Source organism: Ciceribacter sp. L1K22, assembly GCF_017599385.1.
Lineage (GTDB): Bacteria > Pseudomonadota > Alphaproteobacteria > Rhizobiales > Rhizobiaceae > Allorhizobium.
The window spans coordinates 2280106-2392962 of the sequence record NZ_JAGFPK010000001.1; the positions used below are offsets into that span (position 1 = coordinate 2280106).

Annotated in this window: 115 protein-coding genes and 1 tRNA gene (2 of these 116 cut by a window edge); 59 read left to right on the forward strand and 57 right to left on the reverse strand. The window is 62.2% G+C overall.

The annotated features are described in order from the left end of the window. On the reverse strand, nt 1-14295 hold the 5' portion of the coding sequence (locus J5J09_RS11390; RefSeq protein ID WP_208550468.1) for a PLxRFG domain-containing protein. The gene continues 234 nt to the left of window position 1, outside the view; 14295 of the gene's 14529 nt are visible here — the first part of the coding sequence; it begins with the start codon at nt 14293-14295; the stop codon falls past the left edge of the window. A 149-nt stretch (nt 14296-14444) separates the two neighbouring features. Here J5J09_RS11390 and J5J09_RS11395 point away from each other — a divergent pair, with 149 nt between their 5' ends. The 3 genes from J5J09_RS11395 to J5J09_RS11405 all read left to right on the forward strand — a co-directional run bounded on the left by J5J09_RS11395 (nt 14445) and on the right by J5J09_RS11405 (nt 16134). Beyond that, entirely contained in the window at nt 14445-15167 is a 723-nt protein-coding gene (locus J5J09_RS11395; RefSeq protein ID WP_208550481.1) for an SOS response-associated peptidase family protein, read from the forward strand. 224 nt (nt 15168-15391) lie between these two features. Continuing rightward, nucleotides 15392-15901: a hypothetical protein gene (locus tag J5J09_RS11400; protein ID WP_208550485.1), complete on the forward strand. Its 510-nt coding sequence runs from the start codon at nt 15392-15394 to the stop codon at nt 15899-15901. Nucleotides 15902-15960: 59 nt separating this feature from the next. Beyond that, nucleotides 15961-16134 carry a hypothetical protein gene (locus J5J09_RS11405; protein WP_208550488.1) on the forward strand — a complete coding sequence of 58 codons (174 nt, stop codon included), beginning with the start codon at nt 15961-15963 and terminating at the stop codon, nt 16132-16134. Between the two features lie 28 nt (nt 16135-16162). Here the strand turns inward: J5J09_RS11405 and J5J09_RS11410 are convergent, their stop codons facing one another. The 3 genes from J5J09_RS11410 to J5J09_RS11420 form a co-directional block, all read right to left on the reverse strand. Continuing rightward, nucleotides 16163-16720, reverse strand: a complete 558-nt coding sequence (locus J5J09_RS11410) for a recombinase family protein (protein WP_208550490.1) — start codon at nt 16718-16720, stop codon at nt 16163-16165. A gap of 117 nt (nt 16721-16837) precedes the next feature. After that, nucleotides 16838-16984: a hypothetical protein gene (locus tag J5J09_RS11415; RefSeq protein WP_208550493.1), complete on the reverse strand. Its 147-nt coding sequence runs from the start codon at nt 16982-16984 to the stop codon at nt 16838-16840. Between the two features lie 109 nt (nt 16985-17093). After that, on the reverse strand, nt 17094-17330 hold the full coding sequence (locus J5J09_RS11420) for a hypothetical protein (protein ID WP_208550496.1): 237 nt from the start codon (nt 17328-17330) through the stop codon (nt 17094-17096). Here J5J09_RS11420 and J5J09_RS11425 point away from each other — a divergent pair. The 3 genes from J5J09_RS11425 to J5J09_RS11435 all read left to right on the forward strand — a co-directional run bounded on the left by J5J09_RS11425 (nt 17329) and on the right by J5J09_RS11435 (nt 20638). After that, the gene (locus J5J09_RS11425) at nt 17329-17691 is read left to right on the forward strand and encodes a hypothetical protein (RefSeq protein ID WP_208550499.1); all 363 of its coding nucleotides are present in this window, start codon (nt 17329-17331) and stop codon (nt 17689-17691) included. The two genes, J5J09_RS11420 and J5J09_RS11425, sit on opposite strands and share 2 nt — an antisense overlap. Before the next feature lie 305 nt (nt 17692-17996). Further along, nucleotides 17997-18899 carry a hypothetical protein gene (locus J5J09_RS11430; RefSeq protein WP_208550501.1) on the forward strand — a complete coding sequence of 301 codons (903 nt, stop codon included), beginning with the start codon at nt 17997-17999 and terminating at the stop codon, nt 18897-18899. After that, the gene (locus J5J09_RS11435) at nt 18896-20638 is read left to right on the forward strand and encodes a hypothetical protein (RefSeq protein WP_208550506.1); all 1743 of its coding nucleotides are present in this window, start codon (nt 18896-18898) and stop codon (nt 20636-20638) included. The genes J5J09_RS11430 and J5J09_RS11435 overlap by 4 nt, the downstream gene beginning before the upstream one ends. A 144-nt stretch (nt 20639-20782) precedes the next feature. Here J5J09_RS11435 and J5J09_RS11440 read toward each other — a convergent pair. From J5J09_RS11440 to J5J09_RS11520, 17 genes are all read right to left on the reverse strand, one after another. Continuing rightward, nucleotides 20783-20850 (reverse strand) — tRNA-Thr (locus J5J09_RS11440). After that, nucleotides 20824-21051, reverse strand: a complete 228-nt coding sequence (locus J5J09_RS11445; protein WP_208550511.1) for a hypothetical protein — start codon at nt 21049-21051, stop codon at nt 20824-20826. The genes J5J09_RS11440 and J5J09_RS11445 overlap by 27 nt, the downstream gene beginning before the upstream one ends. A gap of 1 nt (nt 21052) precedes the next feature. Continuing rightward, entirely contained in the window at nt 21053-22033 is a 981-nt protein-coding gene (locus J5J09_RS11450; protein WP_208550518.1) for a hypothetical protein, read from the reverse strand. A gap of 15 nt (nt 22034-22048) precedes the next feature. Next, nucleotides 22049-24268 carry a hypothetical protein gene (locus J5J09_RS11455; RefSeq protein ID WP_208550524.1) on the reverse strand — a complete coding sequence of 740 codons (2220 nt, stop codon included), beginning with the start codon at nt 24266-24268 and terminating at the stop codon, nt 22049-22051. Beyond that, nucleotides 24249-24689: a hypothetical protein gene (locus J5J09_RS11460; RefSeq protein WP_208550529.1), complete on the reverse strand. Its 441-nt coding sequence runs from the start codon at nt 24687-24689 to the stop codon at nt 24249-24251. Before J5J09_RS11460 ends, J5J09_RS11455 begins: the two co-directional genes overlap by 20 nt. Before the next feature lie 2 nt (nt 24690-24691). Continuing rightward, nucleotides 24692-25159 carry a hypothetical protein gene (locus J5J09_RS11465; protein ID WP_208550533.1) on the reverse strand — a complete coding sequence of 156 codons (468 nt, stop codon included), beginning with the start codon at nt 25157-25159 and terminating at the stop codon, nt 24692-24694. Next, entirely contained in the window at nt 25156-26694 is a 1539-nt protein-coding gene (locus J5J09_RS11470) for a hypothetical protein (RefSeq protein WP_208550536.1), read from the reverse strand. Before J5J09_RS11470 ends, J5J09_RS11465 begins: the two co-directional genes overlap by 4 nt. Continuing rightward, nucleotides 26684-27727: a hypothetical protein gene (locus J5J09_RS11475; RefSeq protein ID WP_208550538.1), complete on the reverse strand. Its 1044-nt coding sequence runs from the start codon at nt 27725-27727 to the stop codon at nt 26684-26686. The genes J5J09_RS11470 and J5J09_RS11475 overlap by 11 nt, the downstream gene beginning before the upstream one ends. Next, nucleotides 27727-28416, reverse strand: a complete 690-nt coding sequence (locus tag J5J09_RS11480; protein ID WP_208550542.1) for a YdaU family protein — start codon at nt 28414-28416, stop codon at nt 27727-27729. The genes J5J09_RS11475 and J5J09_RS11480 overlap by 1 nt, the downstream gene beginning before the upstream one ends. Beyond that, nucleotides 28413-29285: a DNA adenine methylase gene (locus tag J5J09_RS11485; RefSeq protein WP_208550545.1), complete on the reverse strand. Its 873-nt coding sequence runs from the start codon at nt 29283-29285 to the stop codon at nt 28413-28415. Before J5J09_RS11485 ends, J5J09_RS11480 begins: the two co-directional genes overlap by 4 nt. Continuing rightward, entirely contained in the window at nt 29282-30010 is a 729-nt protein-coding gene (locus J5J09_RS11490) for a hypothetical protein (RefSeq protein ID WP_208550550.1), read from the reverse strand. Before J5J09_RS11490 ends, J5J09_RS11485 begins: the two co-directional genes overlap by 4 nt. A gap of 3 nt (nt 30011-30013) precedes the next feature. Beyond that, entirely contained in the window at nt 30014-31831 is a 1818-nt protein-coding gene (locus J5J09_RS11495) for a DNA cytosine methyltransferase (RefSeq protein WP_208550554.1), read from the reverse strand. Between the two features lie 2 nt (nt 31832-31833). Beyond that, complete coding sequence (locus J5J09_RS11500; RefSeq protein ID WP_210388034.1) at nt 31834-32151, reverse strand: DUF2312 domain-containing protein; 318 nt, start codon at nt 32149-32151, stop codon at nt 31834-31836. A gap of 79 nt (nt 32152-32230) precedes the next feature. Then, nucleotides 32231-32677, reverse strand: coding sequence for a hypothetical protein (locus J5J09_RS11505; RefSeq protein WP_208550558.1), 447 nt, complete (start codon nt 32675-32677; stop codon nt 32231-32233). Further along, nucleotides 32661-32957: a hypothetical protein gene (locus J5J09_RS11510; protein WP_208550564.1), complete on the reverse strand. Its 297-nt coding sequence runs from the start codon at nt 32955-32957 to the stop codon at nt 32661-32663. Before J5J09_RS11510 ends, J5J09_RS11505 begins: the two co-directional genes overlap by 17 nt. After that, nucleotides 32954-33592: a hypothetical protein gene (locus J5J09_RS11515; RefSeq protein ID WP_208550570.1), complete on the reverse strand. Its 639-nt coding sequence runs from the start codon at nt 33590-33592 to the stop codon at nt 32954-32956. Before J5J09_RS11515 ends, J5J09_RS11510 begins: the two co-directional genes overlap by 4 nt. Beyond that, on the reverse strand, nt 33589-33828 hold the full coding sequence (locus J5J09_RS11520; RefSeq protein ID WP_208550576.1) for a hypothetical protein: 240 nt from the start codon (nt 33826-33828) through the stop codon (nt 33589-33591). Before J5J09_RS11520 ends, J5J09_RS11515 begins: the two co-directional genes overlap by 4 nt. An 89-nt stretch (nt 33829-33917) precedes the next feature. Here J5J09_RS11520 and J5J09_RS11525 point away from each other — a divergent pair, with 89 nt between their 5' ends. The 22 genes from J5J09_RS11525 to J5J09_RS11630 all read left to right on the forward strand — a co-directional run bounded on the left by J5J09_RS11525 (nt 33918) and on the right by J5J09_RS11630 (nt 44231). Continuing rightward, entirely contained in the window at nt 33918-34223 is a 306-nt protein-coding gene (locus J5J09_RS11525; protein ID WP_208550579.1) for a helix-turn-helix transcriptional regulator, read from the forward strand. A 183-nt stretch (nt 34224-34406) separates the two neighbouring features. Then, nucleotides 34407-34757, forward strand: coding sequence for a hypothetical protein (locus J5J09_RS11530; RefSeq protein WP_208550583.1), 351 nt, complete (start codon nt 34407-34409; stop codon nt 34755-34757). Nucleotides 34758-34995: 238 nt separating this feature from the next. Then, nucleotides 34996-35295 (forward strand): hypothetical protein, encoded by a 300-nt coding sequence (locus J5J09_RS11535; protein ID WP_208550587.1) that lies wholly within the window; start codon nt 34996-34998, stop codon nt 35293-35295. Next, nucleotides 35292-35594, forward strand: a complete 303-nt coding sequence (locus tag J5J09_RS11540) for a hypothetical protein (RefSeq protein WP_208550592.1) — start codon at nt 35292-35294, stop codon at nt 35592-35594. Before J5J09_RS11535 ends, J5J09_RS11540 begins: the two co-directional genes overlap by 4 nt. Then, the gene (locus J5J09_RS11545; protein WP_208550595.1) at nt 35594-36145 is read left to right on the forward strand and encodes a hypothetical protein; all 552 of its coding nucleotides are present in this window, start codon (nt 35594-35596) and stop codon (nt 36143-36145) included. The genes J5J09_RS11540 and J5J09_RS11545 overlap by 1 nt, the downstream gene beginning before the upstream one ends. 18 nt (nt 36146-36163) lie before the next feature. Further along, entirely contained in the window at nt 36164-36493 is a 330-nt protein-coding gene (locus tag J5J09_RS11550; RefSeq protein ID WP_208550597.1) for a hypothetical protein, read from the forward strand. Between the two features lie 46 nt (nt 36494-36539). After that, nucleotides 36540-36965 carry a helix-turn-helix transcriptional regulator gene (locus J5J09_RS11555; protein WP_208550600.1) on the forward strand — a complete coding sequence of 142 codons (426 nt, stop codon included), beginning with the start codon at nt 36540-36542 and terminating at the stop codon, nt 36963-36965. Nucleotides 36966-37029: 64 nt separating this feature from the next. Continuing rightward, nucleotides 37030-37536 carry a hypothetical protein gene (locus tag J5J09_RS11560; protein WP_208550606.1) on the forward strand — a complete coding sequence of 169 codons (507 nt, stop codon included), beginning with the start codon at nt 37030-37032 and terminating at the stop codon, nt 37534-37536. Next, nucleotides 37533-37919 carry a hypothetical protein gene (locus tag J5J09_RS11565; RefSeq protein ID WP_208550609.1) on the forward strand — a complete coding sequence of 129 codons (387 nt, stop codon included), beginning with the start codon at nt 37533-37535 and terminating at the stop codon, nt 37917-37919. The genes J5J09_RS11560 and J5J09_RS11565 overlap by 4 nt, the downstream gene beginning before the upstream one ends. Continuing rightward, on the forward strand, nt 37916-38506 hold the full coding sequence (locus J5J09_RS11570) for a J domain-containing protein (protein WP_208550613.1): 591 nt from the start codon (nt 37916-37918) through the stop codon (nt 38504-38506). Before J5J09_RS11565 ends, J5J09_RS11570 begins: the two co-directional genes overlap by 4 nt. 29 nt (nt 38507-38535) lie before the next feature. After that, nucleotides 38536-38733, forward strand: coding sequence for a hypothetical protein (locus tag J5J09_RS11575; protein WP_208550617.1), 198 nt, complete (start codon nt 38536-38538; stop codon nt 38731-38733). Then, nucleotides 38730-38930: a hypothetical protein gene (locus J5J09_RS11580; protein ID WP_208550622.1), complete on the forward strand. Its 201-nt coding sequence runs from the start codon at nt 38730-38732 to the stop codon at nt 38928-38930. Before J5J09_RS11575 ends, J5J09_RS11580 begins: the two co-directional genes overlap by 4 nt. Then, on the forward strand, nt 38930-39646 hold the full coding sequence (locus tag J5J09_RS11585) for a hypothetical protein (RefSeq protein ID WP_208550625.1): 717 nt from the start codon (nt 38930-38932) through the stop codon (nt 39644-39646). The genes J5J09_RS11580 and J5J09_RS11585 overlap by 1 nt, the downstream gene beginning before the upstream one ends. Further along, nucleotides 39639-39824, forward strand: a complete 186-nt coding sequence (locus J5J09_RS11590) for a hypothetical protein (RefSeq protein WP_208550628.1) — start codon at nt 39639-39641, stop codon at nt 39822-39824. Before J5J09_RS11585 ends, J5J09_RS11590 begins: the two co-directional genes overlap by 8 nt. Continuing rightward, nucleotides 39817-40719 (forward strand): DUF5131 family protein, encoded by a 903-nt coding sequence (locus J5J09_RS11595; protein ID WP_208550632.1) that lies wholly within the window; start codon nt 39817-39819, stop codon nt 40717-40719. The genes J5J09_RS11590 and J5J09_RS11595 overlap by 8 nt, the downstream gene beginning before the upstream one ends. After that, nucleotides 40716-41168, forward strand: coding sequence for a hypothetical protein (locus tag J5J09_RS11600; RefSeq protein ID WP_208550635.1), 453 nt, complete (start codon nt 40716-40718; stop codon nt 41166-41168). Before J5J09_RS11595 ends, J5J09_RS11600 begins: the two co-directional genes overlap by 4 nt. Next, entirely contained in the window at nt 41165-41917 is a 753-nt protein-coding gene (locus J5J09_RS11605) for a DNA N-6-adenine-methyltransferase (protein WP_208550663.1), read from the forward strand. The genes J5J09_RS11600 and J5J09_RS11605 overlap by 4 nt, the downstream gene beginning before the upstream one ends. After that, entirely contained in the window at nt 41907-42227 is a 321-nt protein-coding gene (locus tag J5J09_RS11610; protein ID WP_208550668.1) for a hypothetical protein, read from the forward strand. The genes J5J09_RS11605 and J5J09_RS11610 overlap by 11 nt, the downstream gene beginning before the upstream one ends. Next, entirely contained in the window at nt 42224-42565 is a 342-nt protein-coding gene (locus J5J09_RS11615) for a hypothetical protein (RefSeq protein ID WP_208550672.1), read from the forward strand. The genes J5J09_RS11610 and J5J09_RS11615 overlap by 4 nt, the downstream gene beginning before the upstream one ends. Further along, nucleotides 42558-43130 carry a DUF1643 domain-containing protein gene (locus J5J09_RS11620; protein WP_208550684.1) on the forward strand — a complete coding sequence of 191 codons (573 nt, stop codon included), beginning with the start codon at nt 42558-42560 and terminating at the stop codon, nt 43128-43130. Before J5J09_RS11615 ends, J5J09_RS11620 begins: the two co-directional genes overlap by 8 nt. Beyond that, nucleotides 43127-43540, forward strand: coding sequence for a hypothetical protein (locus J5J09_RS11625; protein WP_208550687.1), 414 nt, complete (start codon nt 43127-43129; stop codon nt 43538-43540). The genes J5J09_RS11620 and J5J09_RS11625 overlap by 4 nt, the downstream gene beginning before the upstream one ends. A 166-nt stretch (nt 43541-43706) precedes the next feature. After that, on the forward strand, nt 43707-44231 hold the full coding sequence (locus J5J09_RS11630) for a hypothetical protein (RefSeq protein WP_208550689.1): 525 nt from the start codon (nt 43707-43709) through the stop codon (nt 44229-44231). 41 nt (nt 44232-44272) lie between these two features. Here J5J09_RS11630 and J5J09_RS11635 read toward each other — a convergent pair whose 3' ends face one another. From J5J09_RS11635 to J5J09_RS11645, 3 genes are read right to left on the reverse strand one after another with little or no spacing between them, the layout of a single operon-like run. Next, complete coding sequence (locus tag J5J09_RS11635; protein ID WP_208550694.1) at nt 44273-44776, reverse strand: hypothetical protein; 504 nt, start codon at nt 44774-44776, stop codon at nt 44273-44275. 14 nt (nt 44777-44790) lie between these two features. Next, entirely contained in the window at nt 44791-45114 is a 324-nt protein-coding gene (locus J5J09_RS11640; RefSeq protein WP_208550698.1) for a hypothetical protein, read from the reverse strand. After that, a complete protein-coding gene (locus J5J09_RS11645; protein ID WP_208550702.1) occupies nt 45092-46576 on the reverse strand; it encodes a hypothetical protein in 1485 nt (494 codons plus the stop codon). The genes J5J09_RS11640 and J5J09_RS11645 overlap by 23 nt, the downstream gene beginning before the upstream one ends. Nucleotides 46577-47067: 491 nt before the next feature. Between J5J09_RS11645 and J5J09_RS11650 the strand changes: the two genes are divergently transcribed. Further along, a complete protein-coding gene (locus tag J5J09_RS11650) occupies nt 47068-47271 on the forward strand; it encodes an AlpA family phage regulatory protein (protein WP_208550705.1) in 204 nt (67 codons plus the stop codon). Between the two features lie 387 nt (nt 47272-47658). Here J5J09_RS11650 and J5J09_RS11655 read toward each other — a convergent pair whose 3' ends face one another. Then, a complete protein-coding gene (locus J5J09_RS11655; RefSeq protein WP_208550717.1) occupies nt 47659-48399 on the reverse strand; it encodes an SDR family NAD(P)-dependent oxidoreductase in 741 nt (246 codons plus the stop codon). Further along, nucleotides 48392-48736: a darcynin family protein gene (locus J5J09_RS11660; protein ID WP_208550728.1), complete on the reverse strand. Its 345-nt coding sequence runs from the start codon at nt 48734-48736 to the stop codon at nt 48392-48394. Before J5J09_RS11660 ends, J5J09_RS11655 begins: the two co-directional genes overlap by 8 nt. Nucleotides 48737-48823: 87 nt before the next feature. Between J5J09_RS11660 and J5J09_RS11665 the strand changes: the two genes are divergently transcribed. After that, nucleotides 48824-49411, forward strand: coding sequence for a TetR/AcrR family transcriptional regulator (locus J5J09_RS11665; protein WP_208550731.1), 588 nt, complete (start codon nt 48824-48826; stop codon nt 49409-49411). 39 nt (nt 49412-49450) lie between these two features. On the opposite strand, the gene J5J09_RS11670 is transcribed toward J5J09_RS11665, so the two are convergent. Together J5J09_RS11670 and J5J09_RS11675 are read right to left on the reverse strand one after the other, a co-directional pair. Then, nucleotides 49451-50047 (reverse strand): DedA family protein, encoded by a 597-nt coding sequence (locus tag J5J09_RS11670; protein ID WP_208550736.1) that lies wholly within the window; start codon nt 50045-50047, stop codon nt 49451-49453. Then, nucleotides 50044-50406, reverse strand: a complete 363-nt coding sequence (locus J5J09_RS11675) for a hypothetical protein (RefSeq protein WP_208550742.1) — start codon at nt 50404-50406, stop codon at nt 50044-50046. Before J5J09_RS11675 ends, J5J09_RS11670 begins: the two co-directional genes overlap by 4 nt. Nucleotides 50407-50587: 181 nt before the next feature. Between J5J09_RS11675 and J5J09_RS11680 the strand changes: the two genes are divergently transcribed. Next, complete coding sequence (locus J5J09_RS11680) at nt 50588-51769, forward strand: TMEM43 family protein (protein WP_208550745.1); 1182 nt, start codon at nt 50588-50590, stop codon at nt 51767-51769. Nucleotides 51770-51782: 13 nt separating this feature from the next. Here J5J09_RS11680 and J5J09_RS11685 read toward each other — a convergent pair whose 3' ends face one another. Continuing rightward, nucleotides 51783-53237 carry a cobyric acid synthase gene (locus J5J09_RS11685; protein WP_208550748.1) on the reverse strand — a complete coding sequence of 485 codons (1455 nt, stop codon included), beginning with the start codon at nt 53235-53237 and terminating at the stop codon, nt 51783-51785. Between the two features lie 237 nt (nt 53238-53474). Here J5J09_RS11685 and J5J09_RS22970 point away from each other — a divergent pair, with 237 nt between their 5' ends. The 6 genes from J5J09_RS22970 (at nt 53475) to J5J09_RS11710 (ending at nt 58907) form a co-directional block, all read left to right on the forward strand. Further along, nucleotides 53475-53603 (forward strand): hypothetical protein, encoded by a 129-nt coding sequence (locus tag J5J09_RS22970; protein ID WP_281436230.1) that lies wholly within the window; start codon nt 53475-53477, stop codon nt 53601-53603. A gap of 509 nt (nt 53604-54112) precedes the next feature. Beyond that, nucleotides 54113-55111, forward strand: coding sequence for an ABC transporter substrate-binding protein (locus J5J09_RS11690; RefSeq protein ID WP_208550753.1), 999 nt, complete (start codon nt 54113-54115; stop codon nt 55109-55111). A gap of 219 nt (nt 55112-55330) precedes the next feature. Further along, on the forward strand, nt 55331-56245 hold the full coding sequence (locus J5J09_RS11695) for a proline/glycine betaine ABC transporter permease (protein ID WP_208550757.1): 915 nt from the start codon (nt 55331-55333) through the stop codon (nt 56243-56245). Then, nucleotides 56238-57287, forward strand: coding sequence for a glycine betaine/L-proline ABC transporter ATP-binding protein (locus tag J5J09_RS11700; RefSeq protein WP_208550762.1), 1050 nt, complete (start codon nt 56238-56240; stop codon nt 57285-57287). The genes J5J09_RS11695 and J5J09_RS11700 overlap by 8 nt, the downstream gene beginning before the upstream one ends. A 121-nt stretch (nt 57288-57408) precedes the next feature. After that, nucleotides 57409-58431, forward strand: coding sequence for a betaine--homocysteine S-methyltransferase (bmt, locus tag J5J09_RS11705; protein WP_208550777.1), 1023 nt, complete (start codon nt 57409-57411; stop codon nt 58429-58431). A 122-nt stretch (nt 58432-58553) separates the two neighbouring features. Then, the gene (locus J5J09_RS11710) at nt 58554-58907 is read left to right on the forward strand and encodes a hypothetical protein (RefSeq protein ID WP_208550781.1); all 354 of its coding nucleotides are present in this window, start codon (nt 58554-58556) and stop codon (nt 58905-58907) included. A 6-nt stretch (nt 58908-58913) separates the two neighbouring features. Here the strand turns inward: J5J09_RS11710 and J5J09_RS11715 are convergent, their stop codons facing one another. Next, nucleotides 58914-59642 carry a phosphodiester glycosidase family protein gene (locus tag J5J09_RS11715; protein ID WP_348646445.1) on the reverse strand — a complete coding sequence of 243 codons (729 nt, stop codon included), beginning with the start codon at nt 59640-59642 and terminating at the stop codon, nt 58914-58916. A 183-nt stretch (nt 59643-59825) separates the two neighbouring features. Here J5J09_RS11715 and J5J09_RS11720 point away from each other — a divergent pair, with 183 nt between their 5' ends. Further along, the gene (locus tag J5J09_RS11720; protein WP_208550786.1) at nt 59826-60554 is read left to right on the forward strand and encodes a ParA family protein; all 729 of its coding nucleotides are present in this window, start codon (nt 59826-59828) and stop codon (nt 60552-60554) included. An 8-nt stretch (nt 60555-60562) separates the two neighbouring features. Here the strand turns inward: J5J09_RS11720 and J5J09_RS11725 are convergent, their stop codons facing one another. Then, on the reverse strand, nt 60563-61255 hold the full coding sequence (locus J5J09_RS11725; protein WP_208550790.1) for a ferredoxin: 693 nt from the start codon (nt 61253-61255) through the stop codon (nt 60563-60565). Between the two features lie 98 nt (nt 61256-61353). After that, entirely contained in the window at nt 61354-62922 is a 1569-nt protein-coding gene (locus J5J09_RS11730) for a trimethylamine methyltransferase family protein (RefSeq protein ID WP_208550792.1), read from the reverse strand. Nucleotides 62923-63175: 253 nt separating this feature from the next. Here J5J09_RS11730 and J5J09_RS11735 point away from each other — a divergent pair, with 253 nt between their 5' ends. After that, entirely contained in the window at nt 63176-63880 is a 705-nt protein-coding gene (locus J5J09_RS11735) for a B12-binding domain-containing protein (RefSeq protein WP_208550798.1), read from the forward strand. Between the two features lie 12 nt (nt 63881-63892). Here J5J09_RS11735 and J5J09_RS11740 read toward each other — a convergent pair whose 3' ends face one another. Beyond that, a complete protein-coding gene (locus J5J09_RS11740) occupies nt 63893-64036 on the reverse strand; it encodes a hypothetical protein (RefSeq protein ID WP_208550805.1) in 144 nt (47 codons plus the stop codon). Nucleotides 64037-64061: 25 nt separating this feature from the next. Then, entirely contained in the window at nt 64062-64229 is a 168-nt protein-coding gene (locus J5J09_RS11745) for an entericidin (RefSeq protein WP_208550810.1), read from the reverse strand. Nucleotides 64230-64255: 26 nt separating this feature from the next. Between J5J09_RS11745 and J5J09_RS11750 the strand changes: the two genes are divergently transcribed. Then, nucleotides 64256-64894 (forward strand): DUF1638 domain-containing protein, encoded by a 639-nt coding sequence (locus J5J09_RS11750; protein ID WP_208550815.1) that lies wholly within the window; start codon nt 64256-64258, stop codon nt 64892-64894. Nucleotides 64895-64906: 12 nt separating this feature from the next. On the opposite strand, the gene J5J09_RS11755 is transcribed toward J5J09_RS11750, so the two are convergent. Further along, nucleotides 64907-65065 (reverse strand): hypothetical protein, encoded by a 159-nt coding sequence (locus J5J09_RS11755; protein ID WP_208550828.1) that lies wholly within the window; start codon nt 65063-65065, stop codon nt 64907-64909. 201 nt (nt 65066-65266) lie between these two features. Here J5J09_RS11755 and J5J09_RS11760 point away from each other — a divergent pair, with 201 nt between their 5' ends. The 5 genes from J5J09_RS11760 to J5J09_RS11780 all read left to right on the forward strand — a co-directional run bounded on the left by J5J09_RS11760 (nt 65267) and on the right by J5J09_RS11780 (nt 70348). After that, nucleotides 65267-65914, forward strand: coding sequence for an exopolysaccharide biosynthesis protein (locus tag J5J09_RS11760; protein WP_208550832.1), 648 nt, complete (start codon nt 65267-65269; stop codon nt 65912-65914). A gap of 8 nt (nt 65915-65922) precedes the next feature. Further along, nucleotides 65923-66720 (forward strand): formyl transferase, encoded by a 798-nt coding sequence (locus J5J09_RS11765; protein WP_246745827.1) that lies wholly within the window; start codon nt 65923-65925, stop codon nt 66718-66720. Between the two features lie 96 nt (nt 66721-66816). Next, nucleotides 66817-67119 carry a virulence factor gene (locus J5J09_RS11770; RefSeq protein ID WP_208550836.1) on the forward strand — a complete coding sequence of 101 codons (303 nt, stop codon included), beginning with the start codon at nt 66817-66819 and terminating at the stop codon, nt 67117-67119. Between the two features lie 84 nt (nt 67120-67203). Then, nucleotides 67204-68172 (forward strand): methyltetrahydrofolate cobalamin methyltransferase, encoded by a 969-nt coding sequence (locus J5J09_RS11775; RefSeq protein WP_208550841.1) that lies wholly within the window; start codon nt 67204-67206, stop codon nt 68170-68172. Between the two features lie 136 nt (nt 68173-68308). Then, complete coding sequence (locus tag J5J09_RS11780; RefSeq protein WP_208550854.1) at nt 68309-70348, forward strand: ASKHA domain-containing protein; 2040 nt, start codon at nt 68309-68311, stop codon at nt 70346-70348. A gap of 470 nt (nt 70349-70818) precedes the next feature. Here J5J09_RS11780 and J5J09_RS11785 read toward each other — a convergent pair whose 3' ends face one another. The 4 genes from J5J09_RS11785 to J5J09_RS11805 form a co-directional block, all read right to left on the reverse strand. Next, complete coding sequence (locus tag J5J09_RS11785) at nt 70819-72807, reverse strand: restriction endonuclease (protein ID WP_348646446.1); 1989 nt, start codon at nt 72805-72807, stop codon at nt 70819-70821. Between the two features lie 171 nt (nt 72808-72978). Then, the gene (locus J5J09_RS11795) at nt 72979-73458 is read right to left on the reverse strand and encodes an SRPBCC family protein (protein WP_208550860.1); all 480 of its coding nucleotides are present in this window, start codon (nt 73456-73458) and stop codon (nt 72979-72981) included. Continuing rightward, on the reverse strand, nt 73455-73766 hold the full coding sequence (locus tag J5J09_RS11800) for a metalloregulator ArsR/SmtB family transcription factor (RefSeq protein ID WP_208550864.1): 312 nt from the start codon (nt 73764-73766) through the stop codon (nt 73455-73457). Before J5J09_RS11800 ends, J5J09_RS11795 begins: the two co-directional genes overlap by 4 nt. A gap of 68 nt (nt 73767-73834) precedes the next feature. Further along, the gene (locus J5J09_RS11805; protein WP_208550868.1) at nt 73835-75244 is read right to left on the reverse strand and encodes a PLP-dependent aminotransferase family protein; all 1410 of its coding nucleotides are present in this window, start codon (nt 75242-75244) and stop codon (nt 73835-73837) included. A gap of 76 nt (nt 75245-75320) precedes the next feature. Here J5J09_RS11805 and J5J09_RS11810 point away from each other — a divergent pair, with 76 nt between their 5' ends. Continuing rightward, the gene (locus J5J09_RS11810) at nt 75321-76058 is read left to right on the forward strand and encodes a pyridoxamine 5'-phosphate oxidase family protein (protein ID WP_208550874.1); all 738 of its coding nucleotides are present in this window, start codon (nt 75321-75323) and stop codon (nt 76056-76058) included. A 4-nt stretch (nt 76059-76062) separates the two neighbouring features. Here J5J09_RS11810 and J5J09_RS11815 read toward each other — a convergent pair whose 3' ends face one another. Both J5J09_RS11815 and J5J09_RS11820 read right to left on the reverse strand, forming a co-directional pair. Continuing rightward, nucleotides 76063-76494, reverse strand: coding sequence for a thioesterase family protein (locus tag J5J09_RS11815; protein ID WP_348646447.1), 432 nt, complete (start codon nt 76492-76494; stop codon nt 76063-76065). Between the two features lie 47 nt (nt 76495-76541). After that, the gene (locus tag J5J09_RS11820; protein ID WP_208550882.1) at nt 76542-77441 is read right to left on the reverse strand and encodes a LysR substrate-binding domain-containing protein; all 900 of its coding nucleotides are present in this window, start codon (nt 77439-77441) and stop codon (nt 76542-76544) included. Nucleotides 77442-77550: 109 nt separating this feature from the next. Between J5J09_RS11820 and J5J09_RS11825 the strand changes: the two genes are divergently transcribed. From J5J09_RS11825 to J5J09_RS11835, 3 genes are all read left to right on the forward strand, one after another. Further along, nucleotides 77551-77769, forward strand: coding sequence for a hypothetical protein (locus J5J09_RS11825; protein WP_208550885.1), 219 nt, complete (start codon nt 77551-77553; stop codon nt 77767-77769). A gap of 88 nt (nt 77770-77857) precedes the next feature. Further along, nucleotides 77858-78091, forward strand: a complete 234-nt coding sequence (locus J5J09_RS11830) for a hypothetical protein (protein WP_208553633.1) — start codon at nt 77858-77860, stop codon at nt 78089-78091. Between the two features lie 179 nt (nt 78092-78270). Beyond that, nucleotides 78271-79290, forward strand: a complete 1020-nt coding sequence (locus tag J5J09_RS11835; RefSeq protein WP_348646448.1) for a GlxA family transcriptional regulator — start codon at nt 78271-78273, stop codon at nt 79288-79290. 61 nt (nt 79291-79351) lie between these two features. Here J5J09_RS11835 and J5J09_RS11840 read toward each other — a convergent pair whose 3' ends face one another. Both J5J09_RS11840 and J5J09_RS11845 read right to left on the reverse strand, forming a co-directional pair. After that, nucleotides 79352-81757: a DUF2309 domain-containing protein gene (locus J5J09_RS11840; RefSeq protein ID WP_208550890.1), complete on the reverse strand. Its 2406-nt coding sequence runs from the start codon at nt 81755-81757 to the stop codon at nt 79352-79354. A 4-nt stretch (nt 81758-81761) separates the two neighbouring features. Continuing rightward, nucleotides 81762-83336 carry a proton-conducting transporter membrane subunit gene (locus J5J09_RS11845; RefSeq protein WP_208553550.1) on the reverse strand — a complete coding sequence of 525 codons (1575 nt, stop codon included), beginning with the start codon at nt 83334-83336 and terminating at the stop codon, nt 81762-81764. 132 nt (nt 83337-83468) lie between these two features. Here J5J09_RS11845 and J5J09_RS11850 point away from each other — a divergent pair, with 132 nt between their 5' ends. Next, complete coding sequence (locus J5J09_RS11850; RefSeq protein WP_208550894.1) at nt 83469-84374, forward strand: LysR family transcriptional regulator; 906 nt, start codon at nt 83469-83471, stop codon at nt 84372-84374. A 39-nt stretch (nt 84375-84413) separates the two neighbouring features. On the opposite strand, the gene J5J09_RS11855 is transcribed toward J5J09_RS11850, so the two are convergent. The 3 genes from J5J09_RS11855 to J5J09_RS11865 all read right to left on the reverse strand — a co-directional run bounded on the left by J5J09_RS11855 (nt 84414) and on the right by J5J09_RS11865 (nt 86411). Continuing rightward, nucleotides 84414-84971: a histidine phosphatase family protein gene (locus J5J09_RS11855; RefSeq protein ID WP_208550897.1), complete on the reverse strand. Its 558-nt coding sequence runs from the start codon at nt 84969-84971 to the stop codon at nt 84414-84416. A gap of 103 nt (nt 84972-85074) precedes the next feature. After that, nucleotides 85075-85767, reverse strand: coding sequence for an SDR family NAD(P)-dependent oxidoreductase (locus J5J09_RS11860; RefSeq protein WP_208550907.1), 693 nt, complete (start codon nt 85765-85767; stop codon nt 85075-85077). After that, nucleotides 85764-86411: an NAD(P)-binding domain-containing protein gene (locus J5J09_RS11865; protein WP_208550912.1), complete on the reverse strand. Its 648-nt coding sequence runs from the start codon at nt 86409-86411 to the stop codon at nt 85764-85766. The genes J5J09_RS11860 and J5J09_RS11865 overlap by 4 nt, the downstream gene beginning before the upstream one ends. A 126-nt stretch (nt 86412-86537) precedes the next feature. Between J5J09_RS11865 and J5J09_RS11870 the strand changes: the two genes are divergently transcribed. The 3 genes from J5J09_RS11870 to J5J09_RS11880 all read left to right on the forward strand — a co-directional run bounded on the left by J5J09_RS11870 (nt 86538) and on the right by J5J09_RS11880 (nt 89695). Next, nucleotides 86538-87434, forward strand: coding sequence for a LysR family transcriptional regulator (locus J5J09_RS11870; RefSeq protein WP_208550917.1), 897 nt, complete (start codon nt 86538-86540; stop codon nt 87432-87434). Between the two features lie 129 nt (nt 87435-87563). Next, entirely contained in the window at nt 87564-88871 is a 1308-nt protein-coding gene (locus J5J09_RS11875; RefSeq protein WP_208550921.1) for a hypothetical protein, read from the forward strand. Between the two features lie 92 nt (nt 88872-88963). After that, nucleotides 88964-89695: a hypothetical protein gene (locus J5J09_RS11880; RefSeq protein WP_208553551.1), complete on the forward strand. Its 732-nt coding sequence runs from the start codon at nt 88964-88966 to the stop codon at nt 89693-89695. 61 nt (nt 89696-89756) lie between these two features. On the opposite strand, the gene J5J09_RS22865 is transcribed toward J5J09_RS11880, so the two are convergent. The 4 genes from J5J09_RS22865 to J5J09_RS11900 all read right to left on the reverse strand — a co-directional run bounded on the left by J5J09_RS22865 (nt 89757) and on the right by J5J09_RS11900 (nt 93740). Then, entirely contained in the window at nt 89757-90683 is a 927-nt protein-coding gene (locus J5J09_RS22865) for an alpha/beta hydrolase (protein WP_208550923.1), read from the reverse strand. A 72-nt stretch (nt 90684-90755) separates the two neighbouring features. After that, on the reverse strand, nt 90756-91730 hold the full coding sequence (locus J5J09_RS11890; protein ID WP_208550926.1) for a catalase family peroxidase: 975 nt from the start codon (nt 91728-91730) through the stop codon (nt 90756-90758). Nucleotides 91731-91762: 32 nt separating this feature from the next. Then, nucleotides 91763-92236 carry a hypothetical protein gene (locus J5J09_RS11895; protein WP_208550930.1) on the reverse strand — a complete coding sequence of 158 codons (474 nt, stop codon included), beginning with the start codon at nt 92234-92236 and terminating at the stop codon, nt 91763-91765. Between the two features lie 175 nt (nt 92237-92411). Further along, the gene (locus tag J5J09_RS11900; protein ID WP_208550933.1) at nt 92412-93740 is read right to left on the reverse strand and encodes a peroxidase; all 1329 of its coding nucleotides are present in this window, start codon (nt 93738-93740) and stop codon (nt 92412-92414) included. Nucleotides 93741-93959: 219 nt separating this feature from the next. Here J5J09_RS11900 and J5J09_RS11905 point away from each other — a divergent pair, with 219 nt between their 5' ends. Next, the gene (locus J5J09_RS11905) at nt 93960-94880 is read left to right on the forward strand and encodes a helix-turn-helix domain-containing protein (RefSeq protein ID WP_208550936.1); all 921 of its coding nucleotides are present in this window, start codon (nt 93960-93962) and stop codon (nt 94878-94880) included. 36 nt (nt 94881-94916) lie between these two features. Here J5J09_RS11905 and J5J09_RS11910 read toward each other — a convergent pair whose 3' ends face one another. From J5J09_RS11910 to J5J09_RS11930, 5 genes are all read right to left on the reverse strand, one after another. Then, the gene (locus J5J09_RS11910; RefSeq protein ID WP_208550941.1) at nt 94917-96998 is read right to left on the reverse strand and encodes a TRAP transporter permease; all 2082 of its coding nucleotides are present in this window, start codon (nt 96996-96998) and stop codon (nt 94917-94919) included. Nucleotides 96999-97095: 97 nt separating this feature from the next. Then, nucleotides 97096-98097 (reverse strand): TAXI family TRAP transporter solute-binding subunit, encoded by a 1002-nt coding sequence (locus J5J09_RS11915; RefSeq protein ID WP_208550945.1) that lies wholly within the window; start codon nt 98095-98097, stop codon nt 97096-97098. A gap of 238 nt (nt 98098-98335) precedes the next feature. Next, nucleotides 98336-101854 (reverse strand): SIR2 family protein, encoded by a 3519-nt coding sequence (locus J5J09_RS11920; protein ID WP_208550956.1) that lies wholly within the window; start codon nt 101852-101854, stop codon nt 98336-98338. Between the two features lie 130 nt (nt 101855-101984). Then, the gene (locus J5J09_RS11925; RefSeq protein ID WP_208550961.1) at nt 101985-102806 is read right to left on the reverse strand and encodes a sulfite exporter TauE/SafE family protein; all 822 of its coding nucleotides are present in this window, start codon (nt 102804-102806) and stop codon (nt 101985-101987) included. Nucleotides 102807-103201: 395 nt separating this feature from the next. Next, on the reverse strand, nt 103202-103924 hold the full coding sequence (locus tag J5J09_RS11930; protein ID WP_208550965.1) for a hypothetical protein: 723 nt from the start codon (nt 103922-103924) through the stop codon (nt 103202-103204). A 209-nt stretch (nt 103925-104133) separates the two neighbouring features. Between J5J09_RS11930 and J5J09_RS11935 the strand changes: the two genes are divergently transcribed. Then, nucleotides 104134-104676 carry a hypothetical protein gene (locus J5J09_RS11935; protein WP_208550968.1) on the forward strand — a complete coding sequence of 181 codons (543 nt, stop codon included), beginning with the start codon at nt 104134-104136 and terminating at the stop codon, nt 104674-104676. Nucleotides 104677-104754: 78 nt separating this feature from the next. Here J5J09_RS11935 and J5J09_RS11940 read toward each other — a convergent pair whose 3' ends face one another. After that, complete coding sequence (locus J5J09_RS11940; RefSeq protein WP_208550972.1) at nt 104755-106566, reverse strand: methyl-accepting chemotaxis protein; 1812 nt, start codon at nt 106564-106566, stop codon at nt 104755-104757. A 201-nt stretch (nt 106567-106767) separates the two neighbouring features. On the opposite strand from J5J09_RS11940, the gene J5J09_RS11945 reads away from it, so the two are divergent. The 3 genes from J5J09_RS11945 (at nt 106768) to J5J09_RS11955 (ending at nt 110348) form a co-directional block, all read left to right on the forward strand. Then, entirely contained in the window at nt 106768-107154 is a 387-nt protein-coding gene (locus tag J5J09_RS11945; RefSeq protein WP_208550974.1) for an acyl-CoA thioesterase, read from the forward strand. A 360-nt stretch (nt 107155-107514) separates the two neighbouring features. Next, the gene (locus tag J5J09_RS11950) at nt 107515-109512 is read left to right on the forward strand and encodes an EAL domain-containing protein (RefSeq protein ID WP_246745829.1); all 1998 of its coding nucleotides are present in this window, start codon (nt 107515-107517) and stop codon (nt 109510-109512) included. A gap of 101 nt (nt 109513-109613) precedes the next feature. Next, nucleotides 109614-110348 (forward strand): hypothetical protein, encoded by a 735-nt coding sequence (locus tag J5J09_RS11955; RefSeq protein ID WP_208550978.1) that lies wholly within the window; start codon nt 109614-109616, stop codon nt 110346-110348. A 589-nt stretch (nt 110349-110937) separates the two neighbouring features. Here J5J09_RS11955 and J5J09_RS11960 read toward each other — a convergent pair. Beyond that, nucleotides 110938-111873: a hypothetical protein gene (locus J5J09_RS11960; RefSeq protein ID WP_208550979.1), complete on the reverse strand. Its 936-nt coding sequence runs from the start codon at nt 111871-111873 to the stop codon at nt 110938-110940. 190 nt (nt 111874-112063) lie between these two features. Between J5J09_RS11960 and uvrB the strand changes: the two genes are divergently transcribed. Continuing rightward, a protein-coding gene (gene uvrB, locus J5J09_RS11965) for an excinuclease ABC subunit UvrB (protein WP_208550986.1) crosses the window boundary here: on the forward strand, nt 112064-112857 show its 5' end (the start). The gene runs 2275 nt beyond the window's last position; the window shows 794 of its 3069 coding nt (coding positions 1-794); it begins with the start codon at nt 112064-112066; the stop codon falls past the right edge of the window.

Sequence of the window (112857 nt, forward strand, 5' to 3'; positions counted from 1 at the left end):
ATTGATCACGCGCTGGCGCTCGTCGAGGATTCTGGTCTCGGCGTTCTTGAGAGCGGTGTTGCGGTCCCACGTTTCGGCAACGACGGCCGGCATGAAGCCGATCGACTGCGCCACCACGCCGTGCCAACCAATCTCATCTGGCGAAACCATCTCCTCGCCCTTGAGCGTGGTCAGGCCCTCGTCGCTGTAGCGATACGCCTTCATGATGTCGCGCACCGCCTTTGGCGCCATCATTTCAATGCCCCGCGCGGTGTCCCCTTCCATCACAGTCTTTGCGCCGACGAAGAGCGATTCACCCAAACTGACCGTGGCTCCGAGACCTTGGCTCAGCCAATATTGATACTCGTCCTTGCCCTGCAACTCACGGGTCGGCGACCGGAACCACAGATCCGGCATCCCTATGCGGGACGACAGGTCTATTCCGAGGTAGTGGCCCGGAACCCCATTGAGTACCACCCCGCCGAGCTCCGGTCCCAGAATGTCGAGCACGTCGGCCCGGAACCGCTCGTTGAACTCCAGTGGATCGTCGTCGTCGCCGAACACCATGCCCAGGACAGACATCAGGAGGTTGAACCCGATCGTACCGGTCACGCCGGCCATAAGCGACATCATGCCAACGACACCGGCGAGTTGGTACCGCGCTTCGCGGCGCGCCTGCGGCGACATGCCGGCGACGGACTGGTGCACGTCTCGAGCGACGCGGTAAAGCATGTTGATGTTGTGCTGGCGGAACACCAACGCGACCTTGGCGAAATCGTTCTGCATCACGGCGGGCCGCGACGAGTTCGAATAGTCGAAGTGGGTTTTCCACGTCAGATCATGCGCCGTGTCGATCGCTTCGGACATGGTCTGGCCCTTCTCACGCGCCATCCGATAAGCCGCGAGTGCGGTCACCTCTCTGTTCCAGACCTCGGCACGGTGGAACGCCCAAGAGATCACCGCCATGACCCTCGCTTTCAGCGGAGAATAGTTGACCCCTGTATCACCGACACCGGCAAGATCGTGGCTCTGTGTGCGGTCAATCAGTCCGCTATCGTAGAACGCATTCATCGCGGCCCGTTCGTCTTTGGACAGGGATGCTCGCGTTACTGTGCCTCGACCGCTGATCGAGTCGATCGACGCCTTGGCGATGGCGGCAGCGGCTTTAGCCGTGCTGCCAAATCGGGCGCCGAGGATCGGTAGGCCAAGCATAACGGTTTGGGTCATGTTGACCGCTGCTGCTGCGGGCGACGAGGCGAGATACCAGACGAACGCAGCACTGGTCATGGTCTGCGCCACGCTGCTTCCTGTCGGGTTCATGACCCAGTCGTGCCGCTTCGATAGTTCGTTCGCCAGCGTCATCGCCTTGGTTTGATCCTTGGCCTCCTTCGCCTGGTCGATGCTTTGATCGACGAGCTCCTGGAGCTCAAGGCCGTATTTCAGGCGGGCCATCTGGTGAGAGGCATGGAACATGTGGGACGAGAAAACGCGCAACGCGTCGCCGCTGTATCCCGCCGTGCCTTTGCGGTGGATGAACCGCTTGCGGGCGGATAGGTCTGGCATCGCCTCGAGGTATCGCTGCCAGATCATGTCCATCACGGCATGATCAACTCCGGCACCACCGAGAATTTCCTCAATCTCGGCGACAATGCGGGGGTCCATCGCTTTGCGTAGATCGCTGCCCTGCTCCATCACTCCGGCCTCAACTTTGGCTGCGGGATAGGAGCCGCGCATCTCTTCGGCGAAACGGTCGCGTTCGGCCGCCCGTTCGAACTTCGAGAAGCTCAAGACGCTGCCGTCGACGTCACGGACCGTCACGAAATAGCGCCCGAACCGACCGAGCGGGAAGTAGGGCTTTTCTACCCGGCTCGACTCGAACGCTATCCGCATCTTCGTCATCCGGGCCTTGGCTGCCCATTTCGCCTTCGTGGTCTCGGCTTTGTGGGCGCTCAACGCGTCTTCTTCGGCTCGCCTGAGTTCAGGACCGGTAAGGCGCGCGTCGCGGATCCTCTGCATGGTCCGCTTATAGCGCTCATCGGCGCGGGCCAGCGCGATTTCCTGCGCCTTACGCACGTTGTCGAGCAGGATTTCATCGAGTTGGAGCTGCTGCTCGAAATATGCGTCGCGGACCTTCTGGTAGAGCTCCCTGCCCTTTGGCGGCATCGCCATGTACCGTTTGCGCAACGCCTGGTATCCCGGCTTTGCCGTGGTTTCCTCATCGGTGGCGGCCGGGTCCACGCCGGCAAGAGTGGCGTCGTGCATCAGGTCGGCAAGCTGCTGCGCCTTGGCTTTGTCCTTGCCGGCGAAACCGAGGCGCATGTATTTCAGCCACTCGCCCGCCACTTCATCGGACCGGGCGTGCATCTGGCCGCGGAAAGCATCCATCAGACGCTTGACGCGGAGATAGTCGGCCACCGCCGTCATGTTCGGCTGGGCGAGCTCGGTGAAATAGTTGAGCGGTACGGCCTTGAGCAGGGCTGGCTGCAAATCGGTCAGCTTGCCGTTCAGTTCAGAAGCAATGCGCCGCTGGGTTACGCGGCGTCCGCCTTCGCGCGGATAGCCTCGCGCGCCTCCTTCAGATAGACCTGTCGATCCGGGTCCGACGGGGGCCATTTGCTGACCGCCCGTTCCCATTCCTTCCAGTTCGCCAATGTGTCGAAGGGGCTCGGCGGATCGATCAGCCCCTTGTTGACGGATCTTAGCGTTACGGTCATCGAAGAACTTCCTCGCTAAAGTAGATGCGGCAGCGTTGAGCACGTCATCCAGACCGGGAACGGACGCTGGATCGTAACGCTGATTGTCAGAAAAGTCGATAATGCCGGCCCGTTCCGCGATCGTCGCGGCGATGCTGGCGTCGGCGGCGTTCGCTGCTTCCAGGGTTAGAGCCCTTGCATTGAACAACTGGCGAAGGTGGTTCTGGGGTCCGGTCCTCGCCTCGAGGAGTTGCTGCTTGAACAGCGCAACGGCCTGCTCAGGTGTCCGCCCGGAGGCTGACAGCTTTGCCTTGGCCGCCGCGGTTAACTCGATGCGCGTGTTTCGTCCGCCGTGCCCAATGGCCCAAGCCGCGTAGAGACCGGGGTAACCGAGAAAGGAGATGTCCTGCAGACTGACGGGGCTGTTGCTCGGATGATTGTGTAGCACGACCAGGCGTCGGTCCGGATTTTCCAGCGCTCCGGCGAGCTTTGCATTCATGCCGGTAGAGCGCGGTTCGCCACCCGTGCCATACTCGACGACGGTGCCGTCGTCGTCGATCGCGAACAGGAACTCGTGCCCTGTGTTACGGCCACGGTCGAGAAGGTGCCGCTTCGCCCAAGCGAACATCGTCTCCCCCTCGGCACGTTCCGGTAGCGGCAGGGACTTCATTTTGCCGTCGACATTGGTGACGACGGGGTCGGGTCGCTTGGTCGCCGCTGCTGTAGCGCTCTGACCTGCCCGTTTCGGTTTCAAGAGGTCCAGCAGGCGCTTGTGACGCGCCGCGGTATCGGACAGCTCCTGTTCGTTGGACCATGGGCCGATCTGCTTCTCCAGCTCCGGAATTTGAGCTCTGGCTTCGACGACGCGTTCCTGATCGATCTCCGGATACGTGGTCAGCTTCCGAACCGTGTTCAGCACCCGCATCGCGAGGCCGGTCGGATCCACATCGGCCGCATCCGGGACATAAACGACATACTCGCGCTCGCCAGTGATGAAGAGCGAGAAGGATCGCGCATCCTCGATCTCCGTCGTGATCGCGAAATCCGCAAACCTGCCCTCGGGCGTCCGGCCGGTGTTGCTAATGATCTCCTTTCGGATCGCGGCAATGACGGCGGCGCCGAACTCCTTCGGTTTGTCGAATGACGCACCGTCGAACGTGATGGATAGCGGCGCATCGGTTGCCTTTGCCGCTGCGGCAGCATCGGCCGCAACAGCCTTGCTACGGGCCTCGATTGCCTCAACCTCATCGGTGAGCGACCGGATACGTGCCTTGATCCGGTGCTGCTCGCGGTCGTGCTCAACCGACTGCTGCTCCAACTGGCGTAGCTTACGCCTGGTTTCCATCTCCTCCAGAATGAGCGGATTGCCAGACGCGGCGGCTTTCATCTCGGCGGCATTGGCTGCCTCGCCGGCAATGTCCTCGATCTCGCGCGTCTTCACATTGCCCTTGCGGACCTGCTGGATGAACCGCGCCTTGGCTTCGATGGTTTGCCACTGCCGCGCGTCCAGCGTGTTCTTCGTCGCATAGCGGAGGATTTCGATCTCGAAACCGACGGGGTCATCGAGGTAGAGCTCGTTACCCTGGCGGATACCGCGCCCGTCGCGCTGTTCGAGGTCGGACGGTCGCCACGGCGCGTCGAGGTGGTGCAGCGCGACAAGCCTGTTTTGCACGTTGGTACCGGCACCCATCTTTGCCGTCGAACCAAACAGGAATCGGACCCGTCCCGAACGCACCTTGCCAAACAATTCTTCCTTTTGCGCTTCGGTGTTCGCGTCGTGGATGAAAGCGATCTCCTCGGGCGGAATACCACGCTGGACCAGCTTCTCGCGCAGATCGTCATAGACCGAAAACGGGCTCTGCAGCGCGAGGAACTCGTCTGGCGACATTGCATCCAGCTTCTCTTGTGCCGCTTCGTTACCCTCATCGGCCTGCTTGATAAGGGCACGGAGTGCCGCCTCCTCCCGTGCCTTGGCCTTTTTGGGCGTCGACAGGTCGATGAACACGAGTTGCGTGCCCTTTTTCTCGTCCCACGCCCTGTAGAGCCGCACCATCTCGTCGGCGGCGCGATGCACCTTCGATGCCGGGTCATCCGCGTAACTCGCATCAATGAGGCGCATGTCGAGCGCGGCTTTGCGCGCGTCGGACATGACTTTGAGCATGTTGTCGGCGCCCTTTTCGACCTTCTTGGGAAGATTTTCCGCGCGCCACACCAACGAGCCCTTGGGGAAGGTCAGATTGCCGTCCGCATCCGCCCTGCCCTCACCGATGAACGATGCCTGGTCTCGGCTTCGCTCTACCGTGATGTTTGTCGGCTTGCCGCCTTTGACCTTTGGCAGCGGCAGCGTCTTCCCGATCGCCGCCAGTTGGGCCTTGATGTCGTCGTTGGTGATGACGTCGGCGAACGACAGGTAGCTCTGCATCAGTTCGGGCAGGTTCACGAACTTTGCGAAGCGGCTATTGAGTTTGTACTGCCCGCTTGGCGACAGTTCCCAGTCGGTCACGACCTCGCCGAAGACTTTGGCCCATGCATCGAAATGGGCAATACCAAGCTTCTTTAGCGTGTCGCCCGCAAGGTACCGCTGAACCGTGTACATCTCCGCCATGGTGTTGCTGAGCGGCGTGCCGGTGAGGCCCACCACATTGTTACCCCCGGTCCGCTGCAACACAAACTGGATCTTCATGTAGGCGTCGGCCGCCTTCTGGCTGCCCGCCGGGTTGCCGAGACCGGCCACACGCGTCATGCCCGTGGCAAAGGCAAGGTTCTTGAACTCGTGCATCTCGTCGAAATAGAGCGCGTCTACGCCGAGCTCGTCGAACGTCAGTCCGTCGTCCTTCTTCCCGGAATCGAGCAGCCGCTCCATCTTGGATTTCAGGTTGTCGCGCCACTTGCTGAGCTGAGCGATGTTGCGCGAGTGCTCCCCGGTTTTCTGACGGAGTTGCGTGATCGATGCTTCCAGATCGTCCATTTGCTCCTGGATGAACTTCACCTCGAACTCGGGGTTCATCCCGATGCGGCCGAACGAGGAATGCGCCACAATGACCGCGTCCCAATCGCCCGTGGCGATCCGGGCGAAGAAGCGCTTGCGGTTCTCCTTCTCGAAATCCTTCTTGGTCGCGGCGAGCACCTTTGCGCCGGGATAGAGCTTGATGAAATCGGCGGCCCACTGCCCGACAAGGTGGTTCGGCACGACCATCATCGGTTTGCGCGCCTGGCCGATCCTGCGTTTCTCCATGACAGAGGCGATCGCCGCGAAGGTCTTGCCGGCGCCGACGGTGTGATCGGCAAGCGCCGTGCCGGACTGCAACGTCCGCCAGACAAAGTTCTTCTGGTGGGGCCTGAACGCAATGATGTCGTCGCCCACCTTGCCGGGCAGGCTAAGGTGCGACCCGTCATAGACCCGCTGCACCGTCGTATTGAACGTGTCGTTGTAGAGCCGGGCGAGCTCGACCCGGCGAGCGTCATCGTCCCACAGCCACCGACGCCATTCGGTCTTGACCCTTTCAGCCTTTTCGTTGGCCGCATCCGTCGCCGGCTGATTGAGGACGCTATTGCCGTCCCACCTCCTGTCGTAGACCGTGATGGTCTGTCCGTTTAGGACCGAGGTTAGAACGCTCGACAGTGACGCGCGGTCCGTGGCCCAAAGCGTCCCAGCGGCGGCGCTGCCTTGCGGTACGACGAGCTCCCATCGCGCGTTGCCGTTGGAATAGGTTGCGCGAGCGCCCGTCTTGGCCTGCGCGATGTGCAGGATGAAGTCCTCGACGTGGTTTGGCGGCACCCACGGGGCGCCGGGCTTCACATCGATGTCCACCGCGTCGATGTCGGCCGGAATGACGTCACGCAGCGCACTCACGTTGCGCCGGAATTGCGTATCCTGTTCGGCGGCTCGTTCCGCTTCGGCGAGCTTTTGCTTGACGTTGCCGGAGAGATACCCGTCTGCGGTTTCGTAGCTACCTGCCGGCGTCCTGAACAGTAGCGGCCCGAGCTCGGCAACGATCTCGTCCTGCGACTTGCCATAGAGCGCTGCCATCGCGTCGAGATCGACCCGGCCCTTGTCGTTGAGCACTGTAGCCAGTGCGTCTTTGGCACTGGTCGCGCGATCTGGCCGCCGGTAGGGCTGCTGCGTCCGCTTGGAGAAGATCGGAGCTTTGTCGGCCGTAGCGGGCCGCGCCTTTTCGCCCGTGGTCTTTGCCACGGCGGCGCTGATACCCTTGTCGAAATTGTTCTCCAGCGCTGCGATCTGCGGCCACGTCGGATCATCGCGAAACAGCCGCTTGTTTGCGTCGCTGTTAATCGGTCCGTGTTTCTTGACGAAGGCGTCATAGACCGCGTTCAACCGGCCTCGGAGGTTCTCGACCTTGGCATCGGTAGCGGCGTCGTCGATCTGGGCACGCCGAAGACGCGCGAAGGCATCCCTCACGCGGACCATGCCCGTGACGCGGTCCCGCGACGTTTCATTCTGGAACTCGATCGGCTTGGACTGGGGCTGACCGATGCTGTCGGCGGTTCGCTGGTGGATCGTGCCATCGGGCGCGAGGAACATCGAGCCGATCTGCACATCAGTCACGGTTTCCGGTACCGCTATCTGCTCGACAACGTCCAGCGTTGTTTGAGCCGCAATTCCGCTCGGCATCGACTCTGTGGCTCGACGCAGCTCGGCCGGCGTGTCCTGCCCGCCCCGCGCGATCAGCGCCGGTTCGTCGGGACCGTACATGGTGCCGAACGCGCCGAACTCTCCCAGCATCATGTCAGGATTTGCCACGAAATAGCGGTTGAGCGGGACTGGCGTCCCATCCCGGCCGCCATAGTCTTGCACCTCGAGCCAATCCGACGACGCCGGCGTGTCGCCGGGCATGCGCTTCCGAAGCACGATGATGTCTGTCGTCACCTCGGTCCCGGCATTTTTCAGGAAGGCGTCGTTCGGCAAGCGGATGGCGCCGACCAGATCGGCTTGCTTATGGATCAGGTTACGAGCCGCGGCGGACTGGCCGTCGAGGAATCGGTTGGTGACGATCATGACGGCGACGCCGCCCGGGCGAAGTGTCTCGATTGACTTGGCGAAGAAGAAGTTATGGATAGAAAGCTTGTTGAGGTGGCGACGGTCCTTGTCATAGACGCGCTCGCTGCCGAAAGGCGGGTTTCCCACCACCAGGTCGAAATAGTCGTTGGGAAGCGTGATCTTCTCAAAACCGATCGGGGCCTGAATATTGGCCTTGGGGTAGAGGTTCTTGGCGATCGAGCCAGTGATATGGTCGAGCTCCACACCGGTGACCTTGCTGCCGTCCCGGATCGGACCGGGCATCATACCTAGGAAGTTGCCTGCACCGACCGAGGGTTCGAGGATCTGGCCTCCCTTGAACCCGAGACGATCGACGATGTCCCACACGGCCGCGACTATCTCAGGCGAGGTGTAGTGCGCGTTCCTGGTCGAGGATTCGGCCGCACGATACTCCTCTGCGGTCAGCAGCGCCTTCAACTCTGCCGCCTGCTTCTCCCACCCCTTCGCGACCGAGCCGTCCTCGCGGTAGAACGCGGATCGCAGTCCGCCCCAGCCGACCCACTTGGCAAGGACGCTCTGTTCGTCGCGCGTCGCGGGACGCTTTTCAGCGTCGAGGGTCCGAAGAACGCGGATCGCGGCAACGTTGGCGTTGAACTTCTTCTTTTCGCCAGCCTGCCCGAGCTCATCTTGTTCGGTGATGACATAGTCCGTCGGGAGCTGCTGCGCCGGTACAGCTTGAGATTGGACATTCTTGAGCTGATCGCTTATCTTAACGGTGGTGGCGGTCCCGAGGCTAGCGTTGGCATCCGAGGGTTCCAAAGCGGTGGTGTCTGACGTGGCACCGCTTCCGCCACTTTCCCAAACCTCAGACAAACTCTTGGTGTTGGCCTCCTTTCGCCGTGGCGCGGTGCTCTCGAACGCTGTCAGCAGCCACGTCTTGCTCGCCCCGTCGAAGTCCAGCCGCACGCCTGCGCGCCCCGTCGCATCGACGAGTTGCACACGGCGCGCGGTGCGCCGTGCCTCGTCCACGTGGAGACGGTCAAGAAACCATTGGAGATCCTGGAGGACTTCGGGGTGCCACGCGATGAGCTTTGCCAGACCCGCGCCGTTGTGCTGATTGGTGCCTGCATGGCCCCATACCAGGTCTATTGCGCCAATATCGCGATGAGACAACGCAGCGATCGCATCGCCTGTCTGTCGACGCTCCAGTTCGAGCGCCGCGTCGCGCCAACGCCCTTCGAATCCGCGTAGGATCGGGCCGAACGCACCTATTTCGCCGGCATCGTCCTTTGTCCCGCTGCCACGGCTTTCATCGCCTCGTGGCTGACCGAAGAGCTCGCCCGTGCCGTCGTCCCGCTCTCTTCTGGCGGCAGGAGGTACGTCTCGCGCGTCATCTGCCACGCGTCTTCCGGGCTGACGCCGTTCCGTTCCAGCGCGTCCACCTCGCGATACGTCTGCTCCGCCGCGTCGTTCAGGGCCTGCTCCAGCATCCCGGCCTGTTTCAGTTCTTTGTACCGCTGCGGCAGGTGCTCGCGCCAGTGGCTCCGCGCCAGCTCTACCCAGTTCTGCAGGTTCATCGGGGCCTCCCTGAATGGCTTCGACGTCGAACGCTTCGACCTCGGCAGCGGTCGACATGCCGTCGAACTGTGCTGCGCGGGGGTCATACTTCACCCCCATATACCACGATTTCAGGTAGGGACGCGCGCTTTCGCCAAGGTCGGTAATCATGGCCGCCGCATAGGCCGCGAACGTCCTGGCGCCCTTCTCGATGTGATAGCCGGCCAGCGTTATGCCGGCTTGCAGCAGTTCGGGGTCGATACCCGAGTTGAGCGTGTTGCCAGACAGCTTGCGGCGCAACAATGCACGTGCCTTCTCCGCTGCGTCGTCGGTGAAAATCGTATTGGCGGATACAGTTGGTTTTGCCGGTTTTTGTTCGGCCTGTGCCGCCTCCCTGGCAGCGGCAGCGGCCCTCATCTCGTCCAACGACTCGACGTATTCACGCCGCAACGCGTCGGCCAAGTTCTTGCCCTTGAGCTCGATCCGCTTCGGTCCCTCGTCCTTCATCAGTGTGATGATGACACGTGGCCCCGGTCTGGCTTCCACATCGTACCGTCGGCCGCTCGCGCTGGTCTGGCCCGGAGCCGCCCCCACACCCATGACATCGGCCGCGATCTTCAAGAGTTCCGCATCTGTGGCTTTGGCGCGGACCGCATCAGTGATGACCTGGTCGTTCCTGCCCGTCATGGACACGATGCGCGACAAAGCGTCTGAGACAGCGTCGGCGTCACTGCCCCACACGTCGTCCCACGGTGCGGTGGCAAACGGATCGGCCGGGGGCGTGGTCGCCTGCTGAGCAAAAGGCTCCGTCGTCTTGCCCGAGCGCAGCCACGCCTTGAAATCGGCAAGAGTGGTCTGCGTGATGGCGCCGAGGCCCTTCCAGCCTTTGGTATAGTTCTCCATGTAGGCGGCGCGGGCGGACTCGATCGCGTCATAGCCCAGCATGATCTTGTGCTCGTCAAACCGGCCATTGCCGGCGCGCTGGTCAACCACGAACACGGGTGCAGTGTCCGGCAGGGTCTCGGTGCCGGGCTTGATGAAGGCGTCGATGTGATCCTTGTCGCGCCCGACCGTGCCCCGGATGTAGCCGTAGTGGCTCTTCATCCGGATCGACCATGCTTTGCCCTTGGCATCGGTTCCCTTCCGTTCCGATCCCTCCGGGTTCTCGATCGAGAGGTCGAGCCCGCCCAAGCGGACGCGGCCAACCTTGTAATTGCCGGCTTCCTTCTGCGCCTGCGTCGGCTCCGGGAGGTCGTTCGTCGGCGAGGTGGCCGCGATGTTCGCGGCTTCGTCAACCGTCGTTGGTGCCGGTGCTGGCACGTTTCCGGCGGCACCGTTTCTCACCGCCTCGAGCTTGTTTCTGATCGCTGGGGTGAAGCCGCCCCACATCGCCCGCTCGCTACGCTTGACCCCGGCCTCACCGAGGATGCGCTTGCGTTCTGGTGCCGTGAGTTGAACGTCCCACCAGTTCGCGAGATCGTCCGCCTCCGGCGTCTCGCGCCCCTCGGCCTTTCTGCGTTCGGCTTGCCACTGGCCGAGCCGGCGCTCGTTGACCGGTGGCAGCTTCACCGGAAGTTTCGACTTCGCCTCCTTCGCCGCCCGTTCAGCGCGGTATCGGTAGTCATCCGCCATTGCGCCCAACGCCGTTGTCGAGACACCGTACTCATCGGCGAGCTTTCGCAACGAGGGGTTATCAACGGCATCGATGTCGAGCGTGGAAGCGCCGAGTGTCCGTTTGGACAGGAAACGCTCGCGGCCGAGGTCGAACAGACGGGCGTGGCGGTCGTCCGGCATTTCAACGACGCGCTCGCCGATCTTGCGACGCGTCGGTGTCATCTCAGGATCTTCGCGCTCGACCGGCGGATTGCGTTTCAGCTCCTGCTGTTCGACCTGCTTGTCGGTCAGTTTGGACACTTTCAGCGCGTTCACCGGAACCTGAAACGTCTTGCCCTCAGCATCGACGACAACGGCTTCGGTGCCGTCGTTTTCGTATCGCTGCACCTTCGCCGCGAACCGGTTGCCGTTGTCGTCATCGACGATAACGCTTTCGCCGGGTCTTGGAGCACCGGGGAAGCGTTCTGTGGCCGGTTTCTGCTCTTTTGCCGGCAGCAGACCTTCGCTTGTCACTTCTCCAGCGACAGGCGGCGCCGGTTCTAGTGCCGGGTCGGTGGAGAAGTCCGGAATTTCGTCGTCGATCGGTACCGGGCCGGTCGGACGCGGGTTTTCGCGTGCCAATGTTTCGGGCGACTTGGCGATCTGCTTAATGTTGGCGATCGGTACCTGGTACACCTCACCGCTACCCCCATCGATGAGGATTGCCTCATCGCCGTCATAGCCATCGACCCGCGCCATGAACGGGTCCATTCCCTCCGCGTCGACCTGGACCGTTGCGCCAATTTCGGGCCTCCCATCGGCCACAACGGGAGCTGGCACGACGCCGGCGTTACGCGTTGCGATCTGGTCCTCGGCGTGCCGAACGGCTCTGCCGATCGGGCCAGCTGGTTCGGGCCGCGTCGGCGGGCCGGCTATGGGCTCATCGTCAGGCTCCGGCGCGGTTGACATGCCGTCATCCGGCAAGGCTTGTGTCGTGGCGGGCCGAGCCGCACCGGCCGCTCCACCCATCGCGCCGCCCATAGCACCGCCCCCGGCGATGCCGGCCGCGACGTTTTCGCCAAGGCCTTCGGTGAGGGACTGGTTCGGATCGGCGCGCCGGACCGCCGCATTCTCGGAGATGGTCTGTGCCGCGCCCTGCCCGCCTTCTTCGATCACGCCTTCGGCTATGACGCCGCGGGCGACGCCGGAGGCGACGCGCCGGGCAATGCCGCCGCCGATTCCCTCGCCAATGATGTTGGCAAGGGTCCGGTCACCAATGCCGCCCAACATGCCGGTCGCGACACCGGAGACGACGAAGGCCTGTGTCGCCGCGTCCTCCCGGATCGCCGCGATGGCCTCGTCCTCCGTCATGCCGCCTTCGACCAGCGCAATGACGGCTTCCGATTGCGCGAGCTGCTCGTGTGGGATCGCGTCAATCCGGTCCCGCACGTTCTTGGCGGAATCTCCGGCGCCGAGGCCACCCTCGAGCAACGCACCTGAAAGCGTTGCGGTGCGTGCCGCCGTTGCCGCCGCTGCTTTTTGCGTCGCCCCACCGGCCAGAGCGCGCAGATACGCGCCACGGGCAAGGATGCCGCCCGGTGCCATCGTGACGATGGTGCCCGGTGCGCTTTCGCCCACGACGCGGACATAGGATCGCGGGTCGCGCCACGCCGGGCCGAACCATCCGTTTTCCTCGTCCCACCAGTTCTTGACGTCCGCTTCTTGCTGGCGCTCTGTGACAGACGCGTTGGCGCGGGTCCTGGCGGTATCCATGGCCTGATACGCCGTCTCGCCCATGGCCCAGCGGTCGATCTCGTCCGATGCCTGGAGAAACCTTTCGCCGCCGGGGATTTTCCGAAACAAGGTGTCGGCGATGGACGACAGCGACTGCCCCACAGCGACCGTGCCGGATTTCAGGATGCGCCAGACGTCGCCCCCGAGCCCGCCGGACCGATTGTCCTTCTCCCATTGCTCTTGCCAGTCGCCGAGTTGGCTCTCGTCGATGACCTCGAAGCGTTCCGGGTTTTCCGCCACCAGGTCGAGCGACGGGTCGGGTGGCATCTGCGCCGGATCCTGCGGGACGCTGTTCTGGCTGAACCCGCGCATCCGGTTCGCTTCGGACTGTGCATTGATCGCAGCGTTTTGCGTTTCGACGTTCTTCTGAGCCGCGATCTGGAACGGGTTTTCGCCCTGGAACAGTCCGAGGCCGTTCGCCGGCGTGAAATTGCGGTCAAGGATGATGGCGCCAGCCGTGGGCCGCGCCGGGTTCTCCTCGATAGCGGGTGACTTGATCGGACCGGGCGCCTTTTGACCAGGCGCGAAGGCGGTCGCGGTCGAAACCGAACCGGGGTTCGCAGCAATGGCGCGGAACCAGGACGGCGCCTTTTCGATGTTGCGGTTGCTGCGGTCGTGCATGAACCATGGCGTTCCGGCACCGGTCTGGTCCTTCATATCGACGTGCAGCATGTTCGGGCTGCCGGAATAAGTGCCGAACCGACGGACCCCACGCGCCATGAGCGACGCGACCAATCCGGCCCGCTGCTCTTCGGACATCCCGCGCATGTCTATATCGATTGCCGTGCCGCGCGCGTGCTCGCCCGGCGTCTTCTTCCGGGCCTCGACTGGATGGCTCGGGGAACGATATCCCGAGGTGACAATAAGGCCTTGTCCGAGATCGGTGGACACTGTCTCCAGAATGCCCCGAAAACTCGGGTCGATCTTTTCCTGACCCTTGTGAACAAACGTCAGCGATCCGACGCTGCCGGGCGCGACGTCCGGTTCTTTCACCAGCGCCTGCAGCCCGCCGGATGGCTTCTTGTCGCCGGCTAGGACCGCGTCGAACGGTTCGGCGCTGGATGTGCTGGCAGTGCTGGACGCGACGGCCTCGTCGAATGTCGGCATGTCCTTCGTCTTTGGCCGGCGACCGCTGTCGTAGAACTCATGAGCCCCGATCGACGTCGTCTTCGTCATCTGGTCGGCCCAGCCGGGAGAGACAGCGCTTGTCTTGAAATGATCGGCGCCCCCGGTCGGGTCGGGGATTTGCCCGGCAAGCACCGCGTCGAGGATCTGGCCAGCCGTGTCCCGCATTGCGGGGTCCTGCATTGCCTTGAGCGCACCCGGGCCCGGCTTGGCGTATCCGGAGAACTGATTGGGTTCCCGCACGATCTCGCCCGGCGATTTGCCGCGCCGCTGCGAGCGGTTGAGGATGACGGCTGCGACGCCTGCCATACCCGCCTCGCCTTCTCCAGCGGCCTCGGCGATGATCGTGTTGATCAGGTCGTTGCGATCGGTCTCGTCGAGTTTGAACGACGGACGGCTCTGTGGTTGCGACGGCTTCGCGGTATCGACAGCCGGGGTCTGCGTCCTGGTGGTGGCAGTCGTATCCGGTTTAGGCGGAGCAATGCCCGGCTGCGTGCCGAACAGGTTCAGCGGGTCTTTCCATTCGGACTGACCGAGACCGAGGACGATGGGCATGGTGCGGGCTCCTAAAAAGAGCCGCACGTGATGCGCGACGGTGTTGAACCGTTATAAATCGCGGCAAGGCGGAAAGGAAGGCAGCGCCGTGCTTCTTCCTTGCTTGCGAATGCCGTCATGGCCATGATGCTGGCGGACAGGAGGATATGATGTGCAATCTCTATAACATCTCAACGACCCACGAGATGATGCGGCAACTGGCAAAGGCGGTTATCGATATCACGAACAGGGCGGACCCTTCTGACGACATTTATCCGGACCGAATGGCGCCGATCGTGAGGAACACACCGGACGGTCGTGAACTCGCGTTGACCAGATGGGGTATGCCGAGCTCGAAGAAGGCTTTGTACGACGCCGCCTCCAAAAGGGCGGACAAGCTGAGGGCCAAAGGCAAAGACGTTGATTTCGACGAACTCCTGAAAATGGAACCCGACGGCGGAACTACCAACATCCGCAATACGGCGAGCCAGCACTGGAAAAGATGGCTGGGGGTGGAGAACCGCTGCGTCGTGCCCTTTACCCGGTTCGCCGAGCCCGATCCGGCCAGCAAGAAAGAGGGTGGGCGCACACCCAATGCATGGTTCGCGATCGACGACAGCAAGCCACTGGCATTTTTCGCCGGCGTGTGGGTATCGCAGTGGGAAAGTGTCCGAAAGGTCAAGGAAGGGTTGGTGAAATCTGATCTGTATGGATTTCTGACCTGCGAGCCAAACTCGGTGGTCGGCCCGATACATCCTAAGGCAATGCCGGTGATACTGACGCGCGAAGACGAGATTGAAACTTGGCTCACGGCACCATGGCAGGAAGCGCAGCGCTTGCAACGCCCCTTACCGGATGAAAGCCTCGTCCTGTTGGAAGCGTCGGAAACATGAGCCGTAGGAGCGTGTTCGTCCTGACACTTATAGCTCTGGTGCTTTCTGGGATTGCAGCCTTTTCGGGCATGGTCGTCAGCATAGCGACGCTTTGGCACCAGGTGTCGGGTTGATTGGATAACCTACCCATATTGACTGCGTCTGCTGCGTGCGACATGTATTTCAGCGGCGGAACATAAATAGAACAGACGGGAGACATGCGGCCCTCCCCAAAACGAGGCCGCATGCGACTGTCCAGTCCCTTTGTTTCGGTGCCGGCGTCCCTCTGGCTTTCCAACGTGCGCGGAAAGCTGCTCTGCATGTCCTGCTATCGCTGCGGCTTTGTCAGGATCTACGACGCGGACGCCACGCTCGCCTCCCATGGCGATTGCCATCTGCCGGGGCTGGTGGTCCATGTCGCCCGGTCGTCAGGCTGCGAGCGGGTCTATGATCTGAGGAACCCCTGCGGCATGACCTACGACATCCGCGCGCCCCGGTCGGATCGGATGAGCCCCGTCATCATGAAGAAGGAATACAAGATGGGCGAGGCGCCGAACATGCGCTTCGAGCAGGTCCGCAACTGGCATATCCTCTTCGCCGAATGCCCCTGCGGCCGGTTCACCCATCTCGACGTCGAAGCCTTCTGCAAGGCAAACCCGGCCGTGACGCTGGGCGCCTATGCCACCCGCCTGCGCTGCAAGGGGTGCGGGCGGAAGGGAGAGAGCAAACTGCTGATCGGGCGGACGGGGCGGTGAGATGGCCGCAGCCTGTGCTAAGCCTGACGCCACCCGATTCCCGCCGAAGAGATGCCCCGATGAGTGACCCGACCAACCGAGTTCCCCCGACAGACATCGTCCATGTCGAGCACTATTGCGAACATCCCGGCTGCAAACGCTGGGGCGGCTTTGGCTTCGATCTCGGCCGAAGCCGCACCGCCTGGTTCTGCGGCGAACACCGCGACGACGGGGAGCGTGGCCGGCGCGGATGAGCCCTCTGCCTCAGACGCGGACATGGTCCTATTGCAGCTGCCCGCGGATTGCCCGGTAAAGCGTGGTCCGGCTGACGCCCAGGTTACGCGCCGCGGATTTCAGGCTGCCGCCGCCCTGGATCGCTTCGCGCGCAAGGTCGATATCAAGGGGCCTCAGCTTTGGCGGCCTGCCGATCGGGCTTCCCCGAAGCTTGGCAGCTGACATGCCGGCTCGGGTCCGCTCCGAAATCAGGGCCCGTTCGAATTCCGCCAGCGCGCCCATGATATGGAAGATCAGGATCCCGCCGGCCGATCCCGTGTCGATCGCCTCGGTCACCGAGTAGAGCCCGATCTCGCGCCGCCCGAGATCGCTCACGACGTCGATCAGATGCGAAAGCGAGCGTCCCAGCCGGTCGAGCCGCCAGATCACCAGCGTATCGCCGGGGTTGAGCACTTCGAGGGAGCCGTTGAGGCCGGAGCGTGTCCGGGAGGCGCCTGACGCGCCGTGATCTGTGAATATCCGCTGGCAGCCCGCAGCCTTAAGCGCCTGCAATTGCAGCTCTATGTTCTGTTCGCTGGTCGAAACTCTCGCATAACCGACGGGCATCTATTCCCCTGCCGCAGCCACCCGCTGAACATTCTTAAGGTTGCATAAATTCTCCAGACATGCAACTTAACATAATCGTAAACCGGCGACAGGTTGCAAGCCCGTCGCCGGCATCTGTCACGCCTTCCGCTTGTGGCATGCCTCCACGGTTATGTTCTCCTCGATCGCCAAGACGATGAGTTCGGCAACAATTCCCCTCTTCCTCCGCCGGGCCACCTCAAGCGCCTGCCTCAGAAGTTCGTCGATTTTCGCTTGTTCGCTCATGTCCCTGTTCTCCCTGTGCGCCCCATTGCGCGACGGAACAGGATGTCAGAGGAGGTTAGAGGCGGACCCCTGCCAAGTGAGGGCATTAATAAGCGCCGCCTAAAGTTTATCACTCTGCCATACGGGTTAGTCGCCACCCCTTGATCAGTAACCGCCATAACCAGCGCCGCTTCGGCTCCGGCGTCTCGACATGGAGCCCCACGAGCCGACGGCCACCGTTGGTGATGGCAACGCATATCGAAGGCTCTTCGGACAATTGGAAATCGCGGAGCACGCCGTTGCTCGCCGTGGTGTCACCGTCGCCACCGGCAAAGGCGCAGGTGATGGAAACGCCGGGAAGTGCCATGACGATCCTCGTGGGTTGGTCGCCGGCACTTGATGCGCTCAATTGGGATGTGCCATCCTTACTTTGTACAGTCATTCTTTCCAGCCGCGAATTAGGGGCGAACCGAGGGGGCGCGATGAAAGAGGGGGAGCACATGATCTTCGATCTGGAAGAACGTAAAGAATTCTACGAGTCGAAGATCGCCGAGTTGGAAAAGGAGATTCAATGGCTCTCGGCTTATGACGCAACAGGTCACCATCTGTCTCCAGACGCCGGAAAGTGGGTCGAGGACTCTCGCTACACCCTCGACCAGACCCAATATATCCTTGATAAATACCGGGATATGCTAGCGCGCACGAACCAGCGTTTATTAGAAGGTTAAATAAGTCGTAAGGCCACCAGCCAAACGCTTGCTTGCAACGTGAGGCCGGACCAACGTAGTGATGAGAACTGCCATCTTTTGAGGGACAGTTATACTTAATCGATCTATTGATAGGTTACGCATGCTAGTGCGGCGTACAGAGCCGCATGGTGGTAGCGTCCTTCATACATGGCAATCACAGCAAGGCATGCATATGCAATTGCAGCGGCTTCAGTGTGTTTGAAGTTCATGGCGATCTCCTTTTCTGATCGCTCCCGATACTTCATGCCAAACTCAGCAGAGATACTGCCGACTCGGCCAAGGAAATGGACGATATGAACGGACAATCTGGACAGAAAAAATTTTCGGAATTGCTTCGATTGGCCCTTTCCGCCTTGGCGCAAGCCGGTGCATTGGGCACGTCCGGCCGCCCTCAGGCGTCTTTCTCCGCCAAATGCAGTATCTCAACGAAGACACTTAGACGCTGGTTAGACGGGGAGCGGCCTCAGGCCGATAAATGGGAGAACGCTAAAGCCGTGCTATTGCAGCTCGGTCATCCGCCGGCAAAGGTAGAAGAGATGGACCAGAGCTGGGCACTGTCCACAAGCTGCAATCCTTCTGAGATCAGCGCGTTCCACTACGACGACATTGCTGAACATTCTGTCGAGGTTCGCCCCGTTACACCATTCCCGAAGCTTTGCTCGATTTTGGCCGAGGTTCCAGAGCAGGGAAGCTCTCCCAAAGACTTCATACTTGTAGGCGAAATACGTTTCTCTCGTGCTCCTGATATTGTCGACGATAGACGTATCACCTTGGGAGTTCGAAGAGCGGTTGTCCTCCCTGTCCCTACAAACTGCTACGTCAAACCTGGCTCTCTGCATCGGCAATCTTCTAACGCACCTTCCCTCGGCGCGGCCCAAACCATCTACTACGCAGGGGACGAACCGGGGTCGATCCTGCAGGGAGACCAATTACAGGGAGAGACGCTGGTGCGGCTTGCCGCCCTAGATGATGACACGGTGAGCGAACTTCCGTCGGTAGACCTGCATATCCAACTTGAGCATGTCGGCGACCTGTGCGTCGAATTAGTCGACCTGCCAAAAGGTCGGTCGTTAGCACAGCGAAAGCTTGCTGAACATTGGCTGAAGCACCAACTCGCCAACATAATTCTGGAACAAGATGGCAGTTGGAGACTGGCTTCCTGCCACATTCGTTGGAAACTCAAATGATCGAACTCGATGCGGAACAGCGCCGTTTGTTTAGAGCTATGCTTTCAAGCAGCAATAGCAATCTCGATATCGTGACCTTAGCCCGGACTATCTCGCTAGACCCCACACGGTTCTTCGCTGGAGGTGATTGGCGCGGAGTTGACTTTGGCAAACATAACCTAGCCGGATTTGATTTTAGAGGCGCGGATCTCAGGCGGGCTAAAATGCTTAACAATGCAGGACTTGAGGAAATCCTAATAGACAGCAAAACGAAGTTGCCAGGAAACCTCGTCCGTCAATTCGCCACAAGAAAACTGAGAGGTTTCGCTGAATCGAGAACACAGGGAAGGGACGAGGTGATTGACGCTGCCACCTCAGAAGACGCTATCTCACCCCGGTTAAGCGGACTTCTCGAGTATTTGAAGACGTTCAGTGAACAGCTTGACTACGATTCAAATGCAGCGGTGGCACTATTGGATGTTCTCAATGAAATTTCTGACGAGTATTGTAAAATTGGCCGTTTCTCTGAAGCGTTGGCGATGTCCTCCAGGGCGATAAACGTGTTTAGAATGCGGCGTAATGAGTATAGATATGGAGGCGTAGTAGCGATCGCGCTTTTAGCTTACCGAAACCAAAGCCGAATACTTTCCGAGCTTCGGGATGATGCTGGATCTTTGCGCGCAATCGAAGCCGCGGTAGAACTTGTCGGGGACTATAAAAAACTACTGTGGGATTCGAGAGAGTTATTTTTTCAGAATGCTATGGTCCAAGTTGACCTTGCGAAGAGGCGGGCTAGCGTTGGAAGACATAGGGCAGCTTACTATGCTGCGCGTGATGGTGTGAAAGCTTTAGAAGATTTAGTACAGGACGGCTACCGAGAGTACCTACCGGACCTTGCTAGGGCAACCGAAGTGCAAAGTCGAGCGTTAGCGTCAATGGGTCAATTTAGAGATGCAATTTCGTCTATCCAAGACGCGATCACCCTCTATGAAGCGAATTTGGGCAAAGCTGACATGCCTAATCTGATGCACATCGCGCTGTGTCGTTATGACGCCGCTAATTGGCATGCGACCCTAGGTAATCTCAACAGTGCATTAAGCTTAATTGAGATGCCGGTCCAGACCTTTCGAGATTCTGCTGTCCATGATGGAGAGGCGCATCGACCTTATCTGGGAGAGGCACTTGTGTTGCTCGCACGCCTCCACGAACGTAAAGATAACCTCCAGGCGGCTCTGCAGACCTCGGCTGAAGCCTTGGAAATCTTTGCAGGCCTTGCGAGGACAAGCTTCGAGCATCGGGGTACTTATGCGTCAATTCTTGTCCAACGTGGGAGATTGCTGGCGCTATCTGGACATATTCAGGATGCAATCGCCACTTCGGAAAACGCAGTGAAATTGTTGTGTTCCACCCCTGAAAACATCAAATTGCTCATCGAGGCACTTCTGAACCTTGGTCAACTTCTGAGGCAGAACGACAATCACATTGAGTCACTTCATAAGCTTGAACAGTCCATAGAGCTCTCCTCTCATCCAAGCTTAGAATCCGTGGAAGCGGATAAATTCTCCGTCCTTACTAGAACAGAGCAGGCGATCACACTCCATGCACTTCGTCGATATGGAGAGGCTGAGGAATCGTTCAGCGAAGCGCTCACGAAGGCTAGACGCTCTCGGCATTCCAGAGAGTTGCAATATCTGCAAACGCTGCCCTATAGGTATCTGAAACGATACCGAAAAGAAAAAGAACGGACTAAAAAAGCTTAGACAAAATCGACGCGTCGATTGACGCGTGTGTCTTGTAATGGCGAATTCAGCTTTTTCACCAATAAGAATGTAGATAACGGAGATTACGAGCTGTCAGGCAGCCCCAACCTGCTCCAAGTGGTTGCTATATTGTCGAAGTGAACGTGCGGGCGGGATTCGAACCCGCGACCTCCCAGCTACGAGCCTCACGAGCTACCGGGCTGCTCTACCGCGCTGAGATGAGGAGACTCCCCTCCCTCACGAATGTCAACGGGTTGAGCAGCGCCTCCGGGCTTGATGATGCTCACGACCTGCGTCTGGCCTGTGAAGTCGATCCCGAGCTTCACCACGCGGCCGCTTTTCTCGATGGGGCGGATTTGGCCCACCCCCTCGATGTTCAGAATTTCGCCCATTTTCACCGTGAGTAGCAACATGTCAGGTGCTCGCGAGCCAGCGGTCTTGCTGTTCCGGCGACAGTTTCGCCAGCGCCTTCTCGTATTCCAGCGAGTCGGTGTTCATCAGCCGTTCGAGGTAGGCGAACTCGCCGCCGTCGTCGGATTCGGTGATGTCGGCCGATGGCACGTTGCCAAGGTTGGGCGGCATTTCCGGCCGCTTCTTGGGCGGCGTCTTCGGGTCGGCCTTACCCTTCCCGTCCGGCGCGGCGTCCTTCTTGCCCGGCTTACCCGGATCGACATCGATGCCGAACGCTGCCTTGATCTCGCCGGCGATATTGGCCTTGGCCTTGGCGAGGATGGCGGGGTTAAGCGGGTTGGTCGCCTCGCTCTGCAGTCGCTTCACCTCGGTATCCAGCATGCCCTGCAGGATTGGCGACTTGAACGCAGCGTTTTCTGGTTTGCCGAGGAACGCGCCCACCTCGTCGTACCATGTCTCGATGGCGGTTTCCTTCTGGATCTCCGCTTTGATCTTGACCTGTTTCAGTTCGTCGCGCTGGTCGCCGAGCGTCCTGGTCTGCTCCCGGAACTCTTTCCCAGTCAGCTCACCCTCGTCGAACTTGGCGGCCAAGTCGTCCATCTGTTCGTCGATCGCCTTGATCTTGTCGTCTATATCAGGCGGCAGCACCCATTTCGGAGCACGTTCCTCCGGCTCTTCCTGCTGGCCTTCCCCCTCTTCTTCGGGCGCGGGCTCGGCAGCAGCAGCATCAGCAGCGGCGGCCGGGTCCGGCTTGGCATCGTCTGCTGTACCCTCGCCTTCGCCCTCGTCGTCGCCTTCCCCGTCTGCATCATCATCGGAAGCGGCAGCGGCCGGCTTGTCCTCGGGCTGGGCGCCGTCTCCGCCTTCGTTGCCCTCGCCGTCGCCCTCTCCAGCGTCGGCATCGTCCTCGTCTTCTTCCAGCAAACCGAGACGCTCGTCCTCGGTCAGGCCTTCAAGTTCGTCATCGGTGAATTTAGGTCCCATGATGCGGTCCTCGCGTTACATCGGTTGTGGTTGCGCCGGGGGCTGGCCCGCCGCCATTTGCTGTTGCTGCGCCGCCTGGGCGGCCTGAGCCGCTTGGGCGACAACCTGCTCCTGCTCGGTGCGGGAAACGTAGCCCGCTTCGTGCAGCATTGCGTCGGCGACGTTGGACACGGCCGGTACCGCCGCGATGGCGCCGGCCGCCTCGATCGCGGTCTTTTGGGTCGCCATGTTGGCCCCTGCCGTCTTGGCGCGGATTTCCTCGGCCTGCGCTTCGGTCTTGGCAGCCTCGGCGAGAAGCTTCTTGAGCCCGGCCATGACCTGCTGCATCTGGAGCTGCTGCTCCGCGGCCTGGCTCTGCTTGAGGGCGACAGTTTCCGGATCGTCTTCCTCTGCATCCGGGTCGGTCATGCCGGTGATCTGGCGGATGCGCTTCACGAGCTCTTCGCCGTTCGGGATGTCCATGCTCTCGACGATGAGGTCGAGCGAGACGAGCACGATCTGTGGCGACACAGGCGCAAGCTTCGCCAGCAACTCCATCAGGCTTTCCATCTGGGCCTGCCGCACCGAGGCGCGCCAATCCTCTTCCGAAATCACGAAATCGGCCTTGGTGCGAACAATGTCGTTGTCTGGCAGTCCGTCGTTGATCTTGATGTATTCCGGCGCGCCGCGGGCGTTGGTGATGCGGAACTGCTTCTCCTGGTCCATGAACTGTTCCATGACGGACAGCTTCTTTTCGCCACGGACCTGCTGGGCGAGCCTGAGATTGTCGAACAGGTGCGACGTGGCGAGCGAGCCCTGGTTCTGTCTCGCCTCGATCGCCCTGCCGGAAACGGCATTGGTCGTTCGGCCAAGGTTTTCGTCCGTCACCCCGCCGACCTGCTGAACCATCCCGATATTGCGGCTCATGAGCTCGAGGTGCCACTGCGACAAATCCCGATCGGCACTGATCGTCAGCTCGGTGTTCTTCTTCTTGACGATGACGGCGTCTGGACGCGCTGCCTCCTCGGCCAATTTGTCGACGTCTTCAACCGCGCCTTCTTCCATGATGATCTTGGCAGTCGACAGGATGTGCAGCGCCTTGGAAGCGCGCTTGTTGATGTCGAACTGGATGTCGCGGATGTTCCGCACCATGCCGTATGGCATACCATCACGACCGCGCCGTTTGTTCCAGATCGGTGTGAACGGGAAACGGTTGTGCCTGTAGGGTGATGGGGACAGCCACAGCAACCCTGCCGTGGTCATCAGCGCGACGTACATCCTCATTGCGGGCTTAGAGACTATCTCGGCTTCGCCCGACGCAATCTGATCCCTGTGGCCCGGCGAAAACTCGTCGTAGATCTCGCCCTGGAACATGCCGCCTTTCATCTTCTGGACCGTGACCGGCATCTTGAACCAGATCTCGATCACGCGGACCCGTCGGCGCTGATAGCCCGTGATGCTCTCGCTGGTCCTGCCAGTCTCCCCCATGCCTTGAGCTTCGCGCTCAAGTTCGTCCATCGCTTCGTCGCCGTAGCTATCGATCGTGGCGAAGCTCTCCGCGTCGTCCACGGATCTGTTCAGCAGCGCCTTGCGCTTGGGAAAGATGGCGCATGCCACGTCGAGGTCGACCCACTTGGAGCGGCAGATGTAGCGCGCATCTTCCAGATCGAGGCGGGTCGCCGTGCTGTCCCACAGCATGTTGCGCCAGTTTTCATAGCGAGTGAAGATCGGTTCGCCCTCGTCGTCGCCTTGATAACCGTCCTCCATCCAGCCAACGCCGACCTTGGCCGCATCGGCGAAGCTGCGTGAGACGTCGAACGGATCGCGGTTCACATCCGACAGGTATTTCATGAGCTCGGTCTTGCGCTGGGCCGGCTTTCCGTCCTCCTTGCGCCGGGGCAGGATTTTGAAATCCGATCTGGCTCGCTTTTCCGAGCCGAGAACCCAATCGATCGTCGTCGCGACGACGTTAAACACCAGCGGCACTTGGCCCCGATCCTTCAGGGTCTGGGCGTCTTCCTCGGTCCACTGGATATTGTCGTAAAAATCCTCGTCGATCGCCTGTTCACGCCGGTTGTCGGCTTGGCGATCGAGCTCACGGGAATAGATATCCAGCAGGCGGAGATGAAGGCTCTGGTTTGCGGATGAGTCGAGCGAGTTGCCGCGCGCTAGTCTGGCCGGTACCGGGGTGTCCGGTATCGGCGACTGGTACGGCTTGCGCCGCACGCTCCCGTCATCAGCCTGCAAATCGAACATCGGTCATCTCCTGCTCGACGACCTGCCCCGTCGTGTTGTTGGTCAGGACGACCTCGGCCACGACGGCTCTGTCGTCCCGTGGGAACGGCTTGATTGTCAGGAGATCGCCGAGATGGTCGTGAATGAACATTGCGAGCCGGATGATGGTTCGCGGTTCATGACAGGAAAGGCCGAGCAGCTGGGCAAACTGAAACGCGGTACGTGCGGCCTCTGCCGGATCGCCCACGTCTTCAGACCAGATCCATGCGCGGTCCTGTGTGACCACGCACGGTATCAGCCTTTCATCCAGTTCCCTGCCCGCTGGAACCAGAACCATGCACGGCCGGATAGTGTCCCCCTGCCGCAACCATGTCCCGATAGCGGTAATTCCGTCCCTCGTTTTTGTCCATTGCCTTTTGCTGAGGTCGAGATTGAAGTCCATCGTCATTGTCCTTCCGTGTGAGAGATGCTGCGAACCTCGCCGTGCGTGCCGTCGGAGTGCATCAGCGCTGCCTCGATCGCGCCGCGGGCCGTAGCGCCGGCATGAAGCGCGCCGAGCGCCGTTGCAGCGCCGGCGCCGATCGCGAAATACGGAACGTCTGGGTAAATCTCGTCGCCATACGCCGTGGCCAGCCTGAGCGGGCCGTCTGGTGGCACGATGAGGATCACAACCGACGAGCTCTCACCGTCGTTGCCAGTGGGCGTGCCGCGTGGCAGGGACGAGAGACCAAAGCCGTCGCTTTCCCTCACCCACTGCAACACCGCTGCCACATGGGCCCCATTCCCGGCGCAGCCGTAAAGCGTGCCGCTGCCGCCCCTGATCAGCTTCTCGGCCCACGGCATCGCCGCACCGGATATCCACACGCCCGTGTCGGACGCCATCACGCCATCGCGATAAGCGATCGTTGTCATACTGCCGCTCCTGATCTGTTTCTGCGGTTGGGAATTGTCGTGCGGCCCTGACTGACCGTGAGGCGCCGCACCAGGTCTCTCGCTTGGGCCTTCTGACGCAGCGCGTCGGCGGCGTGGTCGTGCCCGTTCTTGGCCGGGAAGTCGGACCAAAGGCCCATCTTCTCGTTCCAGGCCTTGCGATAGTTATCCAGATGGATGATGCCGGGCGCGCAATTGACCTCGTCGAAGTAGTAGGTCGAGAAATCCTCTTGCAGCGCCGGGATGCCGTATTTGACGAGGTCGGGGGTTCGCTCGACGATCTCAATGTTGCGGAGACCGAGCTCCTCCAGCATGTCCTTCGCGGTCTGGATCATGTGTGCGCCCTGCCGGCGTGTGTCGCCGTCGTGGGGCAGGAAGTGGTGGCCCCAGACGTAGCCCATCTTGTCCATCTCGCGGACGATGTAGCTGTAGGGCTCGTTGGCGCATTCGAAATAGTTGATCCAGTGATCCGCCCCTCCGACGGCTTGGTGAAACCAGATCGCGACCTGTCCCAAGTCCCAGAACGTGTTGACGGGGATGCCGCTGACATACGGCACCCTGCAGATCCTGCCGTCGAGCCGGGCGCGCTCCATCTGCTTTGCGAGGTAGACGCCTTCGGTGGAGACCTGAAACGCTTCCTCCAGCGTCGTGGGATACTCCTGCCACATCTTCTGATCGTCGTCGGCGAAGTCGTTGCGCCGCGTCGCGATGTACCAGGCACGCTTTCTCAGCGAGATGGGCCGGCCGATCTCCCGCTCCTTGCGGTCGAAATAGTCGTGCTCCCTGGCCGTGATGACGATGCCTTCCGGATCGACCTCGTATTCCTCCGCGTCCCACCATGAGGCGAAGTGCAGCCGATATTCGAGCTTGGACAGTTTTTTGCCGGCGTCGGCATTGGCCTTCGCCTCCTGCACCATCTTGTAGTACGCGCCGTCTCGACCTTTCGCGGTGGATTCGATGAACGTGATCCCGGCCTTTGCCGCCGGCAGCGAGCCGGTCACGATCTCCTCTGCCTTCTTCGGATTGGCGTAGCAGATCACGCCGAACTCGGAGATGTGGAGCCAGTTGAGCGTATCGCCGCGTGCTGAGACCGAGACCTGCACCGATGAGCCGTTGGCGAAGATCTTGAGCTCGACGTTGTCCCGCGTCATGGGGTTGCCGTCGCGGATGAAACTCGGCAGCCGGTCATAGGCGAACTCGATCTTGTTCCGCATGATCTTTTCAGCGGTGGACGAGTCCTGGGCGATGATCGCGCCGGCTTGGTTCGGCACGAACAGGCATGCGTCGAGGATGAGAAGCTGGATGAGGGTGGAGAACCCGCGCTGGCGCGCCTTCGGCACGATGTTGCGGTACCACATGTCCTGCAGGAACTTTTCCTGCACCTCGTTAGGCACGAACAGGACGGTGTTCCCGTCCTTGTCGAGGATGTAGTACAGGTTCCGGATGCGCCAGTTCGGGTCCTTGAGCTTCTCTCGAAGCTCGGCCTCCGTCAGACCGGCTAGGTGTTCATACGCCATCCTCTGGATCCTGCTCACCATCGTCCCTTGGGCCGAATGCCCGCGGTTCCGTGGATGCAGGACCGTGATGGTCCTTGGGTGCTATCGCCTGCCCGCTTATCTCCTTGAGGAAGTCGGCGAGCGGGTTGTCTTCCTGTACACCATGCTTCAAATGTTTTGTATCCCGCCAGATGCCTGGACGACGGTTCTGGAGCCAGAACGTGGCCGCCTTCACGTCGGGCGGGACATGCTCCATCGTCTCGACGCGCTGCACCTCGCCCTCGACGACAAGGATCTTCTCGCTGTCGAACGTGTAACCAACAGCGCGGCGGTAAAGCGATTCCTCGACTTTGGCATCGGCCTCGTCCTTGCCGATCTCCAGCGCCTCGCGAAACTCCTCGTGCTCGATCTTCCAGCGATGGATTGTCCGCAGCGAGACGTTGAAAAACTGGCTGATTTCCAGATCGGTCGCCCCGAGTGTCGCCAGCATCTTCGCCTGATCTGCGAACTTTTCCTCATAAAGCGTTGGCCGTCCACCATAATCCTTTGGATCAGGCCGGAACGCAGCGCCAAATTCCGGGTGTTCTTCCTTCCACCATTCCAGTTCCTCTACGTCGATGCCGATGACGTCAGCGATGTCCTCGTCCGTGATCTTGGCGAGAAACATCCGCCGGGCTATCCCGATGAACTTCTTGTCGTATTTGACCGGCTTGGGCCGCTCGATTCCGGGTTGGTCGATCGCTGCCTTTCGCGCTTTTCCCGCTGGCTTCCGCGTCCCGGCTTTTGTCCTGGCCGATGTCTGCGATTTTCCCTTTGCCGTCGCGGTTTTAGCCCCCTTTGCGCCCTTCGTGGCGTCCGCTTTCGTGTCCACTTTCGGGGCGGTTTCTCCCGTCGTCGTCGAATTAACCGGATTCCCCGGTTTGTTCCCCGCTTTCCCCTTCCGCTTCAACTGCTTAGCCTCTGCCGTGTCCTTCCCCGCCACAGCGCCACCGCCCTTTAGGGGTGACAAAACCCGCTTGCCCTTGCTGGTCGTGCTCTTCGGTGTCCTCGCCATCAGCTACGCCTCCGTCGCTGGGCCTGCAGCATGTCCTGCAGCGCGCCCTTGCCCGAGCCGCGCCCGTTCAGCGCGTCGATGAGCCGAACATTCCCGGTCAGCTTGTCAGGCGGGATGGGCGGGACACGCGTGACGCGGTTCTCGCGCTGCTTCGTCGCAACGTCTGCGTCGTCGCGTTCCAGTGGTTCGGGTTCGTCGATCGCATAGGCCGCTTCTCCCGGCTCCGTATCCTCATCCACCGTAACTAGATTATTATATATTGGCTCTGGCTCTGGTATTACAGCACTAATGCTTTGCATTTGCTCGCGTCTGCCGTTGACTTTGTTAGATGTTTTGGCGTTCTCGCCGGTTTTTCCTCTCGGTTTCGATGCGCTTTCAGCCCGTTTTCGCGAGATTTTCAGCGCATTTTCCAACTCGGTTTCGCAACGGTGATTGCTGATTTTTCCGGCCGGCGTGATGTAGATTTTCCGGGCCGTGAGCAGCGCGGACAGAAGCGCGTCGACCTTCCGGAGCGAGCAGTTCAGTTCCCCGGCGAGCCACCGCCGGTTGTCGTCGATCGGCCCGCCCTCGTCGTAGATCAGGTCGAGGATCGTGGTATAGGCGCCGCGTTCCTCCAGGGTGAGTTTGCGATAGCCCTGCAGCGCGTCGCCGTGGTACCGGCGGTGATACGGCATGGTGCGGCGGCTCATCGTGCCATCTCCTTTGAGAACAACGGCATCTCTCGCGAGTGCCTGAGCGCTTCGCTGGCGGCAGGGTTTAGCCAAAGGATCTCGGTGCGCTCGCGAGCGCCATCGGCATGCGTTGCTTTCTCAAGCCTGTGCCAGTCGATCAGATGATCGCCGTAGAGCGGAGCCTCATAGCCGCTCAGAACAACCATGCCGGTTAGGCTAGAGAGAAACCTAAGCAGCTCGGCGTGATCTGCATCGGAGAGCTCGTGGCGATAGGCGTGCTTATCCGGGTCTGATCTGGTCTGGTGCATGTATGGTGGATCGACATAGTGGAGCGTGCCGGGGCGGTCGTGCTGCGCCATCACAGCAAGCGCGGGCCTGTTCTCAACCACCACGCCTTGCAACCGGTCAACCAGCGCCGTGAGCGCTGCTGGATAATTTGCCCAGTCGATCGCCGGTGTCGTACCGCTTCTGTTGGATGTCGCTCTGAACCCCGTGGATCTGTGGCCTCTGTCCGCCGATGAATGAGCATTGCTGCCAAAGCCCATGAACGAACGGATGATCAGACGCCTCGATCGCTCGATCGGATCGTCCGTTGCCTCGTATGCCGCCTTGAACTCTGTGCGCGCAAACGGCGTCAGTCGCAGCAGCTCGCGCAACAGTGCAGCCTGCTCCGGGTCACGCAGCACGCGAAACAGCGCCACGACCTCATCGTCCAGATCGTTGTAGACCTCGGCATAGGCGCGCGGCTTGCGGATCAGGACACTGGCCGCGCCGCCATAGGGCTCCACATAGACCCTATGCGGGGGCAGATGAGCGATGATCCAGGGCGCCAGCTTCCATTTGCCTCCGTGCCAGCGTAGCGCGGGCCTGGTGGGCGTATCGTTCATCCCGCCACCCCCATACACATCTCCATCTGCCCGCTCGGCGCCACAGACACGGCGTCCGCCATCTCCAGCACCGGCGGATCAGCCTCGGCGAAGCGTCGCGCCCTAAGCTGCCGGCAGACCGCGTGCGCGATCTCCTTGCCCGTCATGAGCCACACCATGTCCTGGATCATGTCGTGCCTGGGTCTGCGCTGCCGCGCATCGATACGGTGACGCTCGCATTCCCGGCGCAACTCGTCGGCCCACAGCATGTCGAGCATGTTGTAGGCTCTCGGCTGCAGCAGAGTGTTTTGAAGCGGATCAAACACGTTCCACGGTCGGAGCCGTCCCGTAGGCTCCGGCTCCGGATAGGGCCAGATATGCCTCTGCTTCACCTTCCCCGATGCACCGAAGAACAGCGGATGGTCCAGCAGGCTCAGCGGCGGTTCGTGGGTCCCGTACCAGCGGTCGCTATAGGGCTTGAAATGCTTCTCGTGAGCCGCGACGATGACGAAGTGGCAGCATTTGCTGAACGCGGCCCACTGCTCCTCAAGCCGCTTCAACGTGTCCTTCTTCGACTTGATCTCGACGCCGACGATCGCTGTCGGAGTGATAGCCGCGACGTCGATGCGGTTCGTCCCCTGCCCCGCCACGTTGAGCTCGTGCACGATCCTGGCATTCGGCATGATCCGCCTCAGCCGATCGACGACATAGTCCCGGATTTCGCGCTCGTCGGATGATCTGGTCATGGTTCAGGCAACCGCCTCCACCGGCACGTTCCCGCGCTGATCGACGGCGAGCGCGAGCGCGATCGGCTGCACCCATATCGGTTGATTGGACAGCATGAAGGTCTGGCCCGTCATGGCGAGGAGCAGCGTGGTGCCCATGACGTTGGCGATCGCCTCGGCGGCGTCTGGCGGCACTGCGTTGCCGATCCGCTCCCGCCACGCCGACTCCGATTGGCCGTCGAGAGTGAAGCTTTCCCAATGGCGAGGACTATGCTCCCCATCTGCCTTCAACCGAGGAAACATTTCCTCTGGGTCAAACAGTGACTGCAGCGCAGCAAGTTCCAACGTGGTGAACGGCCTGTGACAGGTTCCGTCTAGCGCGCGGATCACAGCAACGAGCCGGTCAGTCGGCTTAGGCAAGCAAGCATTTTGTTCAGTTTGCATTTCTGCGCAGGTTGGCTGATTGCGCGGGTCAGCAACTGACCATGGTCCTCGGTCGTATTTCCCATAAGCCGGCACCGCACCCGTGGTATCGTCCCAAGGTACGACACCGTAGTGACCTCCGGTCTTGTAGTGCTCGCGGTTGGCGTTGAGGCCCACCGGGCGTGGGTCAGCGACAGCGAAGGCGCCATTCCCTGTTGTCGACGCCGCTATGACAGTGCCAGCGGCCTCGCCGTACTTCGTTACGCGGTATTTCGTTTGCTTATAATCATCCCGCTCGGTCGGACGAGGATCGGCTACAGCGAAGGTTCCTTGGCCTGGCGACTTGACGTTGATGACCGCACCGCTAGGTTCTCCCCACCGACGCACGCCGTACTGCTGATATTCCGGGCTACCGATCGGAGGACGCGGGTCCGCGACGCTGAAAGCCCCATTTGTCGGCGACGAGCGCCCCGCTACAACCCCGCAACTCTCGCCCCAGCCTCTGACGCCCAAGACACCGGGCTGCCAATTGCACAGCGGCTCTATGGCATAGTCACGCAGGTAACCGTCTTCCACCGCCAGTTTGTTAAGCGAACGCCAGTCTGACCCTGCCTCGACGAAGGCGAGCCTGACCCACGTCTTCCATTGCAGCGAGGGCACGCGATGCATCGGCCCGCCGCGCGGGTCACCCGGCAGCGGCAGCTTTTCGAGGACTTCGCCCACGCCGAGCAGACGGCGCTTGTCGGGCTCGTACAAGAACGGCGGAACCTGCTCCTCGTGACGAGCCACCAGCAGAAATCGCTTGCGGCTCTGCCCCAGCCCGCCAAGCTCGCCGCAGTCGTGCTTGGTCTCGGCCACGGCATAGCCGTAGGAGCGCAGCAGGGCGACGATCTGGTCGAGCAGCTTCCTGCCCCGCGTCATGATGCGCGGCACGTTCTCGAAAATGATGAGCTTGGGCGGCTTCTCCTTGAACGCCTCCAGCATCAACCAGATGCCGCGCAGCGTGAGCCGGTTCAACGCCTGGTATTTCGCGGTGAGGCTCGACTGTTCCGGCAGCAGCCCCGAGAAGCCCTTGCACGGCGCGGAGAGGAAGACGATGTCGGGAAACTCCCCCCCGGCCGAGCGGCGAATGTCTTCCGCCTCTGCGGCGCGCCAGCCCGGCGCCGGGTCAAGACCGTGAAACGCGCGGTACTGCTCCAGATCGAACATGTCGAGCAGGGTACCGGGCGCTCCGGTCAGCCGCTCGAAATCGCGCAAGCCGGCCGGATCGACATCGACCCCGCCGACGCAGCGGAACCGGGCGCGCAGGTTTCCGACCCGCGCCGTGCCCTTGTTGAAGCCTTTCGCTCCGCCGCCGAGGCCGCAGAACAGGTGCCAGTGGGTGAACTCCACCGTGGTCAGCATCGACGAGGCATCCATCGTCATGCCTCCGGCGGGCTGTCGATCATCCCGAGGGCATGCAGGTAGGTATCGAGGATGAGATCCTCCTCCAATCGCTCCTGCTCGTCCTTCTTGCGCAGCGCGATCACCTTTTTCAGGATCTTGGTGTCGAAGCCCATCGCTTTTGCCTCGCCGTAGACATCCTTGATATCGTCGGCGACGCTCTTCCGCTCTTCCTCCAGACGTTCGATCCGCTCGACGAAGGCGCGCAGCTGGTCCCGTGCCACGCCATGGGCATCGGCCGAACCGGTTTCGCGGTCCGAGAATGCTTCTGTCTGACCCGATTGCCGGCCCGGCAGTGGCTTGCCCGCCGCTTCCGCTCCGACGGTTCGCGCCGCCGCTATCACCCCTTCGCGTCGGCCTGGGCCGAGACCAGTATCAAGCATCGTCAAGTTCCTCGCGGTTGGTCGCGGCTAGATGGGCCGCTGTTGGTTTTCGTTTTGCGCGGCGGTGCCACTTCTGGCTCTCGCGCCTATTTTCCTTGTCGGTCCGCACCTTCATTCGGCGCGGCACGTCCACCGCAAATCGTGGCGGCATGACGGTCATCACGGCACCGGTCTGCGGAGCGAAAGCCACGGTGAACTCGCCGTTCGACACACGCTCCACCCCCATCCGCGACGCGGCGGCTATACCGGGTGTCCAGATGCGGAAACGGACGTCATCCGCCGTCACGCCGGCGGCCCGGCAATGGGCCTCGGCGCGTTCGCGCTCGGTGTCGAACTCGACGGCCAGCGTCACATCGAGGATGCGTTGGACGAAGCGGGTAACGGCGTGGTCTGTGACGCGCGGTTTTGTTGGATGATGATGGTCACGGCCCGGCTGCATCTCCCTGTCCCCCGCCTTCTGGTCTGCCGGCGATCAAGTCACTGGCCTGCACCAGGACCGCGAGCTCACGGCGCCGGGCCGAGACCTCGTGATCGGGACGCCGCCTCGTCCCGACTGAAAAATTCTCGATCCACCAGACCTTGGCGCGGATAAGAACTTGCAGCCCGTCCAGCAGCTCGTGACGCGGCAGCACTTCGGCTCGGGCTTCCGCAACTCTGGTCCGGACCTTGCGATCTTCGGCTTCCTTGACCAGCCCATCGACGGATGAGGCCCGGTTCATGGCACGGCACCGATGGCGATCTGTGCGCGCCGCTGGGTCAGCCGCGCGATCTCCTCGTCGATCGCCTTGGCCTGCTCAGCCGCGGCGGCTTGCTCGACCCAGTCAGGCGTTGCGACGAGACAGGCCTGCAGCACTTCGGGACCGAACGCGGCAACGAGGCGAATGAAGTGCTCCACCGAAGGCTGGGACCGCCGGTGGAGCCAGTTTTCGACGGAGGCCGCCGGAATACCGGTCTCGGCCTCGACGTTGACCGTGGTCGATCGCGGGTACCGCTGGCGGAGCCAGTCGATCAGTCCCCCGACGTCGAACAGGGTTGCGGACCGATTCCCGCAATGTTGCGGAGCGGTCCGGGTAGAACCGCGCCAGCCCGTCGCGCCATGGTGAGGCGCAACGGAACCCTCCTCGAAAAGACCGGCACCGGCCGGAACGTCCTGAAACGGACTGGAGGAGGCGCGGGCGACCAGGGCAATCAGGTGCTGTATGCGGACAGGCGACACGATCATGGCCTGGCGCCCCGTCCGGCAAAGACCGGACGTTTCGGTACGAGCCGGCGACAGCGGTAAGGACGCTGCGCCGGTCCGTGGCGCGAACCGGGAGAGAAAGGGAAACGATGAGTGAAGCGAGATCGACGTCATGCCGCCCCCTTCTGGGGTTCGGTCTCCGCCTCGCCGCTGTTGGCGGCCATGTACTCCCGGAGTTTCCGGGCCGTCGCCATGGTGATGCTGCGACCGTCGCGAAGCCTCTGGACGACCTCGGTATTGCCGACCGCGACGCGGCCGAAATAACTCGCGCCCATTCCTGTCTTGGACAGGAAGGCCTCGATCTGCTTGAGGATGACGTCTTCGTCTCTGGCGGTGATGTCGTCGGTCATGGTGCGGGATTTTATCCGCTAAAGAGGATACGTCAACCATCCTCAACGAAGGACGTGCAAAAATATCCGCTTTTGAAGATATTGCCCCGATGAAGAACGATGCGTGGCGGGGCCGCCTGCAACAAGCCTTGGACCGTAGCGGACGCTCGGCCCGCGAGGTTTCCCTCGCGGCGGGCAAGGGCGCCGGCTATGTCCATTCACTGCTAAAAGAAGACAAGGACCCGACGCTGGAGAACCTGCTGGCGGTGTGTCGGGAACTGAATGTCAGCCTTTCCGAGCTGATCTACGGGTTTGAGATATCTCCCGCGACAGAGGAGATACTTGCGCTGCTGGAGGGCTCGCCGGATGCCCGAGACGGGATATTGAAGATCCTGCGGGATACCCGGCGGACTTGACCGCATCGAGGGCGGCCTTTTTTTGTTGCTCCGTCATATCGCTGAGCACGCTTATCAGTTCAGAAACGCGCATCTCCGCCCTCCTTTTCGGGCGATATTGGAACAGACGGTGAACCTACGCAAGAGTGATTCGGAAACTCAACGTTGCGTGGTAAACATGACGCCAGCGGAGGTATCCACGTCATGGATGAGAGTGGCAACAAGGCGCCGTGGTGGGCAAGCGGGTGGTTCCTTGGCGGGCTCCTGCCCCTTGCTCCGGCGATTGTTTTCACCGCCGCTACATTAGCGGGGACACACCCCGCCACAGCGATCGCACTCACCTCGCCTTTTGCCCTTGCGCTGGTCGCCCTCGTTGGGTGCACGTTGCTCTTCCTCCTTGTGGGGCTGCTCCGAGACGTTATGCGCTCGGGCATCGGATTGGCGATCATGGCTATCGTTGCCGCCCTCCTGGTTGGCGGTGCGATAGCGGTCACCGACACGCCCTGCGAGACGGAAATCGACCTCTACGGACGCACAGGTTGTGCCGCTAGATGAAAAAGTATCCGCGATAGCGAACACTCAACTTGACATATCCTCTTTAGCGGATAACATCTTCCCCATGTTCGGTTGATTTGCGACCGCTTCATTGGGGATTGCCATGAAACTCTGCCTCGCTTTTGCGAGCGCTGTCGCGCTCGCATGTCTCGCCATGTCCTCCGACGGGATGGCCACGTGTCAGGAACGGCATACGTTCGACACGTGCCACGCCGCTCTCCATCGCTAGGAGGCGCCCGTGACGCTTTGGACCTGCACCTCCTGTGGCGCGGTGGAGCGCCTCACCGTCATCCCTGACTTCTGCTCCTTCTGTGGCGGCACGATGGAGACCCAAGACGGCCGCTTGACCTATCCCCAGCGCGACGACGGAGTGGCGGCTGTGCTGAGCGAGGCTCATTCCGGCGACGTCGCCGCGATCATCGCGCTATGGCACGACGGCCACCCGCTCACCTCGTCGATGCAGGAAATGCTCGACCGCGAGTTTACCGGGCTGGTGTGCCGCAATCTGGAACAGACCTATCGCGCGGAGGCGGCATGACCAACGTCGTCGCCCTGCCCCAGCACCCGGACATGCGGTTCAGCCTGTCGGTGTTCGATCAGGCCGTAGCACTTGAACCTAACCGCGACCGCGCCCGGCTCGTCGCACTGGATGTGCTGACGAACATCTTTCCCGGCATGCCGATGATCCGGATCGCTCTTCATCTCGGTTTCGACCATCCCGCAAAGGCCTCGACCAGGCTGCAACAGGCCAAGGCCCGGGACTGGTGGGACGACACCCGGGTCGATCACCTCATCGGCTGCCTCGTCGAGCACCAGTACGGCGAGAGGGCACTGTGATGGGGAAGCACTCGAATTTCCCGCGCCGGAAGCACGACGAGTATCCAACACCGGCCAAAGCGGTCCGTCCGCTCTGGCGCTTCCTCGACGATGTCAGGACGTTTGCCGAACCGTGCTGCGGTGATGGCAGGCTGATCCGCCACATCGAGGGCTACGGACCGCTCTGCATCCATTCCGGTGATATCCAGACCGGGACCGACGCACTGACCTGCCCCGTGCTTGAGCAGCTCGTCGTCGACGCGATCATCACCAACCCGCCCTACACTTGGGAACTGCTCGAGCCGATGATCTGGCGGTTTTCCAAGATCGCGCCGACCTGGCTGCTGCTCGAAGCGGATTTCAAGCACAACGAACGCTGCGCCAAGTTGATGCGGATTTGCAGCGACGTGGTCAGCATCGGTCGGGTGCGCTGGTTCGACGACACCGAACACGAGGGCAAGGTGAATTACGCCTGGTACCGGTTCGACGCGCGCCACCGTGGCGACATCAAATTCCACCCCCGCGAAAAACTGCCGCCAATGCCTCGGGCTCGTCCCGCGGCAGCGGCCTGACCAAGAGAGGACAGGATCATGACGACGCGTGAAGCAACCCAGACCGTATCGCTGAGCGAAGAGATGCAGGGCCTGCTCGACCAGCTCAAGCAGGCCGAGAACGACATGCAGGCGCTGGAGGCGTTCATCGACGACGGTGGCAGCAGCCGCGTCTTTGTCACGATTGAGCACCGCGATCCCGCCATCCGCGCCAGGGTCGAACGCATCGCGTCCCGTCTGCCGGTCGAGCGTTTCCTCGTCACGCTGCGCAACGATCTCGGCCGCGACATCGCAAAGGCACGGTCCGAGTTGCTCAACGCGGCCATGGCTCACACCGTCACGGATCACATCCAGGCCGCTGCGGAATAGCCGCACCGGTGCACCATCGCAAACCCGGCAACAAGAGGAGGGCATCATGCTCGACAGACCGGCCAAGGCAAAGAAACCCCATCACACCGATTTTCTGGTGGGCCAGCGCATACGGCTCCGGCGCGCCGTGCTCGGCGTATCTCAGGAGAAGCTGGCGAGCCATCTCGGCATAACGTTCCAGCAGGTCCAGAAATACGAGAAGGGCGTGAACCGCGTCGGCGCGAGCCGGCTACAGGACATCGCGCGGATCCTGAACGTTCCGGTGTCGTATTTCTTCGAGACGGAGAACGGCGAGCCCGACAGCACCGCCCCGGCACCGGCCGACGACATCTCCGCCTTCCTGACCACGCGGGAAGCGCTCGACCTGGCACGCACCTTCGCCGCGATCAAGGATCCGAAGCTTCGGACCCAGATGCTCGCCCTCATCCGCACCGTTGCGCATCTCGCAGACCCGGCACCGGCCGAGGCCTGACCGATCGATTCCGGTTTCCGGCCCCGCGCGGGCCGGTTTCCCGAAACGATCCTTGGAGGGTGTCATGACCGATCTGTCCGCCATACCGCCGCGTCCGCAACGGGACGACACTGAGACCAAACGGCTTGCGATAAAGCGCGTCCTCTCCGATGTCATGGAATGGCTCAAACAGCCCGGCCGCTGGAGTGACGCGGTCGAAGGTGATCTGATGAAGTGCTTCCACGAAGACGCATTCCATCTGTGCAAGCAGCTGGAGTGTGTCGGCTGGAAGCCAGACACGAAGCTCGTCGCCATACTCGCAAAGATCAGTCTTGATCGCACCCATTCCGAGCTAATGCGCGATTGGGTCGCTGCAAACGAAATCGAGGTGCCGTTCTATATCGGCGACCGCGTAGCGACCGCTTCCATAAAGGCTGGCGTCGTCACGGACATCCTGTTCGAAGTCGCCCAGGTCGCAGTTTTGCCCGAGATTGAGGGCGAGACCAGGTTGGCCGGCACCGGCGGATACCACATCGACTTCGAAAAGTGCGTCCCGATCAAGGGCACGATCGGCGAGGCGGTGACGGCATGACGTTCCCCACTCCCATGTCGCTGGAGCGCGCCCTCGTCATCAACAAGGCCCTCTGCCAACGCTATTTTCTCAGCAACGGCCTGACGAACTCGCCTGTGTTGCCTGATCTGACCGGCGTCTCGCTCAGAGACATGCTGACCGCGACCGAACTGGTTCGCCATCACAACGCGACCGCCGAGCCGATCGACGGGAAGATCAGGGGCTACACCGTACCGGATGATCGCCTGGTAGCCGCGATCTATGTCGGCCTTCACTACGAAGCTGACGACGAACCCGTCACGCTTGAGCCGGTCGAGGAAGACGGGCAGTGGCAGATCAAGGCGGTGGCCGTCGTTGATGTAACGACCCGCGTCGTGCTCCGGGACAAGGCGGTGCCGGCATGAACATCACCGCCTTTCCCCTCTCGTGGCCCCCGACCATGCCACGTTTCGCCGGCAAACGCGAAAAGGGCCTGTTCAAGACGTCGCTGAACGGCGCGCTCGTGAACGTCAAGGCGTCGCTCCGTGCCTTCGGTCGCGACAGCGGGTCGCCGATCGAGGACATCGTGATTTCGTCCAACGTCACGCTGGGGGTCACCAATCCCGACGATCCCGGCGTGGCGATCTGGTTCATATGGGACGGCGAGTGGCGCTGTATCCCGATCGACCGCTACGCCAGCGTCGCCGCCAATCTGCAAGCCCTGCATCACGTGCTCGAGGCGAGACGCGTCGAACTGCGCCACGGCACGCTGGCACTGGTCCGCGCGACGTTTCAAGGCTTCCTCGCGCTGCCGGCACCGGCCGGGAAACGTCCCTGGACCGAGGTTCTCGGCGTCGAGCGATCCCCGACGCCATCCGTCACCATCGCCAATATCGAGGAGCGGTACCGCGCTCTCGCCAGGACAAACCATCCCGACCGTGGCGGCGATCCCGACGCCATGGCCGAGATCAACCAAGCCCGTGACGAAGCATTGAAGGAGGTGGGACTGTGACGTCAGAATCGCGACTGCAAGGACTGTTGGTGCGTACTTCGTTGGAGGCGACCTCTAACGGCGGCTGGATACTGGGAAGCCTTCCGGATGAACCCGATATGCTCGGGCAGCGATACGCGTTCTCCAACTCGACCGATCTGCTCCAGTGGCTAGTGAACGAACTCCGCGTCGATCCAGCGACGCTGCGCGCCGGGTTTGTCAGCCCCAGCGAACAGGAGCAGCCATGACCGAGCAGCTCCGCAGGGTTCAGAGCGTCGTCGCCGATCACATGGACGACATCGCAGCCTATTTCAAATCCGGCGCGAAAATCACCGTCCTGGTGCGCACCCCTGATAATCCCGAGGCCGATTTCTGCATGACGAGCGACGACCTCACCGAGGTTGTCGCGATGGTCGAACGCAGGCGCAGCGCGGGGGCGAACTGATGGCCCGCGACCTCCCTATCTCCTTCATGCCCAGCATGTCCCGCTCCTGCCTCGACGATCGCAAGACGCAGACCAGGCGGACCATGAACCGGCTTCGGCGCTTCGGAAAAATCCGCCAGTTCGGCCGCTCCGACACGCCGGGATACGACTGGCACTTCCGCGACAAGGACGGACGGTGGCACGACCTGCGGCACGCGGAACTGCTGCCCTACCTCCGCTATGCCATAGGAGACCGCCTGTGGGTGAAAGAGACGTGGCAGGGACTCACCTTTAGTGATTTCCGCCCGACAAACCGCGAACCCTGCGAGCTTCGCTACGCCGCGACAGATCCTTGCGCAGATTTGGACGGAGCGGCGCGCGGATATCCGTGGCGACCGGCGATGCATATGCCTCGCTGGGCCAGCCGAACAACCATCATCGTCACCGACGTTCGTGTCGAGCAGGTGCAGAGCATTAGCGAGACGGATGCAATCGCGGAAGGTATCGAGCCGTTTACCGACTTCATGCCCTACGGCCGCCATTGGCGGCGCTATCGTGACGGCAGCGGCCTTGGCTATGTCGACAACCCGATCGCCTCCTACGCGTCCCTTTGGACGGAGATCAACCGCCCCGGATCATGGGAGGCCAACCCGTGGGTCGAGGTCTACACGTTCCGCGTCATCAAACAGAACATCGACACGATTGAGCAGGTGGTACTGGAGGCGTCCCATGCCTGAAAACGGTCTCTACGCCCGCTGCGGCGCATGCGAACACGTCTTCCTAGTGGCCCGCCTCCCCATGCCGGTGGCGCAAGCCGCCGCACTGGCAGAACGAGCCGCGTGCTCCCAATGCGGCGAAACCAAACGCATTTTCGTATCCGGTCCGCCGGCGACCAAGGAGCCCTCCGATGGCTGAAACCTCCGACATCGAATGGACCGATGCCACGGTCAATCTGTGGTGGGGCTGCACCAAGGTCTCGCCGGGCTGCGACAATTGCTACGCCGAGACGCTGAACGCGTTTCGCGGCACCGGGCAGTGGGGACCAGGCGCGCCGCGCCGGCCAATCAAGGGCGCTGTTGCCCTGATGCGCAAGCTGCACAACTCGGCAGCGGCGTTCCACGAGCTCCACGGCAGGCCGCGCCGCATCTTCTTCCAGTCCATGTCGGACCTGTTCGACAATGAAGTCGATCCGTCTTGGCACAACGCCGGCTTTGCCGGGATAGAGGTGCTGTCGACCCAGCGGGTGCAGATGCTGACCAAGCGGCTCGGCAATGTGGAGCGCATGGTGCCGGAGCACTGGCTCCGCGCCTGGCCGTCCCATGTCGGGCTGATGATTTCGGTTTGCACTCAGAAGGAGTGGAACCGCGACGTTCCCAAACTCAAGCTGCTCAAGAAGCGTCTCGGGCTACCGTGGATCGGGGTGAGCATGGAACCCATGCTGGAGCCGATTCGCACCGGGGACGAGATTGAAGGCGTTGACTGGATCATCGTCGGCGGTGAAAGCGGCCGGAACGCAAGACCCCTGCATCCTCGATGGGTTCAGGCTGTCAGAGCCGAATGCATCCGCGCCGGTACCGCGTTCTTCTTCAAGCAGTGGGGCACGTGGCTCCCCGATGGCGAGGGCACGTTGGAGCTGCTCGCCGTGCTCAAGGCGAACAAGGTGAAACGCATCGAGCTCCACGCCGATCCGAACCCCTTCGTACCGGTGAGGTTCGACACCAGGACCATGTTCCGGACCGGCAAAACCGGCTCCGGCGCACTGCTCCACGGCGTCCACCATCGCGAGTTTCCGAAGGAGCTTTGCGCATGACCAAGTTCACTCGCGAAACGGCCTTGAAGGCACATCGCATCGCTAAGCGCAAGCACCTGCGCGGCAAAGAGTTGGGGCTGGAGCTCGGCGTCTCGACCGACGACGCCAACCGGCTCTTCGCCCTTGGCTACAAGTGGCAGTTGATCGCCGAGGCTCGCCTCACCGAACCTGAAAAACTGCTTATCCGCTGCCTCGCTGCCGAGCATCTTGAGTTGCTGTCGGCCGGCGCCAGCAGAAGTCCGGAATCGAAACTCGTGTCCTGGCGGGCCCGGAAATCCGAAGGCTGGGCCGCCGCAACGGCAAACAAGCGTCTCTTTGATGAGCGATGGGACGAGAAATCCGGCCTTTACGTCAAGGGGCTGCATTTCGTCCACGTCGCCGGCAACGGCTACATCTGGCTTCTCGATGCCGGGTGGGCCTGTGCCGATGCAATGGGACTAATCGAATGACCGGCGAATCCCCCCTCTTCGCCGGCATAGGGGGCCACCAGAGCGCCCGATCGCGGACCGATGAATGGCTCACCCCCCCATTCATCATCGCTGCGCTCGGTGGCCCCGCATCTTTCGACCTGGACCCGTGCGCCCCGGCCAAGCGGCCTTGGGCCACGGCGACCCGGCATTACACCGCGTTCGACAACGGCCTGATCCTGCCGTGGTTCGGCCGCGTCTGGCTCAATCCGCCGTATTCGACCTCGCTGCTCGGCCGGTTCATGGGCCGCATGGCGGCGCACGGCACCGGTACCGCGCTCATCTTCGCCCGAACCGAGACGGAAGCGTTCTTTCGCCACGTCTGGGACAGGGCGACCGCGCTGCTGTTCATGGAGGGTCGGATCAACTTCCATCTCCCCTCGGGCAAGCAGGCTAAAGGTAATGCCGGCGCCCCGACCGTCCTGATCGCCTATGGTGACACCGACGCCGAGATCCTGAGCGGTAGTGGCATCGCGGGCAAGTTCGTGCCGCTCTTGCTGCCCCGGTTTTGGTCCATCGGCGCGACCCGGGGAACCTGGCGCGATGCCATCGTTTCATTCCTGAAACACTGTGACGGGCCTGTCCGGCTCGACGAGCTCTACCGCGCCTTCGCCCACCATCCGAAGGCGAGCACCAATCCGAACTATGACGCCAAAATCCGGCAGGAGCTGCAGCGCGGTCCGTTCCGCCGCATCGATCGAGGCCTTTGGGAGTATGCCGATGAGCACTGACCAAGTGAAACTCAACCCGATGGATATTGACGAGCTCCGCCCGTGCGCGGTCTGCGGCAAGGGCGTGATGCACACCGGCAGTCCGGTGTTCTACGAACTCAACATCGCGAGCTGCGTCGTCGATCTCAAAAACGTCCAGCGCATGCATGGCCTGGAACAGATGATGGGCGGCGCGACCGCGCTGGCGCGCGTGTTCTCGCCAAGCAATGTCGTGGCGCAGCGAATGCCGGCCGACCGCGTCCTGCTTTGCAGCGAATGCGCCGGCGTGCCGCATCCACCGCTGCGCTTTGTCGGGGAGAACGGAACATGAGTAACCGCCTCCCCTGCATCAACCCGCGCTGCCGCCGCACCGCAGCGGCCGAGAAGTATCCCGGCTCGGACGAGATCATCTGCAACGGCTGCTACAAGTCGCTCCCGCCCGCGCTCCGGCAGCGGTGGAAGACCCTGACCGGGCGAAACAGGAAACTCAACCGGCTGCACAAGAAGGGCGCGTATCGCGTGCCGGAACGGAACCGCCAGTGGTGGCGCATCTCGATCCGTTACGACCGGGCGTGGACCGCGTTCTGGCTCTCCCTCAAGCTCTATTTCAACCAGTCCGAAACGCCTGTCGGCATCGAGGACTTTCTCAAGGAGAACGGCATTGTCTGATTTTCCGACCCCCGACCTTTTCGGCGACGACATGAGGCGCAGCGCCGTGTTTCACGGCGAGAACCGCCTGAGCCTGATCCGCGAGTTCGGCTCTGGTCCTCGCGCTTGTGTCATCGGCTGCAACCCCTCGAAGGCCAACGCGTCGATCGACGACAGGACGTCGCGCTGGTGGAACCATTGGTTCCCGCTGCACGGCTTCGGTTCCTACGAGGCGGTCAACCTCTATCCGTTCTGTACCTCCAGCCCGGCCGAGTGCCGTCGCATCGTTTCGTCGATCGAAGGCGGCGCGTGGGACGTCCGCGACGATCTCCACTTCGTCAACCTGCCCCACGTCGTGGCCCGAGCCAAGGCTGCTGACCAGGTGTTCGTCTGCTGGGGCGCCATCGCGTGGGACCAGGACTGGATCGACCGCGTCGTCGAGGAAATCCAGACCGGTGAAGAGCCCTGGCCCGACCTGTGGTGCTGGGGCGTCACATCAAGCGGCGCGCCAAAGCATCCCATGGCGCGCGGCGTGCATCGGATGAAGCCGGACGAGCCGGCGAGAATATGGAGGCAGAAGGCATGACGGAGACGCGCCGGCAGCGACGAATGGCCTTGGCCTTTGAAAGACGAGGCCTGACGGGCAAGTGGGGCACATGGCAGCGCTTCGACGTGCCGCCGGGTGCGGTTGGCGGGAATGGCTGGACGCGGGAGGTGACTGAGGCTTGGCGCAACGACCTTTATGTCGTGCTGGTTCGCCCATTCGTCGACGACAACGGCGCGAACGTGACGCACCTCTCGATCCGTACCTTCTCGAACCTTGAGCCCCCGTGGCGGGATCTTCAACGGATCAAGAACGAGCTCTGCGGATCAGAGCTTACGGGGGTGCAGGTAATGCCACCCACCTCTGAACTCGTGGACGGTGCTGATCTCTACCACATGTGGGTCTTTGCCACCCCCCTTCCTTTTTCGATCGGCAGAGGGCGGACGTCTTGACCAAGAACCGCACCGATTTTCGCGCGCTCAAGGCTCGGCGCCAATCCGCCCTGGCACGGCCCGAGCTGCGTCGCGAGCCCAAACCCGCCGCGCCCCGCCCCGCTGAAATTGCGGCAGCGGTCGCGACCGGCAAACTCCAGAAACTCCCCGAAGGAAAGAGAACGCGATGAGTGAACTATTGAGACTCTGGTTCTTCCGCGACCTTACTCATGATCAGCGATTGAAGTTGTTCGGCCTGTTCGATCTACCGGTTCACGAGATCGGTCCTCATCATGGACGGCAAGCGCGCGCACTGCGGCACATCGGGCAGTCGTTGGTGAAGATGGTCGCGGAAGAGGGCTCGAACGGGCTATCCGAACAACCTCGTCCAGTCGGTTGGTGGTACGAGGATCAAACCGGCTGCCTGCATATCAGTCTCGACCTCGAGCTCGGCAACAAGCACGCTCGCGAGAATGGATGGGAGATCAACTGGCTCACCTCCTGTGAGCCTAGCCGGTTCTTCGAAACCCTCGTGATCGGCCGACCGACGCCGGCGCAAATCGAGAAAATCCGAAACGCATTCTACCGGAACAGCGACGACGACGGCGATGATCCCTGGGTGAAGGCGTTCGAAGCAGTTCAACTCCGACTTGGTGTACCCGACACAACCAGGGACCTCTGTCATGATCGCAACCAGTGGTCCCTTGGTTGAATGACTGACACACCGATTGCGCCCAAGGCATATCGCTTAGTCTACTTCATCTTTGATTTCAGTTCGCCCTCCAACCCGGTGTGGACCGCGTCGATTAACGTCTGCAGCTTTGCCGCTGACTCCGAGACGATCCGAAGTCTTTCGCGGGGTGCCTTGGGGGCGTAAAGGCGATCGTACGTACCCACGAAACTGTCAAAATTGATTTCTGCAGATTGCACCCAGTCACATCGGCTTGAGTGATGACTGGTGTCGAGGGCCTCAAGAAACACCGTCAATTCATTAAATTCCGCCGAAATCTGCTGGTTTAGCGCCTTCACGCGCTCGTCGATCGCAGGTTGCCCGTCTGCCGACAATTCAAGGGCCGTCACCTGCTTCTTACTGGCCCTCAACTTGTTGAGCGACTGATCAACGGGCGTCTTAAGCGTCTTAAACTCGGCTAGCGCATGCCCTGCCCTCCACTGCAATGAAGAGCGTCGCGAGTTGATCAAGTTCCAGATCAAACTCACAGCGATGCCTACCCAAGGCGCCCAATCCTTAAACCCCACTGAACCCTCTTAGGTCACAAAAGAGAACGCCTCTGCATTAACGACGCGCGGATGCCGTTGTCGATCTGCTCCAGCACGACGGGATCCGCACGAAACTGATACCGTGACAGAAACTTCTCCCGGTTGCCGAAAAGGCGCACACTCTCCGCAAACATTCCCTGGAAGAAGGACGGCGTAACGGAGTAGACAAAGTCGGGGATCGAAACGACAACTTGGTCTCCCGCCTTGTCAAGTTCCTCAAGTTTAAACTTCTTGCGCGCTGCCAGACCTCGGTCATGGCCCGACAGATTGTGAACCTCGCCGTTGCCGGTCAGTTCAATCAGCTCTATCTGTTGCATTCAGCACCGCCATTAGGTCGTTTTTGCTCAGTACAAAGGTCACACCGATGATTGTACCGGGAAATCGTGAATTAAGATCGAAGACGAAATTACTGTCAGGTGGTTCGTGAGGCGAGTTGTCCTCATTGAACCACTGGACTCGAGGATCGTCTTGTTGTTTTCGTTGCCCTACCAAATAAGGCGACCTCGCTCTTATGCAAGACCGCCCTGATACAATGGTCATTCTCGGTTCCCGCCCGCTGTGGCCTGTGACACCAAGAACGCTGATCAATTCTAGCACTTCCTGCAGGCCAACGCCACCGCGCCCAAAGGTCGCGGCTGCATGATCCCGGGTGATCCCATCCTGTAGTCCAACGAGCGTAGTAAGTGTATCGGCAGATATCCCGCACCCTCTGTGGCTGTCGGTGTACTTGTTAATTGTGGCGCGGGTGGAAACAGAAGCTGTCCGGAGGCTTTCGGCCATCGATGCACCCACGCTCAGGAACCCTAGGTGACACCGATAGACTTCGTCTTCTTCCTCTTTTCGTCTCGCCATAAACGCCGCCACTGACCAGCCGCCGTCTTTACCAGGCGGGTCCGAGTGGCGCTCGGCATTATCAAGCAACTCTCCGATGATGCTCGCGAACCGCGACTTCCCCGACGTGGTTAGTTCGAGCTCATCCGCAGCGGTCCCGAGCCACGCGTCGAGCGCATCACAAAATTCGTCAACGACCTTCTCGCGAGACTGTGGTTCGAGGTGCCGTTCGCTACTTCGAGAACTGCCTGAAGCGCGCCGCACTCGACGCGGAAAAGCCCAAACGTCCTCGGTGTCGGCGAGGTCGGGCAGCTTCATTCCCAAATCCCGGCGAAGCCTTAGCGCCTCGATCACCTTCTGTATGGGCAGGGTCATTCTTCCGCCTCGAAATACGCGCGACAACTGAGGCCACATTTCAGCAAGGACCAAGTAAGCAGCGACATCCGAACAATATTCATCATCAAAGTGGAGCAGTGCCGACACCGCATTCGCTTCAAAATCCAAGATATCCTTAAGCTGCTCGATCGTTTCCTCTGGAAAATCGATAAAATTGAAGTTTTGCAACACCAGCTGTTGATACCGCTGATCCTCTTTCCGTTTCAGGACAGGAACCCACTCCGAGCGCCGGTTGGGCATCAACCCAGACGCGAGCTTGTTCTCCCCGTACTTGCCACGGATCAAGAGCGCCATGGGCACTTTGTTACGTTTGCCTTTCTTGAAAGTCTTCAAAACTTGCCGGGACTTTCTCTTGGCAAACCTGCCCTCGGCAACCGCCGTGCCCTTCAAAGCACCGGCGCCCGGCCCGGCCTTCCTCAGGTTCCGGCGGTACTCCGACAGCCAGAACCTGATTTTATCTTCACCAGAAATCGCGCTTCTTTGTCGGCCAGTTCGGGCGGTGCTCCGCTGGGCACGCAACTTCTGCAGTTGTCTGAAAATGTTATCGAACACTGAAACCTCACTCCAAAGCCGAGGTAAGCCGCTTAAATGTACTGGCGCAACACACGAGTGGTCCAAATGCACAACAATTTTAGGATGAGCTGCCCAGAGCAACGCAGCGCGTTGGGCGCCGCGAACTCTGGGCAGCTCCTTAGCGTTGGCGATGAACCGCCTGGTGCACGAGTAACAGGAACGTCAGAATGGTCGCTACAGAAGACGCGACAGACAAAATCTGTAGGAATACTTGCAAGACCATCTCCCTCGACGGGGTGATCGCGGGGCTATCGAACGGAGCCTCATTTAACACTCCGCTAGCGCCGGGCCATGGGCAACTTGCGCTCAATTGCAATCGCCGCATCGGATATAGGCTTCCTCTTGGCGGACGCAAGTCCGCAGCCCCGCAAATTGCTGTTGCATCCTCTCCCGTCGTCTCCTATGTTCTCTTTAGCGGACAGGCAGCCGGCGCGACGCGCCACAACGCCACACATCTCTTCGGAGCCGCCATGTCCGCAGCATCTCCCAAAGTAGACCCATATCTTACGATCAAGGACATCACGTCTTTGGCACAGGTGCAGCCCAGCACGATCTACCGGTGGATCGAGCAGGGCCAGTTCCCCGCCGGCGTGAAACTCGGCGCCAATTGCGTCCGCTGGCGCGCCTCGGCCATCGCGGCGTGGCAGGACAGTAAGGAGCGCAAGGCGTCATGACCGCCCTGCACCCTTGTCTTCCTGACACGCTGCAGATTTCTCTCACGACCGTGCTGGATGGGTGCCAGACGACAGTCACTTACGTTGTCCCCGCCAGCGATAAAGACCCTATGGAGATGGCCCTCGGTGAGTTGCGGGCCTACCCGGCACTGACTGCGGCATGCATGCTTGAAGCAGTAGTTCAGGCTCACACTCGCAGTTCATCAGCGGGATAATTTTGCGGGCACAAATGCGGGCATCGTTAGCCGGATAGTGAAACAAAGTATAGCGATCACAATTACATAAAGGCATGATTGGGGCGGACACCTCTTCCGCCAATTCGCCTTCGAAAATCTTCGCTTTCCCGGACGTGCTGCTGACTTGCAATTATTGGCGCCAGGAGAGGTATCAGTCGAAGCTAGCCGGGACCGATCCCAGGAGAAGATGTCGTGCGACTCCTGGTGCTAGACGATTGATCAGACGAAGTATCCGGGCCTTTCCTATCCACATCTCGGACTTCCCACCGTTCAGCCCATTCAGGATGGCCGCAGCGGCAACTTTCGCGTCGATCTTGCCTCTGCCACGTCCTGCGGTCATTTCGGTGTCGACCAGCGGCAAAAACGCCTCGCTTACCAGCACGTTGGGCCAGGCACGGGCCCGTCCACGCAGCGCGATTGTCGTGTTTCCGAGACCCGCCTTTGCGGCGCAGTATGCTGGCGCCGCGACTTTTGGCGCGAGAGCAAGTCCGCTGTTCACATTGCAAACGAACCCCTTTGGAGCGGTGGCGATTGTGGCGAGCAGCCCGTATGACAGGCAGAGCGGCGCGACCAGATCGACAAAAACGTCCGCCACCACGCTTTTCACGAGGTCGACGGGCGCTGATGTGACGAGATCGAGCTCCGTCTGGATCGCCGCATTGTTGATTAATCCCCGCGGCGCAAGCGCGTTCAGTGTGTCTATCAAGGTCGGAAGTTGCGTGGGCTTGGAAAGGTCACAGGCAACGAAGCGAAAACCCTCCGTCTCTGGATGATCGGGAGGATGGCGCGAGACGCCGACGACGGTTTGACCCGTAGCAAGCAACTGCCGAACGAGTTCGAGACCAATCCCCCGGCTTGCACCGGTGACGATAATCGGGCGGTCGTCAATCATATTGCGACATCTCCCCTTCATAACGCTGCCAACCGTTTTCGATGGCGGCTAGGATTGCCACTTGTTCGAAATAGGGCACCGCAAACAGGGGTGTATCGCGCAGCCGCTCCATGATGGCGTGGAGCGTACGGACCGAAGGCACCGACACCATCCATATATCGGAGCACAAGGTGGTGAAGGCCTCGCTGTCAAACTGCCGAACACTGATGCCGGTCTCGACCGGTACCGCTTCCTGGCCGATCCGTCGGCGTTGCTCTCTGGGCAATGCCAGCCATGACGGAAGGGCGCGGACAAGAACAAAGACAGTCAACTCATCTTGTTGAGAACAATCTCGCATGCAAACCTCCTTGATTACCGGGTTCGATCTGCATTATCGAGTAATTACTCAGTTTTCCTACTCGCATTTCGCTGGATGGACCGTTACGTGCCGAAAGCCCCGAGGGAGCCCCGAAAGACGCCCCGACAACGCCGGGCGGTCGCAACATGCGCCGCCATCGTCGAGGCGGCGGCTCGCATACTCGAAGAGGGTGGTGTTGTGTCGATCAACACCAATCTCGTTGCCGAAAGAGCCGGGGTGAGTATCGGCACGCTCTATCAGTACTATCCGGACAAGGAAGCTATCCTGGTGGCTCTTGTCCGTCGTGAGCGCGAAAGCCTGCTCAAGAGCTTGCGCACCATCGCCGCAAACAGCCCGACGGCTTTGGAGGAAATGGTCGAGCTATCGATACGACACCAATTCGGGCGACCACGTCTTGCCGCGGCGCTCGAGGTGGCGGAAACGACGCTCCACCTCGATGCCGAGGCAACCAAGATGACGCGGGAAATCGCGGAACTGTCCTCCGAGCTGCTCGTCGCGCGTTTCGGTCAGCTTGACCGCGTCGACCTCCTGACTGCCGTCATCATCGGACGCGCGGTGATAAACGCGGCGGGCGAAGGCCAGCTGCCTGAGACGGCGTTGCTGGACCGCGTCGTCGATGCGGTGAGCGGCTATCTCGAAAAGGTTCGGGGCTAGGCCATCGGCGAACCGCAAGCCCCGGCCGTAACACGAAAGCTATTTTTCATGTGTGTCGTCGGATCGCATCGCCACCAACAACCAGTATCCAAGCCCCAGCGCCACTAGCGCCGCGGCGACAAAGCCCAACAGGTTGGTGGCCATGTCTGACGCAAGTTCCAGGTTTCCGGTGAAAACGTAGCCGAGACCGACATAGAGGCTGACCCAGACCATCTCGCCGGCGATGCCCCAGAGTGTGAAGGAAAGCCAGGATTGCCCTGCCGCCCCGGCGGCAAAATTGACATACGGACCGAGCGCCGAAGCGAACCACCGGGACAGAAAGACCGCCAGCGCTCCCTTCTCGACCAGCATCGCCCGGGCCTTGTCCACGGGATTGGAGCGTGTCGACAGGTGCCTGAGAAACGGCTCGCCGCGCCATCGACCGATTCCGAATCCCGTCTGGTCGCCGGCGATCGCCCCCGCCAGCGCATAGCCGGCGCTTTCCGCGAGCGTCAGGTCGCCTGAAGCGACAAAACCGCCCGCCGTTAACATCAGCACAGATGCCGGGATCGGTACGCCGAGACAGGAGATGAAGGTCGAAAACGCCAGCAGGTGCACGCCATATTGCGGCACAAGGCCGATCAGCCATTCCGTCATGGATCGACTGCCCTGCCCGCAAGCGGCGCGAGAGCGCGAACCGCTTGATCGACGTCGGCAATCAGTGCCTCGACGGGGACGCCTTTTTCCTGAGCCAAGTCCTCCAGACGCTGACGCTTGCCGCGTCTGAAAGGCAGTTGCACCGCCTCGGCCAGTTCCTCTGGATCGACCTGCCAGCTCCGGGCCACATAGCCGATGGTCATCCAAGGCCTGACGGTCTCGTTCTGATGCGTCTGCCAGTAGGCGACCTGGTAGAGAAAGCGACCGGCAAAGACCAGGGCGACCACCGAAGACACGACGAAAGCCGAGAAAAGCAGCGGGTGCTTCCGGGAAAGCGTTCTCACGGCATCAATCGCCATCGGGCCCCTCCAGTCTCTTCAGCCGGCGTGCCTGCATTTCCGGCTTACGCATCCATGAAACCCGCTTATCGCTCCGTCAAGCTTAACTCCCCCCGAGACGCTTGCGACCATCTTGCTAAATCCTCGGAATCCTAACATTGATACGCGCGATGGCCACGCGCCATCGAGGGGGCAATGCATCATGGATACGTTTACAAAGACCACGAGCACCTCGTGGTTCCAAAGGCTCGGCCAGTCGCTGGCAGGCATTCTGATCGGGATCGTTCTGGTCCTTGGCTCGATCGTCCTGCTCTTCTGGAACGAGGGACGCACGGTGAAGACGGCCCGCGCACTCGAGGAAGGTGCCGGCATCGTCCAGACGATCGACCCAAAGGGTGATCTCGTCGCGGCGAACGGAAAGCTGGTGCATTTCTCCGGCACCTTCGAGCCCGGCGGGATCGCCTCCGACGACGAATTTCCCGGCATTTCGGCGCCCGAAGGTGCCGCCGCCCTCATCCGCTCGGTCGAGATGTACCAATGGCGCGAAAACCAGAAGTCCGAGACGCGCACCAAGCTCGGCGGCGGCGAGGAGACGGTGACGACCTATACCTATGAAAAGGTCTGGTCCGACGACGCGATCGACAGCAGCCGGTTCGAAAAGCCCGAAAGCCACGCCAATCCGCCCATGCCTTACGAGAGCCGTACCTTCGAGGTCACCGGCGGGACGGTCGGCTCGATAGAGCTCGGACCGGATGCCTTTGGCGGACTGGGTTCGTCCAAAGCCCTTCCGCCCACGGCAGACATGCTCTCGACCATCCAGGCGGTGACGGGCTCGGGCCAGCGGGTCGTCCTCGAAAACGGCAAGGTCAGCATCCGCAGGGGCGACACCGACGAGATCGGCGCGCTGCGCATCGGCTATAGCGTCCGCACCATCAGCGACATCAGCGCCGTCGGCCGTCTCGAGGGCGGGCGTCTCACCGCCTACACCGCCTCGAACGGCAACGAAATCCTGCTGGCCGAGGACGGCACAGCGTCGGCGCAGCAGATGTTCGATACCGCCATATCCGGCAACGCCGTTATCGCCTGGGTTCTGCGGCTGGTTGGCTTCATCGCCATGCTGATCGGCTTCAATCTGGTCTTCTCGGTCATCGGCGTGGCCGGCGACATTATTCCGCTGGTCGGAAGTCTGCTGCGGTTTGCAACGGGCATCGTCGCCTTCGCGCTCGCCGCCTTCGGCAGTCTGCTCGTCATCGGCATCGCCTGGTTCTGGTACCGGCCAGTTCTCTCGCTGGCCCTGATCGGTGGCGGTGTCGTTATCGCGTTGGTGGCGATGCGGTTTGCGAAATCCCGGGCAACCTCTAAAGCAGCCGCCGTGGCCGCCTGAGATAGCGGCGCGCTCACCCCATGAGCGCGTCGAGCCACTCGCGCGAGAGCGTCCGTTCCAGGTCTGCCGCGATCGCATCGAGCGCATCCTCGACCCCCTGCCGGAAATTCGCCCCGCTGGCTTCGACTCCGAGGCTCGACAGCAGGTGCGCCCGATAGGAATCACTGTCGAACAGACCGTGCAGGTAGGTGCCTGTCACCCGGCCGTCGGCGGAGATCGCGCCCTCGGCCCGACCGTCGACCGACACCGCCGGCCGCGCACAGTCCGGTCCTGTCGTCACGCCAAGATGGATCTCGTATCCGGTGAGATCGGCATCGAATTCCAGCGAGCGGGCGACGGTGTTGCGCACGGTCTTTTCCGGCGCCATTTCGGTCTCGACGTCGAGCAGGCCGAGGCCCGCGACCTCCCGCATGCCGCCTTCAATTCCCTCGGGATCGCGCACGCTGCGCCCGAGCATCTGATAGCCCCCACAAAGGCCGATAATCCGTCCCCCGCGCTGCCGATGCCGCTCGATGTCACGATCCCAACCCTGCGCCCTAAGATCGATGAGGTCGCCGATCGTCGATTTCGATCCTGGCAGGACAACAAGCGCCGCATCCTCCGGAAACCGCGCCCCCGGTTGTACGAACACCACCTCAACGTTCGGCTCCGCCATCAGCGGGTCGAGATCGTCGAAATTGGCGATGCGCGACAGAACCGGCACCGCCACGACGAGGCCTCTGCCCGCAGGCCGCGACAGTTTCTCGAGCGCCACCGAGTCTTCGGCCGGCAGCAGCCGCGCCGCCTTTAGCCACGGCACCACGCCGTAGCACGGCCAACCGGTAAACCCACCGATCGCCGCGATCCCGTCATCGAACAGCGTCACGTCGCCGCGAAACTTGTTGATGATGTAGCCGGAGATCATCCGCCGGTCTTCCTCAGGCAAAATCGTATGCGTTCCGACCAGCGAGGCGATCACCCCGCCGCGATCGATGTCGCCCACCAGCACGACCGGCACGCCGGCCCGCGTCGCAAACCCCATATTGGCGATGTCGCCGGCGCGCAGGTTGATTTCGGCCGGTGACCCGGCACCCTCGACGATCACCAGATCGGTGCCGGCGCGGATGGTTTCGTAGCTTTCCATCACCGCCGCCATCAGGCCGGGTTTGAGAGCCTGGTAGTCCCGGCCCTTCGCCTGGCCGGTGACCTTGCCCTGCACGACGATCTGGCTCCCCGTCTCCGACTGTGGTTTGAGCAGCACGGGGTTCATGTGCACGGATGGCGGCACACGACACGCCAGCGCCTGCAGCCACTGCGCTCGCCCCATCTCGCCGCCGTCGGCGGCGACCGCCGCATTGTTCGACATGTTCTGCGGCTTGAACGGGCGGACCGACAGTCCTCGGTTCGAAGCGAGTCGGCAGAGACCTGCGACAAGTATCGTCTTTCCGACATCAGAGCCCGTGCCCTGCAGCATAATCGATTTGCTCATGTCGCTTTCGGTCACGCCCCTCGCCATCGGCCTGCCGCGCTTATGCCGCGTTTTAGCCTTGTTTTCCAGACGTTTCAGTCATCCGCCGCACGCCATCCCAAACTTGGCGTGCCGTTTTTGCGACCGACCGCTGAATTGCGACATCCCGCGGCGCCGTCAGGCACGAGCGGTGTCGGCGACAGGCATATTCCCACTTCCAGAAATACGAAAGAGGGCCGTGGCGGCCGGGAGTTGAAAATGATCTACGTCTTCACCGAGAAGAACAGCATCCGCATCGTCTGGAATTCGGCCCCGGCCCCGGCGAAGCGGGCCGCGAATTGGGAAAGCTGGCGCCCCTTGGCGCGTCGCGTCCTCGGCAATCGCTGAACTCATCAGGTCATGGTGTGAAAATGCGCTCCGGCACGCAAAACCTGAGCCGGAGCGCTACGGTCGCTGACCGCTGAAATTCGTTTTAAAGCCACATTCTTACCGGACCGTTAGTGTCCAATAACCAAATTTGTGCCGATACCGGGCGACGCAGAGAAGACACTGTGCGTCTCACGTGGACACGCAAATTTCCTGGTTGTCGTTCCCTCCCCTAAAAGCGCTGTGAGAGCGGCGGAAAAGACCCTCTTGCGGGCTTTATCTGCATGAAAAGGTTGATTTCCGTGGCGGAAGCTCTACGCTTGTCTCCGTCAAACGCGGATGCACGCTGGCGTCGACAGGGTTCCGTCGCCGGAAGAAAAAGACAATCCCCTTGACGCATTCGAGGCTGTGCCGCTCAACCCAAGCTTTGCGGAGCAGTCCCGGTCACGCCATTGGACGGATTGGCTTGCAGTATCCTCTCCGTCCCGTCTTTGAACGCTGCACATCCCGAGACTGGGAGGTCTTGACCTATGAAGAAGCTCCTCGCTTCCACTTTCCTTGCCGCCAGCATCTACGCGCTCGCCGGCTCTGCTCAGGCAGCCGAATGCGGTGACGTGTCGATCGCTGAAATGAACTGGGCATCGGCCGGCGTCGCCGCTTATGTCGACAAGATCATCCTCGAAAACGGCTACGGCTGCAACGTGACGGTCGTCACGGGTGACACCATGCCGACGTTCGCCTCCATGAACGAAAAGGGCCAGCCGGACATGGCGCCGGAATTCTGGGTCAATGCCGTGCGCACCGCGCTCGACGAGGCGATCGCCGAAGGCCGCCTGATCCAGGCCGCTCCGCTGCTCTCCGACGGTGGCGTCGAAGGCTGGTGGATTCCGAAGTTCCTGGCCGACGAGCACCCGGACATCAAGACGGTTCAGGATGCGCTCGAGCATCCGGAACTCTTCCCGGCTCCCGAAGACGCGTCCAAGGGCGCCGTCACCAACTGCCCGGCTGGCTGGAACTGCCAGGTTTCGACCGCCAACCTTTATCGCGCGCTGAAGGCCGACGAGAAGGGCTTCGAACTGGTTGATACCGGATCGGCCGCCGGCCTTGACGGCTCGATCGCAAATGCGTTCGAAAACAAGAAGGGCTGGCTCGGCTATTACTGGGCTCCGACCGCCATCCTCGGCAAGTACGAGATGGTCCGTCTTTCCTTCGGCGTCGAGCACGACAAGGCCAACTGGGACGCCTGCACGGCCGTTCCGGACTGCCCGGATCCGAAGGTCAACGCCTATCCGGTCTCTGACGTCTACACCGTCGTCACCAAGGGCTTCTCCGAAAAAGCCGGCGTTGCCATGGACTATGTGAAGACCCGCAAGTGGGACAACCAGACCGTCGGCAAGGTTCTCGCCTGGATGGACGAAAACCAGGGCACCAATGAAGATGGCGCCAAGCATTTCCTCGAAAACTACGAGGACATGTGGACGACCTGGGTTGCCCCCGAGGTTGCCGAGAAGGTCAAGGCCGCTCTCTGATATCATTGTGACGTAATCCGCGGCGGGCTCCCGGGCCCGCCGCGCCTTCTGCGAAGCGGCCTGCCGCATAACGCCATTCAACGACGACCGACGTCGCAGACGGTATGAATTCCATCTTGGAACTCGATTAGCCTCTCGCCGCGGGATTATGGCATCGCCGTCAAGGCCCATCGCAGCGTTTCGAACGCCACAAAGACGAGGGCTCAAAAGGGGAAAGAGATGGCTTCGACCTTATGCAACTACCTGCCGGAACTGCTCTGCAAGTTTCCGGCGATCGACAACGACCTCATGCGCGTCGTGCGCAAGAGCGTGGACGACAGTTTCAAATCCTTCGTCCGTGCCTATGGCAACGTGATCGACGCGGTCACGCACCCTCTCCAGCTCTTTCTGAACTGGCTTGAGGCGCTCTTCGTCAGCACGCCTTGGTTCATTTTCCTTCTTGTCATGGTGGTGATCGTCTATCTGGCGAGCCGCAATCTGAAAATTGTCGCGCTGACGATCGTCGGTATGCTGCTGATCGGCTTTGTCGGCCTGTGGGAAGACACGATGATCACGCTCGCGATCGTCACCGTCTCCACGCTTCTTGCCATCGTCATCGGCATCCCGATCGGCATCATGATGGCCCGTTCAGACCGCGCCCAGTCGATCGTCAATCCGATCCTGGATGTCATGCAGACCATGCCGAGCTTCGTTTACCTCATCCCCGTGGTGATGATCTTCGGCATCGGCAAGGTTCCAGGGGTCATCGCCGTCGTCATCTATGCGGTGCCGCCGATGATCCGCCTGACCAACCTCGGCATCCGCCTCGTCGACCGCGAGGTGCTCGAGGCCGCCGACGCCTTCGGCTCTTCGCCCGGGCAGAAGCTGAGAAACGTTCAGATCCCGCTTGCCCTCCCAACAGTCATGGCCGGCATCAACCAGACCATCATGATGTCGCTGGCCATGGTCGTCGTCGCATCCATGATCGGCGTCGGCGGGCTCGGCAAGAACGTGCTGCAGGCGATCTCCAACCAGTTCCTCACCATCGGCTTCCTGAACGGCTTCGCGCTGGTCGCCATCGCGATCATCTTCGACCGCACCAGCCAGGCCTTCGGCAAGCGCCTGCAGAAACACACGGAGGTCGTCCATGGCTAGTCACGGCATCGAAATCCGCAATCTCTACAAGATCTTCGGACCCGACGGCGCGGCCTATATAGACCGCGTCAAGGACGGCATGTCGAAGGCGGAACTCAACGAGAAATACGGCCACGTGCTCGGCCTGAAAGACATCAACATCTCGATGCCCGCCGGCGGCATCACCGTCGTGATGGGCCTGTCCGGCTCCGGCAAGTCGACGCTGATCCGCCACATCAACCGGCTGATCGAACCGACCTCCGGCGAGGTGCTCTACGACAATGTCGACGTCTGCCGCATGAACCAGACGGAACTGCGGGAATTTCGTCGCCACAAGACGGCGATGGTGTTCCAGAAATTCGCACTGCTTCCGCACCGCACGGTCATGGAAAACACCGTTTACGGCCTGGATATTCAGGGCATCCCCCGGAGCAAGAGCGAAAAGACGGCGCAGCACTGGATCGAGCGGGTCGGTTTGGCCGGCTTCGAGCGGCACTACCCGAACCAGCTGTCGGGCGGCATGCAGCAGCGTGTCGGCCTTGCTCGTGCGCTTGCCAACGACGCCGACATCCTGCTGATGGACGAGGCCTATTCGGCGCTCGATCCGCTGATCCGCGTGGATATGCAGACCGTGCTTCTCGACCTGCAGCAGGAATTGAAGAAGACCGTCGTCTTCATTACCCACGACCTCGACGAGGCGCTCCGCCTTGGTGACAAGATCGCGATCCTGCGTGATGGCGAGGTGGTCCAGCAGGGCACGGGCCAGCAGATCGTGCTCTCGCCGGCCGACGACTACATCACCGCCTTCGTCAAGGAGGTGAACCGCGGCCGCGTCATCATGGTCGATACCATCATGCAGTCCGTTCCGGATGGCTTGCAGGCGATGCCGCTCGCCAGCGGCACCGTGCTGGAAGCGGCCGCCAAGGAAATGACCGACGCCGAACAGTCGAAGGCGATCGTCACCGGAGACGGCGGCAAGCCGCTCGGCATGGTCGACCTTCACACGATCATAGCGGCCATGGTCACCCCCTCGACGCACATGGACCCGAAGATCGCCGCCTGAGGGCGACACCGATCGCTGAAGGGCCGCCCCGCGGAAACGCCGGGCGGCCTTTTCGTTTTGCGCCTTGCCGGGACATAAAGAAAGCTTTATATCATTTCCGAACAACACGAGAGGAAAACCCATGTCCGTCGCCCACGATCCGCTGTCCCTTCTGCTGGCCGAAAAGGGCGTGCTGCTCGCCGATGGCGCCACCGGCACCAATCTCTTCGCCCAGGGCCTTCAGGCTGGCGAGGCGCCGGAGCTGTGGAACGAGGATGAGCCGGAAAAGATCGTCAAGCTGCACCAGGACTTCGTCGATGCGGGTGCCGATATCATCCTCACCAATTCCTTCGGCGGCACGCGTCACCGCCTCAAGCTGCACAACGCCCAGTACCGGGTGTTCGAGCTGAACCGCAAGGCTGCGCAAATCGCCCGCTCGGTTGCCGACAAGGCCGGCCGCAAGGTCATCGTCGCCGGTTCCGTTGGTCCGACCGGCGAACTTCTGATTCCCCTCGGCGCCTTGAGCTACGAAGATGCGGTCGCAGCCTTCGCCGAGCAGATGGAGGGCCTCAAGGCCGGCGGCGCTGATGTCGCCTGGATCGAGACCATGTCGTCTCCGGAAGAAATTCGCGCCGCCGCCGAGGCCGCCGTCAGGGTCGGCATGCCCTACACCTATACCGGCTCGTTCGATACCGCCGGCAAGACGATGATGGGCCTTGAGCCGAAGGACATCCACGGCGTTGCCAAGGATGTCGGCGAAGGCCCCCTCGCCGTCGGCGCCAATTGCGGCGTCGGCGCCTCCGACATTCTGGCAAGCTTGCTCGACATGACGGATGCCGACCCCTCGGCCACCGTCATCGTCAAGGGCAATTGCGGTATCCCCGAATATCGCGGCGCCGAAATCTACTATTCCGGCACGCCGCCGCTGATGGCCGACTATGCCCGCCTTGCCCGCGATGCCGGCGCGAAAATCATCGGCGGCTGCTGCGGCACGTCCTGCGGCCATCTTGCGGCAATGCGTGAGGCGCTCGACAGCTATACGCCCGGCCCGCGACCGACCATCGAGACCATCGTCGACCGCATCGGCCCGCTGCGCAACAAGACCGCAAGCGAATCCACGGCCGCGGGCGCGGGACGCGAGCGCCGCGGCCGTCGGCGCGACTGATCGGTTTCGAAGGACCGGCTATCCACAGGCCGTCCGTTGCTCGCGCGACGGACGGTTTTCTTTTGGACGCCAACGGTTCTAATGGAGTGACAACGACGATTCGAACATCACCGGAGGAGCCGATGTCCGCCGCTCAGATCCCCTTTCCCGACCGTGAGACTGTCGCCGACAAGTTGTCTGCGCTCGAAGGCGATGGCGATGCCTTCCTCAAGCTCATCTTCGAAAATCCGGCCCAGGACGACAACCTGCTTGAAGGCCTGCTCTTCTACCTGAACCGCCAGTCCGAAGCGCGCTTCCTCAATTCGCTGAAGCTCGGACGCTGCGGCGAATGGCTTGGCTACAACGCTCCCTCCCGGCTTCAGATCCGCCTCTCGGAGGTGGCACGCTCCAGCCAGCACCCGGCCTTCGCGGCCTTCCGGGATGGTCTCACCCGCTCGGGCGGTCTTGAACGCGCCTACCCCAAATCCTCGGTCTGACCTCTCCTAGTCCGGCAACCGTTTGACGACCGCGATGATCGGTCCCATCGGAAACCACCGGTCGTGCCGGCCGATGTCCGGCGCATAGAGGCTGGATATGCTGCCGTCGAGATAAAGCGCGTTGGCGCAGCCGAGCGTATCGCGGAAGAAGACGGCGAAGTCGTAGAATCGCACAGGTCTCTCCGAAATGACGAACCGGACCTTCCCCTGCCTGTCGATACCGACGCCATTGCGGATTTTTAGGCTGTCGCTGTCAGGCAGGAATCGCGGATGGATTTGTCCGTCGATCACCAGCATCGGACCTGATTGCGTCGCATAGTCCGGTTTAAAGCTGGAGGCGAGATAGGCACCTGTCTCTTGCACCACCGCCCTACCACCTCCGACTGCGAAGACACCGTTCGGCAGCAGATGGAAATTCCCGTATCCGCTGCCTGTTACTGCCGCCTTGCGTTCGATGCCATACTCGACGAACAGGCCAATCGGTGAAAGATCGTCGTGGTACATCCCGCCATTGGTCGCGAAGCTGACGACGTGACGGTCAAGCCAGAATGCCTGGACCAGCGCGAGGAAACTCCGATACGGCTCGCCGTTCGGGCGCCGGTTGACGATTCGGATATCGTCGATTTCCGAATCGAAATCGCAGACGATGTAGGCATTGCCGCCCGCCTCCTCCCTTTCGCACTCTTCCGAACGCGCTCCCGTCGCGCCGGAAATCAGCCCGAAGAGCAGCACCACGATAAAAACCCCCGTCCAATTCCGGGGGCTTCGCCGTTGCGTCACCACATATCTTAACAAGACGACCACCCCTTTTACCGGTCGTTAACCATAATGGCCAAACCTGTTAATACGACAGCATGCCTGACCGGCTGTCCGTCCTGAGCGATGAAGTGGCTCGATCCAATTTTCAAGGAAATCGATATGCCCATCATGACCTTTGCCAATACCAAGGGCGGCGCCGGCAAGACCACGGCCGTCTTCGTTCTCGCCAGCGAGCTCGTCCGTCGCGGCACCCGCGTCACCATACTCGATGCCGATCCGCGCGGCTGGATCAGCCGCTGGCATGCACTTGCCGCCTGTGGTGGTCTGCTGCAGGTCGTTGCCGTTGACGAACACTCCATCGAAGACGCCGCGGCCAAGGCCCGCAAGCGCGGAGGCTATACGCTGATCGACCTGCCGTCGAGCCACGACGCCCTGCTTGCCAAGGCCGTGGGCCTCGCCGACCACGTGATGATCCCCGTCCAGGGCTGTGCGATGGATGCCGTCGGTGGCGCCCAGGTTCTCGAACTGCTCGGCGAACTCGAGCGCCAGTGCGACATTCGCATACCGCATTCGGTCGTTCTCACCCGCGTCAACATCGCCGTCACCACCCGCGCCCTGCAGGCCGCCAAGGATTTCCTCGCCGGCCGCAACATCCACACCCTGTCGACGCCGATCGCCGAGCGCGCCGCCTACCGTGATGTCTTTGGCAAGGGCGGCCTGCTGCAGGCGCTCAACGGCGAGGAAGTCAGCAATCTCGACCGCGCCCTCGAAAACGCGGCCCAGCTCGCCAACGAAGTCCTGGCGCTGGTGCCCTCGCGCGCGGCCCGCACCGCCGCCCGCAAGATCGCCGATGCCAAGCCCGCGAAGCCGATGAGGAAGGCCGCCTGACCGCCTGATCATACCGCCGGAAGCGTCAGAGCCCGCATGTGAAAGCGGATCTGGCCTTCCGGGTAGCGATGTTCCTCACCGACCGGGCAGGCATTCCGAGCGAGACATCCCGACATCATGCAACCTGCCTGCCCAGTGGGCGTCGCCAGATGCGACCGGCATGCCGCCACGTCGAAGCTATCCATCCGGATAGCAGCGACCGGGCAGGATGTGAGGCAAGGCTTGTCGGGACAGTGATCGCAGGGATGCCTCTCTACCCGCCCCGACGCCGCTAACGCCATGGAAAACCCGAGTGCGCCCCGGTATCCGTGCCACAGGCCGAACTCGGGGTGGATCAGAATCCCGAGCGGCGAGGCTTTCAGGCCTTCAGCATGCATCGCCCATTGCTGGAAAGGTTGATACGGCGGATCGGACGGATAGTAGGCGGTGGCGCCGAACCGTTCCGCAGCCTCGCCGATTACCTGCTTCGACCAGGTGTCCAGCGGATGCTCCACCGCTCTCACGTGCTGCCGGTGCCAATCGTCGAAAGCCTCCCAGAACGAACCGCCCGCGTTTCCGACCAGCACGACGCTCGCAGCATGCCTCCCGTCGCGCAACAACGGGCCGTCGCCCTCCCCGAAAACGGCAACGCCCCGCACGAACAGGCCGTTCGGGCGGAGCGCCGATTTGATGTCGTCGAGGAGACCGGACCGCGCGTTCATCGCGGTCCTTCATACTTGTAATGCGGCCTCCACACTTCCTCCTGGATCATGTCGGCCACTTGTCGTGCTCCGCCTTGCTCCCTGGCTTCGGGATGCTTTCAAGTGAAAGCGTCGGGCATCGATCCCTTGCGCTCGGCGATATAGGCCAGAAGCGCCTCGTCCTGCGCCGGATCGAGCGCCGGTGCCTCGTAGGAGTCGAGCCACGAGCGGCAAAGCGCGTTGGCGCGTTCCTCGATCCGCTTGCGGCCTTCCACTTCCCACTGCTCGAAGGAATTGTTGTCGGCGAGCGCCGAGCGGTAGAACGCCGTCTGGAAGTTCGCCTGTGTGTGCGCGCAACCGAGATAATGAGCGCCCGGACCAACCTCGCGGATCGCGTCCATCGCCTGCCCGCCTTCCGACAGGTCGACGCCGGCTGCCATCTTCTGCATCATGCCGAGCTGGTCCTGGTCGATCATGAACTTCTCGTAGCAGGCCGAAAGCCCGCCTTCGAGCCAGCCCGCGGCATGCAGCACGAAGTTCGTGCCGGCCAGCAGCGTCATGTTCAGCGTATTGGCGCTCTCGTGAGCGGCCTGCGCGTCCGGAACCTTGGAGGCGCAGAGCGAGCCGCCGGTACGGAACGGAATGCCGAGGCGACGCGCCAATTGTGCCGCACCATAGGACACCAGGGCCGGCTCCGGCGTGCCGAAGGTCGGCGCACCCGACTGCATGGAAATCGAGGCTGCGAATGTGCCGAACAGGACAGGCGCACCCGGCCGGATGAGCTGGGTGAACGAGGCACCCGCCAGCACTTCAGCCAGAATCTGCGTCAGCGTGCCGGCAACCGTGACCGGGCTCATCGCGCCGGATAGGATGAACGGCGAGATCACGCACGCTTGGTTGTGCTTGGCGTAGACCTTCAAAGCACCCAGCATCGTCTCGTCGAACACCATAGGCGAGTTCGCGTTGATGAGGTTCAGCATCACGCAGTTGTTTTCGACGAAGTCATCGCCGAACACGAGCTTGGCCATCGCCACCGAATCCTCGGCGCGTTCGGGTGCGGTCACCGACCCCATGAACGGCTTGTCCGAATATTTGAGGTGCGTGTAGATCATGTCGAGGTGACGCTTGTTCACCGGCACGTCGACGGGCTCGCAGACCGTGCCGCCGGACGAATGCACCGACGGTGCCATGTAGGCGAGCTTCACGAAATTGCGGAAGTCCTCGATCGTCGCGTAGCGGCGGTTGCCGTCTAGGTCGCGGACAAAGGGAGGACCGTAGACAGGGGCGAAGACCGTTGCCTTGCCGCCGATCTGCACGCTGCGCTCCGGATTGCGCGCATGCCAGGTAAACTGCGATGGCGCGGTCTGCAGGATCTCCCGGCACAGACCTTTCGGAAAATGCACGCGCTGGCCGCGGACATCCGCGCCGGCCTTCTTCCAGATCTCCAGCGCCTCGGCGTCGTCGCGGAACTCGATGCCGATTTCTTCGAGCACCGTGTCGGCATTGCGCTCGATGATCGACAGGCCCTCTTCGTCGAGGACCTCGTATTCCGCGATTTTGCGGGTGATATAGGGCATGGACGGACCGGCGCCGCCGCCGCTGCGCGAGGCCCTGCGGGCTGCTGCTCCCCTGCCCTCGCCGCGGGCGCGACGGCCGCCGGCGTTTGAATCTTGAGTCATGTCGTCCATGGTGCTCCTCACTCTCGCGCCGCTGGGCGCTTTCGAATTTGCTCTTATGCTATTCGAATTGAGATGTGAAACATTCCTTATTGCGCCAACGAATACCACCGGACAGACATCGACTATCCTGTTTGGTCGCTTTTTTCCGTCAGGGACGTCGCATTCGAAATGAGTTTTTTATCCTATTGAGGTTTAACTGCTCCTCGGGCAGTCTTTTATCGACTCCAATCGCTTAACGGTCATCCAGCAGGAACATCAGGCCATGTCAGACGATGAAATCATTCTCTCGGAACTCTCCGACGAAGAACTCGTGCAGCAGATGCACGACGATCTTTACGACGGCCTGAAGGAAGAGATCGAGGAAGCGACGCAAATCCTTCTCGATCGCGGCTGGGCGCCGTATGACGTCCTGACCCAGGCTCTGGTCGAAGGCATGCGCATCGTCGGCGTCGACTTTCGCGACGGCATTCTCTTCGTGCCGGAAGTGCTTCTCTCCGCCAACGCCATGAAGGCCGGCATGACGATCCTGCGCCCGCTGCTCGCCGCAACCGGCGCGCCGAAACAAGGCAAGATGGTCATCGGCACCGTCAAGGGTGACATCCACGACATCGGCAAGAACCTCGTCGGCATGATGATGGAAGGCGCCGGTTTCGACGTCATCGACCTCGGCATCAACAATCCGGTCGAGAACTATCTGGAAGCGATCGAGCGTGAAAAGCCGGATATCGTCGGCATGTCCGCTCTGCTCACCACCACCATGCCTTACATGAAGGTCGTCATCGACACGATGAAGGAAAAAGGCATTCGCGACGATTACGTCGTTCTTGTCGGCGGCGCACCACTGAACGAGGAATTCGGCAAGGCCGTCGGAGCCGACGCCTATTGCCGCGATGCTGCCATTGCCGTTGAAACGGCGAAGGAATTCATCGCCCGCAAGCACAACCAGATGGGCGGTCGCGCCTTATAAGAAAAAGCGGCCTCAGTGTTCTGAGGCCGCCATCATATTTGCCGTGGATGCGCCGGACTGACCGGAACCGATCGCCCAGAGACTGCTCGCCAGACCTCCGACGACGACGAATAGCATGTAGTATGCCGATATGCGTGCGACGGTTCCGAGCGTCATGGCGTTTACTCCTGTTTGCTTGCGCTTAGTAGGAAGCGGCGTTGTCGACTCGCTGTCCGGCGTCCTGCGTTGCATCGACGGCATTTGCGGTATCCTGGCCCATGCCGCGAATGGTGTTGCCGCAGCCGGCGAGCAGTGCGACCGACGCGAACAGCGATGCGGCGACGGCGAGACGGGTGGTGCTTTTCTTCATGACATGGGCTCCCTATCTGGTTTGACATGAACGAGATTTCGCAGACAGAACGCACGGTGACGGAAAAGGTTCGCGTGATTGCGTGTGGTGCCATTGCCCGCGAGGTTCTGGCCGTGAAGGAAGCGAACGGGCTGGCCCACATCGAACTCGAGTGTCTGCCGGCGATCTGGCACGTCTACCCGGAAAGAATTGCGCCTGCGCTCCGTACGAAAATTGCCGAGGCCCGTGCCGACGGCGTGGACAGGATTTTCATTGGCTATGCCGAATGCGGCACCCAGGGCGAGATCGACAAAATCTGCCTCGAAGAAGGCATCGAGCGCATCGGTGGACCGCACTGCTACGCCTTCTTCACCGGCACGGAGAAATTCCTCGCCGAGTGCGAGGACGAGTTCACGGCCTTCTACCTGACCGACCTCATCACCCGGCAGTTCGAGGCCTTCGTTATCGAGCCGCTGAAGCTCGACAGGCACCCCGAACTTCGCGACATGGTGTTCGGCAATTACACGAAGATCGTCTACCTGGCGCAGACGGAAGATCCTGCACTGCAGGAAAAGGCGAAATGGGCAGCGGACTACCTGAAGCTCGACTACGAATACCGTTTCACCGGCTACGGCGATCTCGAGCGCGAACTCGTTGCCGCCTCGCGCCCGCGCCCTGCGGCCTGAACGTCGTCCCGGTCAGTTCACCGCATTGACCACGCTGCGACCCGCATCCTGCGTGGCATCGACCGCGTTGCCAAGGTCCCGCCCGACGCCGCGAATGGTATTGCCGCAGCCACTCAGGCTGATAGCGACCGTGAGAACGATGAAAACCCGTGCAAGAGTGCCGTACACCATGTCGTGACCTCCGTTCGAGGAAAAGCGCGGCTGACTGACATGCGCCCGTCACAAAATCAAGCCATGCCTTCAAGCTATGGATTTTACGCTTCCTTTAGCATGGCGTGAAATTCAGCACGCGCGCGCGGCCTCCCTTAAGGACGCCGAAATCGATGATCGCCATCATCGGGAGACGTCGACAAGAACAATATGGGGGGAGCCATGACCGACGGAGCACATGCCATCAATGGTTCGTATGCCGAAACCGCCGAGCGTCATCATCCGGAACACCTGTCGGTGGTCCTGAAGCGTCTGGCCGCGACCGGCAGCGACAAGATCAGCGTCCGTGATATCGCGATCGCTTTGCAGGATCGCTCCTTCGGCGCCTTTCTTCTCGTCTTCGCCCTTCCCAATCTCGTGCCGCTGCCGCCCGGCGCCACGCTGATCATCGGTCTGCCACTCGTTTTCGTGGCGTGGCAGATGCTTGCCTCGCCCCATGGGCGCGTCGTCCTGCCGAAGCGTATCGGCGACTACCGAATCGACCGCCAGACCTTCGAGCTCATCGTCCGTCGCCTTGGACCTTGGCTGCAATGGGCGGAAAACTGGGTCAGGCCGCGCTTCTGGTTCCTCGAGTCGCGGTCGGCCGAACGTCTGCTCGGCATCTATGCGCTGATCCTTGCCGTGGTCGTCGTCCTGCCCATCCCGCTCGGCAACTGGCCGCCGGCCTTTGCTCTCGCGATTATCGGCTTTGCGCATTCCGAGCGCGATGGCCTTGGAGTTCTGGCGGGTTGCGTGATAGGTCTTGCCACGATTGCGCTTGCGGGCTTCGTGGTCTTCACGGCCGGAGCACTGCTGAACCTGGTTTTCTGAGGGGCTTGATGGTCGAAGCTGGGCTAGTCGACGTTCGTGCCGCGGCACGACGGGTCGTCGTCATGACGGATGGCGGACAGAATTCCCGCCTTGTGGTCTGCGCGCTGGCGTCCCATTTCCCCGACATCCATGTCATCGTCGAGACGCCGGAAGCCAAGGGCGAAATCCTGAGGCGACGCGCCCGCGCCAGGGGATGGCTCGACGCATCGGGCCAGCTTGCGACGATGGCGCTGGCCAAGCTTCTCCGATTTGCCTCGCGCGACCGGGTCCAGCGCATCATCCAGTCAACCGGCCTGCGCGCCGAGTTTCCGCCGAACGTGGCAATCATCAAGGTTCCCGATGTCAACAGCGATGCCTGCCTCGACAGCCTGCGCGACCTGACGCCGGCCGTCATCCTCCTCGTCAGCACGCGGCTCCTGAAACCCGCGACGCTTGCGGCCATCCGCTGCCCGATCGTCAACCTGCATGCCGGCATCAACCCCGCCTACCGCGGCCAGATGGGCGGCTACTGGTCGCTTGCCCTGGGCGACCGGGGGAATTTCGGCGCGACGATCCATCTGGTCGATGCCGGCACGGACACCGGCGCGACGCTAGCGGAAGTCCGCACCGTCCCGACCGACCGCGACAACATCTCCACCTACCCCCTTCTGCTGACCGCGGTCGCGCTCCCCGCGTTGACCCAAACCCTCGGATCGATCCTTAAGGGCACGGCCCGCACGATTCCGAGCGAAGGCGTCTCCGCGCTGCGCTTCCCGCCGCCGATTTGGCTGTGGATTTGGTACGCCGTGACACGCCGCGTCTGGTAAATTCCCGCCGCGTCGTTTTTTGTTGTTCGCGACGTCGTCTAAAGCGCAGTCCATCGGTCGTGGGCGGTGCATTCTCGCGCTAGCAGGAGGAATTTCATGGCCGACAGGATCATCGTCTACTGGCGCGACATCCCCGCCCAGGTCATCGTCAAGAAGGGCCGCACCTCGGCCAAGCGTGAGCTCTCGCTGCGCTTCACCGAAGCGATCGACATGTGCGCCATGCGCTCCGGCGCCGCCGAGACGGATGAGTACCTCGCCGAATGGCGCAAGGCCGATCCGGTTTCGGTCAGCGACGACCTTGAAGCCGAGGCCGACAAGGCAGCCGCCGAAATCGAGGCGGCCTACGACAAGGAACGCCTCGTGAAGCTCGTCCACGCTGGAGGTCGCGACGCGGCCTGACCGCGCCAGCCTGCCCACGCCATCACACAGATTGACCGGCGCCCGGAGACAGACCTCCACGCCACGACGGAGACCCAGAAGATCATGACCCGCACCATCGTCGCATCCGCCACCCGCGAAATCATCATCGGTTTCGACCAGCCCTTCTGCGTGATCGGCGAGCGCATCAACCCGACCGGCCGCAAGAAGCTTGCCGCCGAGATGATCGAGGGCAATTTCGACACCGTCATCAAGGACGCCCTCGAGCAGGTCGCCGCCGGCGCCACCATGCTCGACATCAATGCCGGCGTCACCGCCGTCAACCCGAACGAGACCGAGCCGCCGCTGCTCGTCAAGACGCTGGAAATCGTCCAGGGCCTCGTCGACATCCCGCTGGCGATCGACTCCTCCGTGACCGCCGCCATCGAGGCCGGCCTCAAGGTCGCCAAGGGCCGCCCGCTGATCAACTCCGTCACCGGCGAGGAAGAAAAGCTCGAAGCCATCCTGCCGCTCTGCAAGAAGTATGACGTTCCGGTCGTCGCGATCTCCAACGACGAGACCGGCATCAGCCAGGACCCGGACGTCCGCTTCGCCGTCGCCAAGAAGATCGTCGAGCGCGCCGCCGACTACGGCATCAAGCCGCACGACATCGTCGTCGACCCGCTGGTCATGCCGATCGGCGCCGTCGGCTCGGCTGGTCTGCAGGTGTTCGCGCTCGTGCGGCGTCTCCGCGAGGAGCTGAAGGTCAACACCACCTGCGGCCTCTCCAACATCTCCTTCGGCCTTCCGCACCGCCATGGCATCAATGCCGGCTTCATCCCGATGGTCATCGGCGCCGGTATGACCTCGGCGATCATGAACCCCTGCCGCCCGGCCGAGATGGAAGCCGTGCGCGCCGCCAACGTTCTGAACGGCACCGACGAGAACTGCTACAACTGGATCAAGACCTACCGCGACTACAAGCCGGCCGAAGGCGGCCATGCCGCGGCACCCGCCCCTGCCGCGGCCTCCGCCGGCGGCGGCCGCCGCGGCGGCCGAGCGGCTCGCGTGGGCGGTGGTGCAGCAACCGAATGATGACCATCCCAGGCATCATCTGACAACACGATCACCCGCAGGCTCGGCCTTCGGGTGATCTTTCGTTCTCGGCAATCGGGAACGGCCAATTTCAACAATCTGGATCGCGTTCCTTGAAGACGCCGGAAAGATCGACATGACCGAAACTGCCTCGCAAGACCACCTCGTCCTCTTCATGCCCTCCGGCAAGCGCGGCCGGTTCCCGACCGGCACCACCGTGCTCGAAGCCGCCCGCTCGCTCGGCGTCTATGTCGAAAGCGTCTGCGGCGGCCGCGCCACCTGCGGGCGCTGTCAGATCGAGGTGCAGGAAGGCAATTTCGCCAAGCACCAGATCGTCTCCGCCAACGACCACATCTCCCCGGTCGGCCCGAAGGAAAGGCGCTACGCGGAAGTCCGCACCATCCCCGAGGGACGCCGCCTCTCCTGTTCGGCCCAGATCCTCGGCGACCTCGTCGTCGATGTGCCGCAGGACACCGTCGTCAACGCCCAGGTGATCCGCAAGGCCGCCACCGACCGCACCTTCGACCGCAACCCGGCGATCCAGCTCTGCTATGTCGAGGTCGACGAACCCGACATGCACAAGCCGCTCGGCGATCTCGACCGCCTGAACGTCATGCTGGAGAAGGACTGGGGCTGGCAGAACATCCTCGTCGCCCAGCACCTTCTGCCCGACGTGCAGAAGATCCTGCGCAAGGGCAACTGGGGCGTGACCGCCGCCATTCACCGTGACCTCGAGGGCTCGCGCCCGAACCTGATCGCGCTCTGGCCGGGCCTGCACAACGAGGCCTATGGCATCGCCTGCGACATCGGCTCGACGACGATCGCCATGCACCTCGTTTCGCTGCTCTCCGGCCGCGTGATCGCCTCCTCCGGCGCCTCCAACCCGCAGATCCGCTTCGGCGAGGATCTGATGAGCCGCGTCTCCTACGTCATGATGAACCCTGATGGACGCGAAGCCATGACCAAGGCCGTGCGTCAGGCGATCAACGAGCTGACGGTCAAGGTCTGCACGGAGGCTGGCGTCGATCCGAACAACATCCTCGACGCCGTCTTCGTCGCCAACCCGATCATGCACCACCTTTTCCTCGGCATAGACCCGACCGAACTCGGCCAGGCGCCCTTCGCGCTCGCCGTGTCCGGCGCCGTGCACACCTGGTCGCGCGAGATCGATCTTGCGATCAACCATGGCGCCCGCGTCTACTGCCTGCCCTGCATCGCCGGCCATGTCGGCGCCGATGCCGCCGGCGCGACGCTGTCCGAGGGACCGCATCGCCAGGACCGCATGATGCTGCTCGTCGACGTCGGCACCAATGCCGAGATCGTGCTCGGCAACAGGGACCGCACCGTCGCCGCCTCCTCGCCCACCGGCCCCGCCTTCGAGGGCGCTGAAATCTCCTGCGGCCAGCGCGCCGCCCCCGGCGCCATCGAACGCGTCCGCATCGATGCCGAAACGCTCGAACCCCGCTTCAAGGTCATCGGCGTCGAGCAGTGGTCCGACGAAGACGGCTTCGCCGAAGCCGCCGAAAAGGTCGGCATAACAGGCATCTGCGGCTCGGCGATCATCGAGGTCGTGGCGGAAATGTATCTCTCCGGCGTCATCTCCGCCGACGGCGTGGTCGACGGATCGATGGCCGCGAAAAGCCACCGCATCCTCGAAAACGGCCGCACCTTCTCCTACCTCCTGCACGACGGCGCCCAGAAGATCACCGTCACCCAGAACGACGTCCGCGCCATCCAGCTCGCCAAGGCAGCGCTTTATGCCGGCATCAAGCTCCTGATGGAAAAGCTGGGCGTCGAAACTGTCGACACCATCCGCTTCGCCGGCGCTTTCGGCTCCTTCATCGATCCGAAATACGCCATGGTCCTCGGCCTCATCCCGGATTGCGACCTCGCCGAAGTGAAAGCCGTCGGCAACGCCGCCGGCACCGGCGCGATGATGGCCCTCCTCAACCGCGATTACCGCCGCGAGATCGAGGACACGGTCAAGCGCATCGAAAAGATCGAGACCGCGCTGGAACCTCACTTCCAGCAACTCTTCATCGACGCCATGGCGCTCCCGAACAAGGTCGATCCGTTCCCGAAGCTTTCAAGCGTTGTGACGCTGCCGGAGCGGAAGATCTTGGCGGAGGGTGATGGTGAGGGTGGTGGTCGCAGGCGGCGGCGGTCGAGGGAGTAGGAGTTGATGTGAGGTTGTTATGAAAGCAGCCTTGCACTTTCATGTAGGCCATTCAGATCAGTTCCACCGTGCACCGAAAGCGGATAATGGGCAGTGATTAAGCTGAAGTGGTGGTTTTGGACCTAATCGCCATGCTACCCCTCGTAGTGCCGGTTTCTGCCGACCCGCAGATCGCCGGCGCCCTTGGCGCGATTTAACCTTACTCGCTCAACTTTCTCGACATACTAGCGTTGATTGCTATGGTTGCCTCTGACGTTTCGGAGGGGACCATGATCAGTATTCGCTTTTTACTGGCATCGGCCTTGCTCGCTTCCGCTATCACACCGGCGCATGCACATGGCGGGGGTTGCCGTAAGAGCTCGCCGCCTGGCCAGTGTTGCCACATGGAGAACAAAGCGGGACGTGTTCACTGCCATTAAACCAAAACTCACCGGACCTAATCCCTGGGACCAGCGGCCTCCGGGACAGCTTCAGCTATTCCGGAGGTTTAGCTCCTTCCGCGCTGCCTGTAGGTCAATCTTCGCGTTATATCCATGTTTCTGCAGTAGATGGAGAAGATGCGAGCCAGAAAATAGACTGATCGGCTTGCCCGAGGCGAACTGATGCGCGTCGGGCCCATAATCGGCGGTCGAAATCAGGATGCCTCTTGAAGCTCCTTCATGCTGCACTGTTCCGTAAAGATCCCGCACGGCCGATACCCCAACAGTTTTTGTATATCTCTTCGCCTGGATGACGATCTTCCCGCCAGTGATCGGATCCGGATCAAACGCTACGGCATCCACACCGCCGTCGCTGCTTGCCTGTGTTATCTTTACCTCGCCCCCTCTGGAGGCAAACTCCTTCTCGAACAGCTCACGGATCAGGTGCTCGAAGTCACCCCAGTCCATTGCGGCAATGTTGGTGGCGGTCTCGAGGCCTGCGATGACCTCCTTCGCATCGATAAAGCGCTTGTCTTGCTTGTTCATTTCCATGACAGGGGCGATCGGCGCCAGGGCCGCGAGAGACGAGGCTGACACTCCTTTCAAGCTCTTGAAGCATGCCTTCGGGTCCACTCTCCCGAGATCGATCTGCTCAAATTCTGCCTTCGTGACGAGAACGGACATGATGCAGCTACGGGTATCCTTGCCAGTGGCGCGATTCACGCTCGTCGAAAAACCGTTGAAAAGGATGCTCTCAAGGTTCCCGTGCTCATCGGCCTCGAAGAGCTCGTGGAGAGTGCGCAGGCAAATCTGGTAGCATGCCAAATCGAAGTTCGCTTTTTGCTCCCTTTCTGACAGATGCGTCTCTTTGATTTCTCCCGTCGAGGGCGTGAATTTCACCGACTTCAGCGTCGGCATTTTATCGAGAGATGGAAGCTCGTATTCAATCTGAAGCAGCTTGGCTGGAGTGGGCTGATAATCAAGTTCGTAGGATTTCTCGAAGAGCTCTCCATAGTCAGACGCATCGAGAACCAGACTAGCGTGCTCGATTACAGCTCTCGGGTCGCCCGCTTGAACGTCCCGAGCAAGCTGGTCGATCTTCGAATTGCCTGCATCTTGGGCGGCCACGAACTCATCGCGCTTCCGCTTGCAGTCGGCTTCATACTGTTCTTTTGCTTGGCGCCACTCGTCGACCTTGGCGTTGTGAAGAGCGATTGCCTCCTCCGTCTTCCGTTTCCAGTCCTCCTTGTCCGCTTCGTAGAGCGCGCGAGCCTGCGCCTGTTTCCTGGCGCGCCGGCCGAAAATGACATCCCAGAAGGAGATATGAGGATCAAAAAAGATCGGCTCGCCGATAGGTGTGCGAGAAGGTTGCGGCACGTTAAAAGACATGGGACCGGTGTAAGATGACTTGTCTTTCAACTTTTCCCAGTCAACCCGATCATTGCGGCTGAGGGTCCAGTCGAGGATCTTGCTGACAGCGAGCAACTTCGCGCTTGCTTCCGCTGTCATCGCATCGCAGGCTTCCTTGCTGGCGGCGAGCCGAGACTTACGATAATGCTCATCGGCAAGCCTGTCCCACCGGTCAAGCAGCTCTCCAACCTTAATCTGAAGAAGGTAAATCTCGGGAGCGCTGACCTGTTTGTGAAGGCCCAGTTCAGTCTGCCAAAAATCGATTGAATAGCGCAAGATGCGCTGACCATTGGCACTCCATTTTGCCTCGATCTTACCGACCTTCAATGCTTTGATATATCTGGAACTATAAGAAACCTGAACCATTGCATGTCCCCCCTGAAGTAGCAATTGGAGAGAAGCAAATCCTGGGTTGCGCGTCCAGTGGCTAACCAGTTTTTGTATTGAAGCGGCGCCTCCTTCCTTCGCCCCGCGCACCGGACTAAAATATCTCACCTTCAAATCCCCGAATCCGCAGAACGCCAGGTTCTGCCGCCGCAGCACCTTCACCCAGCCATTGCCGTAGACCCATTTCAGCACGAAGGTCGGCGTGTCCGAGGTGATCACCACCCGCGCCTTGCGCCTCGCCATCAGCGGCTTCGGCAGGGCCTTGCCCTCGATGTACGGGAAGGTGACCCCCGGCAGGAAGACGCAGTCGATCAGGCCTTACAGCCACGCCGGCGCAGCTGAGATGCTCCGCCCGTTCATCTCCCTCTGGGCCGCCAGCGCCAACGCGAAAGTCTACCCCCCGGGGCGCCAGGATCATCCGGCCAAGACGACGCTCTCGAACGCCGCCAGAAGTCCCGTCCAGCCGCCGTCCGAGCCAAGAACCTCGCGCACCTTGTCGGCCACCACGCCGTAGTTCTCGAGCTTGCGATGCTCGAACTCCACCCGCGTCTCAGATGCCGAAACCACGACGAAACGCACCTCGACCTCCGTCAGCAGCTGCGGATCGTAGGCCCATTCGGCACTGATCTGCCAGGCGAGCACAAGGCGGTCCGGCCGGCTGTAGTCGAGCACCTTGCCCCACTCGCATTCCTTGCCGTCATGGCCGATCTCGTACCAGCGTCCGCCGCTGAACGGCTCCACCACGACGGCCTTCTGTCCGGCCGGCGAGATCGTATGGCTTTTCAGCCACCAGTCGCCCATGCGAGCCGTGAAGACGTCGAACGCCTTCTCCTGCGATGCCTGGACCGTGAACACCTTCCGCACCGGCGCCGGGCTGATCATTCCGACCGTCATGTCTCGTCCTCTCGTTCCACCGCCTGCTTGAAGGCGGCCAGTTGTTCATCCCAGAATTGATCGAGCCAGGCGCGCAACGGGCCGAGCCCCTGCGGGTCGATCGCATAGATGCGCCGACGTCCTTCCTCGTGGTGCGTCACCAGCCCGGCCTCGCGCAGCACTTTCAGATGCTGCGACACCGCCGGCTGCGACACCGGCAGCGCCCGCGCCAGATCCGCCACGGATGACGGCTTTGCCGCCAGCCTTTCGAACAGATGCCGCCGTGTATCGTCCGCCAGCGCGGTTATCAGTGCCTTCGGATAAGTCATAGCTTATGATAAGTTCAAGCTTATGGTGTTTGCAACCGCTATTTTCGCTTTATGAGACGGTGTCTGCGTTAACGCCTTGCCAGACTGGCTGCCCATCGTCCGGCCGCTGACGCCAGGACATCCGCCGGAAAACCGGAAAAGCCGATGACGAGCCCCTGCCGCGTCTCGTCGCCGTGATACATTGTCGACAAGGCCCTGAGACCGAAGCCCACTTCAGCCGCCCGCGTCACGTGCTCGACATCGCTCCCCTCGGGCGGCACCTCCGCCACCAAGTGCAAGCCTTGATCCGGCACGCCGACGGACACGCCCGCGCCAGAGATCACCTCGACCAGAGCATCTCGCGCCGCCCTCACCCGCCGCCTCGCCCGTTTCACATGCGAGGCGAAATGGCCGTCGCGCAGGAACTCGGCGAGCGCGCTTTCGAACAGCGTCGAGGGAAACCGGTCCGTCAGCTGCCGCACCTCCAGCACCCGCCCGACCAGCGCGCGCGGCACCACCAGATAGCCGATCCGGAATCCCGGCATCAGCGTCTTGGAAAACGTGCCGATGTAGATCACCCGGCCATCGCCATCGATTCCCTGAAGCGAAGTGAGCGGCGGGCCGGAGAACCGGAACTCGCTGTCGTAGTCGTCCTCGATCACGAAGGCCTCGTTGCGCCGCGCCCAGTCGATCAGCGCCATCCGCCGGGACATCGTCAGCGTCACGCCGAGCGGAAACTGGTGCGACGGCGTCACGTAGACCGCCCGCGCATCCGGCGAAAGCCGCTCGCCGGCCGCGACGTCCAGCCCCTCCCCGTCGACAGGCACCGCGGCAAGCCGCATGCCCGCCGCCGAAAATGCCGCCCTCGCCATCGGGTAACACGGGTCCTCGATCCACACCGCATCGCCGGGCGATAACAGCGACCTGATCACAAGATCGAGCGCCTGCTGCGTCCCCGAGGTCACGATCACCTGGTCGGCCTCGCAACGAACGCCGCGCGCCGAGCGCAAATAGGCGGCGATCTCGATCCTCAGATCCTCCCCGCCCGCCGGCTGGCCGTAGTGATAATGCCGCGCCGAAGGCTGCGTCAGGTGCCGGTTGAGCAGCGTTCGAAAGGTCCGGATCGTCGTCTCGTCGGCCGTCGAACAGCCGAGCGCGCCGGGCAGCGGTCCTTGCGGTTCCGGGGGCCGCTTGCGCTCGCGGACCACAAGGCCGCCAACGGTCGGCACCACCCGCGCCACATAGGTCCCGGCCCCGACGCGTGCCTCCGCGAACCCGTCCGCCACCAGCATCTCGTAGGCCACTACTGCCGCGCCCCGCGCCAGCGAGAACCGCGCGGCGAGATCGCGCGTCGTCGGCAGCTTGGAGCCGGGCGGAAGCCGCCCCTCCTCGATCAGTCGGCGAATCTCGGCGTAAAGCGCCTGCGGTCGCGGCCCCTTCTCCGGAAGAACGGGCACGAAGATCGACCAGTCGGGATGATTGGTTCGCGATTTAGCCATGAAAGTGGACCTGTTTCAGACCAATGGGTTTTGCTAGCTCTGACGGACATCAGCAAGCGAAGCAAGCGAGAAACCGATGAACGACCAGCCGAAGCCTGAAACCTTCCCCGTCACGCCCAGAAGCCGCGTGAAACGCCTGCACGAGCGCGGCAGCTACGACCGCGCCGCGATCTACCCGATCCTTGACGCGGCCCTTCTCTGCCACGTTGCCTACGTCATCGACGGCCAGCCCTATTGCACGCCGACGATCCACTGGCGCGACGGCGACCGGCTCTACTGGCACGGCTCCTCGGCGAGCCGCATGCTGCGCCACCTGAAGAACGGCACACCCGTCTGCCTCACCGTCAGCCATCTCGATGGCCTGGTGCTCGCCCGCTCGGGCTTCCACCACTCCGCCAACTACCGCTCCGCCATGTGCTTCGGCACCGCCCGCATCCTCGACGATCCGGACGAGAAGGCAAACGCGCTCAAGGCCGTCGTCGAACGCTTCTATCCCGGCCGCACCGCCGAGATGCGTGCAGACCAGTTGCAGGAGGTGAAGGCCACGATGGTGATCGGTATGGAGATCGAGGAAGCGACGGCAAAGGTCCGCACCGGCCAGGTCGGCGACGACGAAGCCGATTTCGCCCTCCCCGTCTGGGCCGGCATCATCCCGGTCAGCACGGTTCTGGGCACGCCCGAAACCTCCCCGCAGGTTCCGGAAGGCGTGCCTTTTCCGGGCTATCTCGCCGGCCACCGCGAAGGCCGCCGCCTGGACGAGGTCTTGACCGAGGCGCAGGCGAAATACGAGGCGGGCCGACGTAACGTTAGTTAGACATTTAGCCCGTCGTCGCCGCCATCCACCGCCGCATCGCCTCCCGCTGCGCCTCGCTGAACGGATGCGACTTCCGCTTCGTCTCGTCGAAATGCACGACGACGCTGGTGGCGGTCGCGCGGCAGGTGCCGTTCTGGAACAGCGCCTGCTCCATGGTGACGGAGGAATTCCCGACCTTCGCCACCCGCGTGCCGATCTCCACCGTCCCCGGCCACAAAACCTCGGCCAGATAGTTGATATCGATCTTGGCGAGCACGAAGGAAAAGCCCTGCTCCAGCAGCGGTTTTTCGCCGCTGTAGACGAGTTCGACGCGGCCCGTCTCCATGAAGGTCGCGAAGACGGCATTGTTGACATGGCCCTGGCGATCCGTGTCGCCGTAGCGCAGCTTGTCGTAGGAACGTCCTGGAAAATCCTCAAGGCGCGGTGTCGTGTCCACGGTCCCTCCGGGTCTGTCTGTCATCGAATCTCTGTCGGGAAAACCGGTCAGGCCGCGGCGAGCGCCGACATCTCGGAAAAGGCGAAACGGATGCTGTCGGCGACAGCCTCCACCGGCTCGCTCTTCGTCTCGCTTCTGAGCAGCCTGACTTCGAACGCGCCGAGTTCCGGCAGACCCTGGCGCGAGCCGAGCGCCGTCATGTCGTCCGTCAGGTAGCTGCGCGGCAGCGGCGCGACCGCGAGGTCGGCGATCACGGCGGCGCGCTGCGCCATGGTGTGGGCCGAGAGGTAGGCGATCCGGTAGGCCCGCTTTTCCTTGTCGAGCCGCGTCAGGGCATCGGCCCGCCAGCAGCAGCCATCCTCCCAGATCGACACTGGCAGGGGCTCGCGCAGATGCGCCGTGCCGCACTTGGCGCCCGCCCAGACGAGTTGCTCCTTCATCACCACCTCGCCGTCGAGCGCGGTCACGCCCGGCGAGCAATTGACGAGGGTGAGGTCGAGCCGCTGCTCCTGCAGCCGCCGTCTCAGAGCGCCCGAGGTGTCGACGGTGAGATCCACCATGATCGAGGGAAAGACCTCCGCGAACCGGCGCAGAATGTTCGGCATGAACCGCTCGCCGATATCGTCGGGCGCGCCGAGTCGGACGACGCCCTGCATATCCGGCATCCGGAACCGGCTGACCGCCTCGTTGGAGAGCGCCAGCATGCGCCGCGCATAGGGAAGCAGCGTCTCGCCGCCCGCCGTCAGCCGCACCGACCGCGCGTCGCGCAGGAAGAGCGCCGTATTGAGCTGCTCCTCCAGTTTCTTGATCTGCATGGAGACGGCCGAGGGGGTGCGGAACACGAGGTCTGCTGCCGTCGAGAAGCTGCCGCTTTCGGCAATCGCGACGAAGGTTCTCAGAACGTCGTTGTCGAGCAGCGGAAGCGGCTGGCGGAACGAGAGGGTCATGACCGTCACCATCAGTTTTATTGAACCATAAGACCATATCATTGCGTTTGATTGAATGTCAATCAGGGCGCATTCTTCTCTCCTGAACAACCGAGAGAGGAGAGCAACCATGATCATGATCCCCGCATCCACGGGCCTGACAGCGTCGCTTGCCGCCGCCCTGTCCGGATTGCGACCCACGTCCTCGACCTTCGATCCCTGGTCGGCGACTGGTCGAAAAGCGACGTCTGACGAACTGTCACGCCTGCCGGCGCACCTGCTGGACGACGTTGCACCGCTTGGCACGCAGCCACGCGGGCGAAATCACATCACGGAAAGTGATGAATAAGATAAGAAACATTCGTTTGATTGATTGAATGCCAAAGCGCATATCGATCCCGTCCGATACGCCGGACCGTTACGAGAGGTGAAATGCCATGACCTATGCTCCACTCCATTCCGATGCCCTGCGGGAACCGCACGGCCGCAAGGTCGCCGATTCTCTCGCTTTTATCGCGGATGCCATAAACGCCTTCCGCGTGTGGCGTCTCAACCGTCGCACCGAGCGGCTGATCGCCTCCCTGCCGGCGGATATCTGCAAGGATATTGGCTGGCCGAGCGCCGCCGCCGATGATCGCCGGTCGCCACGCGGCCGTCTCGCCCGCATGTGAAAAACACGGACCGATGGCGCGCGCCGCACCCGCGCGCCGTCGTCATTAAAAAAATGTCGCGATTTTGCCGATCGCTGCCCTAATCCGGCGCGGATTTCCATGCTAATGTCGCTCTTGGACTACCGAGCCGACACGTTCCAAGCAAGGAATGTCGTATCAACGCGGGTATGGGCTTCGCCATGAACAAGACACCGTCCAAGAAACGCTCACTGGTTTTCTTCCTCGTCCCGCATTTCACGCTGCTGCCCTTCGCCGGCGCCATCGAGACACTGCGCATCGCCAACCGCATGCTGGGCTACCAGGCCTATGAATGGCGGCTTGCCTCGGTCGACGGACAGAAGGTCTATTCCTCCTCCGGCATCGGCATCGAGGTCAACACAGCCCTTGCCGACGAGCGCCGTTTCCTCACCGGCGAGAACCGCCCGAGCATGGCGATCGTCTGTTCCGGCATCTACGTCGAGGAATTCCACAACAAGTCCGTGAACGCCTGGCTGCGCGAGGCCTATAACCGCAACGTCGCGATCGGCTCGCTCTGCACCGGCGCCCACGTCCTGGCGGAAGCCGGCTTGCTGAACGGCAAGCGCTGCGCCATCCATTGGGAAAACTTGCCCGGCTTCGCCGAGCATTTCCCGCAGGCAGAGGTCTATGCCGATCTCTACGAGGTCGACGGCAATCTCTACACCTGCGCCGGCGGCACCGCCTCGCTGGACATGATGCTGAACCTGATCGGCCAGGATTTCGGCGAGGGTCTCGTCAACCGGGTCTGCGAGCAGCACCTCACCGACCGCGTCCGCAACGCCCACGACCGCCAGCGACTGCCACTGCGCGCCCGCCTCGGCGTCCAGAACTCCAAGGTCCTGCAGATCATCGAGCTGATGGAGAGCAATCTCGCCGAGCCGCTGTCGCTGCTCGAGATCGCCGACGATGCCGGCCTGTCGCGTCGACAGATCGAGCGGCTCTTCCGGCAGGAAATGGGCCGCTCTCCCGCCCGCTATTACCTCGAAATCCGCCTCGACCGCGCCCGCCATCTGCTGGTGCAGTCGTCGATGCCGGTCGTCGAGGTCGCCGTCGCCTGCGGCTTCGTCTCCGCCTCGCACTTCTCCAAGTGTTATCGCGAGCTCTACAACCGCTCGCCGCAGCAGGAGCGCGCCGAGCGCAAGCTGATCAAGTCGACCAACCGGACCGGCGTGGTGGTCTGAACCGCGTGGCGGGTGGCGGCACGTTCCGCGCCGCCACCGCAGGAACAGCCCATATCCGTGCCTATTCCGCCGCAGCCAGCGTCGGTGCTGCGCCAGACACAGGAACCCATGTCAGGTTACCGGCATAACGCCATTCCATCTGTCCGTTCTCGCCGAGCGTGAAAAAGCTCAGCCAGCCATTGTCGAACAGCGCCCGAACCTGCGCATGCCGCGTCAGGATGTCTGAGATCGCCTCCTTCGGTGCCTCGACGGCAACCGTCAGCCGTAGCGGCTCATGGACAAAATTCTCGCCGTCATGCACTGACTGCCAGGGAAGCCCGGCGCGCATATTGCCACCATTCCCCTCGACGACACCGATGCCACCGACGACATTGTGCAGGAGCTTGTTGCCGGCACCGAAGAGTGAAGGAGCAACCGACGAGCCGAAATACTGCAGGCTGATCCAGCTCGCAACGACAACGGGCGCCGTCAGGATCAGTTCGAGGATCTTGAAGCCCTTGTCCTTCTTCCAGACATAGTCGTGCAGGAAGGCCTGCCCTTCCAGCGACCGGCCGGCTGTCCGGGCACGCGGCGCCGCGATAAAGGCGCGGCAGCCGGCAAGCCCGAGCTCGGGCCGCACTTCCGACCAGTCCTTGCTGCGCGCGACGATACCCTCTGATGCCGCCCTCGGCAGACGCTGTGCCCGCTCCGCCCGCGTCAGGCTGCCCGCCTGGGCCAGCCACTGGCGGATGCGGACGATGTCTTCCGGCAGGATGTCGTCCTCGAGGTCGTCCTCGAACAGCGTCACCCTATCGGTCGTCGTATCATGCAGGCCGCCGAGGAAGACGGTGTCGGCCGGAATGGCGATCCCGTTCAACGCCAGTTTCTCCCGCACGGCGCGATCGTTCAAGAGATCGGCCAGCAGACGCGCATTGACGTCACCGGCATACCCGCCGCAGGCGCCACAGTGAAGGGCGCTCGCATAGGGGTTGTTCACCACATTGGCGCCATGGCCGGCGATCAGCACGAAGCGGCCGAACCCGTCCGTCAGCGACATCGCTTTCAGTACCGTTTCAGCGACGACCGCCCGCGTATCGAGGTCCAGGCTTGGAGCAAAGCGCGGCTTGGCAACATCCGGCCCCTTGCCCTTGCCGAATCCGAGCCCGTCCCGCAACAGCTTTCCGGCATAGACCGGACCCATTGCTTCGACAAAGGCGAAGGACGAAACGGCGGCAAGCTTGAACCGGCCCCAAGCGCGGGTCGCGCGAGCGCTGAACCGCGCCTGCCGGTCGGCATCATGGTCGTGATCGACAGCGCTGCAACTGAAGACGGAGGGCTTCAGGAGAACCGGCAGACGATGCTCAGCAACGTCGGAGGCAAAACCCTTGTGGCTGGCACCGAGACCGAAGAAGCCGGCGAAGCCTAGCGTGCGAACACCCGGATCAACGCTTTCGAGCGCGCGCCGGAAAACCTCCGAGCGCACATCGATGCAGAAAGCCGCCTGCAAGAAAGGCCGCACTTCGGCGACCTTGATTGTCGAGGGTGCCGCAAGCTTTTCGGCAAGCCTGCGCTGCGCCGCCCGCTCGGCCGCCGTCTGGAGCAGCCCGTCGATGACGGCATCGAGGTCAGGGCTGGCCGGCTCGGCATGACTCCGCCGCACCCGCTGCCACTCGCTTTCGATAACAGTCTTGTGCCGAGCGTAAAGCGCCTCCTCGAAGACCAGCCGGATGGCGAGCAATTCAAGCGCCGTGGTGTCCGTCCGGCCTTCGACCTCGGCCTTGAACTGGATGTGGCGCGCATACTGCGCCCACCCGCCGACGGTGAGCAGCAACTGATGGAAATAGGTGCCAGGTTCGGCACCAAGACCGAGCGACCCGGCCGCCCGCTCGATCGCTCCTTCAGGCGTCTCCGGTGTTTCGTCGACATGGATGCTGAAGCCCTTCAACCCCATGATTTCGGGCGTCAGGTCATGGGTGGCATAGGCACGCCAGGCAGCATAGAGCCCGTTGCGCCGAGAGGCCGCCCAGAGCGCCTGTCCCTGATCGAAGAAACCGGCCGCAAAGATACCGATCCGCTCGGCGACAAGCCCCGGCCAGTCTTTGCAGGTGGCCTTAGCGGCAAGCTCGGCAATCGTGGGGAGTGCTTCGATCGGCTTTGGCTCGTTCGCGACCGCTGCCTTCAACGCGGGCAGGTCGATCAGGCTTGCCACCCTGCTCGCCTGAAGTGCGGCGACCAGATCCTCGTCCCTGATCTCGCCCTTGGCGATCAAGTCGGCATAGTGCTTGCGCGGCAGAGCCAGCCGGACGCCACCGATCCGGGCAAGCCGGGCAGCGGTCTGGACCAGTGTTTCGCTGATCTGGCCGAGGAAGGGATTGACGGCAACGGTCGCCGTCAGCGGCCAGACCGGCGGGACCGCCCTCACGGCCTGATCTGCCGCCCGGGCAAGCGCTTCGCCATGCAAGGTGTCGATCGTGTTCATCTCGGTCATCGGTTCACTCCTTCACGGAAGCAGGCATTGCGGAGGTGGTGCGCGGAAGCGTCCAGCCACCGAGCAGGCGATCGAAGACGGCATTCACATAGAGGCCGTTGGCCAGGTGGACGCGCAGGCCCGCAGCCGCCGGATGATAGGCCCAGAGCGGGAAGAGCGACTGGGCAACGGCGACGACGCCGAAGGTGACGACCGCAAGCAGCATCAGCGTCCATTCGAGCGCCCCGGGCTCCGGTGTCGCCGGCAGCGTGCCGAGCATCAGCTTGTCGGAGATGCGCTGCAGGGCGAAGTAGGCCGTGGCAGCCGAAGCCGAATAGAGCGAGGTGCGCCAGGTCAGTGCCCAAGGCGCGGCATCGGCCAGCCCCTGCGCGATGAGATACGCGACACCGAAAATCAGGATCGCACCGAGCGCGAGCGCCTGTGGCGGCTTGTCGGCAAATCCGAAGAGCACCCCGATGACGGCATAGATCACAAGCGCCAGCAGGAAGGCGCGCCCGACCGCCTTGGCGTCAGGGATCGCGACCGGACCGGGACGCTTGATCGAGGCAACCGTCTCGACCGCCGAGCCGGAGGCAAGGAAGGCATGTGCCTTGTAAAGCGAATGGGCGACGATGTGCAGGAGCGCGATCGGGAAGAGCGCAAGACCGCACTGTAGGATCATGAAGCCCATCTGGGCCACCGTCGACCAGGCGAGCGAGGTCTTCACTGCCGACTGGGTGAGCATCACCAGACTGCCGAGCAGAGCCGTGAAGCCGCCGACCATGACCAGTACCGCGAGCACCACAGGCGCCTGCAGCATCACATCGGCAAAGCGGATCAAGAGGAAGCCGCCGGCATTGACGACACCGGCATGCAGCAGGGCCGAGACCGGGTTCGGCGTCTCCATGACTTCGGTGAGCCAGCCATGCGTCGGGAACTGCGCCGATTTCAGAAGCGCGGCGACGGCAAGGAGGGATGCCGCGCCAATGGTCATCGGCAGTCCCTCGCCTTCCCGCGCGGCAGCAAGAATAGTCGCGATGTCGCCGGTACCGAAGGAGACGGCGAGCAGGATGATGGCGCCGATCAGCGCGGCATCGCCGGTGCGCGAGACGATGAACTTCTTGCGCGCGGCCCGCTGGGCAGCGATGCGTTCCGGATAGAAGAGCAGCAGCTGATGCAGGAGTAGGCTCGTCGCAACCCATCCGAGGAAGAGCTGCATCAGCGTGCCTGACTGGACGAGCAGCAGGACGGCGGCAAGTGTCGCCGTCATCCAGCCGGTAAACGGCCCCTGCCGCGCTTCACCATCAAGGAAGGTGCCGGCATACCGCAGCACCACCCAGCCGATGAAGGAGACGAGCAGCAGCATGACAAGGCTGACGAGGTCGAGCCGCGAGGCAAGCGCGAAGTAGCTGTAGCCGATGGCAGGGCTGGTTCCAGGCCCATGGATGTAGAGGATCACACCGGACAGGATGGCAACGACGATCGAACCGAGGGCAGCCAGTTCCGCAATGCGGATGGCAAGTCGCGGGCGCAGGCCCGGCGCTCTGAAGGCATGAAGCGAGGCGCCGGCAAGCAGCAGCGGCGCGAGAAGCGGCAGCATGTGAATCACGGGAAGTCTCCAGGCTGGGCCGCTGCTTGGGAGGCGGCAGCGACAATGTCACAGACCTGTAACAGCTGCGTGATCACAAGAAAAATTCATTGTTTCTCTAAATTCGTTCTATAAAATAGAACTATGTTCGAGCTGAACTACCATCACCTCCGCTACTTTCGCGCCGTTGCTCATGACGGCAACCTGACGCGCGCCGCCGAACGGCTCAATCTCTCCCAATCGGCCCTGTCCATCCAGATCAAGCAGCTTGAGGAGCGGCTCGGCCATGCGCTGTTCGAGCGTCGCGGCCGCCAGCTCTATCTCACGGAAGCCGGCCGCATCGCGCTTGACCATGCCGACACGATTTTTTCGGCCGGCGAGGAACTGATCGAGACGCTGAAGGAAACCGGCAGAACCCGCCGCGCCATCCGCATCGGCGCGCTCGCAACGCTATCCCGCAACTTTCAGATGGAGTTCCTGCGGCCGATCCTCGGTCGCGCGGACGTCGACATGATCCTGCGCTCGGGCAGCACCAGCGAACTTCTGGGTGCCCTTGAAGCGTTGAACCTCGACATCGTCCTCCTCAACCAGGCGCCAATGGCCGACGCGATGACGCCCTTCATTGCCCAGCACCTCTATGAGCAGAGGGTGAGCCTGATCGGCCAGCCGTCCTACGGCAAACCGGGCGCGACGCTGGCGGATCTGCTCGGGGAACACCCGGTCATCCTGCCAACGCTCGAAAGCGGCGTGCGCTCACAGTTCGAAGCCCTGGTCGCGCGTCTCGGCATCACACCGCAGATTGCCGCGGAAGTCGACGACATGGCGATGATGCGTCTTCTGGCGCGCGAGGGCGCGGGCCTTGCCGTCCTCCCGCCGATTGTCGTCAAGGGCGAGTTGGAGGCCGGCACGCTGGTGGAATTCGATGCCCTGCCGGGCATGATTGAATCCTTCTATGCCGTAACCGTGAAGCGCCGCTTCCCCAACCCGCTGATCCAACCGCTCTTGGAAACCAGCCTGGCCCGCGACACCGCCACCCGCTCCAGGCGCTAAATAGCCGAGCGTCCGCCGCATCCTGACGATCCTTGCCGATCAGGATCTTAATCGCCCGATGACCGGAAGCGGTGTCGCCGCGCTCGGCGTCACGAACAAAAGTTCGCCGCTGGCCGGCACGATCCCGGTAAGCCCGGTAATGTTGACCTGGTGCGTGACGAGAACCACAGGACCACTCGTCGGCAGCGTCGTCATCCACGCCGCGAGCGCCTGCGTCTGCGCCTCGCCGTCCTCCCGATTGCCGAAAAAGGAATTGAGCAGCGGCTGCTCCGTAACATCACCGAGCGCCAGGCCCTCCGCCGTATCGAGGCAGCGGCACCACTGGCTGGAATAGACTGCCGCCGCTGCGACTCCGTTATCCCGGAAGAGGTCGCCGATCCGACGCGCCTGCGCCCGCCCCTCGTCGGAGAGGTTGCGCTGCGTCTCGCACGCCTCGATCCGGAAACCCGGTGGATCGCCGGTCCCTGGCGCCAGCGCATGCCGCAGCAACACCACCGCCCGCCCCGATCGCAATTCCGCCCAATGATCGACCGCCGCCCGCGCCCCACCCGCCAGCAGGAGAACCGATCCCGCCAGAAACTGCCGTCGAAGAAACATGTCGAGCCTCCCTGTCGTGTCGTGTCGTTGACGTCTACGACCCGGACGCGCCGATGGTTCAAGGCATTCACGATAATTGACCGCGAGCTACGGACGGTCGCCCTCACCAGGCGATCGGACGGCCATCGCGGAAAAAGCCACCCGTCGGGCCGTCCTCCGGCAGTGTCGCGGCCCAGACAATGCCGCGTACGCCCTCTTCCAGGCTACGCGTCGCGCCCGATCCGCCCATGTCCGTCCGCACCCAGCCCGGGCAGACGGCGTTGATCTTGATCCCCGGACCCGCACCGCTTGCGCTGATCACCGTGATCGCGTTGAGTGCCGTCTTCGACAGCCGGTAGGCGACCGTATCCGTCGCCAGCGAGCCGAATGCGCCCATGCCCGATGACACGTTGACGATACGGCCAAAGCCATTCGCCGTCATGATCGGCAGCGCCTTCTGCGTCGTCCGCCAGGCGCCGAGCGCATTGTTGTCGATCGCCTGCGCCAATACCGAGGCGTCCGTATGAAGACCCTGCGAATGCTCCACAAAAAGCCGCCCGGCATTGTTGACCAGCACATCGACGCGCCCGTGTATCGCCGCGATCGCGTCGAACGCCGCCGACACCGACATATCGGAGGAAACGTCGAGCTCCACAGCGAGCGCATCCTCGCCGATACCGGTCGCTGCCGCCTTCACCACATCCATCTGCCGACCTGTGAGAACGACAAGATAGCCGCGCTCCGCCAGCCGACGGCCGGTTTCCAGACCGAGCCCCCGACCGGCGCCGGTGATCACCGCCACGGGCCGGCCACTCATCGGGCGATCCGGTAGTTGAAATCGGCGGTGCCGAGTGTCTGCATCATCCGCAGCCAGAACGGCATCAGCCCCTCCATCCCCAGCGCGCTGGCGATCCCGCCGAGATCGACCGGCTCCGTCCAGCCGAAGCTCCGCAGCAGATCGACGACGACCGCCTTCGCTTCGGCATCGTTGCCGCAGAGAAACACGTCATGCGGACCGGGCACCCTTGCAGGATCGACCATCAGCCGCGCCGTCATCGTGTTGAGCGTCTTGACCACCCGCGATTGCGGCAGGGCCGCCTGCAGCGCCTCGCCGGCAGACGTGGTGTTGGACAACGCCGGATCGAGCGTCGGCAAGCCGCCGGGCACCATCTGCAGCGGATTGGTGACGTCGATCACCACCTTGCCCGCCAGATCGGCCGGATCGCACGCTGACGCCGCCGCCAGCAGGGCCTGGCCGGCAACGGCGAAGATCACCACCTCGCCGAACCGCGCGGCGCTCGCGAAATCGCCGGTTCGTGCGCCTGGATGGCTCTCGACAAAGCGGCGTGACGCTTCGTTGTCCACCTCGCGGCCGGCCAGCATCACATCGTGCCCAAGCGCGGAAAGCTTCCCGCCCAATGTCTGCCCAACCATGCCCGTGCCCATGACAGAAATCTTCATCTGCGTTCTCCTTCGTAACGTCTGAACCTGTCTTCCCCACAAATATCGGACCGTCCCGCCCCATTGAGAATGGGGTGCGATGCGATATCATTCATTGATGCGATCAATAACAGGAGCGGTGACGCCTTGACGTCCAACCTCGACCTCAACCTCTTGCGCACCTTCGACGCGCTGATGCGGCACGAAAGCGTCACCGCCGCCGCGGCGGAACTCGGCCTAACCCAGTCCAGCACCTCAAATGCCCTCGACCGGCTGCGAAAGGCACTCGGCGACCGGATCCTGGAACGGCGCGGCAATCGCATGATCCCGACGCGGGTCGCCGTTGCGCTCTGGCCGGAGATCGCGGCGGCGCTTGGCACGATCGAGGCCGCGCTCGCGGCGACGCGGGCCTTCGATCCGGCCAGTGCATCCGGAACCTTCCGGGTCGGCATGGATGCCTATGCGACAGCCTTTGCCGGCGTCCGGCTTGCCGCTGTCGTCGCTCGCGAGGCCCCCGCCATGCGGCTGGAAATCCTGCCTGTTTCCCATCCTGACGAGGAAGCGCTGTTGAACCAGGGGCGCCTCGACCTTTTCATCGGCTCCGCCTGGCGTCCCCTCGCCTCGATTGTCTCCGCGACCCTGTTTCCCGAGGATTTCGTTGCCGTGGTTGCCCCCGGCCATCCGCTCGCGCAGGGGAGCGCCGATCTGGAGACCTATCTCGCGCACGACCATATCCTGACATCGCCGCGCGGCAGCGTCGCGGGCAATGTCGACGCCGCACTTGAGGCGCTCGGCCACCGCCGCCATGTCTCGCTCGTCTGCCCGACCTTCGACACCAGCGCCCGCGCCGCCGCGGAGGGGCTTGGCATCTTCACCTGTGGCCGCCGTCTGGCCGAGATCTACACCCGCGAATTCGATCTTCGGGCTGTTGAGCTGCCGCTTTCGGTTCCGGGTTTCACCCTGACGATGGAATGGATGCGCCGCAATTCCAACGCCCCCGACCTCGCCTGGCTGCGAAGTCGGATCCTGGACGTGTTGCGATAAGGACGGCCCCATCCGGAACCCGGCCGCTGACCAGACGTCGGCGTACGATCAACAGGAACCACCGCCCCAGCCTTCATTTCGCCCCCTTCTTCAGGATGTGTTAAGAATTCATTCCTGTCGGAGGTCTCCATGGCGCTGGGCGCATCGCATCGTTTGCAGGATGGCGTCTTAGCCGTCGAAACCATGACCCGTTTCGCGCTTGCCGTCCTGGCCCTCGCCTCCGGCGTCTACACCTATCTCGGCGTCCGCAGTCTGCTGGACGGCTCGCCGACCGCGGTGTTCTTCGCCGCCATCATCTACTCCGCCTCCGTCTCGGTCGCGATCTACGCCTTCTGGTCCTACATGGCGCGTTTCTACCCCCATGTAACGGGCGCGGCGGGGCGCGGCGCCATGATCGGCGTCATGGCGCTCGGCTGCGCCATGATCATCGCCATGTCGAGCTGGCTGAATGCCGCCGCGCTCGCCGGTTCCGCCGCGCTCGAGCAGCATCTCGCCGAGACGGTCGAGGATTATACCGCCGATCTCGACCGGGCCCACCAGAATGCGCTTGCCGCCCAGAGCCTGCTGCCTGATATCCAGCGCACATCGGAGCGTTTCGCGCGGCTCGCCGAGGACGAGCGGCAGAACGGCGCGCTGACAGGCACCACCGGTTCGGGAAGCGTCGTGCAACTCCTCTCGCAGATGTCGGCACAGTTGAACGAGCTCGAAACCGGCATCACCGCCTCGCGCGAACGGGTCACGACCCTCTTCGATCAGGGCCGGGGCCACCTGGAGACGATGCGCACGCTAGTCTCCTCCCCCGGCGCCATCGCCCCGCGCAGCGACGAATTCTCCGCCGAAGTCGTGGCGCTCTCGGGGGTCATCACCTCGCTGGAACAGACCTCGATTGCCCCGTCGGTAAAGCGCGCGGCCGAAGACCTGTCGCTCGGTTTCATCGCCCCCGTCGCCGATGGCCGTGCCGCCGATCTCGTCGACCGCCAGGACCAGGTGATGCAGACCATCCGCGCCTCGGTCTCGGCTCAGTCGCAGGTTCTGTCCCAGGCCGCCGACGACATTCTGGCACGGGAACCGGTCGCCGAACGACGTTTCGTGCCGCTGTCGTCCGCCGAAGCCGTCCTGCGGTATGCCGCCGATTTCATCCCCGCCTGGGCCGGTGCCATCTCGATCGATCTGCTTCCCGCCGTGTTGGTCTTCATCCTTGCCGTCGTCCATGGCGCCATAAGACGCCAGGAAGAGCGCATGCCCTTCGCGCAGAGGATCACCGCCGCGGAGCTTCTGGAGGCGCTGGAGGTCCAGCGTGCACTCGCCCGCCAGGGTCTGGACGTCGAGCAGGCTCTTGCGGCAACCGAGACGGAAGACGAGAGCGCCCGCAAGGACTCCAACATCACCAGCCTCGACACCGCCGCCAAGGCCCCGCGCAAGGGGCCGCCCGCGTGAACAACCCCGACGAGAAACCCGACGAAGCCAAGCCTGCATCGCTCGCCACGCGCCTGCGAAGAGCCATCGTCAGCGCCGATGACGGCCTCCTGATGCGCAGCGCCTTCTTCGCGCTTCTCGCCGCCGCCGGCGCCTTCCTCGTCGTCGATATCAGGGAAATGCGCGAGGCGAACGCAACGCTACCCGGCCACGATCCGATGACGACGGACGCCCCCGTGCTGCCACCGGCGCTGACGGAGGGTGTGCCCCAGGCTCCGCCAGTCGAGCCGGAAACGCCGCGCGAAACACTCCGCCAGCCGATGCGCTTCGAGCTTCTGCCCGGCGGCGTGCTCAAGGCCGAGGGATCGATCGATCCGGGCGCTGCCACCCGCTTCGCCGACGAGATCGCGGCACGCGGCGAATATGTGAAGACCGTTTCGCTGAACTCGCCGGGCGGCTCCGTCGACGATGCGCTGGCGATGTCGACATTGATCCGCGAGACGGGTCTCGACACAAAGGTCGCCACTCGAGCGCTCTGCGCCTCCTCCTGCCCGCTGATCTTCGCCGGCGGCGTCGCCCGCGAGGCGGAGGAAGACGCCATCCTCGGCGTCCACCAGGTCTTCAACGCCGGCCAGGACCGTCCCTCGCCCGAACAGGCCATGTCATCGGCCCAGAACACCACCGCCCGCATCGCGAGACATCTCGACGACATGGGTATCGAAAGCGGCCTCTGGCTCAACGCACTCGAAACCCCGCCCCACCGTCTCTATTACCTGACACGCCAGGAGATGACCGATTTCAGGTTGACCACGGAACCGCTGGCGACGGCGGAGCAGGTGGAATAATAGGGGCCGGCGGAAGGGAGGCCTTACGTGCTTTTGCTTCCCGGCTTCATGTCCAGAACCGTTATGTCGCTCTCGTCGGCGGCGCCCAGCCACGCATGTGCATCCACGCTTGGAGAAGGAGCGGCCATCGGTCGGACGTCACCTCCTGCTGACGCATCCCGAAACCGTGCCCGCCACGCTCGAACAGATGAAATTCCACAGCAGAACCGGCCTTCCTCCAGGAGTCGACGAGGCCGTAACCCTGCGCGCCGAAAAGAGGATCATCGGACGCAAGCGCCAGGAACATCGGCGGGGCATCGGCTGGCACGTCGACCGAAAGCATCGATGGATAGATCGGAGCGACGAAGTCCGGCCGCATCTCGGGCGGGCTGCCGATAGCGACGGCGATGGTGGTCATCGCTCCGGCCGAAAAGCCGATCATACCGATGCGACCAGGGTCGACGTTCCACGCAAGAGCCCGGTCTCGAATGAGCCGAACCGCCGCCTGGCCATCCGCGACAGCCATGGCCGGTACCGCAAGATCGCTAATGGTCACCTCGCCCGTCGCGAACAGGCGCTGGAATTCTCCGATGAGCGCCGCATAATCGCCGGAGTCCGGCGGTGTCGGTTCAAGCCGGTACTTGAGAAGGAAGGCGGCGATGCCGCGGTCCGCGAACCAGCGTGCCACCGCCATGCCCTCGTTCTCGACCGACAGCGCGCGGAACGCCCCACCGGGCGCGACCACGACGGCGACCCCATTGCCGGTGCCGGGAGCCGGCAGGACAGGCGTCAAGGTGGGGACGGTGACGTTGCGCACCCAAAGCTCGCCCCGCGGCGACCGCTCCCATATCTCGGCGGACGGTTGCTCGTTCAAGTTGGCATAAAGCGGCATGGAGCCGCTCTGGTCCGGCGCCGATACGCGCGTCATGACGAGCACCTCAGCCGCCGCGGCTGCCGACGTATGGTCCGGTTCAAGACCGTGATGGAAAATGGGAGTGTCTGTGCCCACGGGATATCCCTTTAAAACAGTCGATGACGGCCTGCCGGATCGCGCCCGACAGACCTCTTGTGCCGGCGTCGGTCAGCCGAACGGACAACCGCCCCTTTGGAGCGATGCGGAACGCCCCTTCCAGCCGCCGGTACGATGGGCAACAGAGACCTCGTAGATGCCGCGACGCGCCGCAAGGATCGGGTCGTCGGAAAGCTCGATGCCGTCGGTCACGCGTGTCGGATCATGCATCATCACCGGATCGCCGATCTCCTCGAGCGTCGTCGGACGCGTGATCTCGAGCCGGCCAACCGTCACACGCGGCCGACCCTCGGGCCAGGGTGCGCTCGGATCGTCGGTCGGATCGCCATCGCCGGCGAGTTCAAGCACCAGCTTGAAGCCCACCGGAGCCTGGCTTAAACGCTCTTCGAGCTCTTCGAAGAGATAGCTGGGCTTTTCCTTGTGCAGCTCTTCGAGCGTCTGCGTCGCGACGCCAGCATCGGGCTCCCAGTGATACCGGGCATAGACGGCGTCTCCCGCTTCATTGACGAAGCGGAAGGCGTGCAGCGCGTGGTAGGCGGTCCGCGCGAAGCTGACTGCCGCCGGGAGCTGCTTTCGCAGCCCGACCGCACGCATGACCGATGGTCTTTCGGCCAGAAACTGGCCGACCTTTTCCATATCCGGCTTGCCGGTGGAAGGGTCCGGCAAGGCGATTTTCAACAACTCCAGCGTCTCCTCCGGCGTGCGGGTGAAGAAGAGCGTGATCGGCAGCGCGATCAGATCCGTGGCAGTGCCATCGGGAAGGTAGAACCGGACGGCCATCGACACAGAATCCGCCGGCCCGACCGGGTTTGCCAGCGGGCTGTTTGAATGACGGATCGTGACCGGGACAGGCTGCCCCTGGAAGTGCGACGCGCGGCTGATCCGGCGAGCCTCCGGCGTCGCAGTAAAGACGCCGACATAGTATCGGCCCTGCGCATGGACGCTTCGATGCCCCGGATAAAAGCCGATGTGCTGGTGCAGTAAATCGACCAATTGCGACGCCAGGCGATATTGTTGACTGTTCACGACCGTCATCCAATCTTTGTCGAGGGTTCGGGTCAGTTCGCCGCGTCGAGCATCTGGTCGAGCGCCTTGCGGATCTTCAGCGCTTTCCAGACGTCGCGGACCGAGGCGTCGGTGTAGGCCCCGTAGAAAGCCATGGCCGAGACCTGGTGCTTGGCGATGAAATCCTTGATGGCGGGGCTGCGAACGCCAGGATAATCGACGACTTCGGAGAACAGCAGGTCGATTTCATCAGGGATGATCGTCGCGAAGTCGTCGATATAGGTCTCCCAGTCGCCGTCGAAGGTCGAGGCGAAGATGCACCGGGTGTCGTTGTCGAAGATCACGAAGCGCAGGTCGTGCACGGTGCCGATCCGGTCGGTGTTCTTCGTCCGCTCCTCGTCGAAGCCACCGAAGGCGGCACGCATGCGCTCCGCTCCGCCGGGCTTCAGCGGCATGATCACGGTGAACTCGTTCCAGACGCCCTTCTTCGTTCCGGGACGTGCGGTGTTGTGTTGAATATCGGACATTCTCAATTCTCCAGTGTGGTGTGCGCTGAGCAGAACAGCGCGGTTGCTTGGGAGGTTTTCTGCTTGACCTGTCCATCCTCGGGCCATGCCTGAGGCAATGGCACCGCAGCGGACGGTATGCTTGGATGAGACCGGACGAACCGCGATGGCGGATGACGCCCGGTCTCGTCCGGCATCATTCGGCCTGCATGTCGGCCAACCACTGCAGGCCACGAATGCTCGGCAGGAAGACGTGCTCGCCGCCCCGCGTCGCGGTGAAATCGGGCAAACCGGTCAGACGCCGCCGCACAGGCTTGTCCGGGAAGGCGAAGTCGTCGGACCGGTCGCGGCGGCCGACGATCGGGTCGCTGCGCAGCCCCTGGGACACGAAGTCGCCATCGTTGACCCATTGCGACTGGACGAACTCGAACTGCCGTCCCGGATTGGCGTTGATCAGCGCAAGAACGATGCCGCGATCCACGCCGTCGTCCTTTATGTCCCCCTCGGGCAGCAGCGGGCCGTAGGCAGCGCCGCGCCTCAGAAGCTGGTGCAGCCGCGCATAAGCCATGGTGTCGTTAAGCCCGTCGCGCGGGTTGACGCGCCGGATGTGACAGCCGACCGGGGTCTTGGCGCCGTTGAGATCGTCGTCGTAATAGGCGAATGCGTTGTTGCGCTGGGGATCCGCGACGATCGACGGGTCGTCGACATCAGGCGAGAGAGCCAGCGGACAGCCGCTGCGCCACCGTCCCATCATCTTCGCCGCCACCTTTTCCTCGCCCGCCGCGTCTTTCGCCGACTGGCGCAGATAGGTCCTGAAGGCCGCGACATCCTGGTAGATCTTGCGGATGGCCGCATAGGTCCCGTTGCGCCACAGCACCTCGGGCCCCGGCCCCTTCGCCAGTTCGCCGAGTTCGTTTTCGTATCCGAGAATGAACTCGCCGGCCTTGGTCGGCTTGCCCTGTCCGGGAAGCGGCTCACCGCCTTGCCCCTCGATGAACGGACGGCTGATCCCGTCGACGAAGCCGAAATGCTCGCGCATGGTCGGGGGAACGCCGACATTGAGGTGGGCCGCGACCTCTATGCCATCAAGACCATCGAGCGCGCGGCGGCCATGATCGAGCATGTCATCCCGTCCCTCCGCCGTGCTCGCCATCACCAGGAGGCCGGCGTGAAAGCCGTTGTTCCCATGCGGAAAGTCCCAGAGCGCGGGATCGCTGCGGCCGACATCGCCAAGAAACGCGCCGCGTGCGGCCATGCCCTGGCGGAATTCGACCGGAAACCCGTCGAGAATATCCTGGGCAAGCCCAAGCCGCCGCAAGCCCTCCCAGGTGAAGGCGACGTTGAGCCACGCATGCTGCGTCGGCGCTGCCCACTCGGCACACGAGGTTACATGTGGAATGAGCCGTTTCAACATCGTCTTCGCCGCCGCGGCATCGTCAATACTGAAAGCCACATAGGCGCCGAAGTACGGCATCGGCCGGTTGTTCAGAACCGTTCCCTGTATATCGTCGAGTTCAAGTAACACGTTTCTCACCTTCAAAGAGCGCCCGATGGCGTTCGACCTGGTTGTCTTTGAGGGCTTCAATAGGTGCGGGTCATTCGTCCGTCTTGCCGGAATCCCGCAGTTTTTGACGGATCCGATCACACTGGAAATGCGCCGATGCGACATTTACGCAAGGATCGATACGGACTACTATTACAATCATGCAGTAGTTCAGTTTCCTAATGCAGCGGGAGACATCGCATGAACTCCAAAAGTAATTTTCTAATAAAAGATGTATTTATAACAGAATCTCTTCAACAGCGGACACCCAAGCATATCGATCATGAACGTGCCCGCACCGCGCTCGTCGATCTCGCCTCAGAGATGGCGCGAGACCCGGAAGCCGTCTTGCCGCGCTATGTCGATATCGCGCTCCGGGAAACCGGTGCGTCGAGCGCTGGCTTGAGCCTCAACGAGGAGCCGCACTGCTTCCGCTGGCGGCACACGCGCGGCGTGCTGTGGGAGCTGGAGGGCGGATCGACGCCCCGAAACGATAGCCCCTGCGGCATCGTCTTGGACCGCAACCAGCCGCTTCTGACCCGCTATCCCGAACGGCTCTACGACTGTCTTGCCGGCATCTGCATCCCGGAACTCCTGCTCGTGCCGCTGCATATCGGCAGCGAAAAGCCGTTCGGCACGCTCTGGGTGCTGTCCGATCGCGAACCCTATTTCGATGCCGGTGACGCGCAACTGCTGCAGGATTGCGCGGTCTTCGTCGCCGCCGCGCTCAAGGCGCGACAGGGCCTCGCTCGCCAGGGCGCCAACAACAAAGACAGCCCCTTAAATCCCAATGGCGGCCTCGCCAAATGGCAGGAACGCCGCGCCAAGGAACTGATCGCCGCCCGTCTGAGCGACAAGCTCTCCGTCCCGGAGGTCGCGGAAGCCTGCGGCCTCTCCCCCAGCCACTTCACCCGCGCCTTCCGCAAGTCGACGGGCCTCACCCCCTACCAGTGGCTGACCGAACGCCGCGTCGAACGCGCCGAAGCCCTGCTGCTGCGCGATGTCGACCTGTCCCTGTCCGACATCGCCGTCTCCTGCGGCTTCGCCGACCAGAGCCACTTCACCCGCGTCTTCAAGGCGGTGGTGGGTCAGAGCCCCGGAGCCCTGCGGCGGTCGGCGTGAGCGACGACCGGTCCGTCAGCGACGGGGAAACGCCCCCTAGCCTGCCGCCGTCCGATTGTTGCCCAGCAATTGCCGCGCCGCGATCGGTGTCATCAGCAGGATGCCGATGAGTGTCGCGGTCAGATCCGGCGCCACCAGCAGGATCGCGGCGAAGACGAGCGCGATGCGTTCATACCAGCGAAGCGTCGAGAACAGCCAGTTCGATACCGCCGCCGCCAGCGCCCAGATGCCGAGCACGGTGCCGGCGAAGGCAAGGAAGAACGCCGTCCAGGTGAAATTCTGCGTCACCAGCAGCAGGGCCGGCTGGAAGGCGAACACGAACGGCACCAGCGCCTTGCCCATGCTCAGCCGGAACGCCGTATTGCCCGCCTTGAAGGCGTTCGCATTGGCGATACCCGCACCCGCATAGGCCGCCATCGCCACCGGCGGCGTCACGTCGGCCAGCACGCCGTAGTAGAACACGAAGAAATGCGCGACCAGCGGCTCGACGCCGAGAAGCCCGAGGATGGGTGCCGCGACCGCCACCATGATGATGTAGTTGGCGGTCGTCGGAATGCCGCAACCCATCAGGATGCAGACGACGGCCGTCAGGATCAGCGTGAACAAGAGCGTCAGCGTCGGCACGCCCATCAGCTCGAACGGCAGGAAAGCGAGCATGCCGTGCACCGAAGCCGCCCAGTCCTGCGCCAGCCCAGTGACCATGTAGGCGATCTTGAAGCCGACCCCGGTCAGCGTCACCACGCCGATGACGACGCCAACCAGCGCCGCCGCCGCCGTCACCGACAGCGATTGCTTGGCGCCGAGAATGAAGCCTTCCCACACGCCGTGGGCCGCGCCGCGCAGGCCGTGCATGACCCCGCTTTCGCGCACCTGCTGGATGACGAGAACGCCGATGCAGGCCGTGATCGACCAGAAGGCGGCGGAAAACGGCGTACGTCCTGAGAGCAGGATCGCGACCAGCACGATGAGCGGCACGACCGACAGCCAGCCCTCCTTCAGCACCTTCCAGGCATTCGGCAGCTCGTCGAGCGACAGCCCGCGCAGGCCGAGCCGCCGGGCTTCCAGATGCACCTGCACGAGAACGCCGAAGAAGTGCATGAAGGCCGGCACCAGCGCCGCCGTCAGAATGGTTGTGAGCGGCAGGCCGAGATATTCGATCATCAGGAAGGCGACGGCGCCCATCACAGGCGGCGTGATCTGCCCGCCGGTCGAGGCCGCGGCCTCGACGGCCGCCGCGAAATGGCGGGGATAGCCGATGCGGATCATCGCCGGGATGGTCAGCGCCCCCGTCGTCACCGTATTGGCGATCGAAGAGCCCGAAATCGACCCGAGAAGCGCCGAGGACAGCACCGAGACCTTGGCCGGCCCGCCGGCATAGCGCCCGGCCAGCGCCGAGGCCACGTCGATGAACAGCTGGCCGAGCCCGATGCGCGTCGCCATCACCCCGAACAGCACGAAATGGAAGACATAGGTCGCGATCACGCCGAGCGCCGTGCCGTAGATCCCCTGCGATGTCAGGTAGAGGTGGTTGACGATATTGGTCCAGCTGGCGCCCGGATGCACGAAAATGCCGGGCATCGCCTTGCCGAAATAGGCATAGGCGATGAAGAGCAGCGCGATGACAGGCAGCGGCCAGCCCATCGAGCGGCGCACCGCCTCCAAAAGCACGACGATCAGGATCGTCCCCATGACGACGTCGATCGGCAGCGGATTGCCGACGCGGAAGGCAAGATCGTCATAGATCCACGGAACGTAAAGCGCCGCGATCAGCCCGGCGATCCCGAGCACCCAGTCGGCGAGCGGCAGGCCGAAGGGGGCAAGCGCACCGGGCCTGATCTCCTTCTTGCCGAAGGCCGAGAAGCTCAGGAACACCACGAGCAGCGTGACGCCGAGATGCAGCCCGCGATGCACGGTCGCCTGCGGAATACCGAAGCCCGCCGTGTAGAAGTGGTAGCACGACAGCAGGAACAGCACGGCCGACGTCAGGATGGTCAGCGGCCAGGCGAGCACCCTGAAGCGCAGCTCCGGATCGAAGCTTTCCTCGATCTCCTGCAATTCGTCCGCCGTCAGGTGACGGACGGTTTCGCTCTGCTCCAGGTCTTTCTTGTCCACGCTCATGGTCCCCACCAGGCTAGTCTCGGGCTTGAGAAACAAAGGGCCGCGCATGCACGCGCGGCCCCTGCTGATCGCTATCGTCAGGCGCAATCCGCGCCGGTTACTTCAGAAGCCCGGCTTCCTTGTAGAACCGTTCTGCACCCGGATGCAGCGGAATGCCGACGCCGTTGAGCGCGGTGTCCTTGGTGATCACCTTGCCCTTGGCGTGGCCGGCGTCGAGCTGCTTGCGGGTGTTGTCGTTCCACAGCGCCTTGGTGATGCCGTAGATCAGCTCTTCCGGCTGGTCGGCGCTGGTGATCCACTGGGCGCCGACGGCAAGCGTCTTCACGTCGTCCGAATTGCCCTCGTAGGTGCCGCCCGGAACCGTGTCGGCCGCGAAGAAGCTGTACTTCTCGCAGATCGAAGGCGCCTCGTCGCACGAGATCGGCACCAGCTTCACGTCGTGCTGGCTGGCAAGCTCGGCGATCGCGCCGGCCGGATAGCCGCCGACGAAGAAGAAGGCGTCCATGGCGCCGTCGCGCATGCGGTCCGCCGCCTGGTCGGGCTTCAGGTATTCGGGCGTGATGTCGGATTCGGACAGGCCATAGCCTTCCAGGATGACGCGTGCGTCGACCAGCGTGCCGGAGCCCGGCTCGTCCAGCGAAACGCGCTTGCCCTTCAGGTCGGCGACGCTGTTGATGCCGGAGCCGGCGCTCGCCACCAGGTGGATGCTCTCAGGATAGAGATTGGCGATCGCGCGGAGGTTTTCCACCGCGGGCTTGCCTTCCCAGATGCCGGTGCCGGTATAGGCCCAGGTTGCGACGTCGGACTGGGCGAAGCCCGATTCCAGCGTGCCGCCGGCAATGGCGTTGATATTGGCAACCGAACCGTTGGACGACAGCGCTGAGGCCACGAGCCCCGGAACCCCGCACGAACCGCCCTCTTCGCAGGCGCGCGAGCCCGGAGGACTGGAGATCGCATTGGCCAGAAGACCGCCGATCGGATAGTAGGTTCCGGCCGTGCCGCCGGTGCCGATCCGGAAGAACGACATGTCCTGTGCCCCGGCCGACGTCGCGAGCCCCAGCGCCAGCAGAGCGCCTGCGATCGATGTAAAGTGTCTCATCATACCTCCCGGTTTTTTCTCTTGGACATCCCCCAAGCTTATGGATGTTCGCCCAGGCGTGCAAGGCGTGGGGAGCGGACGGTTTGCGGGGAGGAGGAAATTCGGGTTGTTTTGTCGGGAGTTGAGTTAGGCGGGCGGCTGAGATGAGCTCTTGTCGGTAACCAGAATTGAAGGTTGCCCGGCGAACCGAGCAGATACTAAAACGACAACCGTATAACTAGCTGTTCACCAGTTCCATTCAATTCAAAACCCGAACTTCTGGCAACGGGTCTCTATCAAGTGCCGACTTTATGGACGCAACTTGCGGATCGAATTTTTCAAGCATCGTTGAAAGAAGGTGTAACTCCCTACGTACACGTGGGAGTTCTGCCATCGCCGGCACCTCTAAATTGATTTGATCGTAACTATACTCAATCAAAATGTGCGGCAGAGAGCTTGTAAGGCGTTCAATATCTCCTGCGTCGAGCTGACCGCGCTCCATCATTTGCGCGAGAAGATTTAGACTAGGCGCTAGCCCCGGCTGAGTACGTTGCTCACATATATGAAGCAATATGTTCTTAATTTCCATACGGATGTCATTTCTTGTCGACGGCTTTCTGATGAAATTCTTCATAGCCGCAAATGTCGAGTAAACTCTTGCTGGTTCTCGACTCGCCAAAGCATAACGAATGATTTTCAAGGCGGCACCTTGTTTATCCGGCCATAGCCGCGACAACTCATATGATGCTGCCGCCAGCGAAATAATATGTTGTAACGTATATGGTTCACTTAAAAGCTCAGCGACATCGTTCGGAATATCGTCAGCTTTTAAGCGAGGCAGCAGGCTCCGACCCAAAACCTCTCCGATCTCACGCGCGATCGCTTGGTCCTCCCCATTATCTGTCCAGAAATGGGGGAAGACTGCATTTTCCCTTTGCACCGAATTCGGTTGCCAAGTTACACATTTCTTAACACACGAGATGACCGCTTCTGTTGGGACAATCGCATCGAGCCTCTCCAGGCCCAAACGGAGATTCAATAGCATTTCGCTGCTGATTTCACCCTTTGCAACTCCCCCAACAACATGTTCTATGAACAGCGTTTCTGCGCGGGACTTCCCGGGTAGCTCCAGGAAAATCCAAGGGTAGAGGTCTGTATCGGACGGCCATCCGACCTCCCCGCACCGACCCCAGATCGCACTTTCTAAGGCGGTAATCTGATCCGCGCTTAGCTTTTCAGCTTGGTAAAGCGTATGAAGTCGTCTTATAGCCCTACCGCGATCTATTTTCGCTCCGTTCTTCACCAGGACAAGCAGCGCGTCTATGCGGATGGCGTTTAAAACCGACACCTCAAACTTCTCACCGTCAGTCTCTGAAAATATCTCAAATATTTCAGGCCAGTCTCGCTCTATGCCCATGGCGCCGACCTCACCAGGTGTCTTCATCTGGAGCGCTAGCGCCATGGCTTTTTGGCGCTCATCAGCTTCCATAGCCTCTACAGCGCTTTCCAAGACTTCGCCGCAGGCAGTGTAGATTCTCCAAGACGACACCGAGCTATTCAGAAGATCAATCACCCATTCAAACAGCGCAAGAGCCTGAACAGTAGATGCTCGCACAATAACTCTCGCAAGGAGTTTCAAGAGGAAGACCAGGTAACCCTCAGGTCTAAAAACGCCATTGTTATTAAGTAGTTTTTCCACCCGCCGTGATATTACTGAAAGAAAATTTCCTACCGCTGCGTCACTCAAACGCGCAACCTGCATGCGTGACATCATCCAGTCGAGAATATTTTTATCTGAACCTCGATATCTGGCAAAAAAGGTGAGAAGATCATCTTCATCTGGATTTTTAATTGCCCTATAAGCTGTCGATAGACGAGTGGAGAACAGATTGGTATTTGCAATGTGATCGGGGGCTCCTACTCGTTCAATAACGTCGAGAAGGCCATAAAATGGGCACTGGGAGTCCCCACCCAGACGAATGGTACCGCCAAGGCTAAACTGACCAGATTTGAACGATAACTTCCATTGTTGGGCGTCGCTGCGATTTCTTTCGATTCTGTCTGACGCAAGCGTTTCTAGTCTTGAAATAATATCCCAGGGATCTGCCTTCGCTGCGGCGAAACGCATAGTGGTCTCGTCTGTCTCACGCTCCGGCAAAACAAAAGGATCGTCCGTCAACGCCGCTTTGGAAACTCGATGGAACATAGCCGCCCATCCCTCAAGTGATATCAACCACGCTGACTTCGGATTTGACAAAAGCTTGTGCCGGACGCTGAAAAGTGCGGCCTCATACAACTCGGCCGCTTCCTTGTCATGAAAAAGTGCAGCTAAGAGCCCCGCGCGCCGCATCATCCAGATCGGCTCATCACTTTTCAGGGCATTCGCAGCACTCAAAACCGCGTCGTCATCCCAATCTAATACTGCGCGCTGCCCTTTTTCATAGGCATGATGAAGCGTCGCCTCGTTACCTCCAATGTTCCCCAATCGAACGAGCCAACGTTCCCAATCATCCCACTGGCGAAAACGGCGTAGCTCTCCTGCGATCGACACGCAAAGTTCAATCTTTTGCTGTTGTGGTAAAAGCCGTTCTGCTACCTCAAAATAGGTGTCAGCATCCACAATATCTTGCCGGTTGAGCCAAATTCCAGCTGCGCGATCACGCCAAATCCGTTCCGCACAAAATCTTAAGTAAGCGTCGGCCGGATCATTGGAATTGCGCAAATGCGGGGAATTATGCCCTAGGTAGGCTACTTCCCGACTTGGAGCAACAATCCAGCCGGGATACCTAAATCTCTCATCGGCCCAAAATGCCGCGACTTCTGCGCGGGTCGGCTTTTCTTTATCCTTCGCTACAGCCGACTGAGAGAATTTTTCCGAATTTCTGATCCAAATATACGGCGATGGCGGTTTAAATGCCGACAAAGCTGAGAAGAACAGCCTTAGAGCCTTTTCGTGCTGCTCGTCGGGGTGAACATCACTGACTAGTGGAGCTAGATCGATAGGTGTTACGTTACGCCGCTCGAGGACCGTTCTTGAAACTTGTGAAAGCTTCAATACTCCAACGAGTCGGATACGACGAGCGGATACATTAAGGGTATCTCGGACCCAGCCACTCCACGCCAAGAAGTTGGGATCAATTCCTGAAAAGCCTATGAGGCAAACGTCATGTTCAAGCATGACTTGTTGAGCGAGATTAACGAACGGAGCATATCTAACTGGATAAGTTCGGTAGTCATCCTCGGTAATTATGAAAGGTTTGTGGGATGGCATCGAGCCATGGAGCTTTACAATCCTAGGTGACGGCTGGTTTGCAATATCTTGCACGGTCCTTACGCAGCTGTAGATTCGGTCAGGAGTTTGCGGTTTCGTGCGTTCGAGTAACGTATCCCAGTTTGTCGTCAGAACGTCGCGCCACGGAAATTCCATAAGCTGCTTATGAAGAGGTCCTGGTTGCCACTGCCCGTCTGCAACTAGACGACGGACTAGTTCGTCCATGCCATTTTCGCCATGAAGTATTTGGTATTCCTGGGCGAGTCTCAACGCATCAGGTGACGCTTCCTTTGAATATCCTAAGGCCGCTCGCATTGCCGCTTGAAAGGTTTCCCACAACGGAGGAACCGGACTATCGGGCTCACGCGCGCAGACCCGACTGAAGCCTGCACCCACCATGACGGCCGCTTCGTTTCGCCATAAGGCGCGGGAAAAGGCCTCAAAAGCGGGAAAGTCGGGAAGACCACGAAAGGTCTCCATTATCGCCGATACTGAATCGTTTCCCATAGTTTGGAGCACCCCGCTTTTGCGTTGGCAACCCTAGCGCAGGGCACTTGGTCGAAACAATCTCAAGTTTGCATCAAAAACACACCCACGTGTAGACATTAATATTACACCAGTTGAATTTAGCACCCCCTCACCCCCACAAGCTCCAGAAAAACCGCCCCGACACGACCAGCAGAAACACCCCGAAGCCGATTTCCAGCTGGCGTTTGCTCATTTTGTGCGCCAGCTGCGCGCCATAGGGGGTGACGAGGAAGGTGATGGGGATGATCAGCGCCACCGCGATCCAGTTGATGAAACCGGTGGAAAATGGCGGCAGCAGCGGATCGCCCCAGCCGGCGACCACATAGCCGGCGAGCCCCGGCAGCGCGATCAGCACGCCCACTCCGGCCGACGTCGCCACCGCCTGGTGGATCGGCCGGCCGTAGAAGGTCATGAAGGTGTTGTTGAGCACGCCCCCGCCGATGCCCATCAGCCCGGAGAGCAGGCCGATGCCGGTGCCGACGAGAAAGCGCGCCGGCTGGCCCGGAAGGTCGGTGCCGAGCTGCCAGCGCCCGTGCAGGAAGATCATCCTGATAGCAAGCGCCAGCGCGATGCCGGCGAAGATCGCCCGCAGCGCCTCGCTCGAGGCGTAGGCCGCGATCACGCTGGCGAGGATCGCGCCAAGCGGCACGGCGATCACCCAACCCTTCAAGAGATCGTGGTCGACGGCGCCGCGCTGCCGGTGCGCCAGGAACGAGCGGATCGAGGTCGGCACGATGATGGCAAGCGACGATCCGACCGCCAGATGCATGCGCACCGCATCGTCGATGCCCACATAGCCGAAGATCTGGTAGAACACCGGCACCAGCACCGCCCCGCCGCCGATGCCGAACACGCCGGCGAGCAGCCCCGCCACTGCGCCCGCCGCCATCAGCATCCCGCCAAACATCAGAAGGTCGGAAATGGGGTACATGTCACACCTCGTGCGGACCTCGCCCGCCAAAGGGTGGCCCGTTGCAGACCGACGCCCGCCAACCGCTCCGGTCATCCGGACCGCCGGCGCCAGCGTCATAAGATGGTGACGTTGATAGCGGATTATCCGGCCCGGACAAGGAAGGCATGGCCGATCCCGGTACGCTTCCCGCACACCCCTCCTGGACATCGGTCTTGAGGGCTTTGCGAGGGGGTAAGCCTCAAACGCGCACGGCCGCGGCAACCGACGACCGGACCAACCGATACCCGAGACCGCAAGCGGCCGGCCCTGCCTTCCGGTCCCGTCCTTTCCTCCAGCCGCGGCCTCCCCGCCCGCCGCGACGCTGGGCTTGGCCGGCGCTCCCCCGCGCGCCGGCTATTTTTTTGCCTTGCGGCTCAGTCGCCCGTCCGGCCCTGGGGTTTTGAAACGCCGCCGGTCACCGTCGGGTCCGGCGTAATGTCCGTTGAGGCTTCGCCCAGCGTGTCCTGCGGCATCGCAGGTGCCGCCGCAGGCGGCGCGACGACATAGACGGGCTGATCCGTTCCGATCCCGTCGACGACCGGCTGCTCGGTCGCCCCTTCGGCGATCACCATGTCCTCCGGCGCGATGGGCGCAGCCGGCGGCGGTGCCACGGCCGTTTCCTGCAGCGTCGTCCCCGGCGCCGCGCCGATCCCGAGCCCGGCATCCATGCTCACCCCATCGTCAGGAATGGCATACGCCCCCCCGGCAAGCGTCGCGCCACTTGTCTCCCCAGCCGTCGCGTCATCGGCCACCACAGCGCTGCCCGCCGGTTCGGCCCAGGTATCCGTCATCGCCGCACCGGTAGCCGTCTCCGGCGGCACGATCGGCTGCGCCGCTTGGTCGGCCATGGGCGCGTCCGGAAAGTCGTCGGCGGCCATCGCGCCGCTCTCCGTTGCGTCCCCGGTGTCGGCGCCGGGATCGCCCACCCGGCCAATCAGCTGCCGGCTGCCATCGACACGGCCGACGAGCTGCCGGTCCGGGCTGGTTGCCGATCCGATCTCCGCCGGCGGCAGAAAACGCTCCGGCGAACAGCCGGCCAGCGGAACGACCGGCACCAGCAGCGGCAGAATCCGCCGGCAAAGGGAGGAAAACAGCATCGACACACCATCCCGCGACAGCTCACCCGCCGCGCCTTTGCGCCAAGGATGGCCGAGAGACGTTTATCAATCCTTTCGGGCCTTCAGGCTGGCGCCGGCGCCTCCGTCCACGCCGCATCGGCATGCGCCCCTTCGCCCTATCGCCTCCCGCCCGTGGCCCTGCTAAGAGAGAGCGTATCCCGAGGTACGCCTGGAGGCAGGAGGTTGACATGCCAGGAGCCGACATCATCCGTTTGACGCTCGCAGCGACGCTGTTCGTCGCCCCGGCCCTGCCGGTGGCGCTGCCGGTCCTTGGGGCCGCATCGCCCGCCGCTGCCCAGTCCTCCTGCGACCGCTGGACCTCCGACGTCTGGGAGGTCGAGGGCGGCGAGGCGATGACGGCCTCCGTCTGCGCCAAAGGCCCCGCCGAGCGCCCGGCGCAGCTCTACCTGCAATGCTGGGAACCCGGCAGTTACGCCCTCACCTTCGATGACGGCGGGACCGGCACCCCGCCCGGCGACGATTACGAGTACAAGGGCACCTTCGTCTTTTCCTCGGGCGGCACCCGCGTCGAGAAGGAGCTTGCCTTCATGGCCATGGACGGCGTCATGGTCGCCGATATCAAGGCCGACGAGCCGCTCGCCACCCTGCTTGCCGGCGACGGCCCGCTCACCGTCAGCCCGCCCGGCCCGGGCTTCGTGGAGGCCACCTTCCCGCTTTCCGGCGCGCGGGAGGCGATCGCCGCCGTCGCCGCCGATTGCGCCGCGCAATAACCCCCAAAAAGAAAGGGGCCGGCGCCAGGCCGACCCCCATCCGTCGACGCCGCTGCCCCCCGGCGCGGCGCCTGATCGTCACGCCGCCCGACGGCCGCCCTGCTGGACCTCGGCGCCAAGCCGCAGCCGGCCGAGCAGTTCGCGCAGGTTGCGCGCTTCCGCGGCCAGCGTCTGCCCGGCCGCGGTGGTTTCCTCCACCATCGCCGCGTTCTGCTGGGTCATCTGGTCCATCTGGTTGACGGAGGTGTTGATCTCCTGCAGTCCGGTCGACTGTTCGCGCGCGGCCGTAGCGATGGTGTTGACGTGATCGTTGACCCGGTTGACCAGTTCCTCGATCTCGATCAGCGCCTCGCCGGTCGAGCGCACCAGCTTGACCCCGCCTTCCACTTCCGCGGCGGAATCGTTGATCAGCGTCTTGATCTCCTTCGCCGCATTGGCCGAACGCTGCGCAAGCTCGCGCACCTCCTGCGCCACCACCGCGAAACCGCGACCCGCCTCGCCCGCACGCGCCGCTTCGACCCCGGCGTTGAGCGCCAGGAGGTTGGTCTGGAAGGCGATCTCGTCGATCACCGAGATGATCTGGCTGATCCGGTTGGATGCGCCCTCGATCCGGCCCATGGCATCGACCGCGCTGCGCACGATCTCGCCCGAGCGGTTGGCCGACGCCTTGGTCTCGTTGACCATCTCGCGCGCCTCGTTGGCCCGTTCCGAGGAGGTCCGCACGGTTGCGGTGATCTCGTCGAGAGCGGCTGCGGTCTCCTCCAGCGCGGCGGCCTGCTGCTCGGTGCGGCGAGACAGGTTGTTGGTCGCCTCGCTGATGCCTTGCGCGTTTTCCGTCACCACATTGCTGGTCTGGCTGATCGCCCCGAGAACGCTGCTGAGCGCGCCCACCGCCGCGTTGAAGTCGCGGCGAAGCTTCTCGTATTCCTCGCCGAGCGCGCCGATCGAGACCGTCAGGTCTCCCTGGGCCAGACGCTCCAGCGCCGTGCCCAGTTCGTGGATCGCATGCTCCTGCCGCTCGGCCGAAGTGCGCAGCACCCGTTCGTTCGACTGCCGCTCGCTGTCGAGCGCCTGCTGCTGCTCGGCCTCGCGGACCCGCAGGTTGAGGCGATCCTTGACCGAGTCGCGCAGCACCAGCAGCGTCTTTGCCATCTTGCCGATTTCGTCATTGTTGTCGGCATCGACGATCTCTGTGTCGATGCGCTCCTCGGCGATATCCGCCATGGCGGTGCGGATGCGGGCAATGCCGCCGCCGATGCTGCGCACGACGAGCCAGGCCGCCCCTGCGATCAGCAGGATCGCCACGACGCTGATCGTACCGTATTCGATCGCGTTGCGGCGGAAGGCGGCCGCCAGGTCGTCGGCATAGACGCCCGTGCCGACGATCCAGCCCCAGGGCTCGAAGCCGATGACGTGAGAGAACTTCTGCACCGGTTCGTCAAAGCCGGGCTTCGGCCACAGATAGTCGACGAAGCCTTCCTTGCTGGCCTTCACGGTGTTGACGAACTCGACGAACAGGAACTTGCCTTCCGGATCCTTGTTCTGGCTCAGATCCTTGCCGTTCAGTTCCGGCTTGATCGGATGCATGACCATGGTCGGGGTCATGTCGTTGATCCAGAGATAGCCGTCGGTGCCATAGCGCATCGCGCCGATCACCTCTTTCGCCCGCTCCTGCGCTTCTTCGCGCGTCAGCGTGCCGTCGACTTCCATCTTGTGGAATTTCTCGAACACCTTGATCGCCGTATGGTCGATCGAGGCCAGACCCGCACGCCGTTCCTGCGCGAGGGAGTTGTACGTATAAAAGACGCTGAAGAACAGCGTGGTGACCAGAACGGCCAGTGCCAGGGCAACAAGTAGGTAGAGCCGCATGGCGATGCTGATACGGTGCATTCGTCATCCTCCGAAATAGCGCAGTACGCGTATTAATATTGCTAAATTACGGTATAGGAGTATGTGAATGTCATTCCTTTATGAAACACTAAAGCCCCCTTGTTTTCGGAGGAGTTATCTAAAAAAAGCGATGTAATTGACGGAAAGTTGAACGAAACTCGCATGTGTACGACCGAGATTCGGCCAAGGAAGGGATCGAGGATGACGGAAAAAGCCATGCCGGGCGGCGAACTGACGCTCAGAACCCTCGCCATGCCGGGCGACGCCAATGCCGCCGGCGACATCTTTGGCGGCTGGGTCATGGCCCAGATGGACCTCGCCTGCGGCATCCGCGCCGCCGAGCGGGCCCGTGGCCGCGTGGTCACGGCCGCCGTCGAAAAGATGGCCTTCGACATGCCGGTCAAGATCGGCGACACGCTCTGCGTGTATACAGACATCAGCCGTGTCGGCCGCACCTCGCTGACGCTCTCGGTCGAGGTCTGGGCCCAGCGCTATCTCACCCACACCATGGAAAAGGTCACCGAGGCCACCTTTGTGATGGTCGCGCTCGACGGTGAAGGCCGCCCGACCCCGGTACCGCCGGCGTGAGTTGACCCGGCCGGCCTGCCCGGCCACGGCCAATCGACTTGGCACGATCGCGCAACGCTCGCCCATCTCCCCTAAGACGCTCTCCCGCCGCAATGTGCGAGCAACCGCGGCAGCCGCCGCCGTGACGGTTTCTCCGGTTTTCCAGTGGGATACTGTGGGTAAAGGGCGAGGATTGACCCTGCACCGCCAAGGATCGGTAAACCATTTCAACGATTTCGCGCCCTGCCGAGTGCCGCTGACCACCCGCGCGAGACCCCATTAACGAACTCTTATCGAATCCATGGAAGCGTGGCGGTCAAATATGCGTCGGCGTGCCGATCACTTTGATTTTAGTTTTGTTTTCAGCTCGGGATACCATTTTTGGACAACCTAGCCAGCATCGGCCGGACCCGTTTCGCAGCGGCGATCCATGAAGTCCAGACAAAGGTTCTGATGGCCGGCCAGCCGTCCACCCTGGCCTTCAACACCCTCATCGTCGTCTCCGTCACGCTGCTCACCATCGCCGTGGGCGACGGGTTCTACGCCATACTCGGCTGGGCCGCCGCGGTCCTGACAACCATCGCCTTTCGCGCGGCGCTGCAGGTCGGGTTGCGCAAGCGCCAGCTGCCGGCCATGGCGCCGCAATTCTGCCTGAGGGCCATCGGCGTCGGCGCCCTCTGCTCGGGTCTCGCCTGGGCGGCCCTGCCCTTCGTCATCGCTGATTTCGAGGGCACCGGCGCGGATGCCTATGTCTACCTCATCATGATGGGCATTTCCGGCGGCGCCGTCATTCGCGGCATCGGCTGCGCCTATCCGAGCCTTGCCTTCGCCGTCCCGGTCCAGCTCGCCATCCTGGTCTCGCTGCTGCGCACCGGCGGCACGGTCGATCTGGTGCTTGCCGCCAATGTCGTCGCCTTCACGGTCATCCTCGTCCGCAGCAGTATCGACGCCGAGCGCGTCTTTGTCGGCAACGAACTGGGCAAGCTGGAGGCCACCTCCCTCGCCGGATCGCTGTCGCGTGCCAACCGCGACATCCAGCAGTCGAACAGCCAGCTGGAGGTGGTCGCAAGCCGCGACTCGCTGACCGGCCTTCCCAACCGCACCCGCTTTGCAGAAACCCTGGCGCACAAAATCGACGTGGAACGGGAACCGGCCTGCCTGTTGCTGCTCGACGTCGACCGCTTCAAGACCATCAACGATACGCTCGGCCATGGCGCCGGCGATGCTGTGCTGAAGGAGGTCGCCCGTCGTCTTCTTGCGGCGGCCGGCGAGACGGGTCTGATTGCCCGGCTCGGCGGCGACGAATTCGCCATTCTGGTGACCGGAGAGGATGCGGTATCGAGGGCGGCGGCGCTTGCCGACCGCATTCTCGATGTCAGCCGCCAGCCGGTGGCGCTCGCCGGGACGGCGCTCTCCATCGGTCTCAGCATCGGCCTTGCCGGTTTTCCCGACCATGCCGCCTCGGCCGGCGAACTGCTCGCCTGCGCCGACATGGCGCTCTACGCCGCCAAGGAACGCGGCCGCCGACGCGTCCAGGAATTCGAACCGACCATGAAGTCCCGCGCCGACCGCCAGCGGCTGATCGAGCAGGATCTGGAATCCGCCATAGACCAGTCGCGCCTCGAAGTCTGGTTCCAGCCGCAGGTGAGGCTCGATACCGGCGAGATCACCGGTTTCGAGGCGCTGCTGCGGTGGTTCCACCCGCAGTTCGGCGTGATCTCGCCGCCGGAAGTGGTCGAGGCCGCCCAGGCCCTGCATCTCGCCGAACGGCTGACGGAATTCGTCGCCGACCGCGCCTGCCGGCTGCTCTCCCGTCTCGCCGGCCTCGGTCTGCCGGCCGCCACCGTCGCGCTCAACGTGTCGCCCAACGAGTTCGCGCTCTATTCCGTCGCCGACATGCTGGAGCGCGTCACGAACGCCCATGCGATCGATACACGGCTGCTGGAAATCGAGATCACCGAGGAGGCGATCCTCGATGCCGATGGCGCCGGCGAACAGCTGAAACGCTTGGAAACCGCCGGCTACAAGCTGGCGGTCGACGATTTCGGCATGGGTCACTCCTCGCTTGCCTATCTGGTCAGCCTCAAGGTCGACCGCCTGAAGATCGACCGCAGCTTCGTCACAGGCGTCTCCGAAACCCGCGCCAACCAGGAACTGATCACCGCCCTCGTCGGCCTCGGCCAGGCGTTGTCGATCGAGATCGTCGTCGAAGGCGTCGAAAGCCCCGAGGACGCCGCCACCCTCAAGGACCTCGGCTGCCGCATCGCCCAAGGCTACCACTTCGCCCGCCCCATGCCGGTGGAAGCCCTCGACGCCTGGCTCGACGTCAGACGGGACCGGCCGGGGAAGAGAAAGGCTCGGCATCTGTCGGTGGCGTAGAGGCTGTCTTCTATGGGCAGACTATAAGCTCCAGGACGTAGACTCATGAAAGTCACCAGCTTCGTAAATTGGCCTTAGGACACTTGGCGCTAGGCAGGTGAATGAACCCATATGTTTCTCTGAATTGGTTCGAGATTGTCTTCCCGGTGCTTATGGCCGTTTTCGGGGGCGTTCAGTTATGGCGGCGCGGCCCGTTTCGGGACGAACTCCTGGGCAAAATTGCGCTTTCATTAGTCTTTTTCGCGCTGATAGGGGCGTCCACCGCTAACCTCTTCTATCAGCGCCTTCTGAGCGTGAGAGCTTGGCCAACGGCGGGGATACATGATCAAGTGGTGGTGACCGCCGTGGGGGATGTCTACGTTAAGGTCAAAGACCCGATCATGGGGCGAGCAGATCGAGTGCAGCGCTACAGTTGCCGAGGGGAGCTGAAGACCTCCTATCAGCCGGACAACGCAGGTGGGTTGTTCAAGATAGTTGCCGGTCCGGACAACACGCTGAGCATCTATAGCGTCAGGACGGATTCGATCGACACGTTCGACCGTAACGGCAGGTTCCTGCAACGGCGGGAGGTGGACAGCACAAATATGCCGTTCAATTTCCTCAAGTCTGGTCCATCCGTAACCAAGGTCAACGGCTGCGAATTCGGCGTCGACCCCGTTTCAGGTCGCCCAGCGGTCCGAGACCGCGCTGGAGTGTGGCCTCTGGAGCGTGGTGATTGGGCACTCGAATACGTGTTCAATCGTCAGAACATCATTGGCGGTATCTTATTTGCGATTTTGCTACTGCTTATAACTTTTGTCAGAGGCTCAATGCGGATAGCCGCAGCCAAAGCCTGACGCAGGCGAGTTGCGCTGTATCCAGGAAATTTGCGGCAGCCTTGCCTTAGCGCATAGAAACGGCCCGGAATGCTGGAGCGTGGCAAAATATGATGCAGACATTCTTCTAGGAGATTTTGGCCAATCAAAATCGGGGGTGACGTCGTCCCAAGGACAGACGACGCGCACGAATGAAAATCTCTCAACAAAAATCGACCTGATCGAAAATACATAGATATGATCCGGCGCGAAACCGGAAATTGGATTTTCCTGAAGGATTCAAACACACATAATGTAGCTAATGGTGCTGATAATTTCCTCTCGAACGGGGCTTAAAGTATCTATGAAATCTAAGGAACGTTGGGCCTATCGGTTGCTTAAACCCATATTTTCGGGCGTCGGTTCTCACTATCTAAGCGCAGGGATTTGGGTTTTTTTCTTCATGTTAATGTACGGATTATTTCATGTGACATCACTGTATTTCCACGTGATTTCGTTTGTTGCTTGGGGAGCCTTTTCTATTTTCATAGGCTCAAAGTTCTTTCGTAAATAAAGGCTTACCTCGCAATCTGGGCTAAACAGACGGGAAACTCCGCACTCATTAGCTCCCTCACACCTTCGCCGCCAGCCTTGCCGTCTCCACCAGCATCCGCAGATCGAGGATCATCGGCCGGATGTCGCGGTCGAAGTCGAGGGCGCGGCCGCCGTGGGGCAGTTCGAAGAAGTCCTTCGCCGTTGCCACCAGCAGGAAGCCGTGCTTGTGGTGCAGCACGATCCGGATCGGCCGCTGCGGCCATACTGTCACGAGATAGGCAAGCGCCTTGCCGAGCGCCGGCAGCCGTCCGGAGGCCGCCTCGGCATTGTCGGTCCGGAATTCGTAGAGCACCGCCTCGGGCAGGCTCTCGTCCGTCACCGCCTCCAGCCCGCCGTCCCCGAAGATCGCCCGCGCCAGGCCCGCCAGCCCGACCGGACGCGGACCGCCGGAGAGGATGCCGGGAAAGCCCGTCTCCGGCGCGAAGGCGACGATCACGCCGCGAAACACCTCCTTGCGGCCCTTGCCCTTGCCGGTGGTCATGACCGTCTCGCCGATCAGGAAGCGGAAGCCGCCATCCGTGCCGCCGATCTCGTCGCGGAAGGTCGCCTGGTCGTGCGGCAGGCAGGCCTTCGGAAACCGCTCCAGCACCCGCCTCGACCCTTCGGCTTTGTAGGAGAGATCGTCGACGAAGCCGAAGATCAGCGGCAGCAGCCGGTCGCGCATCCCCTGCCGGAATCGCCGGAGCGGCCGCTCGGACCAGAAAACGGCGCCGTAGGCGAGGCCCGCGATCGCCAGGCCGGCGAGGCCGGCGATGAACCGTCCGCCGATGGCGCCGACAACGAGCAGCAGCGCGACGACCGCCACGGCGAAACCCATCAGCGCGGCGCCGCGCCGCATCCACGCCTCTCGTTCCACGGGCGCTCGCTCGGCATTGTAGGCGTCGATCTCCGCCCTGATCCGCGCCAGTGTCTCCGGCGCCGGCGCCAGCGCTTCATGCCGTTGATCCGCCATGATGTGTTCCTCGACCCGACGAAAGAATACCACCGTCCGGCCCCGCCGCGAAGCCGCCATGACGCAGCCGGAACCATCGCTCCCGAACCCTGACATATCCTGTCAGCATCCTCGCTTTCGTTTTACTTTTGTTCCGATTTTCCCCGCCCGGCCCCTTCCCTTTGCCGCGGCTGTTCTCCATATTCCGCCCATGGCCAGATCACCGAAGAAATCCCCCGCATCCGATGGTTTCGAAGAGCAGCCCCAGGCGCCGTTCGAAGGCGCGCCGCTCACAGGCAGCGTCGCCGACTGGGTGAAGCAACTGGAGGCCGAGGCCGAGGCCTCGACCGTCGAAAGCCAGCGCGAGCTCGCGTCGAAAGCGGGAAAACACCGCAAGAAGATCGAGATCGAGGCCCGCAAGCACGCCGAAAAGGTCGCGCTGGAGAAGACCACCGCCAAACATACCACATCCCAGAAAACCTCCCGCGGCGTCTCGATCGGCGCCTCCTCGGACCCGAAGACCCGCGCCGCCGCCGGCCTCAATCCGGTCGCCGGTCTCGACGTGTCGCTGGAAGAGGCCGAGGGCCTGTCGAAATCGGGCGTCACCGCCACGGTCGAGGCGCTGTCGGCGCTGATCGAGAGCGGCAATCCGCTGTTCAAGGACGGTCAGATCTGGACGCCGCACCGCCCGGCCCGGCCGGAGAAATCCGAGGGCGGCATCTCGATCCGCATGGCCTCCGATTTCGCCCCCGCCGGCGACCAGCCGACCGCGATCCGCGATCTCGTCGAGGGCCTCAATTCCGGCGAGCGTTCCCAGGTCCTGCTCGGCGTCACCGGCTCCGGCAAGACCTTCACCATGGCCAAGGTGATCGAGGAGACGCAGCGCCCGGCCGTCATCCTCGCGCCCAACAAGACGCTCGCCGCGCAGCTCTATTCCGAGTTCAAGAACTTTTTTCCCGACAACGCGGTCGAATACTTCGTCTCCTACTACGACTACTACCAGCC

Coding starts and splice junctions, on each gene's coding strand:
- J5J09_RS11610 (WP_208550668.1), top strand. CDS start 41,907: ATGAGCACTGACCAAGTGAAACTCAACCCGATGGATATTGACGAGCTC.
- J5J09_RS11675 (WP_208550742.1), bottom strand. CDS start 50,406: ATGGCGATTGATGCCGTGAGAACGCTTTCCCGGAAGCACCCGCTGCTT.
- J5J09_RS11590 (WP_208550628.1), top strand. CDS start 39,639: ATGCCTGAAAACGGTCTCTACGCCCGCTGCGGCGCATGCGAACACGTC.
- J5J09_RS11930 (WP_208550965.1), bottom strand. CDS start 103,924: ATGCTGTTTTCCTCCCTTTGCCGGCGGATTCTGCCGCTGCTGGTGCCG.
- J5J09_RS11490 (WP_208550550.1), bottom strand. CDS start 30,010: ATGACCAGATCATCCGACGAGCGCGAAATCCGGGACTATGTCGTCGAT.
- J5J09_RS11510 (WP_208550564.1), bottom strand. CDS start 32,957: ATGAACCGGGCCTCATCCGTCGATGGGCTGGTCAAGGAAGCCGAAGAT.
- J5J09_RS11745 (WP_208550810.1), bottom strand. CDS start 64,229: ATGAAGAAAAGCACCACCCGTCTCGCCGTCGCCGCATCGCTGTTCGCG.
- J5J09_RS11565 (WP_208550609.1), top strand. CDS start 37,533: ATGACGTTCCCCACTCCCATGTCGCTGGAGCGCGCCCTCGTCATCAAC.
- J5J09_RS11735 (WP_208550798.1), top strand. CDS start 63,176: ATGTCAGACGATGAAATCATTCTCTCGGAACTCTCCGACGAAGAACTC.
- J5J09_RS11800 (WP_208550864.1), bottom strand. CDS start 73,766: ATGACTTATCCGAAGGCACTGATAACCGCGCTGGCGGACGATACACGG.
- J5J09_RS11465 (WP_208550533.1), bottom strand. CDS start 25,159: ATGACAACGATCGCTTATCGCGATGGCGTGATGGCGTCCGACACGGGC.
- J5J09_RS11795 (WP_208550860.1), bottom strand. CDS start 73,458: ATGACGGTCGGAATGATCAGCCCGGCGCCGGTGCGGAAGGTGTTCACG.
- J5J09_RS11445 (WP_208550511.1), bottom strand. CDS start 21,051: ATGTTGCTACTCACGGTGAAAATGGGCGAAATTCTGAACATCGAGGGG.
- J5J09_RS11480 (WP_208550542.1), bottom strand. CDS start 28,416: ATGAGCCGCCGCACCATGCCGTATCACCGCCGGTACCACGGCGACGCG.
- J5J09_RS11400 (WP_208550485.1), top strand. CDS start 15,392: ATGCGACTGTCCAGTCCCTTTGTTTCGGTGCCGGCGTCCCTCTGGCTT.
- J5J09_RS11760 (WP_208550832.1), top strand. CDS start 65,267: ATGACCGACGGAGCACATGCCATCAATGGTTCGTATGCCGAAACCGCC.
- J5J09_RS11710 (WP_208550781.1), top strand. CDS start 58,554: ATGTCCGCCGCTCAGATCCCCTTTCCCGACCGTGAGACTGTCGCCGAC.
- J5J09_RS11770 (WP_208550836.1), top strand. CDS start 66,817: ATGGCCGACAGGATCATCGTCTACTGGCGCGACATCCCCGCCCAGGTC.
- J5J09_RS11920 (WP_208550956.1), bottom strand. CDS start 101,854: ATGGGAAACGATTCAGTATCGGCGATAATGGAGACCTTTCGTGGTCTT.
- J5J09_RS11550 (WP_208550597.1), top strand. CDS start 36,164: ATGACGACGCGTGAAGCAACCCAGACCGTATCGCTGAGCGAAGAGATG.
- J5J09_RS11925 (WP_208550961.1), bottom strand. CDS start 102,806: ATGTACCCCATTTCCGACCTTCTGATGTTTGGCGGGATGCTGATGGCG.
- J5J09_RS11640 (WP_208550698.1), bottom strand. CDS start 45,114: ATGCAACAGATAGAGCTGATTGAACTGACCGGCAACGGCGAGGTTCAC.
- J5J09_RS11685 (WP_208550748.1), bottom strand. CDS start 53,237: ATGAGCAAATCGATTATGCTGCAGGGCACGGGCTCTGATGTCGGAAAG.
- J5J09_RS11905 (WP_208550936.1), top strand. CDS start 93,960: ATGAACTCCAAAAGTAATTTTCTAATAAAAGATGTATTTATAACAGAA.
- J5J09_RS11910 (WP_208550941.1), bottom strand. CDS start 96,998: ATGAGCGTGGACAAGAAAGACCTGGAGCAGAGCGAAACCGTCCGTCAC.
- J5J09_RS11485 (WP_208550545.1), bottom strand. CDS start 29,285: ATGAACGATACGCCCACCAGGCCCGCGCTACGCTGGCACGGAGGCAAA.
- J5J09_RS11755 (WP_208550828.1), bottom strand. CDS start 65,065: ATGGTGTACGGCACTCTTGCACGGGTTTTCATCGTTCTCACGGTCGCT.
- J5J09_RS11460 (WP_208550529.1), bottom strand. CDS start 24,689: ATGGACTTCAATCTCGACCTCAGCAAAAGGCAATGGACAAAAACGAGG.
- J5J09_RS11505 (WP_208550558.1), bottom strand. CDS start 32,677: ATGCAGCCGGGCCGTGACCATCATCATCCAACAAAACCGCGCGTCACA.
- J5J09_RS11845 (WP_208553550.1), bottom strand. CDS start 83,336: ATGCTGCCGCTTCTCGCGCCGCTGCTGCTTGCCGGCGCCTCGCTTCAT.
- J5J09_RS11520 (WP_208550576.1), bottom strand. CDS start 33,828: ATGACCGACGACATCACCGCCAGAGACGAAGACGTCATCCTCAAGCAG.
- J5J09_RS11495 (WP_208550554.1), bottom strand. CDS start 31,831: ATGGATGCCTCGTCGATGCTGACCACGGTGGAGTTCACCCACTGGCAC.
- J5J09_RS11825 (WP_208550885.1), top strand. CDS start 77,551: ATGATCATGATCCCCGCATCCACGGGCCTGACAGCGTCGCTTGCCGCC.
- J5J09_RS11810 (WP_208550874.1), top strand. CDS start 75,321: ATGAACGACCAGCCGAAGCCTGAAACCTTCCCCGTCACGCCCAGAAGC.
- J5J09_RS11960 (WP_208550979.1), bottom strand. CDS start 111,873: ATGGCGGATCAACGGCATGAAGCGCTGGCGCCGGCGCCGGAGACACTG.
- J5J09_RS11525 (WP_208550579.1), top strand. CDS start 33,918: ATGAAGAACGATGCGTGGCGGGGCCGCCTGCAACAAGCCTTGGACCGT.
- J5J09_RS11740 (WP_208550805.1), bottom strand. CDS start 64,036: ATGACGCTCGGAACCGTCGCACGCATATCGGCATACTACATGCTATTC.
- J5J09_RS11865 (WP_208550912.1), bottom strand. CDS start 86,411: ATGAAGATTTCTGTCATGGGCACGGGCATGGTTGGGCAGACATTGGGC.
- J5J09_RS11660 (WP_208550728.1), bottom strand. CDS start 48,736: ATGCGAGATTGTTCTCAACAAGATGAGTTGACTGTCTTTGTTCTTGTC.
- J5J09_RS11450 (WP_208550518.1), bottom strand. CDS start 22,033: ATGGGACCTAAATTCACCGATGACGAACTTGAAGGCCTGACCGAGGAC.
- J5J09_RS11395 (WP_208550481.1), top strand. CDS start 14,445: ATGTGCAATCTCTATAACATCTCAACGACCCACGAGATGATGCGGCAA.
- J5J09_RS11435 (WP_208550506.1), top strand. CDS start 18,896: ATGATCGAACTCGATGCGGAACAGCGCCGTTTGTTTAGAGCTATGCTT.
- J5J09_RS11835 (WP_348646448.1), top strand. CDS start 78,271: ATGAACAAGACACCGTCCAAGAAACGCTCACTGGTTTTCTTCCTCGTC.
- J5J09_RS11850 (WP_208550894.1), top strand. CDS start 83,469: ATGTTCGAGCTGAACTACCATCACCTCCGCTACTTTCGCGCCGTTGCT.
- J5J09_RS11430 (WP_208550501.1), top strand. CDS start 17,997: ATGGACGATATGAACGGACAATCTGGACAGAAAAAATTTTCGGAATTG.
- J5J09_RS11895 (WP_208550930.1), bottom strand. CDS start 92,236: ATGTCCGATATTCAACACAACACCGCACGTCCCGGAACGAAGAAGGGC.
- J5J09_RS11545 (WP_208550595.1), top strand. CDS start 35,594: ATGGGGAAGCACTCGAATTTCCCGCGCCGGAAGCACGACGAGTATCCA.
- J5J09_RS11915 (WP_208550945.1), bottom strand. CDS start 98,097: ATGAGACACTTTACATCGATCGCAGGCGCTCTGCTGGCGCTGGGGCTC.
- J5J09_RS11600 (WP_208550635.1), top strand. CDS start 40,716: ATGACCAAGTTCACTCGCGAAACGGCCTTGAAGGCACATCGCATCGCT.
- J5J09_RS11775 (WP_208550841.1), top strand. CDS start 67,204: ATGACCCGCACCATCGTCGCATCCGCCACCCGCGAAATCATCATCGGT.
- J5J09_RS11820 (WP_208550882.1), bottom strand. CDS start 77,441: ATGACCCTCTCGTTCCGCCAGCCGCTTCCGCTGCTCGACAACGACGTT.
- J5J09_RS11625 (WP_208550687.1), top strand. CDS start 43,127: ATGACGGAGACGCGCCGGCAGCGACGAATGGCCTTGGCCTTTGAAAGA.
- J5J09_RS11695 (WP_208550757.1), top strand. CDS start 55,331: ATGGCTTCGACCTTATGCAACTACCTGCCGGAACTGCTCTGCAAGTTT.
- J5J09_RS11595 (WP_208550632.1), top strand. CDS start 39,817: ATGGCTGAAACCTCCGACATCGAATGGACCGATGCCACGGTCAATCTG.
- J5J09_RS11830 (WP_208553633.1), top strand. CDS start 77,858: ATGACCTATGCTCCACTCCATTCCGATGCCCTGCGGGAACCGCACGGC.
- J5J09_RS11875 (WP_208550921.1), top strand. CDS start 87,564: ATGGCGCTGGGCGCATCGCATCGTTTGCAGGATGGCGTCTTAGCCGTC.
- J5J09_RS11720 (WP_208550786.1), top strand. CDS start 59,826: ATGCCCATCATGACCTTTGCCAATACCAAGGGCGGCGCCGGCAAGACC.
- J5J09_RS11955 (WP_208550978.1), top strand. CDS start 109,614: ATGAACCCATATGTTTCTCTGAATTGGTTCGAGATTGTCTTCCCGGTG.
- J5J09_RS11785 (WP_348646446.1), bottom strand. CDS start 72,807: ATGGCGAGGCGCAAGGCGCGGGTGGTGATCACCTCGGACACGCCGACC.
- J5J09_RS11630 (WP_208550689.1), top strand. CDS start 43,707: ATGAGTGAACTATTGAGACTCTGGTTCTTCCGCGACCTTACTCATGAT.
- J5J09_RS11880 (WP_208553551.1), top strand. CDS start 88,964: ATGCGCAGCGCCTTCTTCGCGCTTCTCGCCGCCGCCGGCGCCTTCCTC.
- J5J09_RS11700 (WP_208550762.1), top strand. CDS start 56,238: ATGGCTAGTCACGGCATCGAAATCCGCAATCTCTACAAGATCTTCGGA.
- J5J09_RS11605 (WP_208550663.1), top strand. CDS start 41,165: ATGACCGGCGAATCCCCCCTCTTCGCCGGCATAGGGGGCCACCAGAGC.
- J5J09_RS11855 (WP_208550897.1), bottom strand. CDS start 84,971: ATGTTTCTTCGACGGCAGTTTCTGGCGGGATCGGTTCTCCTGCTGGCG.
- J5J09_RS11415 (WP_208550493.1), bottom strand. CDS start 16,984: ATGAGCGAACAAGCGAAAATCGACGAACTTCTGAGGCAGGCGCTTGAG.
- J5J09_RS11455 (WP_208550524.1), bottom strand. CDS start 24,268: ATGTTCGATTTGCAGGCTGATGACGGGAGCGTGCGGCGCAAGCCGTAC.
- J5J09_RS11425 (WP_208550499.1), top strand. CDS start 17,329: ATGACGATCCTCGTGGGTTGGTCGCCGGCACTTGATGCGCTCAATTGG.
- J5J09_RS11585 (WP_208550625.1), top strand. CDS start 38,930: ATGGCCCGCGACCTCCCTATCTCCTTCATGCCCAGCATGTCCCGCTCC.
- J5J09_RS11615 (WP_208550672.1), top strand. CDS start 42,224: ATGAGTAACCGCCTCCCCTGCATCAACCCGCGCTGCCGCCGCACCGCA.
- J5J09_RS11945 (WP_208550974.1), top strand. CDS start 106,768: ATGACGGAAAAAGCCATGCCGGGCGGCGAACTGACGCTCAGAACCCTC.
- J5J09_RS11805 (WP_208550868.1), bottom strand. CDS start 75,244: ATGGCTAAATCGCGAACCAATCATCCCGACTGGTCGATCTTCGTGCCC.
- J5J09_RS11780 (WP_208550854.1), top strand. CDS start 68,309: ATGACCGAAACTGCCTCGCAAGACCACCTCGTCCTCTTCATGCCCTCC.
- J5J09_RS11530 (WP_208550583.1), top strand. CDS start 34,407: ATGGATGAGAGTGGCAACAAGGCGCCGTGGTGGGCAAGCGGGTGGTTC.
- J5J09_RS11655 (WP_208550717.1), bottom strand. CDS start 48,399: ATGATTGACGACCGCCCGATTATCGTCACCGGTGCAAGCCGGGGGATT.
- J5J09_RS11935 (WP_208550968.1), top strand. CDS start 104,134: ATGCCAGGAGCCGACATCATCCGTTTGACGCTCGCAGCGACGCTGTTC.
- J5J09_RS11650 (WP_208550705.1), top strand. CDS start 47,068: ATGTCCGCAGCATCTCCCAAAGTAGACCCATATCTTACGATCAAGGAC.
- J5J09_RS11540 (WP_208550592.1), top strand. CDS start 35,292: ATGACCAACGTCGTCGCCCTGCCCCAGCACCCGGACATGCGGTTCAGC.
- J5J09_RS11680 (WP_208550745.1), top strand. CDS start 50,588: ATGGATACGTTTACAAAGACCACGAGCACCTCGTGGTTCCAAAGGCTC.
- J5J09_RS11405 (WP_208550488.1), top strand. CDS start 15,961: ATGAGTGACCCGACCAACCGAGTTCCCCCGACAGACATCGTCCATGTC.
- J5J09_RS11860 (WP_208550907.1), bottom strand. CDS start 85,767: ATGAGTGGCCGGCCCGTGGCGGTGATCACCGGCGCCGGTCGGGGGCTC.
- J5J09_RS11470 (WP_208550536.1), bottom strand. CDS start 26,694: ATGGCGTATGAACACCTAGCCGGTCTGACGGAGGCCGAGCTTCGAGAG.
- J5J09_RS11475 (WP_208550538.1), bottom strand. CDS start 27,727: ATGGCGAGGACACCGAAGAGCACGACCAGCAAGGGCAAGCGGGTTTTG.
- J5J09_RS11515 (WP_208550570.1), bottom strand. CDS start 33,592: ATGACGTCGATCTCGCTTCACTCATCGTTTCCCTTTCTCTCCCGGTTC.
- J5J09_RS11560 (WP_208550606.1), top strand. CDS start 37,030: ATGACCGATCTGTCCGCCATACCGCCGCGTCCGCAACGGGACGACACT.
- J5J09_RS11750 (WP_208550815.1), top strand. CDS start 64,256: ATGAACGAGATTTCGCAGACAGAACGCACGGTGACGGAAAAGGTTCGC.
- J5J09_RS11690 (WP_208550753.1), top strand. CDS start 54,113: ATGAAGAAGCTCCTCGCTTCCACTTTCCTTGCCGCCAGCATCTACGCG.
- J5J09_RS11940 (WP_208550972.1), bottom strand. CDS start 106,566: ATGCACCGTATCAGCATCGCCATGCGGCTCTACCTACTTGTTGCCCTG.
- J5J09_RS11725 (WP_208550790.1), bottom strand. CDS start 61,255: ATGAACGCGCGGTCCGGTCTCCTCGACGACATCAAATCGGCGCTCCGC.
- J5J09_RS11570 (WP_208550613.1), top strand. CDS start 37,916: ATGAACATCACCGCCTTTCCCCTCTCGTGGCCCCCGACCATGCCACGT.
- J5J09_RS11420 (WP_208550496.1), bottom strand. CDS start 17,330: ATGGCACTTCCCGGCGTTTCCATCACCTGCGCCTTTGCCGGTGGCGAC.
- J5J09_RS11555 (WP_208550600.1), top strand. CDS start 36,540: ATGCTCGACAGACCGGCCAAGGCAAAGAAACCCCATCACACCGATTTT.
- J5J09_RS11410 (WP_208550490.1), bottom strand. CDS start 16,720: ATGCCCGTCGGTTATGCGAGAGTTTCGACCAGCGAACAGAACATAGAG.
- J5J09_RS11840 (WP_208550890.1), bottom strand. CDS start 81,757: ATGACCGAGATGAACACGATCGACACCTTGCATGGCGAAGCGCTTGCC.
- J5J09_RS11765 (WP_246745827.1), top strand. CDS start 65,923: ATGGTCGAAGCTGGGCTAGTCGACGTTCGTGCCGCGGCACGACGGGTC.
- J5J09_RS11670 (WP_208550736.1), bottom strand. CDS start 50,047: ATGACGGAATGGCTGATCGGCCTTGTGCCGCAATATGGCGTGCACCTG.
- bmt (WP_208550777.1), top strand. CDS start 57,409: ATGTCCGTCGCCCACGATCCGCTGTCCCTTCTGCTGGCCGAAAAGGGC.
- J5J09_RS22970 (WP_281436230.1), top strand. CDS start 53,475: ATGATCTACGTCTTCACCGAGAAGAACAGCATCCGCATCGTCTGGAAT.
- J5J09_RS11580 (WP_208550622.1), top strand. CDS start 38,730: ATGACCGAGCAGCTCCGCAGGGTTCAGAGCGTCGTCGCCGATCACATG.
- J5J09_RS11730 (WP_208550792.1), bottom strand. CDS start 62,922: ATGGACGACATGACTCAAGATTCAAACGCCGGCGGCCGTCGCGCCCGC.